This is a genomic window from Pseudoalteromonas rubra, from assembly GCF_000238295.3.
GTDB lineage: Bacteria > Pseudomonadota > Gammaproteobacteria > Enterobacterales > Alteromonadaceae > Pseudoalteromonas > Pseudoalteromonas rubra.
The window spans coordinates 115,343-230,685 of record NZ_AHCD03000036.1; the positions used below are offsets into that span (position 1 = coordinate 115,343).

Consider the following 115,343-nt stretch of genomic DNA (forward strand, 5'->3'; position numbering starts at 1 on the left):
CGGAATATACTGCGTATCCTGTCCCCTGCGGTTAAAGTAAAAGGTGGCCAGCTTATCTGCGACTGACTCAGCCCCGCTGCGTGTCATGCCCAGAGGCCTGAATATATGGTGCTGCAACAAATCCAGGTAAGGGCGTTGCGCATGCTGCGCCAGGACCGCACTCAGCAGCACAGTGCCATAACTGGAGTAATAAAAGGCGTCGCCCGGTGCTGAGCGCAGCGGGCCTTCATCAAACAAGGCCACGGCATCCTGTACACGATCAAATTGCTGGCTCAGGCTGAGCGAATGATAAAACCCCAGCAGGTCTTCATTGCCTTTGTAATGGGGTAACCCGGCACTGTGCGATGCCAGGTGGCGCGCCGTAATATCTCGCCAGGCCGGATTCGGGAGCGGCGTCAGGCTGTCGCTTAGGGGGGTATCCAGTTGAAAGCCCTGAGTTTGCATGAGTTTTGCCATCAATGTGGCGGTCACCGCTTTGGAAGTACTGCCAATGCGAAACTGATGCTCTGGCGTCAGCGCCGTGCGTGTCGCAATATCGGCATAGCCCAAAGCGCCCTGCCAGACAATTTGCCCCTGATAGGCCACGGCTGCCGAGATCCCGGGAGCATTGCTTTTTGCCCGGACTGTGTTGAGTATGGCTTCGGCCCTGATGGCGAATGTTGCATGCCCGGGCGCATGAGCTGCCTGATAGGGCAGCGGTCCAGCGGGCAGAGGTGTGGCCGAGGCCAGCACCGGCACCTTTTGCAGATTAAAAGCAAAAAACTGATAAACGGGCCAGCCGAAATAGAGCAGGACCGCTGTGATCACTAAGATCAGCACACTAATGAGGGATTTCATTTTCTTTCCTTAACGCGTTGAATTCACTTAACTATCTGATAAATATCCTTTTAAATCTTACTTAAAATGAAAAATGCTAGCCGAAAGTAAAAATGGCGGGTAATTGATGCGATGTTGTGTGCACTGTCAGGCTGTTTTTTCGGCGGTTTTCGCCAATTTTCCCTGGCCGCTATGTCGTTCGAAGCTGGTATGGTGCGGTATTCCTGCGTATGCTTGGATATTCATCTTGTTATTAATCCATGACTTACCAAGACTGGCCACAATTCTAACAACATAAGGACCTGGTCATGACACTCGGACAATACATCAAACAATTAAGACAACAACAGGCGTTGAGCCAGCCACAACTGGCAACACAAATGACCGTAGAGCAGAGCTATTTATCGAAACTGGAAAACGACCATTCTATACCGTCTAATGACGTGTTCAGAAAACTGCTGGCAGCATTACAATTGGATCTGGACAGCTTTATGGCAGGGCTGACGGAGTGCGGAGACAGGCAGCATCTCACGCAGATCCCGGATATTGAGGCCTGGTACCAAAATCTGGATAAGCACCGGCTGGCGCGCAGGCGCAGCTGGCTGATGATGGCGCTGATATGTATTTCACTGGGCTGTGCGCTGTTTTACAGCGGCTATCGGACGATTTTTCTGCCGGAGCATCAGTATGAGTACTTTTCTTATGGTGAACTGCGCGAGGGAGAGCCGCTGGATCTTTATACTCGCTGGTCGCGCTATGTCAGTGAAGCTGAAACGGCAAGCCGGGAGGACTTTGACGCTTTGCGACTGAAGTACCAAAAACGTCGTGCACCTGAATTGTTTTTCAGTTTTGAGTATCGTGGCAGTGCCTTTGTGCAACCACTCGACAATGGGCGTCGCTACTTTGAACTGAAAGCAGAGCAAGGACGCAGTGTACCGCGTGCGGGCAATGCCTGGATGCAGTTCATCGGCATGATGTTGTTCGTCGCCGGTCTGCTTGGCCTGTTTATTGAGCGCCGATATGCCCGGGCTCAGTAAATGGCCAGCGGCACATGAGGTTGGGAAAACCCCGGTTTTGAGCAATACTCAGGATAAACACCGGGAGTAACCTATGACAAAACGCCTGTTTTTTGGCATTGAAGTCGATAAGCCCAGTCAGGCGCAGATTGCTGCCTGGCTGCGTACACAGGTGAGTGCCAGCAAAGCCCCGACTAAGCCGGAAAACTGGCACCTGACCCTGGCTTTTTTAGGTCAGGTTGAGGCGCAGTACGATGCCGAGTTAGTGGCATTTTCCCGCCAATTGCGGGTCCCTGAGTTTACCCTCACTTTTGCCCAAACGGGCTACTGGTCGGGTAAGGGGATCTTCTATTTGCGCCCTGAGCCGGTGCCATCACAGCTGCGTGCGCTGGCTGAGCCGTTACGGGCTTTAGGCACTGAGCTGGGGCTACATCGCGATCGTTTGCCTTTCTCGCCGCACATAACCTTGTTTCGTGGACACAAACCTGAGCCCAGGGTAGATGCGCCAATAACCCCGTTTACACTGTCGGTCACTCAGTTTCATCTTTATCATTCGTATCGCTGTGATACTCAGGGGCTGATCTATCAGCCTATAGCGTCTTTTCGTTTATCTGCGGCTGATTAAGGGCTTGCTTGCGGTATTCCCCCGGGGTGAGCTGATAAACCTGCTTAAAGGCGCGATTAAACGGGCCAATTGAATTAAACCCTGCTTCATAGGCGATGTTCAGGATGGCTGTGCGAGCCTGTGCCACATCTCGCAGCTGTTCTGCGGCATACGCCAGACGGTGCTGATTAACAAACTGTGAGAAGTTATTGAAGCCAAGCTGTTGATTGATAAGCACTCGTAACTGGTGAGGTGGGATAGCCAGACGCTCGGCAAGCGTTCCTATGGTCAGCTCTGGCTCACGGTAGATGCCTTGTTCGAGCAAGGTGTTCAGCGCCTGATAGGTACTTTGCCATTTTACCGGGACAGGCCGGGTGTCAGCTTGTGCGCTTTCCTGGCGAGGCACACGTGACGCACGTGACAAACAGGTCACCAATAGTAATAAACAAAACACCAGCACCGCATTCGCCAGCAGGAAGAGTGGGTCGCGCCGGATCAGGCTGGCGCTGAGCTCAAACCCGACCAGCAACAAGCAGTGTAACAGGGCAAAGGTCGCTAAAATCAACCTCAGGTGACGGCGGTGATTGACCAAGTCATCATTAAAATTAGCCAGGCAGTAATACAAAGTGGCACACATCGCCAGCGCACTGAGCAGGTGCATCACCGTATGCCAATGGGTATCGCTGCCGTAGAGCAGAAATATACTACTACTGGCCAGCAGGGATCCGCCAAGCAGCCAGCGGCCACTGGGTTTGTTCAACCAGTTGGGTATGCGTTGGTTGATCAGGTACCAGGCTGATGCGCAGAGCATCAGTGGCAATAGCTCGGTCCCCGCGAGAAACAGGTTACGTAGTGGGTTAAAACGCCATTCGGGCAGTGGCTGAGTGAGGAGCAAAAACAGGCTCAGGCAGAGCGCCAGTGCGGCGCTGAGGCAGCGCTCAGCCCGATTTAATCTGGGCCAGTTAAACAGCATCAGGGCAAGTAGTAATCCGATGGCATTAAAACGAAAAAACAGATCGGCCAGCGTCACGAGCGGCACAGTTTGCTCCACAGCCGGCGGAACAGCCTGGCTATCAGGTTATCGTTGCTGGCAGCTTGTATAAGCAACTGCCGGGTGGCCTGGTTACGCGCTTTGCTCACGTGTTTGCGTGCGCATTCATCCGCTGCCTGTCGCCAGTCTTCTCGTTTCAAGGCGGCTAACAGTTTGGGCCAGCGGCTGCTGAGGTTGGGTGTGCCCAGATTATATGCCAGGTCGAGTAAAGCAAGCCGAACACTGTCCGGGAATTGTTGGTAGGAGCGGGTATAGCCATTTTTGGGGCTGAACAGGAGTGTCAGTTCTTGCTCAAAAGTACTGAGCTGTTGCTCAAGCAGGCGCATACTCTCACTGTGCGGCAGGTGCAAGGTACAATGTTGCGCATACCAGCGGGCTGTTTTCCCGGCGGGCAGGCGCTTTAAGGTATCATACTCCTGCTGTTTTTGTGCCCTGCTGGCGGGCTTGCTGGTGCGTTTGTCCCGTAAGCTAAGTCGGGTAAAGGCATCCTGGCTGGCGACATGAAAGCCTGCACCTATGGTGGGGTTGCCCCGGGTATCTAAATACAAGTGGTCGATCACGCCTTCAAAATGGCAAATATGCTTCACGGCAGGTGACGACGTGCGATGTTTAGATAAAAGACGTTTTAGCAAACCCGTTAATGCTCCGTTGTGGATGAATTATCACGTTGTGCGAGTGTCAGCTTGCCTGCGGTGCAATCGGAAACCGGGGAGACATGCGAGTTGACGGTAGAAATATAGCACTGCTCAAGCAGTGAGCAATAACAGGTATAGACCTCTACTTGCTCAGACAGGTCGTCAATTTTTTCCCATAAGCGATTGTTAAAATTGCTTTTTTGCATGGTGAACAGGGGCAGAGAGGCGCCGTCAGCAAGCAGCGAGTGTTCTGCCCGGCTGCTAATGTACCAGCCAAACTTGGCCAGTACGTTGACGTCACTGTCGTCCTGCTGTGCGCTGTCGAGTGCCTCACGATACGCACTGATATTACAACAGGCGTCGAACAGGGCGATGATAGAGTCGTAGGTCTGGCCCCGATAATGGTATTGCACCCACTTTATCAGGGCCGGGCCAGTGCCTGAGTTGAGAATCCCTATAGTGATCCTGGGCCTCTCTGACTCGAGATCAAAGTTGCTGTAGCTGAATTGCAGCCATGGCCAGGTTTCGGCTTCCAGTTGACGTTCTGCTGCAGCCACTTGCTCCTGTGCGGCTTTCGCCTGCATATAGGTGGCATAGAAAGAGGCGGCTGAGATCAACATGGCACACAAGGCCAGCACGGTATTCATTTTGGAGCGTGACAGACGCAGTTGCTTACCCTGAAAAAATCGCTTGGGTTTGGCATGGTGTGCCTCACCCGGCTGGTCTTGAGCTGGCAAAACCGTCACGTTTTGGTCTTCATTTTCAGTTGTTGATGCGGTTTTCTGCTGTGTCATGCGGCATGTCCTTTTCACAGTTTAATTAAGGCGCTGAGAGATGAATAGCCAGAGTTTCCCCCAGCCGCAGGCGGTTATTGTCACGCTGGTTCCAGCGCTTCAGGTCCTTGACCGTTACGCCAAACTGCTTTGCAATGCGCCACAAACTGTCACCGCGCTTGACCACGTAGTCTAGTTTTTCTTCACGTGATGGCAACAGTAACGTCTGACCAATGCGGATCATATCGCTGTTGAGCTGATTGAACTGGCGCAGCTCACTGACAGACACATTATGTTGTCCGGCAATCCGACTTAGGCTGTCGCCCCGGCGCACCACCACTTGCTGCCAGCGCGAATCTGGCAGTGCCTGAAACTCATTAGCGGCCAGTTGCCACTCTTGCGCCCGCGCCATGGGCACCAGCACATGACCTGGTCCGTTAAGCAGCACCGGAAAGCGTCGAAAGCCAGGGTTGAGAACTTCTAACTCTGCCCAGTCATGTTGGTCAGGCAAGATCACGGCTTTGTCCAGAGCCAGTTGGGTAAAGGCGGGTTGATTGTCTATGGCCGGAAAGTGCATGCGCTGTTGTTTCAGCAAGGTGGCCGCCGCCAGTAGTTTAGGCACATAGTGTCGAGTTTGTTTTGGCAGGCTCAGCGAGAAAAAGTCTGTGGGTTTACCTGCTTTACGGTTGCGGGCGATGGCGGTGGCGACCCGTCCTTCACCGGTATTGTAGGCCGCAATGGCATGATACCAGTCGCCGTCAAAGCGTTTGTGCAGGTACACCAGAAAATCGAGTGCCGCCTGGGTCGACTGGAGCAGATCTTGCCGTCCGTCAAACCAGGGATTAATGGTCACGCCATAGTGTTTTGCAATCAAAGGTGTTAATTGCCACAGCCCGGAGGCATGTTTTTCTGAGTAGGCCTGGGCGTTAAAGTCACTCTCTATCAGCGGCATCAGGGCCAGTTCAATGGGCAGGCCGCGACGTTCAACTTCATTCACCAGATAATACAAGTACGGCCGGGCGCGATCGCTGATGGTATGCATATACTTGGGGTGTTGCAGATACCAGTTAACGCGCTTCAGCACTCTGGGGTGGGTCGAGCTGGCAAAGCTGAGTTGCATGCGAATACGCTGCCAGACGTCATCACTGGTATGGGGCGTTGGCAGTGCAGGCAAAGGTCGATCCGGTTCAAAATGGGCGACGGGTGTGCTGTGACCATTCTGGTGCTCTTCCGGGGCGTGCTCTGAGCGGGTAGATTGACAACCGCTGAGTAATATCAGGGTTAACAGCAGGAGAAAAATTCTGACTGGCATCGGCGAATTCGGCGTTATTATTGTTTGTTTTGATTGTATATAAGTTGGGAATTTTTGCCACTCTTGTTGGGCCAGGCTGATCGCTCTGCCTTAACTGTACGTAAATTGAGCTAAACTTACTTTTGTGATCAGGGCTCAGCCCTGCATCTTAATTCCGTACCGTCAGGGGGCTTTTATGTTACGTTCCGAACTAAAAAACGAGCTTGATCAGAACCATATGGATGCCGTGATCCTCAGCTATGCAGACTCTAACCATTATCTTGCCGGTGGACTGGATGCGCTGGGCAATTATCATTTACTGACTGATCGCCAGGGCAAGACCATGACCTACAACTCCCTGCGCGAAGCTGAGCTGGTGCTGGCGGAATTGGGTGCCACGCAGGCAACGTTTGATATGGAAACAGCCTACGATGAAATGATCGGCAATGTCAGCGACGGCCATTGCCGATTTGTGATGCCTCTAAATAAAGAAACACTTTAACGGTACGCCTGCGTTGCAAGGCGCAGGAGTATGTCAATGCATTGTTTCGTGGCTAAAACGCAGATGTTTGGCGTTTTCCATCAGTTGGCGAAAATCGGCCTGCGCAAGCTTTAACAGGTGACGATGGTCGCCTGATTCTATGTATACATGGGGCTGATTTAGCAGCAGATCGTCGTAGACCGTATCCAGATGATAGGCGTCGGCGATGGGGGGAACCGCCCCGGGGCTGCAGTCCGAAAACAACCGATATACCTGGCGTTCTTTCATCAGGTGGAAGCGCCGTTTCAGGGCGTCACTGAGGCTGCTCAGGCTGATTTTGTAATTGGCCGGCAGCACGGCCATCAGGCGTTTGCTTTCGTGGTCTTCCAGCATTACTGCTTTGGCCAGTTGGGGCAACGGGATCTGGCTAAGATAAGCTGAACCAAATGACGACTGACTTTCGACGTGTTCGATGACGCGATACGGGATGAGGTGTGTGTCTAAGTAGGCACTGATACGATGAGTCATGGGACCTCCTCGTGTTTACTTACTGTGGTCATTAAGTATAGACGAGCAGGCCCGGTTAAGCAGAAAATATCCGCTCAGAGCTTGTCTGGTACGCTCAGGTGCATGTTGCCACGTGCATAATCCAGTGTAACCAGAAAATGTTTAAGTACATCGTAGCCAAGTATGCCTTTGACTCTTTTGCCTTTGATCATGCTTGAAGTGTGCGCATATTGCTTAAGGGGAGAGAGCTTATGGCCTTTTTCCGGATAAGCAAGTTGCACGTTTGACAACACAAATGGACCAAATGTGAGTTCTGCCAGTTGGGTGGTTCGCAGCGTACTTTGCGCGTTGGCACCCTGAGACACCACTTGGCGGTCTTCCGGCCCGATCAAGTCCAGCCCCTCGGCAAGGCGGCGACTAATCAACACGCCGCCGTTGCTGCCGGTATCGAGTAACAGCCAGACTTTTTTGCCAGCCATCTCAACCTGAACAATCGGCAGACCAGAGCCTTTGTGTGGCTGGGTTTTGATGTTTTCGTGCTTGGCGACGTTTATAACATCTCGGGTCACCATACGTATGCGGCTGTTGGGATAGTCAATCTGAACCACAAACTGGCTGAAAAACCCTGCGCCAATCAGCAGGCTGTTCTGCGGATTGCTCATGTTTACTGCTGCCAGCTGGCTCAGTTTGGTTTTGATCCCAAATATCTCCACATCGACATTGCTATATTGCTTTCTGCGTTCTGTATCATGCGCTCCCTGGATCTGGACATGGCCATGATGCGCCAGGTTCAGTTGGTGGAAGTCAATAAAATTCTGGTTGATGGCGTTGAGCTGGGCACCGGTGTCCAGGATAGCCATGCTTTGTTTTCCAGCCACCGTCACTGGGACTTTTATGTGGCCATTGTCCAGCTCAAATGGGATCCAGGGGGTGATGCTGGCCTGCGTGCATGCCGATACCAAAATGATGAGAAAAAAGCCGATGAGTCTTGTCATATAGGTGTTCTTCCTTGTATTTAACTATATTTATCAAGCTCATTATGGCTGAATTTTTCTGCAACGGCCAGTGGCCGACCCCGGCTAAAGGCGGCCACTGAGTGTCAGGCTGAATTGCGGCTGGATATTTTCATCCAGCACTTCTTTACTTGCCAGTGGCTGGCTGCGGTCCGGCGCGTAAAGTGCTCTGACATATTGATACTTTGCCTTATTCAAGGTGTTCATCTCGGCCCTGAGTGACAACCCCTGTCCAATCTGGGTCTGTACAAATGCACTGAGCTCAGTACTGGCGCGCTCTGTAAAAACTTCATCATGAAAGTATTCTCGCAGACGGGTAGGCAAAAAGGCCTCAACGCCCCAGGATAACCGAGTTTGATCGCGACGGAACCCAATGATCAACTCGTGCGGGGTCAGATCTGTAATGGGTCGCGTGCCACTCAATGGGTCTTCATAACGCGCATCGCGCCAGGTGTAGCTCAGTTCAATACGGCTGGCACTGAGCAGGCGGCTGGTATTAAAGCTCCACTCGCTGTCCAGACCAAAGTAGCGGGCGCGCCCGGCGTTGGCGATGGCACCATTGCCATTGGCTTGCAGCTGATATTCGTGGATATCCTGTTGCCACTGATAAAGCGGGCTTAGTGTAAACTCAAACAGATCCGCCCGGGCATATTGCCAGGTGAGCATCAGCTCGGTGTACTGCATGGGTTTGAGCTGCTCGCTGCCATTTTGCGTACGTACAAAGCCACTGCTCTGGGACGTCTGAAACAGTCCAAAGTCCAGCTGCTCAACCTGGTGCTGGGCGCTGAAAGTCAGTTGTGAGGCTTCACTGAGGTCGTAGCCCAGTTTAAGCTGAGGTTTTAACAGGCGATGTTTTAACGTCTGCTCAGCGTGAATACCGGATTTCAGGGTCGCCTGCTCCAGCGCGAGTTTGCCCGATACTTGCCATTGCGGTGCAATTTGCCAGCTGGCGGCCAGGAAAGGCTCAAATCGGGTTTCGGTAACCTTGCTGCTGAGCGGATCGCCATCGTCCTGCGTGTCGGCGGTGACCGAGTTGTAGCTGCCTTCGATACCGATACTGGGTTGCAGCGCATGGGTCGGGTTGCCATAAGCCAGTCTGAGTACCTGTTCACGCGCACGCTCACGTTGCTCAAAGGTGGTTAATGCCGGTTCCAGGTGCTGCCATTCTTGTATAGACAAGTCTGATAGCTCACGTCTGGCAAGGCCTGTGAGCTGAAGCTGCCACTCTGAGGCTGTCTCTCTTAGCCAGTCAAAACCCAGCTCGTATTCTTTCTCAGTTTCGTCGTCGGCTGTGCCATTCATGGGGGCTGGCAGCGCTGGAGTCCAGCGATAGCGGGTCAGCCAGTCGGTGTGTTGTGCCGAGGCATTCAGCTGCAAAGTGCCATGTTCGAGCTGTTTACGGCTGATCAGAGCGAACTGAGCCCCCTGTTGTCGCTCAGCAAAGTGCTCCTGCTGCACCTCAGAGGCCTGCTGTTGTCGTGGATCGGAAAACAGCGCCAGTTCACCAGACGAATAGTTATGGTTATTCACCCATTTCACACTCACCGTGTGCTGCCACTGAGCAAGGCGGGTTTGCATGCTCAGCATGGCTTCACTCAGCTCATGATAGCTGTGTTGTGACTGCAACTTGGCACGCCAGTCAAGGGTGGCACCCTGATCCTGGGTCGTGATGTTCACCACCTGAGTATATTCACTGAGCTGGCTGAACGGATGTTGGCCGGTATAGAGTGCCAGGCTGGCTATCTGACTGATTGGCAGCTGACGCAGCAGGGTTTCAATGGAATCGGATTTGGACAAGGGCACGGTGCTGTCGATCAACACATTGCTGCTGGCACCACTGAGGCCGCGCTCGCTGTTGCCTTCGCTCAGCACGAAAGTGGGCAGCTGGTTGAGCAGATCCAGGGCATGCTGGGCATTAAACTGGGCCAGCGCAGCCTGATCAAATACTTTGTCGGCCTGCTGCTGAGCATAAACCGGTGTAAACAGGGTGCACACCAGCAGCGAGGACAGCAGAGCTGATTTAATTGGATACATATAACGCTCCTTGAAAGTTTGTCCTATTTTAAGGGATTCAAACCAAGAGAAACAAAAGCTTAGGGGCCAGTTGTGGCTGGCAGGGATGAATGGATGTGAGACGTTTGCTAATCCCGGCGGATGTGGGACGAATGGACAGGGCGCGTTTCAGACTTTTTGCGCAAACCGTGCTTTCACATCCTGCTTATAGCCTTTACTAAGCGCAACCTGAGCGCCACTACTGAGCTGAATAATGGCACTACCAGACGGCTTGTTCTGGATCCTGTCTATGGCGTACAGGTTGACCACATGAGAGCGGTGGGTACGAATAAACTGAGGCGGCAGCTGTGCCATCAGCTCTTTGAGTGTGCCACGTTTTAGGTATTGCTGTGTGCGCGTATGGATCTCCATATAGTTACTGGCCGCGGTGACATGGGTAATGTCATCAAACGTGACCGGCGCTTTGTCTTTGCCCTGATCTGCCCACAGCACAGGATGCGCCTGGTTTTGCTCTGCAATGGTGCGAAATTGGGTGTGCCACAAAATGGTGAGGACAAACAGAACCAGCAGATGTGCCGGTGCAAAGTAGTAGAGGGTATAGGCGATGGGGTCGTCCAGTGCCACCAGATCAAACAGGGCCTGTAACAGCATGGCTATGAGGTAGGCACCTGCCATGATCTTGAGAAATAATCGGGTGTCTACCCGGGGAGCGGGTTCAAGCTGCGCCAGTGCGCGGAAAACCAACGGAGACAACAGATACCACAGCCCCCATTCCTGCACAGCCCACCACAGCGGGTTATTGAGGCGCTCATTTTCGGGAACGGACCAGTCGTGTAGCAAGTCTATGAAGGTCAGAAAGCCAATCACCAGTGTCCAGCCGCACAGCGAAAGTAGCCATTCTTGTCTGATCCGAGCCGACACCACATTTTCCCATATTTGATACACCCGCGTATTTTAGCATCCTGCTAACGGATGTGAAGTCAAACAAACCGGCTATCATTCAAGCTTAATAAAGTCACAGCGCTCCATTGACCACGCCTGCCGTCACCCCAGCCAAAGAGCCTCCACCGTCATCCCAGTCAAAGAGCCACCACCGTCACCCTGGCCAAAGAGCCTATAACGTCATCCCGGCCAACGAGCCGGGAACAACTCTCAGCCTGTACAGCAGGCCGGTTTTTTCTGCCCAATCCATACTCAATCCCAAACCTATAAACCATGATTAAAATTTAACTTGTTTCGAATCGTAAGTTTCGACTATAATTCCGCAACGTTCGAAACGAAACTTATAACTAATATAAAACCACGATGACCAAACGCAATACACAACAACGCAGACATACAATTCTTGCCATGGTGAATTCTCAGGGCGAAGTCAGTGTAGAGGCATTAGCCAGTGAATTTGCCACATCAGAAGTTACGATTCGAAAGGATTTAACCGCTTTGGAAAAAAGCGGCCTGTTACTGCGTCGCTACGGTGGTGCGGTGGCGCTGCCACAAGAGATAGTCGCCAAAGGCGATGATGAGCGCGATACGCTACGTAAAGTGGCAATCGCCAGAGCGGCAGCTACATTGATTAAAGATCATCACCGCATCATCATTGATAGCGGCCGCACAACGGCGGCGATGATCCCGGAGCTGGCGCAAAAGCGCGGGCTGGTGGTGATGACCAATGCCATTAATATTGCCAACCGCTTGTTGGCACTGGAAAACGAGCCAACCTTATTGATGACCGGTGGCACCTGGGACCCGCATTCGGAGTCTTTTCAGGGGCAGGTTGCCGAGCAAGTTTTGCGCTCTTACGATTTTGACACCCTGTTCATCGGTGCCGATGGCATTGATGTAGCGAGGGGCACCACCACGTTTAACGAGCTGGTGGGACTTAGCCAGGTCATGGCCGAAGCGGCCCGTGACGTGGTTGTACTGGTCGAATCTGAAAAGATCGGCCGCAGAATACCGAATTTAGAATTGCCCTGGGATCAGGTCACGACCTTGATTACCGACAACAACCTGGCTGCTGACTTACGCCAGGCGATCGAGGCCCGTGGCGTGCAGTTGATCTGTGCAGAGGTAGAGTGACAACACACAAAGTGCAAATAATGGAGAATTTATGTGTGGAATAGTTGGTGCGGTAGCAGAACGTCCTGTTAACCGTATTTTGATCGAAGGTTTAAAACGTCTTGAATACCGTGGATACGATTCAGCGGGTGTGGCTTTAAGCAATGCTGGCACCCTAAATACGGTTAAGGCTGTCGGTAAAGTGGTGAACCTGGAAGCGGCTGTGGCCGAAGCTGGCGTTAGCGGTCATACGGGTATTGCGCACACTCGCTGGGCAACACATGGTGGTGTAACAGAAGTGAACGCTCACCCACACATCTCTAACGAAGAGATCGCACTGGTACACAACGGCATCATCGAAAACCACGAGTCACTGCGTTCAGTATTAAAAGACGACGGCTATACGTTTGTGTCTGACACAGATACCGAAGTCATGGTCCACCTGATCCATCAACTGCGTCAGCAGCACACCTCGTTGCTCGACTCAGTCAAAGCAGCAGTAAAGCAGCTGGAAGGTGCTTACGGCACTGTGGTATTCGACAAAGCCAACGACGACGAAATCATCGTGGCCCGTTCAGGCAGCCCGCTGGTGATCGGCCTGGGTCTGGGTGAAAACTTCATCGCTTCTGATCAGCTGGCATTGCTTGCGGTAACACGCAACTTTATCTTCTTAGAAGAAGGCGATGTGGCACGCATCACGCGCGAAACAGTCGAAATTTACGACATCAACGGCGAGCCGGTTGAGCGCGAAGTGGTTGAGTCCAACATTTCTCAGGACGTGTCGGGCAAAGGCGAATACCGCCACTACATGCTCAAAGAAATCTACGAGCAGCCAATGGCCGTGCGTAATACGCTGGAAGGGCGTTTAGACGGCGACAAAGTGTCAGTAGATGCATTTGGCGATCAGGCTAACCAGATCTTCAAAGACGTTAAGCACGTTCAGATCATTGCCTGTGGTACCTCTTACCACTCAGGCATGGTGGCGCGTTACTGGCTTGAGCAATACGCAGGCGTAAGCTGTAATGTCGAGATCGCCTCTGAATTCCGCTATCGTGAGTCGTTTGTGCACGAAAACAGCCTACTTGTGACCATTTCTCAGTCTGGTGAAACCGCTGATACGCTGGCGGCACTGCGTCTGGCGAAAGAGCAAGGTTACATGGCCTCTATGACCATCTGTAACGTTCCGGGCTCATCACTGGTACGCGAATCTGATCTGGCCTTTATGACCAAAGCCGGTGCCGAGATTGGTGTTGCGTCAACTAAAGCGTTTACCACGCAATTAGTGGGCTTATTGATGCTAACTGCGTCAATCGCACAGGAAAAAGGCCGCGATCAGAGCGTGATCGTGAATGCCATCAAGACCCTGCCAAACAAGCTGGAAGAGTCACTGAACATGGCAGAAGGCATCGAAGCACTGGCAGAAGAATTCGCCGACAAGCATCATTCACTGTTCCTGGGTCGTGGTTCACAGTACCCAATCGCAATGGAAGGCGCACTGAAGCTTAAAGAAATCTCGTACATTCACGCCGAAGCCTACGCGGCAGGCGAGCTGAAGCACGGCCCACTGGCCCTGATCGACGCCGACATGCCAATCATCGTCGTCGCGCCGAATAACGAGCTGCTTGAAAAGCTGAAGTCAAACGTTGAAGAAGTCCGCGCCCGCGGCGGCATCATCTACGTCTTCGCAGACAAAGACTCCAACTTCGCATCAGACGACACCATGCGCGTAATGAACGTGAATCACGTAGAAGACATCATCGCACCAGTTGTCTATACAATCCCGCTACAGCTGCTGTCGTACTACGTTGCCGTGATCAAAGGCACCGACGTCGACCAGCCACGTAACCTGGCTAAGTCAGTGACCGTAGAGTAAGTTGGGTTAGGTTGATTGAACTGAAAAAGGCGCGAAAGCGCCTTTTTTGTGGGTGATTCTGAGCGGCTTCTAATTCATATTGCGCTCTCATTACTCCACACTCACCCTATCAAAACACGCCATTATCATTTTGAATGTCGCCACCGCTGAAAAGTGAGTAAATGCGCATCGACAGATCCAGGGCCTGGATTGAGTCCCAGTGTTCAACGATGCGGCCGTCTTCGATGCGCCAGGTGTCGATGATGTTCATGCCCTTCTGGTCATTGCCACGGTGATCTTTATCCAGTGTGGCATGAGAGTGAAAAATCACGAAGTCGCCGTCTGTGTAGATGTGTTTTACGTCGTAGCTGTAATCCGGGTAGCTCTCAACAAATTCCTGTAAGAAGCCGACTAGGCCCGGGATTTTATCCGGTAAGTTGCGGTTGTGCTGCACGTAGGCACTGTCGTTGTAGTGTGCCAGAACATAGTCAAAATTGTGGTCGTTCATCAGGTTTTGTACAAAGTCGGTGACCAGACGGGCGTTGCTTAATTCCTGCTCGCTCCAGTTTGGTTTTTTTAACTGATCAAACTGGATTTTAGGGGCGTCTTTGCCTGCGGCCAAAGTGACGGTGCTGACCAGTAAAAGTAATGCTGCGCTTAGGGTTTTCAACATGGGGTGCTCCTCAGTTGTAATTCAGGGTTTAAGTCTCATCTGGTAACCATGGTAATTAATAGTAACTGCCTTTGCAAGAAGGCACAAATTGCTTACCAGGGCACTTTTTGGTAACCCGTGTCCTGAAATTTTGCTCGCGGAGTGGCTTTGGGCTGGTGCACAGAGCGTTCATTAGTAGGATTATCATTCGGGGTGTTACAGTCGGGCTGCCTGTGTGAGTGTTTTGCGGCTTTACTTGAAGTGTACGCCAATGATATTCACTCTTTTCTGGTAAAGCTGTGCTTGTTCCGGGTATCAGATTGTATGTTTAGACACTGCACCCCTTCACAATTTAGGTGCAGGCACCTTCACAGGGGTAGCTACAAAGAGTCTAGTTATTGATGTTTTGTGTGTGTTTGTTCGGATTGCGCGTCAATTATCTGGGATAGGGTAGCCCATCGCTAAACTGAATAAGTAGCCGGGGTATCCAGGCTTTAAGCGCTTATGCCGCCAAGACTGTTTCCTAACTTCCTGAAATTATTTGAAAGAAAAAGTTCGAACGGGCCCATTCAAACGACTTACCGACCATTTCTTCGCATTGTATGACCTCACCTGTTTACGGTTAATAACATTCAATGCGAGGAAGACAATGCAAAACGTTCAGCACACACCTACACCCTGGGATGCCCGATTTTTTCTGATTGCCGGTGGTTTTATGTTAATCAATACCCTGTGTTTATGGGCGCGTCATTTTTCAGGATATCAGCTGTCCATTTTGTGGCCCGCTATCCCGGCGATTATCGGGCTCGCATCCAGTGTCCTGGGGTTGTATAAACTGCTCCCTCGAATTGTGTCGCGAGCGCCGAAACTGGCAAAGTGGGGTGCGGGGTTTGCACTGGCGGCTTTGCTGGCACTGAGTATTGGGGCCTGCTGGGTTATTGCCAGTGCAGTGCTGGGCGATGCCACCAGAGGCGTTGGCATGCAGGCGCTGATTGGTTTGTTTATGGTTGCGATGGTGGGTGCCTTTATTTGCAATGCGCTTGTCTGCCTGCGGGACCCTGCATCGCGCACGCTGGGCATGGCTTTGTCAGTCCCCGTTGTATGCTGGAGCCTGATGTTACTGGTGGGCATGTTGTATGGGGCTGAAGTGGGGTTAGCGCTGGACTTTTACACCAATGGGTTACTTGCGCTGGCGTTTGTGTGGGCCAGCCGGGTGATCCGCTCTGATACGGTGGCCGGATCTCAGGTGGCGTGAATAGACGCCGCGGGTGCTTTAACCAATACGACAGTGTAGATATTTGGGTACATATTGCGCTACTGTGGTTGTATGTTTTTAAATCTGAAAGGAGAAACAGATGAGCATACACAAATCGGTATTTGTGACTGGCGGAACAGGTAATATAGGCAGTGCCATAGTGCGGGAGCTGATCACACATGGTTATCAGGTCAAGGTGTTATGCAGAAATGCAACAAGCGCCGATAAAGCCGAGCAACTGGGGGCAATCGCAGTCACGGGGTCACTGACTGGGCCGCAACCCTGGCTCAGCGAGCTTGCGAGCTGTGATGCGTTTATCCATACCGCCTGTACCTTTGATGACAAGATGGGCGAGGTGGATGCGACGTTGATGCAGGCTGTGGCTGACCATGCCTTAACACGCACTACGCCACTTATACTTGTCTATACCGCTGGATGCTGGGCCTATGGCAGTCATGATGCGGTGATCACCGAAACCACGCCAAAGCATTCGGTGGCCGATTTTCAGTGGATGCTGGATAACATCGCCTGGTTATCTGACAAAGAAAACATCGACTTACGCGTTGTCAGCCCGGTCAATGTGGTGTGCGAGGAAGAGCACTATTTACCGCCCATCCTGAGCTGGGAAATAGAACGCTGTGGCCATCCCGTGTTACCGACGGACGAAGCACAAACCTGGTCGCTGGTTGAGCGTCAGAATCTGGCAGAGTTATACCGGCTGGTACTCGAACGAGGAAAATCGGGAGAAGAATACATTGGCTCTGCGGAGCATCGTGCCCCGCTGGCGCGTTTATTGCGGCAGCTGTCTGAGCAACCGATTGTATGCGAACAAGCGGCGCAGTGGGTGCAAATATATGGCAGCTGGACAGAAGGCTATGCACTGCAACAGGTGTTCTCAAGCGACAAAGCCATCCGCGAATTAGGCTGGCAACCCAGGCTGTTTTTACCTCCGAGTGTGTGATCGGTAACGCCGGTTAGTCGCGTTGCTTAATAAACTGCCCGGGTGTGATGCCAAAGTGATTTTTAAATGCCCGGGTAAAGTGAGATTGATCGTTAAAGCCCAGCTCTAAAGCGGTCGCAGCGATATTGGCACGCCCGGATAATAATGCCGCTTTGGACTGTGCCAGGCGCCTATCCAGAATGTACTGATAGGGGGTGATCCCCAGGTGCTTTTTAAACTCCCTCAGAAAGTAAAACTTGCTGCACCCCAGTAAGTCCGCCAGCTCGTCTACCGCAATGCTTTGACCAATATGTGCCTGAATATAGTCATCAATTTTAGCAATTTGCTGCTGATCAAACTTAGAGGTCGCGACCTGCGCCGTTTTCTGATCCTGATAATTGGAGTAGTTATGAATGTAATGGGTGGCCAGCAGCCCAACGAGGTTGTCCAAATAGGCTGTGCCATTGCGGCCCTTGTTTTTTGCCTCAAGCATAAACAGGTCAATGATGCCTTTGATGGCGGCATCTACCACGTTGTAATTGTTGAGAAACTGCAATTCAATGCCATCCAGGCTGAGTGGACAGCGGTCCAGAAAATGCTGTGATTCGATGGCCAGGATCACGAAATGGCAAGGCTCTGAAATCGCGTGGGTAAAGGGCGTGCCCGGCGGGTTGATCCAGATATTGCCTGGGCTGGTGTGTAAGTCGGCCAGGTGCCCGTTTTGTTCGGCCTGCCAGTGCAAGTCACTTTCCAGCGCCAGTGCAAAGTAAAAGTAAGGCGTGTAGACATGGGTGGGGTAAAAATGGGGAGACGTGCCCTGTTCAACCAATATGCCCGGCCATGCCAGATCATGATTTGAAAAGGCAATCTCCAGCACCGCACCACAATCCGATAAGGTGTTGGTTTCAAAGTTATAAAACCTCAGTTTTGATTGCATTGCGGGGTGTTCATTGATGACTCTTAGAGTGAATCTAGCCCACCCTACTGTCCGCCGTCAACTCAGCTTGTGTGCAATAAAATACCAAAACCCGGGCAGGAATCTTCAATCTTGCGGGGCCCCTCAGCGCTAATCTATGCCCAGGTTAGCCAAACGGCTCACATACAACACAGAGGGTGCCATGTTTAAGCAATCACTATTACTCCTGTTAGGGAGTCTGACCATCGCAGTATTACCACACACTGTGTCTGCAACCACGCATCAGCATCAATTATCGTCACAGGAGATCACTATGCAAAAGATTGAATTAAGTACTCAGATAGGCCCCCTTGCGGCCAACCTTTATCTGCCCAAAAATCATCCCAATGCACCGCTGGTTATCGTTACCGGTGCCTGGACAACGGTGAAAGAGCAAATGAGCGCGGTCTATGCACAGGCACTGGCAGAGCAAGGGTTCGCTGCGCTGACCTTTGACTTTCGTGGTTGGGGTGAAAGTGCTGATGCGGTGCTCTATCTCGAAGATCCGGCGCGTAAAACGGCGGATATTCGTGCTGTGATCGATTCGCTCGACCAGTTGCAGGGCGTCGATACCACACGTATAGCAGGTCTTGGGATCTGTGCATCGGCCGGGTACATGCTGGATGCCATAACAGGTCATGGCAAAGTAAAAAGCGCTGCCGTGGTCGCTCCGTGGTTGCATGACAAAGCCATGGCGACAGCCATTTACGGTGGCGAAGCGCAAGTCCAGACGTTACTCGCAGCGGCTGAACAAGCGTCTACGTCTGCGCAACCTGTTTATATCGAAGCAGCCAGCAACAGCAATGCACAGTCATTGATGTATCAGGTCCCTTATTACACGCAAACCGAGCGGGGATTGATACCACAGTACGATAATCAGTTTAATGTTGCGTCCTGGTCGGGCTGGTTAAATTACGATGCGCAGGCCGGTGCCGCGGCTCAGGATAAACCGGTGCTGATGGTGGCGTCCGATGCCATGGCTTTGCCAGCGGGTGCCCGCCAGTATCTTGATAGCGCTGGCAGCAACGTGCGTGCCGTGTGGCTTGAGGGGATCAGCCAGTTTGATTTTTACGATCAGCCCGAGGCGGTCAGTCAGGCGGTGGATGCCGTTGTGACACATTTTGCGGCAACCCTGTGAGGGGCGGCATGCAGTTAGGGCACTGGTTAATACTATTTACAGGAGTCATGACGATGAATGCCAATGCACGCACGATGACAGTGGACGAAGCAAAAATTCGCAGCCAGATACACAGTTTTTCAGTCTTTGCCGATCAGGGGGCATTCGACTATCTTGGCAGAGTGTTTGCCCCGCAGCTGACGGTCGATTACAGTGATTTATTCGGCACAGAGGTGCAACGGATAGAGCGGCGGGTATTACTACAGCAATGGGCCGGGTTTCTGCCCGGCTTTGATGCAACCTTGCATGAACTCAGCAATCTGGTTGTGACCGTCACAGGTGACAAGGCTGTCGCCAGGGCTGAGTTTATTGCACGTCACTGGCTGGGAGAAACGGGATTCTGGTCGGTGTCCGGGGACTATGAATTTGGCCTGATCAAAGCAGAGCATCATTGGCAAATTTCGTCCATCAGGCTTATTCGTAAAGCGGAGCAGGGGAGCCGGGATATTCTGGCGACCGCCCCGCAGCATGCCCGACAAAATTGGCTGGAGCGGGAAGCCCGAAAAGTAACGGGTTAGCGTGAGCAGGTAGCGTTCAGCGCAATCGTGTGTGTCGTTTTGCGCTGAACGCTACTTGAACACAGATTAAAGCGCCCGGGCAAACATCGCCCAGAACATCACCCGGACGTGTGATTTGGCCACAATATCAAACTCTTCTTCTCTGCCTTTACGGTATTTTTCTGCCATTTTGGCGTGAGCAAAGTCGATGATTTCATTGGTGTAGCCCGCGTACCAGCTAAATGGCGATTCGCCTTTAAAGTGCTTGGCAAACTGGGCTTTGGCCAGCCCCGCATGGATAAAGGCTTGTACATCGCGGATATAGTCCTGCACAAACTGGACATCGGCTTTATAGCCCAGGTTACTGTGGCCGGTGACCATTACGTCCCAGTCCAGAGTCATCAGTGTCTCTATGTCGTTTTTGTAGGCGATGGCGTCTTCAACGTTTGAGAAACTGCGAAACTCCAGTTGATCCGGGTGAACCAGATCGATGGCATGAATGATGGTACGTCCCTGATCTGTGATGAGTAACGCCGTATTATCCTGAGTGTGGCCGTTAAAGTTGCTAAATGTGGTGAACGTGTGGCCTTCAAAGTTAAATGTATCACCAATGACCTGAGTGATCGGCGCGGGCGCTGTGACTTTGTGCGAGTGCAGTGCATCGCGCACCTCTGCGGTGGCATAAATTTCAATGGGAGTATCCGGCTGTGCTTTTTGGATCAGCCGTGAGTCGCCCACGTGATCAGCATGGGCATGAGAATAGACGATGCCATGCAGCGGTTTGCTGGTGAAAGACTTGATGGCTGCCAGCAGTTGTTTGCCTGTGCCATGAGGGGCGTCGATCAGCAATACACTGCGCTGACCAACTACCGCGGTGACGTTGTAGTTGGCAACCGATATCCAGTAGACGTTCTGACTCAGGCGTTGTACTTCATAAGGTTTCACAAAGCGCTCGCGGTGGCTGCCTGCGACTTTTTGATTGGGTGCCGCGATGTGCGTGGCAGAGGCGGGTTTGTAGATAAAGTCACCAGCCTGAGTGGTGAAGGTTGATAGCATCGTCAGTGCGCCGAATAAAGCATATTTTGGTGTGTTCATGGGTGTTTCCTGGTTGTGTATTACATCGACAAGGGATTGTCAGCGCATGCTGTGTACGCTTTAAGTACATAAAAGTATCAAAAGTACCCTTGGTATCTTTTGGAAACTATAGAGCTCAGATATACTCAGATCAAGTAAGCACCAATTTGTAAGCTAGTATGGCTGGGGTAACCAATGGCGAAAAACAACGCGTTACAGACAGAAGAAAATGACATTAATTTAGGCGGTTGTCCGATGACCTTTATCAAATACTCTTTTTTAGTAACTGTATAATGCTTCTACACCAGGTCTGCTCAGGTAAAGAAGCCTTATGAGCGGAGTGAGTCAATGCCAATGAACTTTCTATATCCGTAAAATGCGGGAACAGATAACTCAATCAGGTAAGCATCCTGAAACTGAGGAAGTATTTTGTAAGGGTGCACGTCCCAGTTTTCAGGGATCCTCTGCAGTACATCATATAAATTTATCTCGGGGAGTTGTGTTTCTGCGCAGGGCTCGCTGAGCCCTTCAATGAAATATTCTTTTGACAGTGCCAGCTCAATTTCTGTCGGTGAGCCGAAAGAAACGACGGTGTTCTCAAGTGTCTGACCTGGAGAAAGATATTCGTCACTGTTGTTGAGTTCAAAAGCATATAACCTGTCCAGTTTTCCTCTTGTCGACTTTAGCCAAAAGTAAAACTGATTCTTGTTGGTCATTGCATAGTAGTGTGTCTCGCCAAACTGTGAACTAAGTGCATTTGCCAGCGCGCCCAGCAGGTTCATATTATTTTTTACGGCTTGTTTTTCGCAGTGCGCAACGTAATAAAGCAGATTATTCGGGCGGGCGGACTCGTGAAAGCTTGGTAACCCAAAACCACCCAGATAAACATGCTGGTCTAGTTTGGCGAGTACAAGGCGCTGTGCGTTGTACACCGCAAATGTATCAAATTTAGCATCCGTTTTGTGTACGTTCTCTACTTCAACGTTTTCGCGCATAAACTGGAGAATGCCTTTAAGATCCGAGCTGTTGATGGTCATCCAAACGAAATTACCAAACAAGGCCGCGTTCGTTTTGTCTGTCTTGCTTCTATCCCAGATATCATTACTCATGCTGTATTGACCTTCTCTAGTCTGCTTGGGTTTACTCAGCAGCAGGATTAATAGTATAAATAAAACCCATAGTATCTTTAGTAAACTATAATGTTCGGATATAGTCAGCATAATAAGCAATAATCTAGAGTATAGCAGGGCCGGTGTAACCAATGACAAAAAACAAGGCGTTACGCACAGAAGAAAATGACATTAATTTAGGTGGCTGTCCGATGACCTCCGTCATGAATGTGATTGGCGGCAAGTGGAAGGTGATCATCCTGTTTCACCTGCGGGACAATACGCTGCGTTTCGGTGAGCTGAAAAAGCGCATTCCAAAGATCACACAAAAGATGCTGACTCAACAGTTAAGAGAGCTTGAAGCCGACGGGTTGGTCTCTCGCGAGGTGTATGCAGAAGTGCCGCCCAGGGTGGAATACACCAGTACCGGATTGTCAGATGAGCTCAGGCCAATTCTGGATATGCTATGTGAATGGGGACAGCGGCAACAGCATGTGGCCCATAAAAAAGGCGACACCTAAGTGTCGCCTGACTGCTTGCTCTCAATTGTAAATCGTGGGCGCTTAGTTACAGACGCCTAAATCAGTCCAGACTTTCCAGGCATTCCCCACGTTAGAGTTTTGCGCCGGGTTTTTGCCACGATGCCACCAGTTGCTGTGGTATTTGCGACCGTTATAGGCAACTTCATTACCTGAACGGTAAATCTTGCTGGCAGACCAGGTTTCCAGGCCGCTACAGCCGGTATTGTTGTTGCCATCTGTGACAGAGACTGACTGAGTGACAGTGTGCGTCGCACCTGCATCATCTGTTACCGTCAGTGATACCTGATAGCTGCCAGCATTGGAAAATGCGTGTGTGACAGTGACACCTGTGGTGGCAAATCCGTTGATATTCCAGTCATAAGCCACGACTTGACCATCCGGGTCGCGGCTGGCACTGGCATCAAAGTTACAACCTAGGTCGGTACAGCTGGCTGTGAAGCTGGCAACTGGCAGTTGGTTTTCTAGTGTGCCGCTACACCCGTTGGCAGCAATATAGTCAGACGCGGCTTTGGCTTGTACTAAACCGTGACCGTATTCATTGTCACGACCCGCCGAGCCTAAATCGATTGCCGTGGCATTCAGGGCGTTACGAATGTCTACGTTGGTACAGCTTGGGTGCTGGCTCCAGACCAGGGCAGCAACACCGGCCACGTGCGGGCTCGCCATAGAAGTACCTGACTTTTCATCGTAATCCAGAATGGCTTCGAGCTGCACTTGTACTGAGGTACCCACAGAGGATTTCAGTGCCGTGCCGTCTTCCTGAGACAAGGAAATGACCGGAATGGTTACACCATGCACGCCGTCTCCCAGTGTTCCGCTGAACGAGCCTGCTGCATTGTTGTAGATGATGGCTGCAACACCGCCGCCGGCTTCACAGTTGGCTGCTTTGTCTTTGAAAGAAGCACCGCCGCGCTCAATTAAACAGATGCTGCGTGTCGCGGCACAGGCACTCAGACCCTGGCCACAGTCGACGAGTTCGGCACTGACGTTACCTTCTGCCGAGTTGGTCATGCCGCCGCCTTTAACAAATACCCCATTGGCTGTCACGCCAGCGGCAACACCGGTGCCACGTGGTACTGTTGACAGGATGTTGGTACCTGGCGCTGCAATTTCTACATAAGCGTTATACTGTGACGTGGCGTTTTTCACGCGGTTTTCGTCAATATTCGCCACTGACATCACGGTTTCGTAACTGGCAGGGTAACTGACAGTGCTATCTCCGTTGTTACCGGCTGCGGCAATGATAAGCACGCCTTTGTCATAGGCGGCTTGTAGACGATCCTGGAAGTACTGACTTGGGCTGCCACCACCTAAACTCATATTGATGACTTTTGCGCCATTTTCGACACAGTTATCAACTGCTCGGGCAATCCGAGAGGTTAAACCTTGCTTACCATCGTTATCGAAAACACGTACGTTGTGCACGCCAATTTTATCATTCGGCAGCACACCGACGACGCCCTGGCCATTTTTCAGCGCAACTATGGTACCGGCAACGTGCGTACCGTGGCCTGAGCCATCCTGATCCCAGGTCAGGCCGCCAGGCAAGTCGGTAAAGCCAGTGGCATTTTGTGGCAGATCCGGGTGGCCCAGATCGTAACCAGAGTCAATCACACAGACTTTAAATAAGTCGGCGTTGGTGTCTTGTAACAATGGTGCCTGTACTTCGGCCAGGCCATACGGTGAGACTTCAGCGCTGGTGGTCGATGAGAAAGGCACATATTCATAATCTTCTTCGATATAGGCGTACTGACCAGACGCTTTAAGTTGTGCGACCTGCTCAGCAGTCAGCTCCATGGTGACGACGGTGCCTTGCTCATCATCTGACAGTACTTCTGCGGCTGGTTCAGCAGCGAAATCCTGGGCAATGGCGGCGCGGGCAAAGCGAGTGGTTTGCGGTGCAAAAATGGCTAAATCACTTTGCTTTAGAATGTACTGTTTGGTTTCCTGTGCGTTGACGGCGGCTGATGACAGTGCGGATAAGGCAATGGCTAACGAGGTAAGTCTAAATGTCTTGTTCATGTTGCTTCCTACTGATTCTTGTTGTTGCTATTTGTTATGTTTGCTGCATCCAATGCAATGAGGTCTGGTTTATTGTCTATTTTGTACCCCATTGAGGATCAAACTACCCCTTGAAGTTTCAATTTGCAACCCATTGTTAATGCAAATTACACAAATACGTAAAAATGATGAACAATTAGAAAACTTGCTCATGCTGCGGTGCTTTTCTGAGCACCTGGTCTGGCATAGGAAGAAGAGGTGCGTTCTAAAGTAAATAATAGTAACAATGACTTATAAGGTAGACATGGCCGTTCTTTTGTTTTCATTGGCTTCTTGGTACAGCCATTGCTGATAAGGATCACCGTATTGCAAAGGGGATACCGAGTGGATAGCTGCACATCAAGCTGATGATATCACAGGATAAATACACCTCTAGCGGTGAAAAGGTGCCTACCTGTTTTCTGCCAAGCTATTGATTATATTGCTTATTGCTATCTTTCTTGACGTTTTAACAGTTTGAGCTGCATTTTTGCGACAAACGAACTGCGCTACCTGTGGTGCTACTGTAGCGCGTTGGTATTGTATGCCATATCTTGCTATTTAAGCGTGACGATATGATGCACCAGTATTATTGGCGAGGTAGATAGTGTACAGGGGATATGAAATGGGCGGCGAGGCGCAGCCAACCCGGCTTTCTCTGTTTTGGGAAGTTAGGCTAAATAAAAAATGGGCCCGGATTGAGCCCAGTGTTTAGTGAGTGTCTAATGGATCACCCCACGCCCCAAAACGCGTGATCAGGAGGCGAGTGGGTCATGCCAGGAAAACCGCATGCGCTTATCCTGGTATCGCGTGTCCAGGCAGATCAAAAGTCCTGATACAGGTAGTTTATTTTCTGGGTTTTGGTTGCATCACACGAAGGGTAGCCAACTCTAAGTGACTTACCTGTGTTCGCCGCCGCCAGCAATATCGCGGTATTCACATTGGCGGTCGCTTCTGACAGTTCATAGTACCAGTAGGTGTTACCTGAGTTGGCACCTTTCTTACATTCATCGCCCTTGAGACGAAAATATACCCGGCTGCCACTGGGGTAGATACGTTCAACCTGTCCGGCGCCCTTGGCTGCCAGCGCAGCAGGCGCGAGCGGAAGTAATAAAGATAATGTGAGAATAGTCGTGAATTTCATAATTAAAATGGTCCTTTTTTAAAAACAAACATTATTCGGTACGCATCAGGCTAATTCAACATCTGAAAATAAAGTTTTTGTTACAAAGGATGTTGTGACTGAGCTGACTAGGAGCGAACAGGCGCTGTTCAGGTCATTTAGAGTGACTTTGGCTGTTGAGTATGCTCAGAGCAGGACTTTCAACGCAAAGAACGCGCCCATGCTGGCTAACACAACGAACAGGGTGTTTTTCACCAACAAGCTTAAGACAATGGCCAGTATTCCTCCCAACAAAAAGGGGTTGGTAAGATCATGCATATTGAATGTCACTTCGCCAAATACTATTGGTGCCGCCATCGCGGTCAAAATACAGGGCGCGGTGTAACTTAAAAACCGTTGTACCCTCAGGTCGAGTTTGACGGGCAGCTTTTCCATAAAAAAGGCGTAGCGCATAAAGAAAGTGATCAGCGCCATTAATAAGATCAGATCGTAACTCATGGTTTGCCTCCTAGCTGGTTTCTTTGTCTAAACGGTAGCCGACCACCATGCCGATCAGCGCGGACAGCAACAAACCGTTAGGCACCTCGAATTTGTGAAACAGCACGGCACAACCGGCGGATACCAGCACCGCCACGAGCACTGGCGATGATTTTATGGCAGGCACCACCATGGCAATAAAGGTGGCGGCAATGGCAAATTCGAGTCCAAGGCTTTCGAGATCCGGAATACTGGTGCCAGCCACAATGCCAGCCAGTGTGGACAGGTTCCAGATAACATAGAAAGTGGCACCAGAGATCAGCGCATAATCTAACGGGAAATAACCGAGCTCCTTGCGTTTATTCTCGGTCACAGCAAACATTTCATCGGTGAGCAAAAAGGCCATCAGCATTCTGTGATGTAAGGGTAAGCCCATTGCATGACTGCGAAAAGTTGCAGAGTAGAGCAAGTGGCGTGAGCTGATCACAGCAGTACTGCCCAAAATGGTCGCGATACCCCCACTGGCACCTGTCAGCGTCAACGCAGACAGTTGCGCTGCGCCAGCAAAGACCAGCAGCGACATCAGTTGTGATTGCAACGGGCTCAGCCCGACTTGAATGGCCAATGAACCACATAAAATGCCCCAGGGGATCACGGCAATTGATAAAGGAAGAATGTCAAAAAATGCGGCCAGTTTAATGGATCTGACTGGTTGTGTATTCATCGTTTGCTCCGTGCTTATGGTGCCATCAATCTAAGCGAAGGTTGCACTTAACTGAGCGGCGTTATTTCGCAGAGGTTGAGGGGTCGTGCTGTTTTCAGAATACTGTACCTGTACTGGTGCATCACTGCAATAATAGCCATTTTAGAAAGTGAAGTGTTTTCAATGTTGTACTATTTTGATTCGGGCATTCTTAGCTGCGGTTTTATAGGTATAGGGTAAGCTAAATTTGAAATGTATACTTAGCGACCGATTGGAGGGGAGTCGATGTATTTCTGACTGCTGGTAGGGCCAAACAAGCTGCAATAGTGTCTGGCCCAAAGAGGTTAGTAGTCCTGATACAAATAATGTATCTTCTGGCTTTTATCTGGTTCACAGGAAGGGTAACCAATTTTGATGACTGTCCCTGTAGCCGCTGCCGCCAGCAGCATGGCAGAATTCATGTCCGCGGCACCATCGGACAGTTCATAGTACCAATAGGTATTTCCATTGTTCGCGTCTTTTTTACATTCATCTCCTTTCAGTCGAAAGTTGACTCTTGTATCAGTAGGGTAGATACGCTCAACGGTTCCTACTCCTTTAGCTGCCAGCGCCGACGGTGCCAGTGGCAATAACAGAGAAAATGCTAACATTAGTTTGATATTCAAAGCTTGCTCCTTGAGGTTATTAAAGGGGTCTGTTATCCCTTTTCAGTATGAAACTTAGTCGTTCAGCCGGTTTTGATGATCTAATTGTGCGGTACCACTGGTGCTCGGGAGCACTATGGTATAACGGCAACCCTGTCCGGCCTCACTTTGGCATTCTATGGTGCCTTTGAGTTTTTGAGTCACAATATTAAAGACAATGTGCATCCCTAGTCCAGTCCCACCGCTGCTGCGTCGGGTGGTGTAAAATGGTTCAAAGACTTTATCCCGCGTTTCTTCGCTCATGCCGACGCCATCATCAGATACCGTCCAGATGAGCTGCTGCGATTGGGGGTTAACCGCAATGCAGAGAGTACCGGGTTGTTTTCCATCATCGAATCCATGTTTAATGGCATTGTCGACCAGATTTGTGAGGATCTGGGCAATGGCACCCGGGTAAGTAGACAAGCGGGCCTCTGCCGGAAAGTCGGTTGTTACTGTGACCTGGGTATGCTTCCATTTGGGGTGTAAACTGGTCAGCACATCGTTGAGATAATCCGGCAGGTTGATGGTACTGAGCTCTTCTATGGACTGGTCAACAGCCACTTGCTTGAAGTTTTTCACCAGCTGCGCTGCACGATTCAGGTTCGATTCCAGCAATTGCAGACTTTCTTTCAGTGTGGCAAGAAACTGCTCCAGATTGTCTTTGCTGAGTCGCGCGTCAGCCAGTTTTTGCTCGCATTCTGCCAGTGCTTTACTGGCATAAGAGCCAGCCGTAATGCCAATCCCAAGCGGCGTATTAATTTCATGGGCAACGCCGGATACCAGGCGGCCCAGTCCCGCCATTTTTTCCTGTTGTACCAGTTGTTGCTGAGTGACTTTGAGGTCTTCGTGGGCCGTTTGTAACTGGTTGAAGGTGCTCTCAAGCTGGGCCACAGCGTCTGCGTTTGCCAGGGCAATGGCGGTGTAGTTGGCGATTGTGCGCAACATTTGCACATCGTTATCGCTGAAAGCATGTGGCTTAAAGCTCTGCACGGTCAGGCAGCCAATGGTCCGGGTATCAATAATCAGAGGCAGGTATACCAGCGACTCACTCTCGGCACCGCTGACAGGCGCAGCAATGTAGTTAACAAACTGCGTCAGCTCACTGATCTGATTGACCCTGAGCTCTTTTTGGTGGGTGACGCACCAGACAGCGGGGCGCTGGGTGTCGGACAAAGCATATTCAAATTCGGGTAGCTGTTGCCCTTTTTCAATCGCCAGACGACAGGATATGCGCTGATTTTCGGTGTCCAGAATGCCGACTACAAAGACGTCTGCGCCCATCAACTCATTCACGTGTTTATAGACACGTTCCAGCACCGACGAGAGATCTAATGTGGAGGTGATGTCTTTGCCTATGGTGCCCAGCATGGTGATATTTTCAGTGCGCGACTGAACCAGGTTATCCAGCACAACTTGTTGCTGCTTAAGTTCTTTTATCCGCCACAGATACGCCCGGTATAACAAAGTGGTGATCAGCAACAGCAGCCCTAGGCGAAACCACCAGGTCTCATACCAGGCCGGTAACTGAGTAATAGCCAGAGTGAGCTGGTGCTGACTCCATTGTCCTTTGCGGTTGCTGCCCTTAATCCTGAGCTGGTAGTCGCCAGGGGGCAACTGGGAATAGCTGATATGGCGTTTGTTGGCATCCACCTGGATCCAGTCGTCATCATAGCCTATGAGCTGGTAGGCATAGAGATTGCTGTGTGGTGCCGTATAGTCCAGTGCCGCAAACTCAACGGAAAAGCTGCGGGTATTGGGTTGCAGGGTCAGTTGGTTTGTGTTGGTTACGGGGTGATTGTTGACCGCCAGTTCACTGATCACAAGGGGAGGATGATAGTCCCAGGGGGTCCACAGCTCAGGGCGTAACAAGAGGATCCCTTTCGTACCGCCAAACAGTAAAGTGCCATTACGCAGCTTAATGTAGGAGCCTGTCCACATGGTGCCGGTATCCCAGTCATCGGCGACGCTTAAGTCTGCAAAGCGGCGATTCACGGGGTCTATCCAGCCATAGCCGTTCCAGAGACGTCCCTGATCATCTTCCAGCAGGTTACCTGCAGTGCCGGTTGGTCTGCCCACTAATTGATCCAGCGATTCGAACTGGGCGTGGTGGCCGTCAAAGTGGACCAGCTTGTCGAGGCCATGGGGCGTGGCGACCAGCAGGTGTCCCTGACTATCAATTAGCAGGCTATTGATATAATTGTCAGACAAGGTCTCAGTGGTACCAGCCTGGGCACTGATCTCCGTGACACTGTGTGCGGCTAAGTCGAGCACAAACAAGCCATTACGGGTCCCTACCCACAGGTAATTGGGTGCCGCGTAGGTCATACTCAGCACTGATTTTCCGGGCAAAATGGTGTGATCAGTGAAGTGATTTAAAGTCTGGATCTGGCGCGTATTAATGTCCATAAGGGCCAGTCCTTCGCCGGTGCCGACCCACAATTGGCCGCCAGGAGTTTCCTGCAAGGTGACAACCTGGTAGCCGGGCAGGCCATCGGCTTTGCTGAAGCGCGTGAAATGTTGGGTATCAGGATCAAAATGGTATAACCCGGTGTTTGCCGAGCCGACCCAGATATTGCCATCAAAGGTTTGGCGGATCGTCCGGGCATAGCCATCGGCGAGTTTGGTTGGATCCGATGGATCGGGGCGGTGGCCGGCCACCACGCCGATCTGCGGATCTATGATGTCGATCCCCGTTTGCGCATTGCCAACCCATATCATGCCGTTACTGAGCTCGGCAAAGCTGCGCACATCGACATGGCTTAGCGAATTTGGGTAGTTGAGTCGTCGAACAAAGGTTCTGAACGCGCCATTGTGGGGATTGTGGCGATTGAGTCCATTGCCCCAGGTGCCTGCCCAGATAAGTCCGGACGCATCAACGAGCAGGGCGCCCATAGAGTCAAGGTTAATGCTGTAGGGGTTCAGGGGATCATGACGAATATGACGCTTTACCGCGCCGGTTGTGGCATCCACCACGGTGATGCCGCCACCGGACGTGCCTAACCAGATCTCCTGGTCATTGGGTTGTGCAATGCCGTTGACCCAGTGATAACTGAGACTGGAGGGATCATCCGGGCGATGCGTGATCCGCTTGACCTGATCAGAGCCGGGCACGAAAAACGCCGCGCCATGATCTGTGGTGCCAATCCAGATGGATCGATCAGTCGCCTGGAACAGTCGAAATACGTTCTGATGGTTAAAGGCTGGCAGGGTTTTGCCAGTCAATGGCTGCTTCCAGTTTACATTCTGCGTTGCCCGCAAAGCAGGTAAGGTGATGCGGCACAAACCACTTTTGCTGCCCAGCCATAAGGTATCTGTGTCTGTCAGCAAGACGGAGCGGAGCCTGGGTTGCTGCAGTGGTATATCACAGCCCTCAACATGCAGCCGCGTTACCTGACCTGTTTGTGCCTGGATATGCGCCAGCCCGCTGTCTGTGGCAACATACAGATTACCCTGATTGTCGCCTGTCAGTGAACGCACTGTGTTGTGAGGCAGACTATCTGTTGCTGAGCGGTGATGTATGAAGCGGCTGAACTGGCCACTTTTGGGATCATAGACAGACACGCCATCAGAGAAGGTGCCGACCCAGATCCGCCCGTCCTGGGCGGTCCATAATGTACGTACAAAATTGCCAGACAGACTCATCTGGTCTCGTGGATCATGCTGAAAAGGCACAAACCGGTAGCCATCGTGACGGATCAGGCCAAATTGGGTGCCGATCCAGATAAATCCATCCCGGTCCTGAGCCAGCGCGGTGACCACCCCTTTGGGGATTTGCTCGTTGTCACCTATGGTCTGAAAAATCAGTTCACCGGTGTTGAAAAACGGTGTGTTTACCCTGGTTGTTTGCGTCTGCGCTATGTTCGTCTGAGAGACTGGAGCAGTGGCCCAACTCAGATTGGAAATCAGGTAAGTACATGACAATAAAGTAATCAGAATTGCATGCCATACACGCCTTAATGTTGTCACTGCCAACCCTCCGGTATCAGTGTGTTGAGGTGATACCAATACATCCATAACCAGTATAGATGACCTACCATGACTGGAGAGTCGTTATTCTGGCTTAGCCTGCTTAATGGCTTCAAGGTAACGACTTTCCACAAAATTTTTCTCTTTACTCAGGTGTTTCAGTTTTTGCCGGGTTTGTTCAAGCTCGGTTTTCAGGGCGGCCACTTCTGCACTGCTGCCGTCCCCTTCGTGTTCTACGGAGAGTTGATCTATCAACTGATTCTGCTCCTCGATCTGACGTTTGTACTGGTTGAGCAATGTCTGAGTTTGCTGATCGCTCATGGTATTGGCGGAGGTACTGGCCTTGGTTTGCTTCAGTTGTTCCAGCTCTTCTTGTAATTGCGTATTGGCCTGGCGCAAGGTATCAGTAGACTGGAACTGATGCTCCAGTTTGGAGCTGACGTGCTGGAGCTTTTTGTCACTGTTGTCGAGCTCGCCTTTGAGGCGTTTAATGAGCTTATGAGAGCGGATCAGCTTTTTATTTAACTCATTGATGGAGCCTTGCTCTTCTTTGGTGATGTGATCAGCGGTGGATGCGCGGATCTGTGACAACTGATTTTCCAGCGTCATTTGCACTTGCAAAAGTTCAGAGATAGTCTGGCTATGCTGCTGAGAAAACTGGCTGGCACGGGCCACGGCTTCACGGCACTGTGCAAGTAGTTCATCATTGGCTGGAGCCCCCTGCTTGTGGTTCAAAAAAGTCCCGGCAAAATGACGAAACTCTCTTAAAATCAACAACAAAATATAGAACCAGGCCGCCAGGATCAAAAGCCCCACATTCAGTGCTACGTATTGGTAAACTTCGAGAGGAACCATGAGCTGAGATACGCCGCTTTTGTTTATCAATAAGATAAGTTTAGTTTTCGTTCAAAATTCTGCCTATACTGAAGAAGAATAATTGCGTTAGGGTAAAGAGTGAAAGTTCTGATCGTTGACGACAGCCATGCGACCTGTGAGATCATCCGCCGGGCCTTGCAACAGTTTGAGTACCGCAAGCTGCTTTTGCAGTGTGCCAGTCGCGTTGATGATGCGTTGGCACAGATAACCAGCTGGCAGCCCCAAATCATTTTGACCGACTGGCACATGCCGGATAAAACCGGCATAGAGTTGCTGGAGTTGGTGCGTGTCAGTCACCCTGATCTCCCCGTGGCGATGATCTCCACGGTCGATGATACGGCACAGATTGACTATGCGACCTCGTTGGGCTGTGCTTTTTTCCTGTCTAAACCTTTCAGTGATGATGCTCTGCGTAGCGCCATTATGCCTCTGGTGCTGGAGCAGGAAGCCAATGAAGTGATTGTTGAGGATGAAGCGGTGCCACTCAGAGAGGAGCTGGCTTTGCCGAAAACCGATTTACTTGAGCGGCTGATGCAAAAAAACATCAGTAACTCACTTGTGTTAAAACCCATCAAAGCTCAGCAACTGGATGAAAGCAAAGTGCCTTGTATGATGGTGGTCTATGCTGAGCGGGGCAGTCAGAAACCGCGGGTGATTGGGGTGTTAGATATTTATGCGGCGTGTGTGTTAGCCAGCAGCTTGCAAGTGATCCCACAAGAAGAAGCCCACAAAGCCATTCATTTAAATCAGGTGAATCCACAAATTATGGCTGCCTGCAAAGAGGCGTTGGCCAAAACGGCGTATGCATTCGTCGATAAACAAAGCAAAATGAGTCTGTTTGTCAGAAGTTGCTCTTTCCTAACTAAAACCCACCCCAAACTGGAGCGCTTGTATCAGTATCCACTCGACAGTCGAATTGATTTAAGTTGTGAGCGAGAGGGAATGGCACAAGGTAAGATGTTGATTGTTGGGGTGTGATGCCCTTTCAACACCCTTCACCGATACATTGACTCTGTGCGTCGATCCGATATAGTCGTAATTGACGGAAAAACACCCAGGAGGATAATGATGATAGTAACCAAACCGACCGGGCAGACTGGCCTCAACTGATACCAATTTCACTTAATAAAGCAAATTGGTTTAACTAAATTTAATCTAGCCAGCACTTCTTTTCGCCCGGTATCTACCGGGGCGCGCAGCCCCTTTCTCAAGTATTAACATCATTGTTAAGGGGTCGTCATGACCAATTTTCAGATACTCGCTAGCTTAGGCTGGACACCCTTTTTTCAACAACAGCTCACACTGGAAGAGTGGAGTAATGCCAGCCCTGTGCGTGTAGTCTCAGTACACCGAAGCTGTATTTCAGTGCAAAGCGACACTGGGTTCTTTGTCTTGTCATTAACACCTGCCATGGATACACTCGCCGTTGGCGACTGGATACTGCTGGACAATCAGCAACGATATATCCGCTTGCTGGAACGGCAAAGTTGTTTCAGACGTAAGGCGCCAGGGACACAGAGGGCGTGGCAGTTAATCTCGGCAAATGTCGATACTGCCTTTATTTTGTGTTCACTGAACGAAGATTTTAATCTTAACCGACTGGAGCGGTACCTGGCACTGGTGCACAGTGCGAGCGTACAAGCCGTCATTTTGCTGACTAAGGCCGATCAGGTTGATCATACGGATCAGGCGCTCACCTTGGTGCGTGAGCTTGACGCCAGCCTGGATGTGCTGGCGCTAAACACGCAAGCGTCCGACTGTGCTGAACGTTTGTCTCCCTGGCTTACCAAAGGTCAGACGGTGGTATTGCTGGGGTCATCGGGCGTCGGCAAGTCAACGTTGACAAATACGCTGATGAAGGCACAGCATCAGCAAACTGGCAGGATCCGTGAGGACGACGGAAAAGGGCGGCACACAACCACGCACCGGGAGTTGGTTGCCTTGCCATCGGGTGGTTTGTTGCTCGATACGCCGGGGATGCGGGAATTGCAACTGGGTGGTTGCGACGCGGGGATCAGTTCGGCGTTCGCTGATATAGAACAGCTTAGTGAGCAATGTCGGTTTAGTGACTGCCAACACGATCAGGAACCCGGGTGTGCGGTACATCGCGCAGTTGAATCTGGCGCGCTGAGTCAGAGGCGGTTGAATAATTACCTTAAGTTGAACCGAGAGAATGCCTTTAATACATCCACCATGGCGCAAAGACGTGCCAAAGAGAAGTCGTTTGGCAAACTGGTTAGGCAAATAGTGAAAGACAGGGAGCGATTTAAAGCGTCTTAGTACGTGTGTCAGGCCATGCCCAGCGCATAGCCTGACGTTTTTAATTAATACAGCCACTTAAAGACCTATCCCAAAGGAGTACTATGTCAATGGCAAATAGAAAACTAAAGCGCTGTGTTGCGGGACTTTTTGTCGCATTTGGTATGAGCGGCATGATAGCCGGATGCGCAACGTCTGATGAGCCGGCTGAAGGCGCTGCTTTGCTGCATCGTTATGTAGATAACCAAAATGGTATCGATGGGCTGGATAATGTTCGGCGACTGTTATTTGATGACACCGGCAGGGTGTTGTATGCCGTCAGTGCGGATGATGATGCATTGACTGCATATCGTGTTGCCGATGATAACGCTTTGACTATGCTGGATATGATCTCAGGTGAGCGCGCTCGCGGTATGCTTACCGGTGCATCGGATATGACGTTTTCGGGGGCCGACAGGGCTATTCAGGTTGTTAGCTTTTACAGTGGCGCGGTTGCTCAGTTTCAGCTGGATCGCAATGATACATTGATTTTGCAGTCTGCTTTATCTGACCGAATTGATATCCAGCGCGTGTTTAAACAGGGTAAGCCCATTTCAACACAAGAGGATAAGCTGGCTCTGTTGGGGCCATATGCCATTGTTGGTAATGCCGCTGGCACCAGTTATGTGGCAGCCAATATGTCTCAGGCATTGGTACGACTGACTTCCACACAGGGGCAGCTGAGCACACATCAGATAATTCGGGCTGACCAGGTTAATGCGCTGCGTGGCGCAGTGTCGGTCGCGCAAGCTGATAGCGGCCTGAAAGTTGCTGTGGCGGGCATGCAGGCAAATCAAATTGCGCTGTTTGAGGTCTCAGATACACAGCCGCTTAAGTTGCAACAAACCTTGCCCGTCGGGCAGCAAAAAGCGTTAATCGAGCCGGTATTTGTGACCTTTTTGCCAGGGACCGAACGTTTGTTTGTGGCGGATAAGCACAGTGTATTTATCTATTCCCCGGATCCGCAGGGTAATTATATATCCCCGACGGAGCTGACGGTGTCAGATACCCAAAAGCTGGCCGCTGTGTCACGTTTGGCTTTTGGCCCAGCAGGGCAATGTATGCTGGCGTTGTCGGAGTCTGCGGATCAGGTTCATATTTTTAGACGCAAAAGAGATACCCATTGGCAGTACTTGTCACAACTTGATGTAGGTGGCGCCCAGGCACCCACCTCTGCTGCGTTTATCTCTCAAGACAAGGTAGCAATCAGCTTTGCCAGGAGCGACGCGATCCATATCTACGCAAATGTATGTGGCCAGTGAGCCACATCCGCATTTAAGTGAATGAAAACAGGTCTATTGAAAACAAAGTGGTGAGATCATGGAAGAGGCACAAGTGTGAATCATTTATGCGAGTAAATGGTCTTTCGTGTATTGAATTGCGAAAATTGAAATGATTAGTCATATTTGTAATAAGTTTTAACCTTGGTTGCCATGAGATCGTCAGGTTTTAGTTGAACTTCATTTCTTTTCCCTGTTAGTCTAATGTCTTGTGACGATTTGAAAATTTAGAATACTCTCATTTATTGGAATAATACCTTGCCTAAGGTGTCCGAGAGGGCCTGAGCGTAGCACCTGTGCGCTGGATTCGGCTGTCTAATCGTCCATCAAGAACTGGAAATTTTGACCACTTTGATTGGATGCCATGTCTTCGTTAATAGATATTAAACTGACAAAACTCGGAGCATTTGTTCTGGATCTGAGCGATCAGGTTTTATATCGCGATGCCAACGAGGTTGCTATTGAACCTAAGGTCATGGCGTTGTTGCTATATCTGTATGAAAACAAAGACAGATATGTGAGCATAGAAGAATTGCACCAGCAAGTATGGTCAGATCGCGTGGTTTCGGATACGGCGGTACGCAGCGCCGTTAAAAAGCTCAGATTGATCCTGGGTGACACGGATATTGCGAATGCCCAATATGTAAAATCAGTATCAAAGCGCGGTTACAAGTTAGTTTGCGATATCGATCCTGTTGATGCGCTAGAGCCCTCGCTCACTCCTTTAAAAGAAACGAAGGTTGCAGAACCGCCTGCTGAGAAGGCTGACCGTGAGCCCGTGGATGCACCCCGAGACGTGCCTGAAGCACTTGTAAATCCTGCTGAAGGCCAACCCTCTACGTCAGAAGAATCATCGAGTTTAACTTATAAATTACTGATAGTAATGGTTATATTTCTTTCTGCGACGATCGGTTGGACTAAGTATGACACCATTATGAAGTATGTGTTAGATAGCCAGGTGGTAAACGTTAATGAGCTGGATCGGTTGACGGGTTTCAATGGTGAAAAATATGACTTGTCGGTATCGTTAGACGGCCGATATGTCGCCTTCTCTGGCCGTACGTCTATTGATGAAGACAGGCAGGTATACCTGCTTGACAGGCAAAACAGCAAAATCAGACAGCTCACTTTTCATGCTAATAATGCTTCTTATGTACAGTTTGCTCAGAATGATAAAGTTCTAATATACAGTGACTTAAGTGGTGGTAAAACGTCAATTCAGTTGTTGCCATTGACCTTGTCTGAGCCAGAGTCCGGTCGCATAACCCTCATCGAAGGCGTAGTTGCAGTCGGGGACCCTTCTCGTGGCCGTGATGATTCAGAGTTGTTATTACCTATGTTGGTAGACTTAGAAAGCGAGATGACGCTTTACGCGCTTGACCTGCAGACACGTGAGTACTTGCGTATGCTGGCTCCCAGTGATGCAAGTGAAATATTGTTTGATGTAAGTTTGTCACCGGATAAACAAAAGCTGGCATTGATAAAAAAGATCAAAGGCCAGTTCCACATGTTGTTGTTTGACTTAGCGACAAAAGAAGAAACTCTGATACACAGCAGCAAGCACACCTTGTACGGTGTCGAGTGGAAAAGCACGACCTCTTTGCTGGTTATGGTCAAAGGTGCGCTTTTCCAGATCGATAGCCTGACAGGAGAGCAGGTCAGATTGGTTGAAGACGATGATGTTTTATTGCGTCGCTTTGATACCCACAATGGTACCGATATTGTACTGCTACAAAGAGAGTTCAGCCGGGCGAAACGTCTCTATATAGAGCACCAGCTCACCTCACAATTAGAAGTTAATCAAATAATCAACACTGCCCCGCAGGTTGTTGCCATGTTATATGACGAGCAATCAGATGAACATCGGTGGACGATGCATTTGAAAGATGAGGTCACAACCATTGGCAGGATGGCAATGAGCACCCGAGAGGTGGAGCCTTACTATAGTAGTGAGGAGAATGTCGAATTGCTGGATGTATCGTATCAGGCTGGGGGGATTTTGTTTAAGGAAGGGCCCAAGCTCGCGTTTTATTCATTTGAGCAAAGCCAGGTAGCCTATATTACGTCATCCATGGAGATCAGCAGTGATGCTGCATTCAGTGCTGATGGCAATAATATCTATTATGGTGTGCATGTCGCTGGGGAGTGGGAAATACAAAGCTATAACATTGCTACTCAAGTCAGTAATCTACTCTTATCTGGATATCGCTCTATTCGCCCTGCAGGGACTGGCTACATTGTCGCTGAACCCGTTGATGCACAGCTTTTTTATTTACCTGATCTTACCAGCCCTGCAAGGGCACTACATCATCCGATTGACTATAGATACATCTGCCGCTGGTACGTCCGGGGTGATCATGTTATCTGGACAGCATATGATGCTCGCAACACCTATTTGCATAAACTGAATTGGCAGACCGGCTCCCATCACGCTTCTGAAGACCGCTTTTTTGCCCTTTATCCTGCGATTGCTGTGGACCAAAAAGGGGACAAAGTTCTCTCGTTGTCTGTGCAATTAAATGATACGTCCATTGGCGCAATTAAAATAGATCACTAAGATAAGACCTAAACGAGGGCCGAAGAGCTGGAGGGGTAACATCCTAATCATCGCCCTCACAAATAAACAAAAGCATCCTATGATACTCGTAACACCTATCTGCATAAACTGAATTGGCAGACAGGCTCCCATCACGCTTCTGAGACCGCTTTTTTGCTTTTTATCCTGCAATGGCTGTGGACCATAAAGGACACAAAGTCCGCTCATTGCCTGTGCAATTCAATGAGACTTCTATTGGCGCAATTAAAATAGACCACTGAGATAATACCTGAAAAGGGGCCGAAGCGCTGGAGGGATAACACCTTAATCATCACCGTCTTGTGGCCCTACAAATAAACAAAAGCATCCTTTGATGCTCGTAGCACCTATCTGTATAAACTGAATTGGCAGACAGGCTCCCATCACGCTTCTGAAGACCGCTTTTTTGCTTTTTATCCTGCAACGGCAGTGGACCATAAAGGAGACAAAGTCCGCTCATTGTTTGTGCAATTAAATGAGACTTCTATTGCAGCAATCAAAATAGACCACTAAGATAATACCTGAAAGAGGGCCGAAGGATTGGGGAGATAATACCCTCATAATCGCCCTCTTGTAGCTCTACAAAAAAAACAAAAGGATCATTAGTGTGAAAAAATTAATCTGTATAACCATCATTTTTCTTATCTCCAGTGTTGGGTCATTTTCTGCGCACGCAAGCAAAGACACGCCAATCAAGCCTATCTGGATTTGTGACTTTGTGGATTGCAATAAGCCGCATGATAAAGAGATAAGCTAATCTATTAAGTAATCACATTAGCTAATCAAAAAAAGATTTTAAATAAGCCTTTGATATAAAGGCTTATTTTTTTGGTTATAAAAAAGAGATGTAACAGTTGTTTAGAAAATTGAGATAAATTTTTATAGTTTGCTCCGAGTTAGCAACAACCGGACAGGGACTGATGAAAGGTTGTAACTTAGTCTGCAACCTGGTGTGGTTTACCAGCACTATCAAGGAAGGCAAGTGAAATGCAGACAATGCGCTTCTTGCAAGGAAAGGAAGAAGTAAGTGCCAAGTTCTCAAGGAGTGAAATGATAGAGTTTGGTGTTAGCTCAGGATGTACCTCAGATTGTTATGTAGTCTTTCTGAGTGCATGTGTTGCGACTTATGCAACAAGCAGGTGAAATAATAACAATAATATAGAGATCCGGACCAACACAGGGAGAGCAACAGGAATAGTGTTGGAAGCACAGAGTGACTACCTGCCACTCGCATTGTCAGTGCTCTGGATTGTTACAAGGACAGGTCGATGAGGATCAAGGAATGATTGCCGGCGATGCAGCGGTCCTACTGCCGCTGTATCGCTGGTTAGATTCATCAAAAGCATTAACAGGTGTTGCTTGCTGTAAAAGGAAAATCGTATTCCAAAATAAATAATAACAACGATAATTATGTCACCATTAAATATGGGGCTGTTAAACAACAAGTCGTCACAGCTAGTCGTCAATACCCACCAATATTGACCTTTGTTTTTCAGCCCTGTTTTTTCTCATAGCCTGGGATCTGCTCGTGCGTCACTTCATCAATTTGTTCAGGCTTGAGGAACTGGTGTGCATATTTCAAATAAACTTTCGAATCGACAAAGACATCAAACAAGTCTGGGTCAATGTGGTCGCCTAGTTTCATTTTTCCCATAATGAACAAGCATTCGCTTAGCTTTTTCGCATCTTTGTAGGGGCGATCTGCCGCAGTGAGTGCTTCAAAAATATCGGCAATGGCCATAATCCTGGCAGGGATCGACATTTGCTCACGTGTTAATCCCCTTGGGTATCCCGTGCCATCCATTTTTTCATGATGACCGCCCGCAAATTCGGGTACACGCCGTAAATGTTTTGGGAAGGGGAGTGCTTCGAGCATTTCCAGTGTGATATCCATATGGCGATTGATGATCCTGCGCTCCTCGGCGGTTAATGTGCCGCGTGCAATATTCAGATTATAGACTTCGTTTTCAGTTAATAAGGGTTGTATATCTGAGCCGATCCGCACGGACGTTTGTTCGGCGATGTGTTGAACGCGTTGCTGGTCTTCGTCGCGCATAAATTCGCCACCGATATTAGCATGTCGCAAAAATTGGCGATCTTGCTCCAGTTGGGTGAGTTTTTCCTCTAATTCAACTCTAAGATGATTGACCTGAGCTTGGTCACCATCGCGTTCAAATCGAAAAATACGTTTCGTATAGTCGAGTTCAAGGTCGCGCTTTGCCAGTTCTATTTTGGCATCGACTAATGCGATTCTGTCGTTTACTGATTCAAGTTTGGTGGCCTTATCCATAACATATTCTGGAATGGCGATTTTCCCGCAATCATGCAACCAGCCTGCTAATGATAGTTCGGCCCGATCGGCTTCCGTCATGGAGAAGTCAGCCATAGGGCCTGATGTGGCGTCATGCACCGCTTCGGCAATCATCATAGTGAGCTCAGGCACACGTCGGCAGTGACCCCCGGTATAAGGCGATTTTTCGTCAATGGCTTTTGCAATCAAGCGGGTAAAGGCCTGAAAAAGAGTCTCCATACCATCAATAAGCTGTCGGTTAGTCAGTGCCACAGCTGCCAGGGCGCCAATAGAACATATCATGTCGGTTTGTTGTTTAGAAAAAGGGACTATTTCGCCCTTACTGTGTGGGTTGATCAGTTGCAGCACCCCGTTGAGTTCTTGCTCATGATTCAGTAAAGGAATGGTGAGTACGGACTGCGTGTGATAACCCGTTTTAGCATCCATCGCTCGTGCAGCAGACAGGTCGTATTCTTCACATTCGTATACATCGTCTATCTTGATCATTTCCCGCTTTGCCGCAGCCAGCGCGACTAAGGCACTTTCGTTACATTGTCCATTGTCCAGGTAGATAGGGATCGGAGGAAAGGGGATTGGCTGATTAGAGGTACCGCCCATATGCAGGTCCAAAGGCCCGTTTATCAGTGTGGCAAACTGTAGCTGCATGTCTTCTGTGACGGAATAAATGGTGCCTCCATCGGTTGCACTGAGTTCCATCGCTGAAAGCAGGATGTTTTCCAAAAGTCGACTTGTATCATGCTCCGATGCCAGCTCAATGGCCAATTTGAGCAGGTGTTGCAGCGCGACCTGTGAGCCTGCCTGCTCAAACTTATTTGCGATGTTTCGAATATGCTGTTCCATAACTCACCTGCTATTTCGATGTATGGGTGTAGCTGCCATCCCACTGCTCACCGGGCGGATTAGCCTGCAAGACCGAGATCCGCTCACTAAGTAGCGAATAGATTTTTCGCTCTGGTGAGCGCTCTTTAAGTTTAGTAAAAGCTGCCTGAGCCTGCTGCCATTGTTGTGATAAATAAAGCGACCAGGCTTGTTCATGGGCATCCAGCTCTTCGCGTATGGCTGGGGTTAACGCCTCGTGACTGCAAATCGGTTCATAGACTGTGACAGCCTGGTTTTTGCCTTTGACCTTAACCTTGTCAATGGGGCGACATACCAGACCTGGACATAGCGCATGCGTGGTTTCATTGATGAGAATACCCACCCCATAGTATTTCGTCAGACCTTCAAGTCGCGACCCCAAATTTACGGCGTCGCCGAGTACTGTGTAAGCGCGACGATATTCAGACCCCATGTCTCCTACATTCATATCACCGGTATTGAGCCCAATGCCAATTTTAAACGGTGGCAATGATTGCTGGCGCATGGGTTCTTGCAGTGCGTCTACCTGGTCTTGCATCGCCATGGCACAGCGTACTGCCAGCTCGGGGTGTTTCTGAACTGGCAGGGGAGCGTTCCAAAATGCCATCACCATGTCGCCCACATATTTGTCTATGGTGCCCTGGTGTTCGAAGATTATCCGTGTAATGGGTGAGAAATATTGATTGAGATAAGACTTAAGCCGACCCGCATCCAGGGACTCCGAAATTGTGGTAAATGAGCGAATATCGGCAAATAACACCGTGATGTCGCGCTTTTCTCCCTCCATAGACACGCTATCCGGGTTGTCTAACATCGCCTGAATATGGGCTGGCGGAACATATTGATCGAAAATCGATTTTATCTGGAGACGCTCTTTGTGCTCTCTGACAAACCCCAGGCTACCCAGGATCATGGCCTGGCTAATTAACATGGCCAGTACCGCAACTTGCGGTAAGTCCAGCCTGAGCTTGACCCATAAATAAGCACTCAGTGTGATAAACAATCCGCTCACACAGAGGGTAAAGATTGCAATGCCCAATACCTCGAGGCGTGGCAAAATAAATACGCACAGGAGGCCCAGTAACAGCAATAGCATGATCACCGCTCCATCCATCCAGTTGGGTCTGCTCGGCAATAACTCTGGAAAAACCAAGCCCTCCAGGACGTTAGCGTGGACTTCAACACCGGGATATTGGACACCTACAGGCGTCGTTCTCAGATCGGCATGACCAACCGCGGATGTACCAACAAAGATGATGGCCTGATCAAACAGCTCCGGGTCTATTTGGCCGTTCAGGACATCGGCTGCGGAGACATACGGAAAACTGAAGGCGGGGCCCCGGTAAGGGACATTGACCCGGCCATAATCATCCGTTGGAATAAGCGCTGTACCCAGCCGTATTCCCTCAACGCTGTGCCCGGTACCAAAGGGTTTCGTGACTACTTCGACTTGCTCTGCCATGGTATAGAGCCGTGCTGCTTCCAGTGCTAATGCAGGATAAAGTTGTCCCTGATGCTTGGCCAGCAGCATCGAGTTACGAATAAAGCCATCGCTGTCAGGCGCGCTGTTAATAAAGCCACTGCCCGGGCTATTTTGTTGCAACTCCGAGACATTGGCAACGTGTCCGGCAAAAGCCGGAACGGGCAACGCGGTAGCAGGTACGGTGCTGAAAAAAATGGTCTCTGGTAATGTACCCACGAGAATGTCAGGCTGATGTTCGAACAGCAGGCCAAGTACAGTGTCGGTTTCCTGTAAGCGGCTGGCAAATGCTTTGTCGGCATCTATGGTTGGGGCCAGAGCGTGTAACGTGTGGGAGACATCGGCTGAGGTTTGCGTATCAAGATGACTGAGCACTTGCCGGGCCGGGTTCAGTTCCGGTTCTGAAAATAAGATGTCGTAGGCAATGACGGCTACGCCCGCATCAGCCAGCTGAGATTGTAAACGTGCCATCACATGGCGGCTCCACGGGAAGCGACCAACTTGTTTGAGACTGGGTTCATCGATATCGACAATCACAATGGGTAAAAAGGAACGCGACTGCAAAGACAAAGTCGATTTCAAACGCAGGTCGTAGCCCAGACCTTCAAGGCGTTTTAAGGCATCGCCATAGGGCGAGGCGGGGGATAATGTGAGCAATTGCAAGGCGATAAACAGGACGATAAGAAACAGGCCACATAGCCATTGCTGATAGTATTTACGCCATAATCGCGGAAGGCTCATGGCAGTGTTAGTCCCTCGCGAGCCAGAATGGTTTTAAAAGGCCGGTTCTGGCGCTGAATGTCAGCGGCTATCTGATCCAGTGCTGCATCGCTGCGGTCCGGATCATGGCTGATCAGAACAAGGTGCTTTACGGCCCCTTGTTCAGCCAGGAGCAGCGCATCTTTGATCAGTGAGTGCCCCCAGCCGTGTTTGAGCGGGTAATCATCTGGTACAAACTGGCCGTCATGGATCAGGTAGTCTGCGTCCTTAACAAAATCAACCCACTGTTGAAATGACGTAACGGGGAGACCTGGCGGGTTTAGTTCATTGTCTGTGGCGTACACCACGTCGATACCGTCAGCCGCAATACGATAGGCACTGCCACCACCTGGATGGTTCATTGCACAGCGGCGAATGTCGAAGTCCTCATATTGCCACTGATCCTGTACTTGTGGAGTCACCTGAATATCAGCAGCTAAGGTGTTGTGTGGTACAGGAAAATAGCTTCCCTGCATTTGCTTTAAAATGGCATCAGGGGCATGCTCTTCTGTGACTCCCGGTACAATGGTGATCTGGCGTTTGGCAATGTACGCGGGAATGAAAAACGGAAAGCCCTGAATATGATCCCAGTGGTTGTGGCTCAGTAAGATGTAAAAGGGCTGACGGGTATGCATCACCTCCTGACCCAGGATCCTGAGTCCGGTCCCCGCGTCCAGGATCATACGCTTACCAGCATCGCTTTCAAGGGTTACACACACAGTGTTACCGCCATAGTGCACGGTTGTAGGCCCCGGTGTGGGGGTGGATCCCCGCACACCATAAAACTTTATTTTCATACCTAACCCTTTGGTGACTGCTTACTTACTTCGTCACTGTTGAACGACCTGGCCGGCTTGTAAACTCACCCTGGCGGGAGAGGATTGTTGCAACACAAAGGTAAACTCTGTACTGCTGTTGTGCTGTATAACGGTTTTCAGCTCACCGCTGACAGCGCTACTGAATAGCTGTGTGCCATCTTCATCAAAACTGGTATCCCAGCTTCCCGGTGACTCACTCAGCAATAGCTGACCGACATACAGAGATTTGGAGCTGCTTGCCTGAGCGAACAACAATAACTTACCGTTGCTTTCGATCCAGGCCTGGTTGATCAGCACGGCTTCACCGGATATTTGTTCAAACATCAGTACCCCACCAGTCGCAAAGCTGGTGTCCAGTGCGCCTGCACTGGTCACCCGAACGATAAAGTTCTTAGTGCCTGCATGACCAAAGACAATAAAGCCCTGGCTGGAATCCACCACTGAGCCCTTCATGGTGATGTCGTCACCCACACTCAGGCCGATGTCGAGTAACGCCAGGCCGTCGGTGCCAAAGCTGGTATCGGGGACGCCCGCTTCATTGGCTTTGGCTAACAGCAGTTGAGGTGCCGTTGGTCCCGGTTGACTTTGGCCAACACCAACCAGACTACTCCCTACAGTATGGATTATAGACACTTTATGTGCATTGGGGCTGCAACTGTAACCACTCGGAATGGGGTAATTAAAGTGAGTAGGTGAGCTTCCAGAGCTGGGGATGACAAAGGCCATACTGTGCACATAACAACTGGCTGTTGCCTGACCAAGGGCCAGAATATTTCCACTTGGCAGGGTTGTTAGCTGAGTTAGCTCTAATGCGGCAGACTCAGCTTGATACTCGCTGGCGATCAAGCTCAGTACACCGTTGTTGGCAAAGCCGCTATCCAGAGCTCCTAAGTTACTGAACTTATTCAGTGTTGCCATGGCTTGCTCATCCCCCGCTGATACCGATACGTTGCCAGAGGCACTAAGTAAAACTTCGCCTGCGCTGTTTTCCTTAATGGCACCCACGGTGGCGCTGGACATCGGTCCTAAAGTTGTAGCAGGCACAGTGGATACCAAGCCCAGATTGGCAAAGGTATTCGTCCGTTGGCCCACACTATCCAGTTTCAGTACGTACGGCACGGTTTGCGGTGTAGTTTGCCAGGTTGCTGCCTGGCCTCCGAGCAATAGATGTCCTAAGGAGGCGCTAAAGGTGGATACTTGTCCGGCGACAAAGGATTCGTCTCGACGGCCGACACTGACAGTGCGTTGACCAAAAGAGCCAAAGTTCGGGTTCAGCTCGGCTGCTGTGGTTATTTCACCAAGCCAGAGCTCTGATAGGTAGTTGTTACCCAGATAATTGAACTTCTGACCACTGAACAACAACCCACCCTGGGTTTCCAGGAAATCGAATATCTTGAGCCCGGTACCATGATACATACTGTAGCCATTGCTGCCAGGGAGCCAGTTGGTATCTACATCACCATTGAGGCCAACCTTGATTACCTGAACTGCCTGATCATTACTAAAGAAACTGCGCTGAATGGCCAGATAGTAAGTATCGCTATCCGCGGCGATCCCTATGCCGGTTGCATCATAACCAGAGATATCATTGTCTGCGTCTGTGGGGAGCTCACTGAGCTGATAGACGCGTTTACCTGTGCCAGCAAAGGCCGTGTCCAGCACGCCATCCATACTCAATTGCAGTAAGTACGCAGAGCGTTCTTCGCCAAATTCGTCCAGTGTTGTCAGCCCGGTAACCAACAGGGTGTTACTGTCTTTAATCTGCACATGACGGGCAGTGTCATTGAACTCGGTGCCGTCTGCGCCTTCGGGCACTGTGGTGATATTGATTTGTAGCAGACCGTTGTTCTGGAAGCTGCTATCCGGAGCCAGCGTGCTTTGTGTGAGGCGCATTAACATCACATCCTCACCCGTTTCAGTCGACGTGATCTCGCCGTACACTAGATAGTCCCCTGAAGGCAAAGTGACCATGCCTCGTGCATTCTTGGTGGGCGTTTCTGCCAGCGATTGGGTGGTGGTGACCTCGCCCTGAGCTGTGATCCTGGACAGCGTCACCGTGCCTGTTGTTGCGGTGCTGGTGGCTCTGATATTACTCACGACAGTGAGGGTTTCATTGTCTTCTAGCGCAATCGCAACGGGGGTAACAAAAACATTGCTGCCCAAAGGTAAGATCATATAGCCATTGTCATTGGCATAGCTGGTATCCAATGACCCATCGCTGAGCAGACGGAAGACGAGTAGCTGTTGTGAGCTTAAGAAATTGACGTAACCTGCCACATAAATACGCCCCTGTTCATCAACTGCTGCTATTTTTGCCCAGACATCTTGTGGAATGCTTTCAATTTCGATCCCGAAGCTACTTTGGAAGTTGCCTGCCTCAGCAAAACTGTTATCGGGGCGGCCATCACTGAGTTGCTTGCTGACATAAGCACGGTGGATATTGCGGCTGGCGGCGTCATTGAAATGACCAACAGCGCCGACGCTGATCAGTTTGCCATCGCTAAGCAGAATGGTTTGGCCGGGGCTGTGGAATTCCAGGCTGGCATTCAGCGCCACCGTTAAGCTACCGTCATTACCAAATGTACTTCGCTTAGTGGCAATATAGCTCGGCGCAGCTTGTGTGACAGAGATAGTGATCTCGCTTTGTGCACAAAGCTGAGGTGTACCAGAGTCACAGACTGTCACGGTCAGGGTATAGATTTGCTCTCCATTGCTGGCCAGCAGCTCGGCATCGGCAACAGTGACTTTACCATCTGCATCGACCGAGAAAATTGTCGCGTTGTTACCCGACAGCTGATAAGTGAGGGAGTCGCCATCTGGATCGGAGGCACTGATCTGCAACACAAGCGTTCCATTGCTGATATCCGTCTCGATTTCTGCCGAACCAGGCTCTACAGTGGGCGTGTAGTTTTTGTCGTTAACGGTGATGGTGACCGTCGCGACGTTGGAAATTTCGGCCAGGTCGTTGCTCACCACGTAACCAAAACTATCGTTGCCGACGAAGTTAAACTGGGGAACGTAAAGGGCTATGCCAGAGGTTGAATCTATCGAGACACTGCCGTGGGACGGTTCAACAACAACCATTACGCTATTGACCAGTAGATCACGTCCTTTGGCCTGATCATTGTTCAGCACGGAGATGGCTACACTCTCATTTTTATCGACTTGTGCACTGTCATCGACGGCCACCGGGGTTGTATTCGGCGCTGTGATAGTAACAGTCACTGTGGCTGTGTTGGAGACTGCTCCCTGGTTGTCTTGCACTCGATAGGTGAAGCTGTCCTCTCCCTCCGACGTGCCAGTATGAAAATAGGTGATCTCCCCGCTGCTGCTTACTTCTGTGGTGCCCATTTGCGCACCTTGTACTATCTCGACGGTGCCGGTTTGCAGGGTGCCATCGGCATCACTGTCATTATCCAACACTGTGATAGTGACAGACTGGTCGACTTCGACAGAGGCGCTGTCATTCATCGCAACCGGTGGCTGATTAAGTGGCTCAACCGTAATAGTGACTGTCGCGGTATTGGAAAGGCTGCCTTCATTGTCTTGCACTTGGTAGGTAAAAGAGTCACTGCCTGAGAAGCCGCTCTGCGGCGTATAGATAAAGCCGCTCAGCTCCACGGTATCCAACGTCACGCTGCCGTTAGTGGGGGCGGTGATCACGGTGAGGCTATTGTAGTTCAGGCTACCGTCACTGTCGCTGTCATTGGCCAGTACATCTATGGCAACCGCCACCTCCTGGGTCGTGGTGGCGCTGTCATTCACGGCAACCGGTGGCTGATTAAGTGGTTCAACCGTAATGGTGACGGTTGCGGTGTTGGAAAGACCGCCTTCATTATCTTGTACCTGATACGTAAAAGAATCACTGCCTGAGAAGCCGCTTTGCGGGGTATAGATAAATCCGCTCAGCTCCACGGTATCCAGTGTCACGTTGCCGTTTGTTGGGGCGGTGACCACAGTGAGGCTGTTGTAGTTCAGGCTGCCGTCACTGTCGCTGTCATTGGCCAGTACATCTATGGTAACCGCCACCTCCTGGGTCGTGGTGGCGCTGTCATTCACGGCAACCGGTGGCAGGTTGTCACCTGTTACTTCGATAAAGACATTGGCGACGTTGGACGTTGCCCCTCTGTCATCCTGAATTTGGTAGGTAAAGCTATCGCTACCCCGGTAGCCCGATTCACTCTGATAGATGAAATGGGTGCGGTCATTACTCAGGCTTACGTCACCATGACTGGGCCCTTCGATAAGCACCAGGCTGGTTGGATCCAGACTGCCATCTATATCCTGATCATTGGCTGCCACAAAAATGCTGACTGGTTGCCCTTGTGCGACTTCAACACTGTCGTCGTTGGCCAAAGGCGCGTCATTAACTTCGCTGACTTCAATCAGCACAAAAGCCTGCACACTGGCTGCGCCATCATCAATCTGATAGACGAAATAGTCTTGCCCATAACTATTTTGCTGCGGGGTATAGCGGAAACTCCCTGTGTCACTGAGCTCCAGTGTGCCCATTAAGGGTTGCTCTATGATCGATAAGGTCAGTGTATCTTCATCTGCATCACTGTCATTTTCCAGTACACCAGGGAGGTCAACAAACAGCTGTTCATCTTCGTTAGTCTGATAACTGTCATTGACTGCGACGGGCGGGAAATTACTGACTTCGGTCTCTACAAGCAGGGTGATAGTGGCCGTGTGTGAGCCACCATTGCCATCTTCCACCCGGTATTCAAAGCTGTCTGTGCCGATAAAATCAGAGTTGGGTTGATAGTTAAAGCTCCCATCTGCATTGAGTGTCAGGGTGCCATTTTGTACATCGGTGACGGGCGTGGTGTTCACTGTGAGTGCATCGCCATCGAAGTCTATGTCATTGACCAGCAACCCGGCGCCACTGACGGTGAGTTCGCTGTTTTGTGCCAGCGCGTAGTGATTGTCAAAGGCGATCGGATCCTGATTAACGCGCTCAATGAGTAAAGTGACTTCGGCCTCAGCAGTGACGCCCTGGCTATTGACGATACGATAGCGAAATCCATCGGTGCCAAAAAAGCTCTCTCGGGGTTCATAAGTAAAACGGCCATCGGCAAATAGAGTCAGTGTCCCGTTTTGTGGATCGCGTACTGCTGTGGTGACCAAGGTCAGTGGTTCGAGACCATTGGCATTGTCGTTGTTCAGCAGGTTGCCCGAGAGTGACGCGAACTGAACACCACTAAAGCTGTCCGCAACGGCGACGGGCGTGATCAGGTTGGAGGCTGCCAGCATACGCGACTCGCTGAAGGCACTTTCTCCGCTGCCATCAATGCCGGTGATGCGGGTGTAATAGTGTTTTTGTGGATCTAATCCGCTGAAGGTGTGTGTTGAATCGGTTAAGGCAATGACCCGCTGACCACCTGGCAAGGTGGTAATGTTGCGCACATCATCAATGGGTGATTCAGCCAGGTACGCGTTGTAGCGCAAGAAACTGGGCAGTGGTTGCCAGTCCAGTGCCGCACTTCCTTCACTGCGTGGCGTGCTGTTAAACGCGATACTGCGTGGTAACCAGCTAATTTGTTGGGTGGCCACTGTGGTGAGATTGCCGCCATTGTCTTCTACCCAGACTTGTAATTGCAGGCTACCGGGTTGCTGCGCAAAATTAGCCGGGTTAATGCCAGTTTCGGTAAAGGCAAATGGATCGCTGCAATTACCATCGCATAAAACCTGCGCTTGCTCTGCACTATCAAAGCCGAGCAGCACCCGGCTTACGCCTTCCGGATCGGTGATGGCATCCAGAGAAACAGTAAGGTTACCCCGGTAGGTAGTCTGTGTAACGGGGAATAGAACGTTGCCTGTTCCGTTGACGAATTGTGTATTGACCACCTGACGCGCGGCGAGGTTACGGTTCGCGAATTTGGGCTGATAGTCAAAAGGGATCAAACTGACCTGGCCTGATGGTGCATCTGGCTGGTCGGCGCTGTTATCCTGGACAGGCGGTTCAGTGGTAGTATTTTGCTTAGGTGTTGTGCTTGTGGTGTCGTCACCATCGCCTGAGCAACCCGTTAAAAGCCCGGTACAAAACAGTGTCAGAATGCCCAGTTGGTGTAATTGCGAGCGCTTCATCCCCCATCCCCCTTAAGGTTGACTCAAAATAAACAAGCCAGAAGCGGTGACACTCGGCTCATCAATTTCGTTCAAATTAAAATTGCCACGTAGCTTGTTGAGCTCATCGCTGAACTGAGTCTCGATAGTGCCTTCTGCCAGATTTTGCCCATGTGAGGCGAAATTGACGCCCAGCGTCATGCCACTGGCGTCGATCAGGCCATTAAAGGCGGCAAACCATTCACCCTGCTGGTCGTTAAACGACAAAACGCCTTGTGGCACTGTGCCGCTGTCGAAATCGACGCTGATCTGCATTTGAATGTTGCTGACTGCGCCGCCAGTTGAGCTAAACTCGGCGCGCTCAAGCGCAGTGTAAAGCGCGGTTCCGGTACGCTCAGCCAGTAAATCTTCAAGGGGGTCGATCCCCACTGTGTCGAGGTTTTCTTCCGTAATAAAGCTGTTATCTGAGATGTCCCGACCAACATCTGGCAAGGCGGCTTCAAAAGCCTCCTGAGCCGCAGGCGGGGTGGCGACCGGGGCTTGTGCTATGGTCAGTGTTGTCGCCTCAGCTGGAGCGTCATCTAGTTCCGCACTGGTATCCTCAGTGTTGCCGTCATCGTTTTGCTCATCTGTATCGCTACCGCTGGCAGCGCCCTGACTGGCTGGTGTGAGTCGGGTAAGTTGTGATGGTGGTGCGAGTAGAGGGGTTACTTCACCACTTTGACTGACACTGGCAAAGGAAAAGTTACCTTCCTGCCCGAGCAACAGCGGCTCCTCGTTGACACTGACTTCAATGGTGCCGTCCCACACGGCCAGCAGCAGTGCATCTCCTTGCCATTCAACTTCATAATGCGTACCCCGGATCCCGATACTGCCGACTGGGGTGCGGAGCTGATAATTGTCTTTGTTGCCTTTGATTTTGCCTGTAATGGTGCGCAGTCCGCCCGTTACTAATTCCATCACAACTGAGCCGTCTTCTTCAGAAGACCCGCTATATTCATTGATGATCAGTTGGGTGTTTTCCTTTAAGGCGATTAAAGCCCCATCCTGCATACGCAGCTGAGCATTGCTTTGCTGTCCGGTATTCACCACATCCACATCAAAGACCGGACTGCGCCGTTTCAGTGTGCGTTGCTCGGCGCTGTCACTGGCTGTCGCCACGACCTGGCCACGAGACATCAGGGTTTTGCCTGCTGGAGCAGCCTGGCTGATGGGTGCAAAGAGTAACCCGGATAATAAGAGGGTCAGGTGCGTGCTGTGTCTGAGTGGCTGCCAGCGGATGCGAGAATTAGAAATCATAATGTACTCCTAAGGACCATTCAGTACGATCATAACTGTACAGTTGCAGTGAGCTGTCTTTGTCGTAGTAAGCCAGCTTGGTTTCCAGGCTCCAGTCCGGGGTTATCTGGTAGTGCCAGCCCAGGTGTGCGATGTGGAGTGTTTCGTCCCGTACTTGCAAAAAGAAAGGGTGCGCTGCACGGTGTTCAATATCTCGATATTGCACTTTGGCATTAAGCCGGTGGGCGTCATTGAGTCGATACACCACAGAGGCGCTAAAATGGCTGTAGTCGCGCGCAAAATGCTCGCCTTCAGGGGTTCTTGCTGGTTGCCAGGTGTACCCTGCGCTCAGGCGTAACAGCCAGTTACGGGTTGCCCGGCTGAGCGCCAGCCCGGAGGTATACAAGCGACTGTCGAGCGAGCTGTCCCGGACATTATTCAGATTAAACGCGCTCATGTTCACAGTCGCTGCCCAGTGTTCATTGATGGCGTATCTCAGCGCACTAAAGACGCCGGCATCTTGCTGATAGGTTTCAGAGTCCAGTGACATCACGCCCAGCTGGGCACCCAGGTGAAGTTGAAAGGCCGCAATGTCCTGTATATAGCTGAGGTTAGCGCTGAGCTGAGTTCGGTCGAATTGATCACTGTCCTGGTGGCGTTGATCTGATATCTGCAGATTGGCTCGCCATGCCTGGTGTTGGGTTTGTTGCCAGCGGCCATCAAAGCGATAACTGGCGCGGGCGAATGAATCCGACGCTTCGCGGCTAGTTTCATCGAGCAAAATGGGCAGGCCGCCAATTACTATGCGGTCATCTGTGGTGCCACTGTTGACGTTGCTGTCGTGGCCCAGCGCCAATGAAACCCGGTGTTTTAGCTCCTGTTTCAGGCTGGCGAGATTGCCTTCAATGGCCTCCAGCGCACGTGTTACCCGTTGTCTGAACTCATCACTCAGTGGCGTGTTCAGGAGCGAATTGAGTGTCGTGGCGGCTTGCGAGTAGTTCTTTTGCTTGTTGTAAGTCAGGCCAAGCAGGTACAGGCTGGGCTGGTGGTTGGGTTTGGCCGCAAGCACACGCTCAAGGGCAAACACAGCCTCGTTGTAATGGCCTGTTTCGAGTGCGGCCCTGGCGTAGAGAAAATCAAAGGCGGGCTCGCCTGCGGCAGTGTCGAACTGTGCCAGCGCTAATGCATAAGCCTGTTCATATTGTCCCTGTTCAAGTGCTGACTGGAGTTTTGTGAGCGGTGTGGTTGCGGCCAGCGCTGCACTCGTGTGCAGTCCAACCAGCATAACGACCGGAATAAACGCGCGATGAAGTAATAGCTGCATAACAGATCACCCAAGGTTCGATTATTCTCTGGTACTGCCAGTCAACTTTGTTTGTAAGCATTATTTCATACCCAGGCATGGTGTGCCGGTGCGCATTAAACGGCGGACTGATGCATACACCGCCAACACGCCAGGGTGTCACTGATAACGACCTAACAGGTTAATCTCTATCAGTTTTAAGTCAACGGACCAAGAGAGCGTGATTAAATTATAGACAGTGCTTTCAATAATTCACTCTGAGTTACGGGTACAAGGCATGATTGCTTCATGAAGCGGGTTATTTGGGGATGGGATTGATGCCTTGGTCCTGGTCGATCTGAGGATATTGCGAAAGCAAATGCTGATAGGTGCCGTCCTGGATGATGTCGCTGAGGCCCTGATTGAACAGGTTGATAAGTTTGCGGGACCTGGGGTGTGTTTTGCTGATACCAATATGGAGTGGCCATGATGCGATGACCTGAGCATGTAAGGTGAATATGTCTCGCTGAAAATGATGGGTGATTGCATAGGCCGCGGCAAACCTATCTGCCACTACGCCGTCGACCCGGCCCCGTGCTAGCTGTCGCAGGCATTCGCTCAAATGTAGCTGGCTGATGACGCTGATATTGGGATATCCGCTCACCAGGTTTTGATAAGCAAAACCCCGGATCATGCACACGCGTTTGCCGTTCAGAGAGCTTAATCCAGAAAAAGACAAGGTGTTTGCAGAGAGGGAAATAAAAATGAGCTCATTGTGCAAATAGGCGGTACTAAAGAGGAACTGCTGTGCACGTGCCTGGGTATGCCACAGTGCCGGGATCACATCGACCTCTCCGTTTTGTGCCAGGCGCATTGCCCGACTAAATGGCGCGACTTCAAGCGCAAAGGTTTCACCGCTGCGGGCAAAGGCTGCGGCAACAATATCATAGCTGAGGCCGCGATCATCGTCCTGTATGTAAGGTGGCCACACGCTATGACTGCCTAGCAGAATGGGTTTCGCTAGCAAAGGAAAAGCACATGTCAGGCACCAGACAAACGCCATTAGCACGAAATTGCGCACACCAGCCCCCTTATTTTCTCACTGTTTTGAGTGTAGTTTAAATCGCCTCGATTGGCAGCATGGCGCGAATGCTGTGGGGTAATTGTAATCTTCTGTTTGGTATATGCTAAACAATGTATATTTCATCCAACCTGTCATGCCGGTGTCACAATGCGCGTTTTATAGTGGCTTACTGCCAACCAATAAAGACAACAACGTATGACAACTAAACAACGTGTATACTGGATATCTGTGATAGCGGGTGCAGGTTTGTGTCTGGATCAGCTCAGTAAGTGGTTTGCAAGTTACTACTTAAATGGCTGGCAGATGGCCAGCTATTGGCATGACCTGGTGCGCCTTGGCTATCGGGAAAACAGCGGTGTGTTTTTGAGTTTAGGCAGCGAGCTACCAGCGCCACTGCGCAGTGTGTTGTTCATTGGGGTGATTGGTTTGCTGCTGGTGGCGATATTGCTATACACATTAAAAAGTGAGGATCTAAATCGCAATCAGATCATTGGCTTGTCTTTGGTGTTGTCTGGCGGCGTGAGTAACCTGATTGACCGGGTGCTGAACAATGGTGCGGTAATCGATTTTCTCAATTTGGGGATCGGTGAGCTGCGAACGGGGGTGTTTAATATTGCTGACGTGGCGATTATGTGCGGTGCGGTGATGTTGATACTCTGTACGACACACAATCAAAACGTTGCTGTGCAAAAAACCTGAGTAAAAGTGATGCTGCCAGGAGTCGTTTAATTTAGCTGGCAGGCAGCTCGGACGGTTTGCTGAGTAAATAGGCCATGACCATCAGCTCTGTTAGCGCGACGCCGACCAGTACAAACCAGGGCGCGGTGGTCATGCACAAGATCACAAAGCCAAATAACATCCCTAAACCCGCGCCCCACTTACCTTTGACTGGCACAACTTGATGGGATTGCCAGGCAGCCAGCGTGGGACCAAATTTGGGATGAGCCAGCAGCCAGTTGGCTAATTTGGGGTTAGAGCGGGTAAAGCAAGCCAGTGCCAGAATAAAAAAAATGGTGGTTGGCATCACGGGCAGCGCCATGCCAATAAAACCCAGCGCCACACATAAGATCCCGGCAAGGTGTAACCAGAAGCAACGGTTAAATAGTTTTTGTGCATGTTTTTTCATCGCAGTCCTTCCCGGTATTATCCCGTGTGTTTACTATCGGTGTTGACTTACTTTGTTCATTATAGCTAAAAACGTACCGACGAGTAGGCTGTGTAATTCTTTTGTAAGAACCCCTCCCCACAGATTGAGATCGACTAAGCTTATGTGCAGGTTTAGGCATCATAGGCAGAACAAACATGGCTCAGGTTCAGATCGACTTGGAACGACTTAAGCGTAATTTGTTTTCACTTGCCCAGTTTGGCCTGAATGAATCCGACAAAGGGATTTATCGGCCGGGATTTAGCGACGTTGACAGCGCGGCCCGGCGCTGGCTCATGGACATGGCAAAAGCCCAAGGGTTCGAGGCCGATCTCGATGGGGCGGGTAACGTGATAATCAAATATTATCCCAACGAGCAAAGTTATCATCAGCCTGCTGTACTGATAGGCTCACATTTAGACAGCGTGCCTGCCGGCGGGATGTTCGACGGCAGCTTAGGGGTGATTGCAGGATATGAGTGTCTTTGTGTGCTGCAAGAAACACCCAGTGAGCTGACCAAGCCGATATGGTTAATTGCCACGAGTGAAGAAGAAGGCCGCTTTGGCGGCATGTTTGGTGTCCAGGCATTAACAGGTAATTTGACCCCGCATCAGATCTTAACCAGTCATGATGCGGATGGAGTGATGTTGAGCGATGCGATGCTGGCCCAGGGGTTGGAGCCTATGGCAGCACTGGAAGCAAAACTGACCCCCAGTAAAGTGTTTTGTTTCTTAGAGTTGCATATAGAACAAGGCCCGGTTCTGGATCAAACTGGTGTGCAAATAGGAGTCGTCGAGGGCATTTCCGGGGTGTTTAAGTGGATCGTCAAATTGATAGGTAAGGCTGATCATGCGGGGACCGCACCAATGGAAATGCGCAGTGATGCATTTATGGGCTTGGCCGATTTTGCGTACCAGATCAACCGTATTATCGCTGAAGATGGCACCGATAGTTCGCGGATCACGGTGGGTAAGGCGGAGTTGAAGCCTGGGTTTGCACATACCATTGCCGGTGAAGTGGATTTTACATTAGTTGTACGGGATATGAGTGAAGAGGTTATGGAGGCCCTGAGCGCAGCATGCCGTAAAGCATTGTCTGCGATTGCCAGAAAACACAAACTCATGTTTGAGTATGAGCAGGTGTCCTGGTTAACACCTGTACAGTGTACGCCCGCAATGGTGGCTTGCATTGAAGAGCAGGCGGCGCAACTTGGGCTGAATTATCGCTGTATGCCCAGTGGCGCAGGGCATGATACACAGTTTTTCACCGAGATCACTGAAGCGGGAATGATCTTCATTCCGTCTGTCAATGGTATCAGTCACGCGCCTGATGAGTGGAGTCATTGGCACGATATTGATGCGGGTACTCAGTTATTACTTGCCTGTGTGATGAGCAAAGCATCCGCCTGAACATTGTTAATGTTAGGTTGCAAATTGTGTTTTGGTCTGCCAAGGTATTACAAGAATTGTCGATATAAACGACAGAACGCGGAGCAGGCCCGTTGGCCTGTTCGCCTTTTGTCTGAGGGTTTTGACGTTATGAAGGTGCACCTTGGGTGGAGCATCCTCCTGTTGTTCAGCATGGGCAGTTATGCTGTACAGCTTGAACCGGTGGAGCAAGAAGTCACCGCGGGCTATTTTACTGTGCGTCTGGCGCAGCCCGCATCGCTCGATGAATCACTCAACTTGACTGTGAGCAAAGTAGGTCAGGCAGACAGCCATGTCTCCTTTTCGCTCGAAATGCCTGCGCAACAGGCCGTTACGCTCAGTGGTTTTGCACAAGGTGATTATCAACTCACGCTCAGTACACCGCACCGGGTGTTAAGTCACAGCAAAGTCCGGGTGCGCCACCACCCTCCTGTCCTGGCTTATGGTCTATTTGCCCTCGGTGCAGCATTGTTTGTATTGCTTGTTGGCTTTATCTGGCGTGCCAGCGCTCAGGTTGAGCAGGATGGCGCATGTTAGACCCGACTTTAGCGCTGGGACTGGCGTTCGGTTTTGCTTTGCTCTGGGTGAGTTTTGGCTGGTGGCTTGGCAGGCAGGTCAAAACACACGATGCGTTTGCGTTGGCCGGACGCAATGTGGGTTTTGCCTTTGCATGTGCTACTGCCATGGCAACCTGGGTAACCAGTAACACCACGTTGGTGGCCCCTCAGCTGACTTATCAGTTTGGGATTTGGGGTATGATAGGGTATGCCTGTGCGGCTTTTGGTCTGATCTTGTTTGCGCCCTTGAGTGCCAGGATCCGACAGCTGTTGCCCCATGGCTATACCAGTGGCGACTTTATGCGCCTGCGTTTTGGCCGCTTTAGCTGGATAGTTTTTCTGATTATTTCTTTAGTCTACGCGATGAGCTGGCTGGTTAGTTTGGGGATGGCAGGGGGGATCGTGCTGCAATCTTTGAGTGGCCTCAATTATCATCTGGGCATGAGCATCATTCTTGCGATGTGCGTTGTGTACACGCTCTTTGGTGGCTTAAAGGCCGTTATTGCCACCGATTTTATCCAGGCGGTGATCATCTTGTGTGGCGTTATCGGCATTGCGATATATACGCTCAGTCATGTCGGTCTGGAGCCCATACATGCCACCTTAAGTCAGCAACATCCGATGTTGCTGGACCTTCTTTTTCCTGCTGCCATGATGTTCTTATTTAACAACATCTTTTTTGGCTTGGGGGAAATTTTTCACAGTAATGTGTGGTGGTCCAGGGCTTTTGCTTTTCGCGCCAATGTGGCAAAGCGCGCTTATTTAAGTGCCGGGCTATTGTGGCTGCCAATTCCCATTGTGACCGGGTTTATCGCGCTGGCAGCCCCTGTGATCGGTGTTTATCCGGCCAGTGCCGACATGGTCGGGCCGTTAGTGGCCAGTCAGCTGCTGGGCTATGCAGGCTCGGTGGTGCTGTTTATTGTGGTGTTTGCGGCACTGGCATCTAGCCTGGACTCATTGTTGGCCGCGACGGCTGATTTGCTCAATCAGGATGTCTATTACCAGCTTATCAATCCTAAGGCGTCAGACGCGCAGCGTTTGAGGCGGGGTAAGCAGCTAATCTTGTTACTGGGGCTGTTAACCTGGCTGTTGTGTTTGCCTAAAGTGGCAACCCTGGGGGCGTTACTCAATTTTGCCGGCGCCTTTGTCGCCAGTACCATCTGGCCTATTTTATTTGGTTTGTATGTCAGGCGATTTCATCGTCATGGGGCCGGTGTGGCTATGCTGCTTGGCACACTATGCGGTTTGGTGGGTTACTTTTATATTGGTTTTTACGTAGCTGCCTTAATTGCGTGTGCGGTCTCTTTGGTGGTGTGCGTATTTGCCTGGTGGATGGCCAGAGAAGAATTTGTTTGGCAAGAGTTGGCTGCGGGAGGTGAAGATGATCGCCGGAATTAGTATGTTTTCTGTGTTGATCATTGGTGCGCTAGTGCTGAGTTGCCTGTGCCCTGTTGTACTTGTCGTGATGTTTATACTTGATTATAAGAAGAGGCAGTTATGGTAAGTACGCAACAGGTCGAGTTTGATCGTGCCCGTCCGGATGTTTATGGCAGTGCACATCCAAAAGCACTGTTAAAAGTCATAGAAGAGGATGGCGATTTACTTCACAGTTTGGAAAATCAGCATATTGTCAGCGTTGACCACCTTGAGAAGGACGTACTGATCCAGCTCTTTCGCCTGGCAGCTAAGTACGAGAGCAATCCTGCTCGGTATAATACGCCCTTGCAGGGCAAGATCCTGATCAGTGCTTTCTATGAGCCCAGCACCCGGACACGTTTGTCGTTTGAAAGTGCCTGGCACCGTTTAGGCGGTGATATTATGTCTATTACCGATCGTTCCTCGACCGGCATTGCGAAAGGTGAGTCACTGCAAGACGTTGCGGAAATGTTCAACAATTATGGTGATTGTGTGGTGCTGCGCGACACCGCTAACGACTCGGTGTCTGAAATGACGAGTAGCCTGCGTATTCCCATTATTAATGCGGGCAATGGGATCGACGAGCATCCTACTCAGGCGATGTCTGATCTGTATACTTTGTTCAAATGGCGGCCTTCCTTGCTACAGCCGCACAGTACTGATTTTAAACCCATTCGAATTGGCGTAATAGGGGTGCCAAGCCAGATGCGAACTGTACGTAGTTTGCTCAAAATGCTGGCGCATTTTCCTGATATTGTCGAGCAGGTGGTACTCATTTTTGATGACAGCATTACCCAACCATTTGATCCCGGGCAACTGGAGCAGCTAAGAGAAGCCGGCATTACTGTTACCGTCAGTCATGATTTAAATGCACAATTGCCCGAGCTGGATGTGGTCTATATCAATGCGATTGCCTGGGTTGGTGAAAGCTATGAAACCTATGGAAAAACCTTTGTGCTGAGTGAAGATTCTCCGCTTAAACCCGATGCCATTATTTTACATCCATTAGCGCGGGGAGAAGAGCTATGCACCAGCCTGGATGACACAGCACACAACTGGTATTTCAGTCAGGCCCGGGGCGCTGTGTTTGTTCGTCAGGCATTACTGACGTGTATGGTACAGCGGGCCAATACTGTCATAGATGTGGTTTAAGGAGGGGCTATGTGTGGTATTGCAGGTATATTTCAGCGTTCAGCAACACAATCAATCGACAATCAGTTACTGGTGAATATGGCCGCTATTCAGCATCACCGGGGACCAGACGGATTTGGCTACGCGCAGCAAAATGGGGTGGGGTTTAGTCATGCCCGGCTGTCGATTATTGATTTAAACGAGCGGCGTGGCCGACAGCCATTTATCACTCACGATGGCAACCTGATGCTGACCCATAATGGCGAGTTTTATGATTTTGCTCGGATCCGCGCGGAGTTAACGGCGCTGGGGGCGCGATTTAGTAGTAAAAGCGATTCCGAGATCGCGCTGCATTTATATCAGCGCGATGGCCTCGAAACCATGCTTAGCCAGTTACGCGGTGAGTTTGCATTTGCGCTGTATGATCAGGTGCAAGATACCTTACATTTGGTGCGTGATCGCTTTGGGATCAAGCCTTTATACTACACGCAAACAGAAGAAGCCGTGGTTTTTGGTTCTGAGCTCAAGGTGCTATTTGCACACCCACAGGTAACCAGGCAGTTTTCCAGTGAGGGATTGTATCATCAACTTATTCAGGTCATGGTCCCTGGCTCTACGGCGTTTGAGGGAGTGCATCAGGTAAAGCCGGGTCATGTTGTGAGCATTCGTCGTTCACAGCAGGGCCTGCAAATTTCAGAGCAATGCTACTGGGACGTGACTTTCCCCTATGCCAGCGAATATGAAACGCAGCCGGATGAGGCACACTACATTGCGGGCGTTCGCCGCCATTTACTAGAGGCGGTGCAGCTCAGGCTAACGGCTGATGTCCCGGTGGGCTGCTATCTGAGTGGCGGGATTGATTCGTGCGCGATACTCGGTCTGTCTTCTGCCGCCGCACAGTCACCGATCAAAGCGTTTACTATAGGTTTTGATAGCACGGATTATGACGAAACACCCATTGCCAGAGAGATGGCTGCCGCGACGCAGGCCGATCATCATATTATGACGTTATCAGGGGATGAGCTCTACGATCATTTTGAGCAAACTTTGTGGCACACGGAGCGGACTATTTACAATACCCTGGGCGTTGCCAAGTATCTGATGAGTAAAGATGTGAATGGGGCTGGGTATAAAGTTGTGATGACCGGAGAGGGGTCTGATGAGCTTTTTGCCGGGTACCCTGCTTTTCGCCAAGACCTATTTTTGTATGGCCTTGAGTCATTGTCACACGCTGAGCGTGAGCAGTGGCAGGCTATGCTGACTCAATCGAATCAGCTGTTTAAAGGCGCGATGCTGTCACGTACTGAGCATCATAATGATGCCTTGAACCAACTGATCGGGTTTACTCCAAGCTGCCTGCAACCCTGGTTGAGTTGTTGTGAGTTTGCAGATCAACTGGTGGCTGATACGCACCGAGCACAATTACGCGACTATGATGCCGGCCAGGCGATTGCTCAGCAGCTTAATCCGGCGCAGCTGGCCGAGCGTCATCCGTTGGATAAAGCACAGTACGTGTGGATAAAAACCATGCTGGAAGGGCAAATCCTGACTTGGGGAGGTGACAGAGTTGATATGGCTAATTCAATGGAAGCCCGTCCTGCCTTTTTAGATCATCATCTTGCCGAGTATGCATTTCGTATTCCGCCTCAGCTGCGGATCAAAGAGCGTAAAGAAAAATATGTGCTTCGCGAAGCCATGAGAGGGTTGTTGCCGGATGTACTCTATCGCCGGGAAAAGTTCGCCTTTATGGCGCCGCCGGCGCATACTGATGAGAAAAAATGGCAAGCCATGTGCCGATTGGCCGACAAGTATTTGTCTGCGCAAGCCATTAATGATGCGGGGTTGCTGGATCAGGAGGCGGTTGAGAAGGTGATGCGATTACATGAAGATCCTGCTACTGAGGTATCGCTCAAAGTACAACTGGATGCGGTGGTCAATCACTTGCTGGGAGTCCAGATATTACATCAGCACTTTGTGGCCACCGATGTACCTAAGCAAGCTGCCGAGCTGGCTATTCAGTACGGCTGGTTTGCTGATGATGAGCATTGCCCCGCGGAACTCAGAGCGTGAACCAGCATGACTATGGCAAAGCTAAGCCATCGCTAGCGCGATTTTAAAGGTAAAGCATGCTCTATTGGGCAGTTGCAGGAGAGTAAAAAGCCGGGTTTCCCCGGCTTTTTCAGTTTAGAAGTAATAACCAATATTGATATTAAAACGACGCTCCGTTTCATCGCTGTTACCCGCAATGGAGCCGCCCACAAACGGCTGATTCTTCGCAAGCACATAATCGATATAAGTAAAGAACGCACCCGCAGAGAGAGAAACACCGGTGACGTTCATCCAGGTGTCTTCGCTGTCGTCCGATTTATCGTAGATAATGCCGTAGTCATTGTAGAATTGCAGCCCTGTGATTGGGCCAAATTGTACCGGTAAGCTGTATGCGATATTGGCATTGCTCATCGTCGCCTCGGCAGCAATGGAATCGAAAAATGCATACGCGCCGACGGCCATACGTGTGGCAGGTGTATCGACATCGTATTCGTATTCACCGTGCTGTAATTGCAGGTTCCAGGGGCCATAGTTGCCGTTGAAGTGGATAGCCCAGGCCATGTAGTCACCGGCTCGTTCGGTCCCGTCGTGCAGGCCGCCGCTCAAACCAGATACGCCCAGCTCGGTGGTACCGCCTTTATGCTTGAAGTGATAGGCATAGCGGCCGGCAAAGGTGTTGTATTCGCCCAGTGGCTGGGTTGGGTCATCATAGATGCCATCGCCGGTTTTGCGAAAGCCAACAATGTCGTAGGAATAGCGATCGCTGCGGTCTTCAACGTAACCGTCGACACCGCCCAGTTCATCATTTTTGAAAAAGCCCAGATCCAGCTGCCAGTTGTCGGCAATTTTGCGTTTAAACAACACACCCATATCGTGGTCGTCTTCCAACCCAATATAATAAGTGGTGTTAAAAAAGTAATTGTGAGAATTATAAGGCCAGTTACCAAAGGGTACTTTGGTCATGCCCAGCTGAGCTTGCCAGTCTTTGGCAAAGTCATAATGTAAATAGGCATACTTAACGGCGGTCATGTAGTCGAAAAAGCGGATCTCGGCATTGAGGCCAAAACCGCCCACATTGCCGGAAAAGTTAAGCCGAAAAATATCGAAGTCAAAATCGCCGCCGCGATTTTTGTTGTCGTCATCATACGACGTGTGGCTGAGGTTAGTCCGTACAGCACCGCCTACTTTGATACTGGGCTTGGTGGGGTCGGCCTGGCGCGCTTTTTTATCGGCTTTGGCCTGAGCTTTTTCGCGTGCCTGTTCGCGTTCCATTTTATGCACTTTTTGCTGAAGCAGTTCAAGTTGCTTCTTTAACTGTGCCAGTTCATCTTCGCTGGCAATGGCGGGACCAGAAGACAACATCATAGCGCCGCACAGAGCCGTCATGAGTCGAGAGCGTTTTAGCATGGGAGAACACCCGTTTGTTTGAGTTAGTGAGAATAAAATATCTCTAAATAGCCTAGACTATTCGAGCTCAGGTTCCAAGAAATCCACTGTGAATGGCAGGAATTTTCCCTGATCCTTTGGATAGTTGCGCAACTATAAACTATATTTTTGAGCAATAACGTGAATTTGATCAGCAACGCTATGGTATGTGCGTTTTAGTGTGTTGGTACTGCCAGCCCATCCAGTGAGGAACCCACTCTATGACTATTTCGCAAAAGCTCAGACTGGCTTTTATCGTTGCCATCGTCTCGCCTATTTTAATTATCGCTGTGCTGATTGTGTCCCAGACACGGCAACTGGCGCTCGATAAATTTGTCGAGATGAGTGGTCGGGAAGCCCTTCAGGTCGATAATGGAATAGGTATGTTCTTCGATGAAATTGCGAAGAATGTTGAGTTCCTGGCGACCAACCCCAAGCTCACCCGGGCACAAAGCGACGTGCAGGTTTATACCGGAAATAGCACCGCGACTGCGCTTAACTCCCGTGCTGGCAGCGAGACAGAGCAAGCCGTTTATGATTTGTTTGAACGCTTTGGAGATACCCATCCTGGGATTGCCTACATCTACTTTGGTAATACTGAAGGTGGTTATATTCAATGGCCCCAAGGTGAAGTGAGTGCAAACTATGATCCTCGTCCCAGGCCTTGGTATCGGAGCGGACAAGCGGCTAATGGCCAAACCGCAATGACTGATGCCTATTATTGGGCACCGGATGATATGGCGATTGTTTCAACGGTGCGCTCCGTCAGATCCAATGGTCGGGAGATTGGTGTCACGGGCATGGATGTCTCGTTACAGGGCCTGACTAAGATCATTCGGGAGGTCAAACTGGGTGAAACGGGCTATCTGATGCTGGTGGAAGACACGGATAAAATTCTGGTCGATGCCAAACACAGCGATTATCGGTTTAAAGATGTTAAGCAGGCCGAAAACGGTCTGTATAAAACCTTGGCCAGCAATCAGTCCGGGCTGTATGAAATCCAGATTGATGGTACTGACTACTTCGCCAGTATCTACACGTCGAAGAAGCTGGGCTGGAAGTTCATTGCCTTTGTGGAACAAAGTGAAGTGATGGCAGCGGCCAATGCCATGACCTGGACCCTGGTGATCCTGAGTGTGGTGCTGGTGGCGTTGTTTGTGGTACTGGCTAACTATATCGCGAATGTGTTATCTGGCCCGATTGTGGAGGTCAGTGATGGCCTGACCATCATCTCCCAGGGAGGCGGCGATCTGACGCAGCGTTTAGAGGTCGACAGCAAAGATGAAACCGGCAAATTGGCGGATAGCTTCAACAGCTTTCTTAATCTGATCGCGCAGCTGGTAACAGACATAAATACCTGTGCACAGCAGCTTAACCAAACGGCCGGCGCTACAGCTACGGAGTCGGAGGAATTAACCAGTTCAACTGCGCAGCAACAGCAAGCCCTGGAAATGGCGGCAACGGCCATTAATCAGATGGCGGCGACGGCCAACGAAGTGGCATCCAGCTGTGCAAATGCCGCAGAGCTGGCCACCCAAACTCAGCAGGCCTCAGAGTTGGGTCAGTCGGTGATGTCAGAAGCGGTAGATAGTGTGGTTGCGCTGTCAGACGTGATTAAGCGGGCAACGTCTGACATCAATCAGCTGGACAGTGAAAGTGAAAATATCATGTCCATTCTCAGTGTGATCCGTGGGATTGCTGAGCAAACGAACCTGCTGGCGCTGAATGCTGCCATTGAGGCTGCCCGGGCGGGGGAGCATGGTCGGGGGTTTGCAGTGGTTGCCGACGAGGTCCGGGCCTTGTCTCAGCGTACCTCAGAGTCAACTGAAGAAATCGCCTCACAGCTCGACAAGTTGAGAAAAATGACAGAAGGGGTGTCGCTGGATATGCGCAGCAGTTTGACCCGCACAGATAAAACAGTTGAGTTGACCGACTCTGCGCAAAGCCAGTTCAGCGAAATTACCCAGTCTATCCAAACCATCAGTGACCTGAATACGCAAATCGCCACCGCCGCGGAGGAGCAGCAGCACGTTGCAGAAGACATTAACCGTAATGTGATTGAAATAAAAAATGCGGCGGACAGCGTCAGCGATGTAGCCAATAACACCAGCGAAAATGGCGATAAAATGCAGCGATTATCTGAACAGCTGACCCGGCTGGTTGGCCAGTTTAAGGTCTAATGAGCGCGGGAGGTGATGAAGATCACTCATATTCGGTGGGTGCCTCTTACACCGTTCGGGCATTTTAGGTAAGGTAGTGCCAGTTTAGTTTAAAAATAGGTGTTATATGGAACTTTCTGCCTCAGTAAAATTGGCACGTACCGAGTCCGGCCTGGAGTATTTTGACGTTAACGGACCACAGTGTCAGGCTAAAATTTATCTGCAAGGTGCACAGATCACCGAGTTCATTCCAGCAGGTCAGAAAAACCTGTTGTGGGTATCCCAGGATGAAACCTACCTGGAAGGCCAGTCTATCCGTGGTGGTATACCCATTTGTTGGCCTTGGTTTGGCGTACATGCTAATCCAGACTGGCCGGCACATGGGTTTGCGCGTAAGCAGGTCTGGCGTGCAGAGCGTGTTGAAGAAGACGATACTGCAATTCGCATTGTATTGTCTTTGCCAATGACCTCTGTTGATCGCACTTTCTGGCCTTATGAGTCTAGTTTGACTGTCGAGTTTGTGCTGACCGATCAACTTGAAGTCAAACTCTGCAACACCAACACTGGCAGTGAAACGTTTACCCTGACTCAGGCGCTGCATACCTATTTCCCAACGCCTGCAATAGCACAAACCCGTGTGGATGGGTTACAAGGGGCAAACTTTATTGAGTTTGGCGAAGGGCCTTTTGTTCAGAACGAAGTGGTCACGTTTGCCCGCGAAACCGACATGGTTTACACCCAGGCACCTGAAGTACAGATCATCGACACGCCAGAGGGTAAAATTGCAGTAGGCCGCGAACACTCAAGCTCTTGTGTGTTATGGAACCCCTGGATAGACAAGTCCAAACGTCTGAGCAACTTCCGCGACGATGAATACCACACTATGCTGTGTCTGGAAGCGGCAAACGTCATGGATGACGCAGTGACACTGGCCCCGGGTGAATCCCACACCCTCATCACCAAAATCAGTTGGATTGAGTAAGACCGAAGCAACGCTTCGCAGCCATCGTGCAAAGTCGTGCTTTAGCGCGGCCTTTGCGCAAGGTGAAATGAGCCGTTTTAAAGATCCTGGCACTATTCACTTTGGTAACTGGGTGCCCTCCATATGGAAGTGTGCCCACTCGTAGCTGTACACCAAGCCATGTTTGCCTGGGTACCACTTTAGCACGCTGCACTGTTCACTGTTTTACATCCCGTCATCCCGTGCTTGACACGGGAACTACTTAGCCAATGAGCAGGTCGTTTCTCATCACGCTGTGCCAGCGGCATAGACACAACCGCCTGCCGGACGCTTTTCGTCTCAGTCAATTTCCCGTATTCTGAACGCAATAATAATCGGACAGGGAATACAATGGCAGTACTCATTGTGGATGATAATCCGGAGGTGCGCTTAAGCGCAGCGTTTTTGCTTGAAGATCATGGTTTTGAGGTGTTTGAAGCAGAACATCCAGAAGTGGCCAAGCAGTTTTTGAGTTGTAAGCAAATAGAGCTGATCCTGCTCGATATGAATTTTACCCGCGATACCACATCCGGGCAGGAAGGGCTGGCATTTTTGAGCTGGTTAAAGTCGTTGGATGGTGCACCGGCGGTGATTTGTTTGACCGGCTGGGGCAGTGTGGCACTGGCCGTGGAGGCGATGCGTCTGGGCGCCGCAGACTTTATCGAAAAGCCCTGGCAAAACCTGCAATTGCTGGATGCGATCCGAAAGCAAAGTAAGCTCAGCGCGCTACAAACACAGCAAAGTATGAGCGCAGATACTGAGGTGACATTACCCGCTTATACGTGGCGCTCAGAGGCCATGAAAACCTTGTTCAGGAAACTGGCGCGGATCGCTGCCACTGATGCCAGCGTATTGCTGTGTGGAGAAAGTGGATGTGGCAAAAGTTACCTGGTTGACGCGCTGCACAGTCAGTCGGCACGCCGCGGTGGCCCTTTGATCAGTGTGAATATGGGCGCCATTCCCGAGAGTCTGTTTGAAAGTGAAATGTTCGGGCACACCAAAGGGGCCTTCACCGATGCTAAATCACAGCGTAGCGGGCGTTTTGAACTGGCAGATGGCGGGACCCTGTTCCTTGATGAGGTTGCGACCATTCCGCTGACTCAGCAAGCCAAGTTACTTCGGGTGCTGGAAAGTGGAGAATATGAGCGGGTCGGAAGCAGTCGCACAGAGCGTGCTGACATTCGTCTGATCTGCGCCACCAATAGTGATCTGGAAAAAGACGTGGCAGCCGGGCATTTTCGCAGCGATTTATTTTATCGCATCAATACCTTTGCCTTTGAGCTTCCGCCGCTGCGTGCACGGCTGGATGACATAGTGCCACTGGCCAATTACCTGCTTGCGCACCATGCGGCACGTTACAATCTCAACACTAAGGCACTGGACAGTGAAGCACAGGCTGCATTACTGGCCTACCGCTGGCCCGGTAATATTCGTGAGCTCAGCCATGTGATGGAGCGGGCTTTACTACTTAGTGAAGGGGCGCAGATCGGTGCTGTGGACTGTCAGCTGCGCTTGTCCAGTCCTGAACCCGAGCCGCTGCATACTGAGGTAGCACAATCGTCGGGCAGGACGCTGGCGGAGGTCGAGAAAACCCTGATAGAACAGACCCTGGCACTGCATCAGGGGCAGGTCAGTAAAGCAGCCCGGGCGCTTGGGCTGACCAAGTCCTCTTTATATCGCCGACTGGATAAATACGGGTTGCGCAGTGAAAGCTAACTTCGAGCGCGCTCTGCATGTGCATCTGGCTTTACTGGGACTCGTCGTGGTGGCTCTGTTGTCATACTTATTATGGTTGCAGGCGTTGCCATGGTGGCAGGTTGTGCTCATAGCCGGTGGCGTGAGCGGGGTGTTGTGGCGTTTGCATACGCAGCGTCTGGCACAGCTGGAGAGTATTTTTTCGCGTGCACACTGGCAGCTTGAGGCCATGCAACAGGCGGATTTCAGTCAGCAGATCCGGCCCCACTTTCGCTCCGGGCAGGTGGCGGCATTTGAACAGCAGTTGATAGCGCTGGGCGAGCAGTTACATCATCAAAAGTCGCGTTATAATTCACAGATCTTTGTCATTTATCAGCTGATTGACAAGCTCAATACCCCGATCCTGGTTTTTACCGAAGAGTCACGGTTAAGCTATGCAAATCAGGCCTTTGAATCCTTGTATAGACAACCCTGGCAGCATTATAAGGGGGCAACGGCCTTGTCTCTGGGGCTGGAAGAAGCGCAGCAGGGCTGGCAGTTTGTCAGTCACACCCAGGGGGCTCGCTGGCAGCTGCACAGCAGCTATTTTTATGAGCAAGGCAAGCGTCACAGTTTACTGGTGGCGCTGGATATTACCAAAGCGCTGAGGCAAAAAGAGCTGGCTGCCTGGCAGCAATTGATCCGGGTGATCAGTCATGAAATACGTAACTCGCTGACCCCGGTCAGCTCATTGGCACAAAGCCTGGCGGAGCGTGCAACCTCAGCCAGAGAGCAGCAGGCCCTGTCGGTCATTGAGCAGCGTTGTCAGCATTTGCAGCACTTTGTGGCCCGTTATGGTGAGATCAGTAAAGTCATTGAACCTCAGCTTCAGCAGGTTCAGCTCCACCCGATGTTTGCGTCAGTGCAGGACTTATTTGCATCACAGCACCCGGCACAGCAAATAGCACTGGATTGCCAGGCGCATCAGTGTATTTGTGACCCGCAGTTACTTGAGCAGGTCCTGATCAACCTGGTTAAAAATGCCATCGAAGCCAATCAGACTGCCACACCAGCTGGCCACCAGGTGCTGATACGTAGCTATTATCTCAGCCCGGCGGTGGTGATCGAGGTGGCAGATGAAGGGGGCGGATTTGCCAATCTCGACAATGTCCTGACGCCATTTTATTCCACCAAGACAGAGGGGCAGGGCATTGGGCTGACCTTCAGTCAGCACGTGATTGAATGTCATGAGGGCCAGTTTGAGGTTCACAACGAGCAGCGAGGTGAGCAAGTGGGGGCGGTTATTAAGATGATACTTCCTAGTTGATAATAATTATCATTTGCGTATAATGACCCTCATACTGATCTTAACCTATGCTGCCGTCGTATTATCATGCCAGCAAACCCTGAGCCGGGAGTGGTCTATGTTGGTTTTAACCCCTTTAATCGTATTTATTGTCGCGGCTGCGTGCGTCAGCCAACTCAGGTTAGCGCGTTTAATGACGGCCAGGCTCAGAGGATTGCTTGCCTGGAGTAGTGCAGGCATTCTGGCACTGGCAAAAGTGTACGCCGGGCTGAGCTTTTCAGCAGCCTTTGCGGTGTTTATCGTTGCCGGTGGCATTTTGCATATGGTCAGTTCACTTGATCAGCACAGCGATGCCTGAGCTGGGCTGGATTAAAGTGTTTCAAAAGATAAATACCTACTGATTCTTAAGCACATTTTTTGTCATACTAAGCGCAACTTTGGATCACATCATCGAGGATGAGCATGGTTGTGCAATTGATGAGAACTTCTTTTGTAGCGGTGTGCGCTGCATGCCTGCTACTTATTGTGAGCACTCAGGCTCGCGCCAATGACTGGCAGACCCTTCATACCGAGCACTTCAGAGTACACTACACACCGACCCAGCAGGCCTGGGCGCGATCCGCAGCCGTCGAACTGGAGCTGGTCAGGGATCTGGTGTTACAGCAACAGGGTCGGGCCCTGGATAGTATTGCCGATGTGGTGGTGTTTGATCCCATCAATGGCGCAAATGGCTTTGCGTTACCCAGCACTGGCACCCCGCTGATGGCGCTGTTTACCACGCCGCCACAGTCAGACTCTGTGATTGCCAATAGCCCGGGCTGGCAGCAATTATTGATCCTGCATGAATACATTCATCTGGTCCATTTATCTCAACCCAGCCGCAGTGTGTGGCGTCAGCATCTGCGTGATTGGTTTGATATTTATGATCTTTCCAGTGCGGTATTACCCCGCTGGGTTGCAGAAGGATATGCCACTTTGCTGGAGTCTCGGCTGACGGGCCGTGGCCGCCTTTATGACAATTACAGCGAGGCCTTGTTGCGTGCGTTTGCCCGCCAGGGGGCTTTGTTGTCTTACGGGGCGCTGAGCAATGGCGATGGCAGTTACCGCTCCAGTGCGATGGCGTATTTGCTGGGGGTGAGGTTTTTGGCCTGGCTCGAGGACAAGCATGGTAAAGAGACGCTGGATGCTGTCTGGACGCGCGTTCATGGCGTACACAAACGCAGCTTTGCCAGCGCCTTTGAAGGGGCATTCGGACAAAGTGCGCCACAGCTGTATCGTCGCTTTATCGCGGAATACACCTACCTTGCTATGACTCAAGAGCGCGACCTGGATACGTTGAACAGCCCACTGTGGCAGGAGTTTGACTATGCGGCGAGCGATCCTGTGTTGTCCCCGGATGGCTCGCAAATTGCGCTGACTGAGCGCAGCCGAGATGGAGAACGCTGGCTCAGAGTGTATAAAACCGAAGACAATATTGAAGCCAAACAAGCCTTCGACAAAGCACAACAGGCCATTTTGGCTGCGGACCCCACAGACATTGCGGATAAGCCCCCGGCCGTATTTAAGCGTGAGCTGGTGGCTGAGCTGGCAGCGCGTGATTTTGCAGGCATACACTATCCGCAGTGGCTGGATCAGGAAACGCTGTATTTTGTTGCCCGCGCGCGCGTTGATGAGACGCGGGGCAACCGGGTCAACGATCTGTATCGCTGGCATATTCCCAGCGGTGAGGTGACGCGATTAACTCAGTCGCTGGGGATCCGCCGTTTTACCTTGCTGGACGCAGATACGCTGTTTGCTGAGCAGGTACGTAGCGGATTTTCAGAATTGGTGCGGGTCGAGATCAGCAGTAACACAGTCACACCGCTGTCGGCGCGCAACCTCGGCACGGTATACGATTACCCGCAGCTTGCCCCTGACAAACGTCAGCTGGCCTACCTGAAAACCGCGCTGAACGGCAACTGGCAATTGTATATACAAGATTTGCAATCCGGCACAGTGCGCGGTGTCCCCATGCCGCAGGGGTATCAGTACCTGACTGCACCCAGCTGGCAAGCTGACGGACAAGGACTGTACTTTATTGCGGGTCTGAACGGCCAGCTGGGTGTGTATCGTTACGATATCAAGCAAAACAGCCTGTATCTGATCACTGCCGGACAAGCGGTTTTTGAACAACTGGTGCCCCGGGCGGATCAGCCGCTGTTATATACTCAATCTACGCCGCAGGGCACGCGATTGCATGCGCTGGATAGCCAGATCACGGAACAGCCGGTCACTGCCCTCAGTGAGGATTTTGCTGTGCCGCTGGGTAAAACCGATGCCGTGGTACTGCCTGACGCACAGATTTATGACGCTGAGGAGCACGCTATTACCCACAGTGATTACCAGTGGCTGAAGCAAAATGCGTCCGTGGCATTATCAATGCAAGCCAGCACTGCTGCCAGTGAATTGCTGAGCGTGGGCGTCAAAGGCAGCGATTTGCTACAGCAATTATCTTGGCAACTGGGACTGACACAAAGCAGCGACAATGTACTGGATGGCAGTTTTGCCGCGCTGCGCTACCGCTGGGGAGATTGGCGGTTTGATGCCCACCTGAGCAACTACCGCTTAGACAGCCGTCACCAGCATGGTGAGGCACAGCCGGTCAGGTTGCATGGCACAGGACTGAGCACCAGTGTGAGTTATGAGTGGCGTTTTGATACCTTGTCTGTTGCGCCTTTTGCTGCGGTTACCCACTATGATGATGAAGGCGATGAGGCCAAGACCTCGCAGTGGACCGGGCTGGAGCATGGCTGGCAATACTACCAACAGGATTCTGCCCTGGGCTATCGTCTTAAAGCTGCCATCTTGAGTGGTGACAGCCAGGGACACGGTTATGACTGGCAAGGGTATGGCAAGGTGTGGGACTGGCCCTGGTTTGCGGGTGTGCAGTCTCAGTATCGCGACGCTCAATTGCTGCGTTTGGGCGGGTTTGATAACAATATCCTCAGTGGCCGCACCCGCAGCGATCTGGTGCTCAGCCCCGAGCTGCCTTTTCAGTTTGCTACCGGCCGGCATTATTACGGCTATGAACTGGCATCCAGCTGGTCACTGGGTCAGCCCAGACTCTTTATTAAACATCACCGCCTTGATGGCCAGCGGATCGCGAAAAGCTATGGGGTGAAGTGGCAAGTTGACCTGAGTCAGCAAGTGCTCGGATGGGCAAACTGGTTTGCGCCTGCCGGGATGACCGATATGCATTTTGATCTGGGGGTTGCCCGGGTGGAAAGCGATCTGGCGGAGGATTCACTGCGGGCCTGGCTGGGACTGTGGTATGCGCTGTGAGGGGCAGATAAATAAAAAGGCAGCGGATGCTGCCTTTTTAGGGAGAAAAGTTTAATTCAGTATTACTGGTAATCCGCAACCAGGCTCAGACCTGAGTATGCGTTGTAGGCACGAATACCGACCCAGTAACGACCTGCACCATCGTTGCGTGTACAGTTTTCGGTGTTACCCCAACGGTACGGACGACAATCATAAGTGCTGGTAGTGGGTTGTGCATCTTTACGTACGTACAAGTCAGCATCACCGCTACCACCTGAGATATCAAAGGTGATGTTGGTCGCGCCCGCTGGCACGTCGAAGTAGAAGTAAGTCATCTCGCCACGTGCAGCTGACAGGCCTGTTCTTGCCACGCCTTTTTGCAGCTGATCTTCACCACCCGGGCCATAAACAGGCACTTGCTTCGAAGTTGTCGCAGTTGCACCTGTGCTGTCTGTGACTGTCAGTGACACTGTGTAGTTACCGCCAGCGGCATAAGTGTGGCTTACAGATGCGCCAAAGCCTGTTGCGTTGTCACCATAGTTCCACTCGTACTGAGAGATAGCGCCATTCGGTGAGCTAGACGCGCTGCCGTCAAAGCTACATGCCAGTTCTGTACAGTTGGCAGTAAAGTCGGCTACTGGCACTGGATCGCTGTTGTTGTCGCCATCCGGAATACCATTGAAGTGGCTCGATACTTCAGGCCAGATCTTGCTGATTTTAACACCCTGGTTAGTACAGCCACCGAAGTGGTGCAGTGCAATAACCTTGTTGCTTGATGCAGCCAGAACCGGTGAGCCAGAAGAACCGCCAATGGTGTCACAGTAGTAGCCCATGTCTGTGCCCGTGCCGCGGCCATTGGCTGTTACGACGTCAGCTTCACAGTTGCCGCTGCTGTTCTGATCTGACTCAATGGCCAGCTCTTTCGGGTTACCTGAACCGTGCTGTGGAATATAGATGCGCTCGCCTTGTGTCGCATCGCGAACGTCCAGACCAAAGTAGCCAAATGGCGCCGCTTTGTTGAACTCGTTGATGGTGAACAGGGTGTAGTCCAGTGTGTAGTCTGAAGACAGGAAGTCTTTACCTGTGACTTTCACCACAGTTTCAAGGTTTGAGCCATTACAGCTGGTGTGCTGGTAGTTGAACCATACTTCCGTGTTGGCCAGCTCAGACGCAGAACCCACACAGTGCTCGTTGGTGAACATGCGGTTGTCCGGGCCAACACGCCAGCCAGTACACAGGCCGCTACCGTTCATCAGCAGGCGAGCAACCGGGCGTGAACGTTCAAATTCAGTGGGGTTTGAACCTGCCCAGCACTGTACGTCACGACGCTCATTAACACCACACGTTGACTCAATGCCCACGTCGGTTGATGCGTTCATGGCTTCCATCATCGGCGTGTTTTCTGTGCCGTGGTCGTAGAAATCAATCACGGCTGGGGTGATTGCCTGAGTTGAAATTTGGCCTGAGTCAGACGCGCTACCCGGTGTGTATTCAACGATTGCCGTTTCAGCAGAGATAGACATGGCAGAGAAGCTCGTTACGCCGTCGTCTCCCAGTTTGCTGTTAACCGTTGCTGCATGCATATTCGCTTCAGTGTACTCGTAGCGTTCGCTGCCATCTGCCGAGCGCACAACCAGCTTGCCGCCATTGGCCAGGTTCACATTTTTAAAGTGTAGTTTGATGTAGCTGGCATCAGGGTGGGTGATGGTGCGTGTGATCACTGTGTTGCCTGTGCTGCTGAGTGTCGCAAACTCCTGACCGAGCGAAATGTTGGCATCGGCACGGGCACCAATGATGGCTTTGCTGGCCTTACTGGTGTATTGCATCATTTGTGCTTCTGTCAGTGGCGCAGTGTTTTGAGCCAGTGCTGCGGTTGAGAGTAAGCCGAGCGCAGAGACAAGATAGGTTAGTTTCATTGCTGTTCCTTTTCACTTGTTGTTGAATGATTTTTTAGAATAAAAAGTTATTGAATAAATTTCGCACAGGTACAAAGGTAATCACAAAATCAGTTGTTGTAAAGAAAGTGATAACAAAAAATTAATAAAGTAAATCATCACTCCCCATTTAAGTCCTGTATTTATGCGTGTTTTGGGTAAAAAATTTTTATTTTTGCCGTTTACGCTCTGTATTTTATTCCTGTTTTGTGGACTAAAGGTGTGGTTTTCAGAGGAAATCAGCAAATATCCAGGATCTTCCTTTATTTTAGAAGCGATTACGTGTTACCAGCTTGGGTTTAGCATGCTTGGTATTTTTGTTAACGGGGACTTTACATGTTCATTGTTGCAGGGCCAAGCGGCTGTAATGACGGGGTAATAATTGAGCACGGGCAGAGCCATCCAGGGTAGGGCATAACGTGGCGTGCTGAGACGCTGAGTGGCTGCGTACGTAAGGGGGCAGCCAGTTCGCAGCTGTTGTTACTGCTCGGTGAGTGACTGCAACATGCTGTGTTTGGCGGTGAACACCCGGCTTTTTTCCGGATCGGAGGTTTTCTCAATTGCCAGCTCAAGCAGCTGACGGGCTGTATCATGGTCGCCCTGCAGGTAACTGATCTTGGCCAGCTCAAAATACGGCTCAGGCAGGTAAGGGGTTTCTTTTACCACGTTAACCAGCAGGCGGGAGGCTTTTTTCAGCTGGCCTTTGGCAATGGCACTGCGCGCATTCATCAGAAAGTCGAACGGGGTTTTGGCATCCTCTTCGAGCTGTTGCTCAAGGCGTGCAGCCAGCGCCGTTGCCTGCTGCTCTTTTGCTAAGACCAGGTAATTGGACAGCAGGTTGTGGCTGGTCAGACGATGCCGGTCGGCATACTGATAAATGGTTTCAGCGCCTTTCAGATCGCCGGCCCGACGGTGCAGTACGGCAGCGATATTGATCAGCTCCGGGTCGTCTGGGGCATAACTGCGGGCGCGCAGAATTCGGGCGGCACTGAGGTCAAACTCATCTGCCAGCATGGCTTTTACGGCCAGGTTAGCGTAAAACTTGGCGACCAGATCTTTGTACCGGGCTGACGCCACAAATATGGCATCCTGCGCCGGGAAGTAGTCGATGATGGTGCCCGGGCGGACCAGTGTGATCCAGTCTTCCTCTTCCTGCTCCTCAGGTGCCAGCAGCTTAGTTTTAAAGTGTGACGAGATCAGTATGGTATCGGCGACTTGCTGATAAACAGGGGCGGAGGCCATTTTGTGATAACGGGTGTCTATGCCTGCCACAAAGGCATAGGCCTGAGTCAGTACGGCGAGTGAAATACAGTTGCCACCACCGTATTGTAACGATTCTGTGGCGCTGTAGGTTTCGCCCCGATAGTGGAACTCGTCCAGCTGGTCATGCAGGTAATCATAAATGATCCGGTCGCCGCGCATGCCCGCTAAGATACGTTGCTGATAGTAGCTCAGAAAGGCTTGTTGCTCTTGTTCCGGCAGGGTAAAGATAGACTGCTCATCGAGTACTGCAACCGGGTTAAACAGGCCATGGTTAAATGGCATGTCCGGACGTGGTGGCGGTGTTGTCGGACGTTTTTGTGGGCTGGCACAGGCGCTCAGCAGCACAGTGAACAGGCTCACTAGCCAGAGGCGAGCAGGCATAGTCATACTCCTTAAGACACGTATTGTGCGTATCCGCTTGGTCGCGGTTTTTGTTATTATTGCGCTTTGACTCTACACCTATCCTAATGATCTGCCAACGGGTTTGTGGGTAGCAGATGTACTGTAGTTGGAATTGCTTATTGCAAGGAAATCTAAACAATGTTCTATAACACGTTTTCGACATGCAAGTAGCAGGCTGACCGCCAAGTCATTCTCTTTTTATCTATTGAAGTATGTAAGAAAGAGCACATGCCCAAAAAGCACGTACTCCTAAGCTTAGCTTTGCGTACTTTCAGAGAGCTTTGTTTTATCCATTGGTGCGCTTTTTGGCAGTGTTGGTAGTTTTGAATTTGCAGGTAAACCACCAAAAATATGCTCTAGATTGTCTCGATTGATTCTTTTCATATGAAGATATCCTTCTGTATTTACTTTTTTTGATCCTGACTAAATTAGCTTTTTATATGAATCGACTTTTTAAGTTTGACAGGTTTACGAGCCGCTGGGTTGCTTTTTCATAAAAAGAGTGGCTAACGGAGTGGATCCATCTGGATCTCCACTAATTCCACCATAATTTGGACCACAGAAACACGTTCAATGACATTCATCGTTTGCTTTCTTCTTTTTACCTTTGGCTAGCAAAGCCCTCGTTAGGTATGTGAATAAATTAATAAACCTGCTTAATCAACCTTCATCAGGTTTTTTGCTTTTTTCCCAAAATAGGGTCTGTAGGAGCGAATTGAGGTAGGACAGGGCGGTCTGGGTCACCTGTGCCGCCACCTGAAATCTTGTTTAACAAGCTAGAGCTAATAGTTTTCATGTTAACTTCTCCTTTGGAGCTCCTACCATCAAATATTAACGTAATGAGAGTCAGAAGCCACACTGTATTATAAAGAGTTTTATCTTTGTTTCTTTTAAAACTTAACAACGATTAAATTCATAAATCAGGCTGATTATGAATTTTAAGTACTCTTGTCTTTCTCACTACGGGGAGTTATCTGGACGCGCCTAGGTAGGATTGCTCTATCGGGATCTCCACTAATTCCTCCACCTACAATTTTAGTAAGTAAATCTTCTTCAATAATCTTCATTGCTAGATTCCTTATCTGATATTTCTAAGTACTATGAATATATTAATAAGTCTAACTGAAAGATAAGCTATGACTTTTTTTGCTTTTTATCGAGTATGGGGTCCATGGGTGCAGATCGCGGCAACTCTGGTAGCTTTGGATTTCCAGCTGTGCTGCCGCCTAAGATCTTGCCTAACAACCTATATTTAATTGTTCTCATAAATTAATTCTCCTTTGGAGCGCCTAACATGCACTATAAATGTTATGAGTGTAAGAGACTCCAGAATGTGAAGGGTATACTGAGTCGGTGACCATATATGGTGATAAATAAAGGGGTAACTTAGAATGTCATAAAAATAAAGTTGGATCTCAACCCAGGCTGCGAAACATAGTAGCGCCGAAATAAATAGCAATAAGCAAATACAGCATTCAGGGATTGTGAGTGCGTAATCTTCTCTGGCTTTTTTGAAAAATTTTATCTTAGTGAGCCTATATGCTGCTTCTGCTTGAACACCTCTGGTGAGAAATAGTACTAGAAAACAAATATTTAATATTAAACACCATAGGTAATAGTGTCTGGTCCAAGTTATTGCGATTGGGTTAGCTACTGTGTCGACCAGTTGTAAGGTAATCATTAAAGAAAACAACCACCTAGCGTTATGGTCTTTCCAAGTGAGGATGAGGCCGATAAAAACCACAGAAGATAGCATCATTTCAATAAAATGCATCAGTCTTCTCCCTTGTCATCTGCTTTTGGTTCCATAGGTGGTTCTTTCTGTTGGGGCTTTTTAATTGTTCTTTTTTCTGCGTTATCGGCCAAAAAGCCAAAAAAGCTTTTCCAGTCTTTACCGAAGATCATCAGGATATCAAGCAATTGCTCCAGATCCATAATGGTCTTACCACTTTCCCAATTGGAGATGGTGGACTGATCAACCGGGACGGACATTTTCTTGGCCAGCTCGGCTTGCGACATTTTTTGTTGTATTCGCAAACTGCGCAGTGACGCCTGAATGTCCCTTCGGGCGCTGTTTAGCCAGTTCAATCTTTGACGTGAATTCATTGTACATCCGTATATGAATATTAAAACAGTGAAGTTACATTTTGTTTCTTATTATTATACGGGGTAATTTAACAGCTGTTTAAAAAATGTAAAGTATCAATCTGTTATTTTGTACCCGAATACTGATTAGGTTGCGCTCTAAAAGTTTGTTTTAGTTACATTGATTTAGGTAAAAATCATGAGTTATAAGGGGTTTCTAATTGAGGTTGGCGTGTTGTTTGTCTGATGCACTTTATGAATGGATTCATGGCCAGTAACCGTGAATATGTAAACAAGTGTTACCCAAGACGCTATGATTTATTTTATGACGTTTTTTCAACAGCGTATTTTGCGGATAAAATGGGTAGTAAATGACGCATTTTTTTCAGGCTGGCCAGCGCTATATTCACCCCGGAGAAGAGCAGTACAGCCTTGTTGAGATAAAAAAGTCAGCTGTTTCAGTGCTCTGACCAGTTCTACGGTTCGAGAAACTCATCCTTTTTACCCAGTCTGAGTCCATAGTGATTGCACAATTGTGGCTTATAAATTCCATGATCAAGATTTCTTTGCGCAAATCTTTACTTAACTCATGGAGACTAACATGGTGGTTTATCAAAAGGCACTCCTGGCAGCGGCACTTTCGCTGACTTTGTTGCCCAACAATGCTCAGGCGTTGCGGCTGGCTGCGCCAGGCACTTACTGTAACGGCCTGGATCGAACTCAGATAGACATCGGTGAGCATGTTGAAAATCAATATATGATTTATCTGGCATTGAGCCCCAAACTGGCTGACACCGCGCTGACCGTATCGGGAAGTCAGAATTCTATTGTGGTCTCGTACGGTGGCCGCTGTGAGGTGCTTAACGGCAGTAGCTATAACGGGCTGCACGTGAACTTGCCGGACAGTGGTGAATACTACAATGGTACGAACCTGGACTTCCATCAGCAGGTATTTGGTGGCGAAGGGAATGATGTGATCCGTACCGGTAATAAAGTGGACTATATTTACGGCAATGGCGGCAATGACCAAATTTTCTCGTTTGATGACTATGAGCGCGTGGATGGTGGTGCCGGTGCGGACTGTGTTGAAGAAGGGGATGAAGGCACGATCCAGAGCCGATTCGAAAACGTGGAATCAACCAGTTGTGCTAACTATGCACCGGCCAGTTGTGAAGGCCTGGACCGTACAAAGATTGCCGTTGCCGATGATAACTCTTTAAATCCGTACATGAATTACCTGTCGGTGTCACCGAGTGTAAGTGGTGAGAAGCTGACCGCCGAAGGCGATGATGCCCTGGTCACTGTGTACTACGCTGGCAGCTGTGAAACCTTTGATGTGGGCAACCACAACGGCTTCCAGGTAAACCTGGCCGATAGCGGTGAAGAATATGACGGTACGGCGCTGAACTGGCACCAGCTGGTGTATGGCGGTGATGGTAATGACACCATCCTAACCGGTAATAAAGTGGATTACGTGTATGCCGGTAAAGGCGATGATACCATTTACACTTATGGCGATTATGAAAAAGTAGATGGTGGCACGGGCATGGACTGTCTGACCGAAGGGTCAAGCGGCAGTATCCAGAGCAATATCAGCGGTATTGAGCAATACTCCTGTACGCCAGCGGGGAATGTACCGGCCAGCCTGACGACCGCATACGAGCGTTGTCATATTCAGACTGGTAGCTTTGACAGTGAGCTGAATAATGGGGTGTGGAAACTGCGTGCACTCGACAACAATCTGACCTTGTTCGTTGAAGAGCACGATGAGTATGTGTTTGCTTACTCAGCGGGCTATCAGCACTGTGCCTTCAGCAACGCTGTAGAAGAAGTTGAGGTGCAGCTATCAAATGGTAACGATGTCCTGGCGGCAACCGGTGTGGGTCGTGATATGACAGTGTATGGCCTCAATGGTAATGACACTATCCAGACGGGTCGGGGTAATGACCTGATCTTTGGCGGTGACGGTAAAGACAAGATCCGCGCAGGCGATGGTAACGACTGGGTCGCCGGTGGCTCTGAGATAGAGACTGATCACGATGGTGTGGTACATCGCGTGCGCATCAGTGGCTATAACAATGACGGCGCAGACGATATTAAAGGTGAAAAAGGCAACGATGTGCTGTTTGGCAACCGGGATGGCGATAACATCTCTGGCGGTGACGGGGAAGATATCATCTTTGGTAATGACGGGAATAAAGACCGTTTGTCCGGAAACTCAGGTGCCGACATCATTGTTGATTCCGGTGGTGGTTCATGGGGCAACCGTGCCAAATCCTGGGGTGGCAGTGGTCAGGACATTCTGGTCTGTGAGCGAGGCAATTGTGAGCTGAGCGGTGGTGGTAGTAAGGACTTTCTGGCAGCCATTTCTACGTTCTCTAACATTGGTCTGTATGGCGGCGGCGGCGGTGATATTCTGTTCGTGCGCGGCGATGAGATCCCACTGGGTACCGGTGGTAGTGGTAAAGACTTTGTCTACAACGAGTGGAATGACAGTGATATCAGTGGCTATCTAAGCAGTGTGAAGCATAAATCTGGCTACTTTGACCGCGCAGTCCGTAAAGCGGGCAGTGGTATGTCATCACGTCACGAAGAAGTCCTGAGACTGAAGCAATTCTACAATGAGAAAGGCTACAGTGAGTTTAAAGGTCGTATTGCTGATCTGGTTGACGAAGACACTTTTGAAGCCTGGCTGAACAACCGCAGTAAGAGCGTGTACGACTTGCAATAACACTGACCGTGCTTTTACAAAGCACATTCTAATTACTTGAGATCCGTAACAGGATCCGTCCCGAGCAAGGGGGAAGTCTGTGACTTCCCCCTTTTTCTTGCCCGACCGTGGCTGCGAAAATAAACAACCGTTTTTGCTGACTGTCATGGTCTTCTTTACCCCGTTCCAATTCCGGACAAGGCGTCCGCTTTCGCCGAAATTAGAGATGTAAATTATTTAACGCTATGATTTTAATGCTATAAAAATTTGGCACGAAACTGGCTCCAGAGGGGGAGTGACAATCTTTACGGAGCTTAAAATGGATGTAATTAAACCGCCTGAGCCCACCAGGCGCTGGCGTCGCTGGATGTGGGGAGTGGTCGCTTGTGTTTTTGGGATGAGTGTCTGGCTGATAGGTCCGAGCGATCAGGTCACCCGGCTGGGGCGGCATGAAGTACTCATTGCAACCGTGGAATATGGACCACTGGCGATTGGTGTGGACAGTTTTGGCGTGCTGCGCAGTGCGGAGCAACATTTAATCACTGCTGACAGTGATGCGGTAGTGAAACAGATCCACCTCAAAGCGGGTGCACCCGTTGCAGTGGGGGAGGTGATTGCGACGCTCGATAATCCGGATCTGTCACTGGCGGTTGCGCAGGCACAACAGGCTTTGCAGAGCAGTGATATGGCATTGCAACAGCTGACACTCAATCAACAGCGAGAGTTTCTCAGTGAGCAAACGGCACTGGATAAATTAACCGGCGATCTGGCAACTGCCCGGTTACGGCAGCAGGCCGAGCAGGGGCTTGCTGAGAAAGGCATCATTTCGCATCTGGCATTTGCCCAGACTCAGTCCCGTGTTGCCAATCTGGCCCGTCAAATGCAGAGCGCACAACAGCGTCTGGAACAGCTAAAAAAGCTTCATGCCAGTGCGCAGCAGCTGGCATCACAGCGGATTGTTATCCGGCGCCAGGAGCTGGCGCGCAGCCGTGCTAGGTTAGCTGCATTGACTATCACGGCACCCGTTGCGGGTATTTTGGAGCGCATGCCACTGGCGGTGGGTCAGCGCCTGACAGTGGGCGATGAAACCGCATTGATCGGCAGTCAGACACAGCTTCTGGCTGAGCTGCGCGTGCCACAGTCGCAGGTGCAAAAAGTGCTGCCGGGGCAGGCGGTAACCGTGCGGATCCGTGATCAGCAGGTCACAGGCATCGTGGGACGGATTGATCCTGTGGTGGCAGACAACAGTGTAAAAGTGGAAGTCGCCCTCCCTCAGACGCTCCCTAAAGCGGCCCGACCTATGCTCAGTATTGATGCCAGCATCACTGTGGCTGAGCTGGATCAGGCTTTATATATTCGTCGTCCGGCCAATGTGCGTGAGCAACAGACCGCGCAGTTATATCGTGTGCGTGAAGACGGCGCTACTGAGCTGAAAACGGTGCAATTTGGTGCGCTGGCGGGTCGTTATGTGGTGATAGAGCAGGGTGCCGAACAAAACCAGCGCTGGATTATTTCTGATTTGAGTAATCTGGCACAACAGGGTGTGCAGGTTGCACTGAATTAAAGGTTTAAAGGACAACTATGGCACAATGGGGTGTCGGTTTGTCAGCGGGGATAGTATGACACAGATAATAGCAATGCAGCACATCAGCAAAGTGTTCGAAACCGAAGCACTGCAAACACACGCTTTGCGTCAGGTGAGCCTGACCATAGAGCAAGGCGAGTTTGTTTCCATCTCCGGCCCGTCCGGGTGTGGTAAATCCACTTTGCTGTCTATTATGGGCTTGCTGGACGAAGCCAGCAGTGGGCAATACCTTATTCAGGGGGTCGAAGTTGGCACCCTGACCGCCGATCAGCGGGCAGAATTAAGAAATCGTCACATCGGGTTTATTTTCCAGTCTTTTAATCTGATCGATGAGTTGTCGGTGTTTAATAATGTGGCATTGCCGCTGCGTTATAGCGAGACCCGCCTGTCGCGTGAGGAGGTGCACAGTCGCGTACAAAGCTGTCTCGACAAGGTGGGGTTATCGCATCGTGCCGGGCATAAGCCAGATCAGCTCTCTGGTGGACAGCAGCAGCGGGTTGCCATTGCCCGGGCACTGGTTGCGCACCCCAGCATTCTATTGGTGGATGAACCCACAGGTAACCTCGACTCCAAAAGTGGTGACGCCGTGATGCAACTGATCTCGCAGCTGCATCAGCAAGGGACGACTATTTGTATGGTGACGCATGATCCCAGGTATGCCGATATGGCACCGAGGCAGATCCGTCTTCTCGATGGTGAAATCGTCGGCGGCAGTCACACTCATCGCAGTGCGATTGCCTGAAGGAATGCTGTGACATGGGGTTAGATATTCAGGACGCGCTGAAGGCGTTGTATACCCGTTGGCGTATGACGGTGTTTTTTGTTGTGTTGTTGTCCAGTGCCATGGCGGCCTTGCTGGTCGCCGGCGTGATTGCCTGGCAGGCACATGGTCCATTGCCTTATGATGCACCGGAGCGGCTTGCCTGGGTGGATGGTGAGTTGCGCAATGAGCAAGGCGAAGTGACGCTCAGCGAATCGTTGTCTGTACCTGCTGCCTGGCAGTTGCATCAGACGCCCGGGTTATTCGAGCTGGCCACGCCACTTTACTACACAGATATGCTGTATGTGGATCATCCTGAGCAGCCAAAAATTGCGGCGGCACTGGTCGAGCCGGGTTATTTTTCCTTGTTTAATCTGTCACTGCAAAGTGGTGACTATTTTGCCGCGTCGTCTTTACAGGGGCAGCAAGCGCAAAGTGCTGCGCAGGCGGTTGTCAGTGCGCGTTTTGCTCGACGTTATTTATCGGGCCAGGAGGCCAGCGGGCAGGTGATCCAGCTCGATGACCGGCGTTTTCAGGTGGTGGGCATTCTCGCCGAGGACAGCCGGGAGCCGGAGCTGTTGCGAGCTGCACATTATAGTGATGTCTTTTTACCTTTTTTTAGTCATACCGCGACCGACATGACCCCGTTTGCCGATATGGCGATCCGTAATAATGTGTTGCTGGTCGGCAGGACCTTACCTCAGGCTAATAAGGTACTGCATTCAGAAGCCATGCAGCTGAGTGCCCGCATCAATGCACTGACACAGCAGTATGGATTTGGTGAAACAACCCTCCACCTGACGCTGCGCCCGCTCGACACCAAACTCAAAGGGGCGCTACAGGGTATGGGACAATGGCTGGTTGGCGCAGCACTGGGCGTGGTCGTGGTGACCCTGTGCAATTTGTTTGCGCTGTATTTACTGGATTTTAAAAGTCGCCAGTCGCAGCTGGCGTTACATCTGGCACTGGGGGCGCGTCAGTCCCGGCTGTTTCGTCAGGTGTTGTGCCATGCGGTTGCGCTGTTTGCCCTTGCGGCTATGGTGGCAACGGGGCTGGCACCGGGCTTAATGGCACTGGTGCAATACTGGGGGGAGGATATTCTGGGCAGCATCACCTGGTTGCAGTTGTCCTGGCCTGCTTATCTGGGGATGTGGTGTGTGGCGTTATTACTGGCCTGGGGGTTTGCTCGTAGTGTCTTTACCTTTGTTGACTTACGTGGGCTCAGGCAGCAACTCAGTGGCTCTGGTAAAGGTCAGGTAAAGCAATTACCAGGCTGGCTCAGTCGATTACTGATCAATACGCAGTTGACGATAGGCATGGTGGTGCTGTGTTTTAGCATCTGGTTGTTAAGTCATTACGGTGCACAGATTGGCAAAGCACAGGGCTTTGATGACACGGGCTTAATCCAGGTGCAGATGCAGCAGCTGGATTTTGAGCGCGGCGAACAAAAAGCCCGGGCACGACGTCAGCTCAGTGAAGCCAATATTGCAACCTTGCTGGCTCAGCCTCAGATAGCCGCGGCCAGCATGGCTGCCAATGATCCACTGGAAATGTCGTGGGTCGAACCCATCAGTACGGTGCCAGACAGTGCCCGGCAGCTGACCGCTTTTGGGCAATGGAGTGGCGTGGGCTACTTTGAAACCGTTGGCCAACGCGTGCTGGCAGGTCAGGCGTTCAGTGCGGATCAACTGACGCTGGATGCCCCGGCAGAGGTGGTGATCATAAACCAAAGCCTGGCGGGTAAGTTAGGCCTGACGCTGCAAGATGTCGGCACTACTTTGTATTCTCGCGATCAGCGCCCGGTCAGATTGCAAGCCATTGTAGAAGATATCTATTCGCCGACCCTGGGGACGCCGGACATAGTGTATCTGCCACATAACTTTTTTGTCACTAATCTGATTATCCGGCTGAAGCCAGGGCTGTCGCTCGCAAAATCTGATCTGAATGCTCTGCTGCGCGTACAAGATCCTACGCAAAGTGTATTTCAGTTAACCAGCATGACGGCGCGTGCCGCTGCGCTGAGTAAATCGGCCCGGCTCAGTGCCTATACGGGGATCACCCTGAGTCTGTTGATGTTGCTGCTGGTCGGTGCGGGCTTATATGGGGTGTTGGGCTACCTGGCGCTGTTGTCTGCACCTGTGTGGCACATCAAATGGCAGGTGGGTGCCAAGGCGGGCACGTTGCTAAAAGAGCAATTGATCAGGCGCTTTTGTCAGGTCTTACCAGTTGCTTTTGTGGCATTGTTGTTACTTACGCTGCTGTGCTGGGTATTTAAAACGGCGTTGCTGGGCCTGGTAACCAGCTTTTTAATGGCTGTTACCTTTATGTTTTTAATGGTTTTATTGCTGGACTATTACCATACTAAAAGCCAACTGAAAGATTTTTGCTAAATCAGTAACAGATTCTTACAAATGTCACGTTATTGAACGTCTCTATATTGGTAAGATAGGCAGTAGGAAAATATCAATAGGTAAAGTCATGAAAGCACAAGCACTAAAATGGATCTTTCCCGTTGTGGCGTTGGGCCTTGGGGTGGCAGGCTTTTCAGCCATCAACGCGGTCGCAAAGGGTGAGGAAGATGAGCAGGTCGTGGATACACGCCCTGTGGTACAGGTCGAATCCGTTCAGGCACAGGATCATCAGGTTCTTATTCAGAGTTACGGTGAAGTCACACCACTTGAAACAACCCAACTGTCTGTTCAGGTAGCCGGCGAAGTCGTTTACTGGCATCCCAGCTTTTTGGCCGGCGGCGTGGTTGCGAAGGGCGATATTCTGCTCAGCATAGAAAAAGACAATTACGAAGCGGCGGTATTACAGGCCGAAGCTCAGCTGGCCAGTGCTGAGGCGGCCTTGATTGAAGAGCAGGCACAGGCAGACGTGGCAGCAGACGAAGCCAAACGTTTCCCTAACAAAAAACACACCGACCTGTTTTTGCGTAAACCTCAGGTGATGAGTGCCAAAGCGGCGGTTAAATCTGCCAAGGCCGCATTAATGCGTGCCCAGCGTGACCTGGATAATTGTGATGTGGTTGCACCTTTCAATGGTTTGATTGTGTCTCGTGACGTGGGCCTGGGTCAGTTTGTGTCAACGGGCAGTGTGGTTGCCCAGCTTAATAACATTGAGCAAGCCGAAGTGGTGATCCCCATCGCAGGTTTCGATTCAGTGTTTTTACCTGAAACCGTGGGTGGTACCAAAGCGACTGTGTTCAATAAAGGCGTGAATAGCTTTACCCGCGAAGCGCAGATCCATCGTGACCTGGGCACCGTTGATACCCAAACACGTATGAGCAACCTGGTCGTGCGTATCGAAGATCCATACGGTCTGAACAGTGATAAACCAAAAGTGAAGTTTGGTACGTATGTACAGGTGAGCTTTTTAGGTAAAACGCTCAAACAAATCTATCGTTTGCCACAAGAGCTGGTCAATAACCAGACGGTCTGGTTGATCAATGACAATGCGGAGCTTGAGCCTCGTGAGGTACAGGTGGTCCGTGAGGAAGGGGAATACTTCCTGGTGGGTGCCGGACTGAACAACAGTGACAAGGTGGTTGTCACCTTACCTGAATACCCACAGCGTGGTATGTCGGTGAAAGTTGCGGGTGCAGATGAGACCAATACGCAGGGCTCTGGCCTGGAAAAGCTATAACGGCAGGGACGGATAATGAGTGAACAACCAACACCAAAGCAAACGGGGCTGATAGCCTACTTTGCGCATAACCCGGTCGCTGCGAATCTGATGATGTTCTTTATCCTGATCATGGGGATCATCAGTTACTTTACGATCCAGCGTCAGATGTTTCCGAGTATTGAGCTTAATCTCATCTCGGTTAATGCGACCTATCCGGGTGCTTCGCCACAGGAAATTGAAGAAAGTATCCTGATAAAGGTGGAAGAAGCACTGAAGGATGTGACGGAAATAGACAAGGCGGTTTATCGTGCCTACCGTAACGGCGGTAGCGTGCAGTTGGAGATTGACACCAGCGCTGAGCTGGCCGATGTCGCCGATAAAGTACGCTCCCGGGTCGATGGTATCGCAACCTTCCCGGCCTCGATGGAACCGATCCGTGTGCAACAAATAGAGTTTACTCAGGATGTTGTACAGATGGCCCTGGTGGCTGATCTGCCTCTGACACAACTGAAGCCGTTGGCGAAAGAAGTCGAAGATGAGCTGTTGCAGCTGTCTAATATTTCTTTGGTCGATCGCAATATGCCGGAATATGAAATTGCCATTGAAGTTGACCCGGATGCGCTGCGCCGTTACAACATGTCGATGGAAGAAGTGGCCACGGCGATCAGTCGCTACTCAACCAATGTCTCAGCCGGTCAGATCCGGACCAATTCGGGCCTGATCTCCGTACGGGTCGAAAATCAGAAATACCGTGGTAACGAATTCCGCCGTATCCCGGTTAAAGTGGGCGAAAACGGCGCTAAAGTGCTGTTGCAGGATGTTGCAGAAATCAAAGACGCCTTCATTGAAGGTGAATTCTACTTTCAACTCAATGGTGTGAACGCCGCTTATCTGTCGGTGAAAGCGACCAACGATCAAAACATGGTGCCAATCGCCAATACGATCCACTCTTACATTGAAGCGAAGAATAAAACGCTACCAGAAGGGGTTGAGTTAACGGCCTTTGTGGACATGACTTATTACCTTGAAGCGCGTCTGGCCATGATGAAAAAGAACATGTTCCAGGGGGCGATTCTGGTCGCCATTATGCTGAGCATTTTCTTACGCTTTAAGCTCGCGTTCTGGGTTATGGTGGGTCTGCCTGTGTGTTTCCTGGGCGCCATTATGATGATGCCGGTATTTGGCATCAGTATGAACATTGTGTCTCTGTTTGCCTTTATCATGGTGCTGGGGATCGTGGTGGATGACGCCATTGTCATAGGCGAAGCCGCCTATACCGAAATTGAGCGTAAAGGACCTGGCGTGAATAACGTGGTGGTTGGCGCGAAACGGGTCGCCACACCGGCCACATTCGGGGTATTGACGACCATGGCGGTGTTTGCCCCTATGGTGTTGTCGAGTGGCCCGGAAGCGGCGTTCTTCAAATCGATAGCGGTTGTGGTGATGCTGTGTCTGGCCTTCAGTTTGATTGAATCTAAGTGGATCCTGCCAGCACACATTGGCCATACCAAGTTTTCACCGATGCGTGAGGGCAGCTGGCGTGCGAAGTTCAACACGCGTTTCTTCGCCTTTGTGAATGGGCCTTACCGCAACCTCATTGAAACCTGTGTACAGTGGCGCTGGACGGTGCTGTGTGGCTTTGTTGGTATGCTCATACTGAGCGTGTCACTGATCACCTCGAATCAGGTCAGGTTTGTGGCGATGCCCAAAGTACCACACGATTACCCTATGGTGAAACTGACCCTGAACGACAATGCCTCGGACTCGCAAACGTTGGAAGCGCTGACCATCATCGAAAACATGATGTTGAAAGTGGAAGACGAGATCGAGCAGGAATATGGACAGCGCATGATCAAAGACATCATGGTCTGGAATGAGGGTCGTACAGAAGGCAACGTGCTGGCGGTATTGGTAGAAGAAGACGACCGCCCGTTTGATGCCTTTGAGCTGTCGCGTCGCTGGCGTGAAAACATGCCGGACATTGCTGGTGTGAAGTCTTTGCTGGTAATTGATGACGTTAACGATGAAGGTCAGGGGCAGGGCGAGTTTGGCTATCTGCTGTATGGTCCGGACATCGATATGCTCAATGCTGCGGGTCGCCAGTTTATTTCTATGCTGCAACAAGAAAAGGGTCTGTTTGATGTGAGTTCAAGTATCGACCCGGAAAGCAAAGAAGTGCAGCTGGTGCTCAAGCAGGTGGCGTACGATTTGAACCTGAGCCTGTCAGACATTGCTAACCAGGTAGGCATGAGTTTCTATGGTGGGGAAGCGCAGCGCGTGATCCGCGATGGTGAAGAAATCAAAGTGATGGTGCGTTACCCGCGCCTGGACAGGGAAGCCTTCTCATCACTGAAGCATACGGTCATCACAACGCCTGAGGGCAAAGACGTGATGCTGGGCGATGTGGTTGAGTTCGTGGAGCGCCCGGGTGTGAGCTATATTCGTCGTGAAAATGGCTACCGCACTGTGTATATCTACGGCAACATTGATGAGCAGGTGATTGAACCTAATCAGGTGGTTGAGAATATCAAAAATAACCTGTTGCCTAAGCTGTTTGAACAGTTCCCTGAAGTGAAGACCGAACTGGGCGGTGATATCGAAGAAGATCAGGCGCAGGCCAACGAGCAAATGATGTTCTTCATTGCCGGTATGTTTATTGTTTATATCTTACTGGCGGTGCCGCTGAAGAGTTATGGTCAGCCGTTAATCATTATGTCGGTGATCCCGTTCAGCCTGGTCGGTGCCATCTGGGGCCATTGGTTCTTTGGTCTGGATATGAGCATGATGTCGACTTATGGTCTGATTGCGGCGGCGGGGGTTGTGATCAATGACTCGCTGGTCATGACCGATTATGTGAACCAGGTGAGAAAAGAAGGCGTGAAGCTGAAAGATGCCGTGGTTGAAGCCGGGTGTGCGCGTTTCAGGGCAATTACCCTGACGTCTATCACCACCTTTGCCGGTGTTATGCCCATCATCTTTGAGACCAGCTTACAGGCTAAGTTTGTGATCCCCATGGCGGTATCACTGGGCTTTGCGGTGCTGTTCGCGACCTTGATCACCCTGGTGCTGGTACCGTGCCTGTATATCATTCTAATTGATATCAGCAAGGTATTTGGCGGGTTCTTCGGTGTGTTTGGTAAAGCCGCACGTCATGTTATGAATCGCGGGGCAAGTCAGCCGCAAGGCTAACTATCTGCCAAAGTTACAACCTTTAGAGGCCAGCATTCGCTGGCCTTTTTTATTGGTTAATGAGGTAAATTTTTTGTGTATATTGTGGTTTTATTAAGTTGCAATAAAATGTACCTTTATTGTATATTAAATGTAGTATTTGATGAGTGGTTTTATCGCTGCTCTTAGATACTTTGTGTTGACGAACTATGGAATTAATAAAAGGAAATTAAATGAGTCGTTTTTATTTTGCTATTTATACAATGCTAGTTTTCTCTTCTCTTCTTAATCAGGTGGAAGCGAAGGATGGTATTTTTTTCAAATCTCAGGGATATGAAATTGGGGTCGACCCCGAATTTGAGAACCGTAGTGTATCTCGTTTGATGTTTAGAGTGGACTGTGGTTATTACGGTAACTGCCAGACCAATGAGTTTCAGACTAAGTTACTGGAAGATTTTGCTGCCGCTTTGAAATATCGTCGTTTTTACAAGTATGTAGAGCGTTGGTATGATCCTTGTTTCCAGGTACATGAAAATTGTATACCTCATGATGTCAATCCAGGTGTCAGCTCATCTGATAAACTGAATGAAGACTACGCTGATATTCAGTCAGGTAACCGCAGGCCACAGCCTGAGCCTACACACCCTGGCTTCTTTACCAAATTATGGGACTCTGTAGCCACAGCAGTTGGTTCGACAGTGGTTGCAGAGGTCGCCGATTACTTTAAGAGCGAAAGCGTCAGAGACAAGAATGGCATGCCAATATATGTTGTAATTGGACCAACTACCAGCAATGGTCAAAGTAAACCAAGCTCCATGTGCAGAGTTACCGTTAACCTTTGTGAGCCTGTTGATGAAGTACAATTCGAACATTTGAATGGCGACACAATGCTGGTTACGTATCCGCATGGCAATGGCCATGGAGAATATCGAGAAAGAGAAAATCAGCTAGAGAAGCTGTTTGAAAGATTAGAATATCAATGCCATTTCGTGTACACCGGGGTGTTACCAAATCTGACCGCGCAGGTCACGTGTTATTATCGCCCGTAGTCATGGCGATATATGTTTCGACATAACTGCAATTCATCTGGGCCAGCATTCGCTGGCCTTTTTTATCGATCTCACAGCATTCATTGGATGTGTCATTTTTAGGTAAATTCAATTGCACCCAATGTGACTTTATTGTATCTTTTGTGTGAACATTATTATAAGGAGAATGTGATGTTTAATTTAAAGGTTTTATCAGGCAGTCTTTTGCTTGCCGCAGGCTTGTCTGCATCCTGTTTTGCGTCAGCAAATGAAAAACCAGGGATCTTTTTTAAGTCGCAAGGGCAAGAGGTTCGGGTAATATTTTCCGAGAGCTCGCGCACTGGTCAAATCAGCACAATTAAGTTTATATATGACTGTAATCGCAGTGACAATTGTATTACTAGTTCCTTTCACGATAGGTTGTATTATGATTTTGCCGCGGCGATGAAATATAAGCGGTTTTATAAATACGTTATGCTCGTCGTCGACCCCTGTTTTGATAATCCGAGCTGCATTCCTCATAAGGTTGATCCTATCACTTTAGAAGAAGACAACAGTTTATACGAGAGTGCTGTGGATTTGTCGGATGGTGAAGATCAAATCCAAAGGGTTATCAGACGCCCTAATCGGCAGCCTGACGATCCTGCGATTGCCAATAAGTTTTTGGAAGGATTGGCTGGAGCGATTGGCTCTGAGGGAGTAAAACAATTAGCGGACTTAATGAAGGACAAAAGCAAAAAGTCAACTAACCAGGGGGGGGTTCAATTTTATGGTATGAATCTTAAACGGGTAGGAAATCAAAATGTGCCTCAGAGTTTATGTCGCCTTGAAGGGAGCTACTGCACAGATATAGATGCCGTGCGGTTCGATCACTTACCCGGCGGTAGGGTTTTGGTTGAATACGACCATGGTGATGGTCGGGGTGAATATCGTGAGCGTGAGGATGCAATGCAAGACATGTTTGATGAACTGGATTATCAATGCCGATTTACGTATACCGGGGTATTGCCCAACCTGACCGCTCAGGTCACTTGCTATTTTCGCCCCTAGTCAGAATCGTGGACGGTGTGACACTAAGCGTGTGACGCAAGAGTGAAATATCATCTGGGCCAGCATTCGCTGGCCTTTTTCTTTTGCAGATAGAATCCCTGCGGCTCACAGTGAATTAAATGACATCTCAGGCGTTTATTTGCTATGTTAGGATCACAATGATTTTTAACAAATTAGGAACAAGTGAGTGACCAAAACCCTGACCCCGCCAGTGGCTAAAAAAGTGCCACACACCATGACACATCACCAACACCAAAGGACAGACAACTACTACTGGATGCGTGACGATAAACGTCAGGACGCTGAGATACTAGACCATTTGCGTGCTGAGAACGCCTATTGTGAGGCGAAGATGGCAGCGCATAAAGGGCTACAGGACCAGTTATTTGAAGAAATGAAAGGTCGCATTGTCAAAGATGACAGCACGGTGCCGGTTAAGGACGGGCGTTTTTGGTATATGAGCGAAGTCAGCGGCGACGATGAATATTCTCGTCACTACCGTGGCGGCGACGAAGCCATGACGGACAAGCAATTACTGCTGGATGTCAATCAGCTGGCGAAGGCTTACGAGTTTTTTGAACTGGGTGACATTGCCGTCAGCCCCAATGACAATTTGCTGGCCTACAGTGAAGATACGGACGGTCGGCGTATTTATACGGTGCGCTTTAAAGACTTACAAAGCGGCGAAATGCTAAGTGACGTACTGACTGAAACCGAAGGGGAAGTGGTCTGGGCCAACGACAGCAAAACCGTGTTTTACGTCCGTAAAGACTTGCAAACCCTGCTGGGTTATCAGGTTTACCGCCATGTTTTGGGGACGCCGCAAAGTGACGACCAGCTGGTGTATGAAGAGCAGGATCGTCAGTTCTATATGGGCCTGGGCAAGAGTCGCGATGAAAGCGAAATCTACATTCATCTGGCGGCGACGGAAACCACAGACATTCTGGCGCTGTCGGCTGATGAGCCGCTGGGTAAGTTTGAACCTTTGCTGGCCCGTACGCCGGGTCATGAATATGGGCTGGATAAGCTGGGCGAGTATTACTACCTGGTGTCGAACCGGGCAGCGAAAAACTTCCGCCTGTTGCGTGCCACTAAAGATACGCTGGCAGAGCCAGAACAGTGGGAAGAGCTCATTGCACATCGTGAACATGTGCTGCTTGAAGGCATGGAATTGTTCAACAGCCACTATGTTGTGACGGAGCGTGAGCGCGGTCAGATCCGCTTTGTGGTGCACGACTATGCCGGGCACAGTTATCAGCTGAAATTTGATGATGCCTGCTTCTACGCAGGCCTGGGCTATAACCCTGAGCCCGATGCTCAGGTGGTTCGGATCTATTATTCAAGCCTGACTACGCCAAGCAGTATTTATGATTTTGCACTGGATGGGGGCAAAAAGACCCTGAAGAAGCAACAGAAAGTCCTGGGTGAATTTAATCCGGAGCACTATGCGTCTGAGCGATTACATATCCCTGTACGTGACGGTGTCGAAGTGCCGGTGTCACTGGTTTATCGTAAAGATAAGTTCAATAAAGATGGCACCAACCCCTTGCTGCAATATGGCTATGGTGCCTACGGGATCACCATAGATCCGAACTTCTCCAGTAACACGCTGAGCCTGCTGGACCGTGGCTTTGTGTATGCCATTGCGCATATTCGTGGTTCAGAAATGCTGGGTCGTCACTGGTATGAACAAGGTAAAAAAGCGCATAAGCAAAATAGCTTTAACGATTTTGAAGATGTAACCCGGGCTTTGGTCGAACAAGGGTACGGCGCTGCGGACAAAGTATTTGCTTCTGGCGGCAGTGCCGGTGGTCTGCTGATGGGGGCCGTGGTGAATCAGGCGCCTGCGCTATATCGTGGTATCGGTTGTCATGTGCCGTTTTTAGATGTGCTCACAACCATGCTGGACGAAAGCATTCCGCTGACCACCAATGAATATGACGAGTGGGGGAACCCCAATGATGAGGCGGATTACCGTACTATTTTGGCCTACTCACCCTATGACAACCTGCGTGCAGGGGACTATCCTAATATTCTGGTAACAACTGGCCTGCATGATTCTCAGGTGCAGTATTGGGAGCCGATGAAGTGGGTGGCGAAGCTGCGAGAGTTAAAAACCGATAACAATCAACTGTTGTTTAAAACCGATATGGATGCCGGACACGGAGGCGCTTCAGGTCGCTTTAAGAGCCTGCATGAAAAAGCCCTGGAAATGGCCTTCTTTATTGGTTTGTTAGAGCACTAACTGGGGCAACCGCCGGTTGGCATCTGTCAGCCGGTTTGCCAGAAAACGTGACACAGGTGATACAAACGTTTGGAGAACAAGGTATGTTTGCAGCACATGGAAAATGGCAAATCGACATTGTGCCGCCAGTGATATTTGTGGATCTGGTTGGCGCATTTAATCGTGAAGGCGTGCGAGCGTTTGAGCAGCAGGCTCTGGCTGAGATTGCGCCTTATACCGATGGTGAGCTTCAGCGGGTGGTGATAAACCTGACCCAATGTGAACTGGCAACCGCAGACAGTCTGGCTGCATTGCAGGTGTATTTTGCAGATGTGGCCCAGCGTGGTTATCAGGAAATTGATTTTATTGGAGTGAACGCGTTGTCGCGCCAGTTACTGACACAACTGTGGCAGGCACACCCGGTGAAAGTGTTATTTTACCTGGATGCGGACGCTTACCTGGTCCAGCACCCGCATTATCGTGATGCGACGTCCTGGCTGAGTTGAGTCGCCTTGTTTGAGGTGGAGGGCGTGCCCTCCACTTATCATTGAGTGTTATGCAAGATACGCTTTAAGCATCCACACCAGTTTTTCCTGCTCTTTGATGTAATCACTCATCATTGCTGCGGTGCCTTCATCGCTGGCATCACCCGCCTGCTCCAGAATATCGCGCTGCATTTTAATCAAGGTGGTAAAGCCATCCAGTAAGCGTTTTACTGCTTCCTGGCCATCACTGATCCCTTTCGCTTCACTGATTTGACTGTGCTCCAGGTAATCGCTGAAGGCGTGCAAAGGAGTGCCTTCAATGGTCAGGATACGTTCTGCGATTTCATCGACCTGAAGCAGCAACTGGTTATAAATTTCTTCAAACTTAACGTGTAACTCGAAGAAGTTACGGCCTTTGATGTTCCAGTGAACACTGCGGGCATTCATATACTGGATCTGGTAACTACTTAACAGGGTATTGAGGCTGCCTACCAGTGCCTGACTTTTCTGACTGTCTAATCCAATACTGTTGCTCATTGTTTACTCCTGTACTGTGGTTAAAAAAGAGGACGCGACATGGTGCGTCTGATTGATGCTTAGTGTGACTAAAAAGGCGGCAGATGCCAAATGGGAAAAGTCGATTGCAGGTATCGAGATTATTGAAGACAGTGCCGCCATGCAAGCGTCTCATGGTTGGAAAAAATAAGATATAGCAGCAGCTTAGCGCGGGTGTTAAGGATGCTTAAAGTTTGCCAGTTTGCGACGCCGTGCCCCAACAACGACTGCTAAGTTGATCTATCTCAAACGTAAAATGGGTTGTCTTTTCGCCACAGCAGCGCTTTGATTTAGGTCAAAATTTCCACGATCCAGAGGCGCATAATGAACTTAACAGGCACAGAGCGTGAACTTTTTCAGGGTAGTGTAAGTGCGTATCTGAGCCATCCCGTTAGGTTGTTATTTCGGTGTGCCAGAGCACAAATACTGTGCAGCACCCAAGGAGCGTATCATGCAAGGTAAAACCCCTTCTCAACATAAATCCGAAATCGCTGTCGTAGTGATAGCACTGTTGACCTTTGTCGTGGGCCTGGTTGGCCACCTGGCAGGTGCCAGCTATGCAAATTCAGATGCGTTCGGTTATATCGCAGCGCCCATTCCACTGATTGTGGGGATCATCGCATTGGTGGCATACAAAATTGCAGCCAACGGCGATCATTGATTATACCAATTTGCTTAATTAAGTGGTCTATTTTGAGGCGAGAAAATAGGGTCGATAACACCGCTCCCGCGTCCTGCTATCGCTGAGGCACCTACATCCCTATAGGCGAGGCAAAAATTTTGCTATTTAGTTGTTCTAAATAAGAAATTTTTAACGCCGTTAGCGTCCTATTTGCTCCTTCAAATAGACCAGGTATTAAGTGAAATTGGTATTACGTTCGAGTATGTCGACGATGTAATCGAGCACCGTCCGGGAATAAATTAAGGTGGTATGGCTGAGACGAAAGATCTTGTGCTCGGCCATGCCCTGCAACTTGGTTTCGTCCAGTAGCACGGTGCCATCGGAACGGCTGCCTTTTTTCAACAGCGGCATCAGACCAATTGGCAAGTCTCCGGCGATACTATAAAGCTTGGCTTTAAACGGCCAGTTTTGCTGTTGGCTGAGCAGGTATTCGACACTGTTTTTGAGCAGCATATCGAAGCCGTGATCATGCATGTGTTTGGCGATATAGCTGCCTTTGTGTGGTGTCCCCAGGGTGATCACTTTGCTGATGGCCGCACTGGCGGCTGAATTGTGAGTGAGGTAATCCCGGGCCACCAGGCCACCCATGGAGTGGCAGACCAACGCGGCATCATGGCCCGCAACAAAGGCATCGATTTGTTCAAAGATAGCGTGTCTGTCGGGTGTCAGCGTGTTGTAGCTGAGATTGAGGATGTCAAAGCCAAGTTTTTCCAGACGCTCGCACAGCGGGCGCATGACAAATCCAGACATATACAATCCATGTAAGACGACCACTTTGGTTACTGCCATTGTTTTTACCTCTTTTGCACCTGGGTGAGCTTATCCTTGTAGTGTTTCGGGGATCAGGTGCACGCTGTGTTGTTCATCACTGAACCAAATCTCGCCATCCTGCACTGTGACGGTTAATGCCATTGTACGCGTTAGCATTTCAGCCATCACGCTGGTGGCGCTATAAGGCAGGCTGATGATTTTTAGGTTGCTATACTGGCGCAGGGTGTTTTGGTTCTTTTGCCACCATGGGCCTTGGTTGTTCTCACCATACGTATAAAGTACCACTTGTTTGGCTCGATTGCTGGCTTTTTTCAGCCATTTTTCTTCCGGCAAGCCAACACTGAGCCACAGCTCGAGTTCGAGTATGTCGACGATGTAATCGAGCACCGTCCGGGAATAAATTAAGGTGGTATGGCTGAGACGAAAGATCTTGTGCTCGGCCATGCCCTGCAACTTGGTTTCGTCCAGTAGCACGGTGCCATCGGAACGGCTGCCTTTTTTCAACAGCGGCATCAGACCAATTGGCAAGTCTCCGGCGATACTATAAAGCTTGGCTTTAAACGGCCAGTTTTGCTGTTGGCTGAGCAGGTATTCGACACTGTTTTTGAGCAGCATATCGAAGCCGTGATCATGCATGTGTTTGGCGATATAGCTGCCTTTGTGTGGTGTCCCCAGGGTGATCACTTTGCTGATGGCCGCACTGGCGGCTGAATTGTGAGTGAGGTAATCCCGGGCCACCAGGCCACCCATGGAGTGGCAGACCAACGCGGCATCATGGCCCGCAACAAAGGCATCGATTTGTTCAAAGATAGCGTGTCTGTCGGGTGTCAGCGTGTTGTAGCTGAGATTGAGGATGTCAAAGCCAAGTTTTTCCAGACGCTCGCACAGCGGGCGCATGACAAATCCAGACATATACAATCCATGTAAGACGACCACTTTGGTTACTGCCATTGTTTTTACCTCTTTTGCACCTGGGTGAGCTTATCCTTGTAGTGTTTCGGGGATCAGGTGCACGCTGTGTTGTTCATCACTGAACCAAATCTCGCCATCCTGCACTGTGACGGTTAATGCCATTGTACGCGTTAGCATTTCAGCCATCACGCTGGTGGCGCTATAAGGCAGGCTGATGATTTTTAGGTTGCTATACTGGCGCAGGGTGTTTTGGTTCTTTTGCCACCATGGGCCTTGGTTGTTCTCACCATACGTATAAAGTACCACTTGTTTGGCTCGATTGCTGGCTTTTTTCAGCCATTTTTCTTCCGGCAAGCCAACACTGAGCCACAGCTCGATTTCGTCACTGTAGTTTTTTAGCCAGATATCCGGTTCGTCTTCGACACATAAGCCTTTACTGAAACTGAGTCCATCCTGATATTCCAGTGCAAATGCCAGTAGCCTGACCATCACGCGTTGGGCGTTTTCTGATGGATGTTGTGCCAGCGTGACACTGATGTCCTGATACACATGACGGTCCATATCGCTGAGCGAGAGGTTGGCCTTTAAAATAGTTGATTTGAGTGCCATTGCCTGTCCAATTTAGCAAAAACGCCATTATATCGGTAAATACACATTTTGTGCGGGGAAAATCAGGCTGATCTACGTTAGTCAAAATGCAGGTAGTAGCGGAACAGACAAGCCTGCAAAAGTGCGCAGCCAGGCAGTAACCAGAGCCCGTTAAAAGTCAGTGTGAGTATCAGCAGTATGGCGGGCAGGGTTGCGTAGAAAACAAGATGGCCATTGGTATAGCGGCCGCACAGCCAGTGAACCGGCAACCCAATGGCGAGCCAGCCTATCACGGAGAAAGCGAGGTAAAATGCTGAGAAGAGCGCGATGGTGGTAAGCAGGCGGACCGTTTCCATTGGACCGGGGAAGTCATCAAACATCAAGGCCGCAATACCCAGCAATAGCAGCAGGCCAGTGTAAAAGACACTTTTGACCGCGGCACTGTCCCAGTTTCCTTTCAAAACACATGCTCCCTGTTTGGTGTAACCTGTTGCTGCATCTTTGATCCCCCAATATCCACGTTTATAGTACACTATGCGTTATTCATGTGTCGCGTGGCCGGGTTGCAGAAAGTATGTTTTCTGTGCGTCTACAGTCTGACACAGCCAGATTTAATAAGGTAGAAAACGATGAGCAGAACAGGTATCCAGTGGTTTCCGGGACATATGAACAAGGCGCGCAATGAGATCAAAGAGATCATGCCGCAGATGGATGTGATTATTGAAGTGCTGGATGCCCGTATACCCTACAGCAGTGAAAATCCCATGGTGGGGCAGTTGCGCGGCGACAAACCGGTCATCAAAATTCTGAACAAGGCTGACCTGGCCGACCCTGAGCAGACACAGGCCTGGATGGATTACTTTGAGCGCGAAGATGGCGTCAAAACCCTCGCATTTGGCCATGACAAGGGCAACGAGGTACAGCGGATCAATGCCTTGTGTAAGAAGCTGGCACCGCAAAAGGTGGGTCAGGATAAGCAGCTAAAGGCCATGATCATGGGGATCCCCAACGTCGGTAAATCTACCTTAATCAATATTTTGGCCGGACGAATTGTGGCTAAGACGGGCAACGAACCGGCGGTCACTAAGGCCCAACAGCGTATTAAGCTGGAAGACGGCATTATGCTGTATGACACGCCGGGCATGTTGTGGCCTAAAGTAGAAAACGAAAACTCGGGATATCGTCTGGCTGCCACCGGTGCCATTCGTGATACTGCAATCAATTATGAGGAAGTCGCCAGTTATACCGCTGAGTACCTGTTACAGGCTTATCCTCACCTGTTACAGGCGCGCTATAAAATTGATGAGCTGCCTGAATGCGACTGGACCTTTATCGAAATGGCGGGACGTAAGCGCGGCTGTATTCGCGGTGGTAATCAGGTCGATACGCACAAAATGTCGGAGATCCTGATCAACGAACTGCGCGATGCTGTCATTGGCCGTATCACCATGGAAACACCACAAATGCGGGATGAGGAAGAAGAGATGGTGGCGCAGTTGCGTCTGGCTGCAGAGGCGAAGAAAGCAGCCAAAGAGGAAGAAAAGCGCCAGCGCCGCGCGCGCGCGCGTAAAAACCGTCGTTAATTCATGGGGTTGAAGTAAAAATCAGGCATAAAAAAAGCCCGGGGCAGGGCTTTTTGATTTCATATCTACCGTCACCGATATGAGCAATGTAGCAAGTAAAATGTGAGTTGGTTGCCTGTGAGCCACATCAAGGGGCGTTAATGTTTTTCACCTGCAACCAGAGCTTTTTGCGTAAGCAACACGTATTTCTGAGTCGAGAAACAAACTGAGTACTACAACAAATTGAGCCGTCAACCTCTCTTTGTTGATAATGATTATCAGTTAGATCTAATCGGGTGTCAATACCTATTTGAAATTAATTCTCATTTAGGTTGTCCTGTGTCAGGCAGGTAAATTCCGGACATAAAAAAAGCCCTGAGCAGGGCTTTTTACATTCATATCTACCGTCACCGATATGAGCAATGTAGCAAGTAATATAGTGGGTTGCCTGTGAGCTGCACCAAGGGGCGTCAGTGCTTTACACCTGCAACCTAAGCTTTTTTGCGTGAGCAACACGTACTTATTCTGGGTCGAAAACAAGTTAAAACATCAACAAATTGAGCCGTCAATCTCGCCTTGTTGATAATGATTATCAGTTAGATCCGGGTGGGTGTCAACACTTATTTGAAACTAATTCTCATTTGCGTTTTTGTAATTGGATCATCAGGCAGTAAATTTCAGGCATAAAAAAAGCCCTGGTCAGGGCTTTTTACGTTCATATCTACCGTCACCGATATGAGCAATGTAGCAAGTAAAATAGTAAGTTGGTTGCAAGCATCCGGCATTAAGGGGCGTTAATACTTAACACCTGCAACCTGCGCTGTTTACGTGCGCATCACGTGTTTCAGGGTCGAGAAACAAATTACGTACTTCGACAAAGTGAGCCGTCAATCTCGCCTTGTTGAGATTGATTATCAATTAGATCCTTGTTCCTGTCAATGACTTTTTGAAAATAATTCTCATTTAGTTTGTCCCTTACTGCTTGCTGTTGTGCGGGGCTTTACACCGATGTTTTTGATGATGTGGCTGGCGCTTAGTTGTCATGGAGAATATGAAAGAGAGTCTGTCTTCGTTCAGAAATGAAAAAAGCCCTGAGGAGGGCCTTTTGGGATCATATCTACCGTCACCGATATGAGCAATGTAGCAAGTAAAATATAAGGCGGTTGTTGAGTTACACCAAGGGGCGTCAATGTAACTCATTAACAACCAGTGCTGTTATCGTGCGCGACACGCGTTTCAGGGTCGAGAAACAATTAGAGTAACAAAATGAACCGTCAAGTCACTTTGTTGAGATTGATTATCAATTAGATCTTTGTGCCTGTCAATTGCTTTTTGAAAATAATTCTCATTTATATTTTGGGTGTGTTGTGTTTAACCATTGTAGGCAATTGACACTGAAGGTGCGCCCTCATCCCGTACTAAGCATGTCCTATGTCTGGGTTTCAGGGCGCAACATAAAGTGCCGGCATACACCCTGGCGTCGCATGTGCGGGTAACACTGACATGCGAGCATCAGGGTGAGTAAAGGCGTGGGCTTAGTGTGCTTGCAGCCAGTAATAGTAGTCAGTGGCATCGTGAATATCGACGCGCTGTTGCGCGGCTTCCAGCTCACCAATGATCTGGTGTAAATGGGCAGGGTCCTGCCAGGTATTGCTGACATCTACGCCCAGTCTCACCGAAAAAGTCGGGGAGGCCAGTGCCCGTTCATCAGCAGTGGCATTCAAAATGGAGGCGCTGTTATCCCGCTCGTAAGCCATAATTGAAATCCCATCTAGCACTTCTTCAAGTGCGGCAAAAAAGGCCGTCCCCTGATCGGCCCAGCCAATTTTTGCCGAGCTGTCATACCAGGTGGGAATATCGGCGTACAGCTTTAACTGCGCCATACCCTGATCATCCAGCAAAGCCCTGATGGCTTTGAATGTATCTATGAGCTGCCACAACAACGCCTGACGAGACTGGGGCGTGCCTTGCTTCCATTCAGTCAGTGCGTGGGGCTCAATATCCAGGTGCAGTGCTGTAAATTCAGCATCAGGCGCAGCATTGCGCTGATAATCGATCAGGCGAGTTTGTAATTTATTGAGCATTTTGCTGTGATTTTGCGCGAAAACCCAGGTATTTTGCGCCATTAGGTAATGTGACTGAACACCGTTCGCAGCAAGTGCCTGATTCCACTGTGCGACGGCCTGAGACTGTGTTTGTGTATATTGTCCGTAGGAGCCGTAAACGGTGGTGATATGTTGTTGTTGCAGCAAATCGATCAGCGTCTGTTGCGTCGACTGGCTGGTGATCATGGCGGATGCCCCCAGCGGATCTCCGCCTTTTTTCCACAGCCAGGTTGCGCGTTCTGTCGCTTGTGCACAGGCACTGGTAGCCAGCACCAGTGCCAAGAGTGTTCCCAGAGAAGTGTTGTTTTTAGCCATGTTTTGTTCCCTTTATAGTTGTTCGATAGTCGGTGAACCCCCTCAGTAAGGATCTGCTTGGGTGCTCGATCCCGGTGCCAAATTGCCGTATAACTAACCTTAAATAACAAAAAATCAACAGGACATGTATGCTGAGTTTACTTGGCTTAATCGGCGCACTGGCGTTACTGATTGGCCTGACCCTGCGAGGGGTCAACTTGTTTATCGCTGCGCCTCTGTGCGCATTAATCGTGGCGCTGACCAGTGACATTGCTATTTTTAATGCCACCGCTGGTCAACCCTTTGTGTCTCTCTATATGGCCGGATTTGCCGGGTTTTTGCAAGCCTGGTTTTTAATGTTCCTGCTGGGCTCCCTGTTTGGCAAGTTTATGGAGGACAGCGGGGCTGCCGATGCCATTGCCCATTATGTGATTGGCAAAATCGGTATGAAATACGCGGTGTTAGCTGTGGTGCTGGCCTGTGCCTTGCTGACTTATGGCGGCGTCAGCGTGTTCATCGTGGCGTTCTCTGTTTATCCTATGGCACTGAGCTTGTTTAAGGATGCCAATTTACCCCGGCGCTTTATTCCGGCCGTGCTGGCATTTGGTTCCGTGACCTTTACCATGACCTCTGCGGGGTCGCCCGAAATTCAGAACTGGATCCCAATCAAATACCTGGGGACTTCGCCCTATGCTGCCTGGCAGGAAAGTCTGGTGGTGGCTATTTTTATGGCGGGATTAGGCTATGTGTTACTGAGCTGGATGATCCGCCGGGCGGTGGCCAATGGCGAATGTTTTGTGGCGCGGGATAATGACCCTGAACAGATCCAGCGCAACTTACCGCACCCGATCACGGGTTTATTGCCCTTGCTGGTCGTGTTGATTTTGTCATTTACTCTGCATAGCACACTCCAGCAAAACGCGCTGATCGTCGCATTACTGGGGGGAGTGCTGACGATATTAGCGATTAACTTCAGGCATTTTCATAATTTATCTCAGGCGGTGAACTTAGGCACCACAGGGGCTTTGGTGGCAATAGGCAATACTGCTGCGGTGGTGGGATTCGGTGCGGTGGCCAAAGGCACGCCGGCCTTTAATGAGGCCGTTGCCCTGATGACCAGTATTCCCGGCAACGAATTGCTCGGTGCCGCGATTGCGGTCAGCGTGATCGCCGCACTGACAGGGTCGGCATCGGGTGGACAGGCCATTGCCCTGCCATTGGTGGCGCCACATTATCTCGACTTAGGCGTGGATGCCAGTCAGCTTCACCGGGTGGTGGCGATCAGCTCAGGTGCACTCGACACTTTGCCGCACAATGGCTATGTCGTGACCACAGTGCGGGCGATCTGTGGCGAGAAGCACCAGGATGCGTACTGGCCATTGGCGGTGTTGACTGTCTTGGTGCCTTTGCTGGGGGTTGGGCTGATCCTGGGCTTGTTTATCTGGTTTTAGCGCCCTCAAAGCAGACGTTATGCTCAGAGGCGAGATCATCGTCAAAGCCCCTGTTTTAGGTAAGCCCGGGCAGCAATCAGCGGTTATTTAGGCGATTAAAATGGCCGCTGATTAGGCTCGTTCATCACACTTTGGTTACTAGATAAAATGGGGACAGCCTTTATCTGACGGCGTTTTCGAACGCATAAAAGCCATCTAAGCAAAATACATTCCAGTAGAAACCACTTTTTTCTCAAATTGATTGCATTTTAGACGACTTGAAGGATGATGTTCGCCTAAAGAGGTGATATACTCCCGCCGAATAATTTTTCTACTTTAAATAGAGCAAAACAATGGCAGATTTATCAAAGTACAGAAACATTGGTATTTTCGCGCACGTTGATGCGGGTAAAACTACCACCACTGAGCGTATACTAAAGCTTACTGGTAAAATTCATAAAACCGGTGAAGTACACGACGGTGAGTCTACAACTGACTTCATGGAGCAGGAAGCTGAGCGTGGTATTACAATCCAGTCAGCTGCGGTAACTTGTGAGTGGAAAGGCCACCGCTTAAACGTTATCGACACTCCTGGACACGTTGACTTCACAGTTGAAGTATATCGTTCACTGAAAGTACTTGACGGTGGTATCGGTGTATTCTGTGGATCTGGCGGTGTTGAGCCTCAGTCAGAAACTAACTGGCGTTACGCGAACGAATCAGAAGTTGCACGTTGTATCTTCGTAAACAAGCTTGACCGTATGGGTGCTGATTTCTACCGCGTAGTAGATCAGGTTCAAAACGTACTTGCTGCTAACCCACTTGTTATGACGCTGCCTATCGGTATCGAAGACGAGTTCTGTGGTGTTGTAGACGTACTTGAGAAGAAAGCGTACGTTTGGGATGAGACTGGTCTTCCTGAAAACTACGAGATCCAAGACGTACCAGCAGACATGGTTGACAAAGTTGAAGAATACCATGAAATGCTGATCGAAACTGCGGTTGAGCAAGACGACGACCTGATGGAAGCGTACATGGAAGGTGAAATGCCTTCTCTTGAGCAGATCAAAGCATGTATCCGTAAAGGTACTCGCGAGCTGGCGTTCTTCCCAACTTTCTGTGGTTCTGCGTTCAAAAACAAAGGTATGCAGCTGGTACTAGACGCGGTTGTAGATTACCTGCCTGCGCCTACAGAAGTTGACCCTCAGCCGCTTACTGACAAAGAAACAGGTGAGCCTACTGGTGAAGTTGCAACTGTTGATGCTGAGCAGCCGCTTAAAGCGCTTGCGTTTAAGATCATGGATGACCGCTTCGGTGCCCTGACCTTTATCCGTATCTACTCTGGTCGCATGAAAAAAGGTGACACAGTACTTAACTCTGCAACTGGTAAAACAGAGCGTATCGGCCGTATGGTTGAGATGCAAGCAGACGAGCGTAACGAACTGACTGAAGCACAAGCGGGTGACATCATCGCGGTTGTTGGTATGAAGAACGTTCAGACTGGTCACACTCTATGTGATCCTAAGCACGAATGTACTCTTGAAGCGATGATCTTCCCTGAGCCGGTAATCTCTATCGCGGTAGCACCTAAAGATAAAGGTGGTAACGAGAAGATGGGTATCGCGATCGGTAAGATGGTTGCAGAAGATCCTTCATTCCAGGTTGAAACTGACGAAGATTCAGGCGAAACCATCCTTAAAGGTATGGGTGAACTTCACCTTGACATCAAAGTTGACATCCTTAAGCGTACTTACGGTGTTGAACTTGTTGTTGGTCAGCCTCAGGTTGCTTACCGTGAAACTATCACGCAAGAAGTTGAAGATAGCTACACGCACAAGAAACAGTCTGGTGGTTCTGGTCAGTTCGGTAAGATCGACTATCGCATCAAGCCTGGTGAGCCTAACTCTGGCTACACTTTCTCATCTTCAGTTGTTGGTGGTAACGTTCCTAAGGAATTCTGGCCAGCAGTTGAGAAAGGCTTCAAGATGATGATGGACGAAGGTGTTCTAGCTGGCTTCCCAGTACTAGACGTTGAAGTTGAGCTGTTCGACGGTGGTTTCCACGCAGTTGACTCATCAGCTATCGCTTTCGAAATCGCAGCTAAAGGCGCATTCCGTCAGTCAATCCCTAAAGCAGGTCCTCAACTTCTTGAGCCTGTGATGAAGGTTGACGTGTTCACACCAGAAGACAACGTAGGTGACGTAATCGGTGACCTTAACCGTCGTCGTGGTATGATCAAAGACCAAGAAGCTGGCGCAACTGGCGTTCGTATCAAGGGTGAAGTACCACTATCTGAAATGTTCGGATACATTGGTCACCTGCGTACTATCACGTCTGGTCGTGGTCAGTTCTCAATGGAATTCTCTCACTATGCACCTTGCCCGGCAAACGTTGCTGACGCAGTAATCGCAGCTGAGAAAGAGAAAAAAGCAGCTAAGTAATTAGTTGACTGATTTCTGAAAAAAGGCCGCATTCGCGGCCTTTTTTAATGCCTTTTTTTACCTCTTATAAATAGATTGGTTCTTTTTCGGGTAAAAAATATAAATAAAATCATGCCATCATTTCTCTCCAGTTAGCGTGCCCAACTATTGCTAAAAATAATATAAACGGACTTGATTTAGGGACTTTGCAACTTTATCATTAGAGTCCAGAGTCAGTCGATTCTGTTTGTGATTGAGTAAAATTGGGAGGTACTCATGAGAACCATAGATTTGGATATCAGCTGGTTTGCCGTTTTAGCCACAGTATGTGGTATTTCGCTGTGTTATGTGATGATGAATTTGGTGGCGCTTCACGGCGTAGCATCGTCACTTGTGGTTGTATCACTGTCTGGTGTCGCTTTGATTGTGCTGATGACACTGACCGACAAGCGCTTTGTACATATCGATAAAGCAGGAATTTGTTATCGCACATGGGTGAAAACACAATATGTGCACGCAGACGAAATCGCGTCACTGGAGCTACAAAAGCTGGGTCCATTGCAATGTTTAAAGGTTGTCCTTCATAACAACCGAAGTTTGTCCTTTCCTTATTGGTCTATAGATGATGTCGAATTGCAAAAAGCAGCTCAGGTATTGTCTGTTCCGATATTGGGGAAAAGCCATCAAGTAAAAGCTTGATGAAATATTAATTCACTTCGCTTCACCAAGTGATATGACTTAAAACTGAGAGCAAACAAAAATGCGCCGCAAGGCGCATTTTTTTATCTTCTTGTTACGTGGTATGGCCTAAGCACTATTGCATGCCCAAGCCATCACCCCGGCATCTTACTTTGTACGGCGACGCAGCAATGCCAGTGGTGCAGCGAACAGCGCTAACCAGCCCAGGCTGCCTGAGTCATCATCGTCGTCATTGTCATCGCCTTGTTTAACATCGATAACGTTCACGACAACCTGTACTTGCTCTGACAAGTTACCGGCACTGTCTTGTGCCTGTACCATAAATTCGATGCGGTTATCGAATTCATAATCCAGCTCGCCGGCAACAACAATCTGGCCAACTTCATTGACTGAAATGGCGCTTGTACCAGTCACAATAAAACGTTCAACCGGCGTCTCGTCTGCATCGGCATCGGAGAATTTAAGCATGCCAATCGCAGTGTTTATTGCTGTGTTTTCCGCGACGTCAAAGCTTTGACCTGCTTCAATCACCGGACGTGGATCAACTGGCGGCTCTGCGGCTTCTGTTTTAATTTCCACAATCACTGGATCGTGGTCAGATGCACGGTAGGCATGCGGCGCGTATAGCTCTGCAATTTGTGCATCCGTTCTATATTCAGTGTTGTAGTCCAGCATACGCGGTTCATCAGCATTGATGTGCCAGTCTGTCGCATCTGTGACCTTTGCTAACAGTGAAGGCGATGCCACAGCATGGTCAAGACTGCCCAGGCGTCCAGAGAAGGTATAAGAGTAGCTCTGTGTGTCACCGTCCACATGTGTCATAACATTGCTCAGACCTTTATCTGCGAAGGCACGCATTGGGTCTTCCATTGCATAGGCGTTCATATCACCCACCAGGATAACGTCTTCATCGTCATTGCCTGTTGGGTTGGTTGCCAGCCAGTCTGCAAACGCGTTTGCGCCTTCAGTACGGATGACATTCCAACAGCCCTGACCATCGCCCTGATCGGCATTATCACCGTCTGCGCTGCCACAACCTTTCGACTTGAGGTGCGCAACGGCAACGGTAAACTCTTCGTTATTGTCGAGCTTACGGAAGCTCTGTGCTGTTGGTGGGCGGTTACTGTAATCAAACGGCACTGCGGTTGTGAAGCTAGCAGTACCGGCTTCTTCTACTGTGTCGGTGCGGTAGATAATACCGGTTGTGATATCGTCGCCGCCAATCATGTCGGTGTTGAAGTCGACATATGCATAAGTGTAATCAGACTCAGCATTGATTGCTTTCACCAAATCAGCAATAGCACTGTGCTCACCAAAGCCGTCATTCTCTATCTCCATCAGGCCAATAACATCGGCATCCAGTGCGGTGATAGCGGATACCAGTTTTGCTTCCTGACGGACCAGCTCTTCTGCTGTGTCTGCGCCACGTGGTGTCGGGAATCCTGCGCCCTGGCCGTCGCCGTTGAAGTAGTTCAGGACGTTAAAGCTGGCGATACGCAGATCACCTTCACCTTCAAGCTCTGGTGCTTCTGCACGCTCATTGGTGTTATTGAAAGTCGGAGCTGTCGTCGGGTTCAGACGGTACTGACCAAAGCTGTAAGCAATGACCCCTTCCAGGTTAGACACAGTGTCACCCAGACGGATGGTTTTGTATGCATCCAGGCCAGTACTTGGGTAAGGGATCACTTCTGGGTTCTGAACCGTTGAACCATCATCCATCAGCAGGAACTTTTTCTTGTTTTCTGCTTCCAGTGCATTGGCGTCATCACCAGGCATGGCCACTTGTGTACCCTGGTAAAGGCGTTCTGTTGCCAGGCCAACCTCACCATAACGACCCAAGTTATAGGTGTCAGCTACAACCATGTCATGTGACAGGCTAACCAACATGCCTTCTACGGCTTCCAGATCGCTGACTTCAGAGACTGGCAGTGTAAGCATCTGCGCCTGAACTTCTGCGCTGCCACAGATTTCCAGTTGGGTGACATTGCCTAGCTGAGTGGCACTATAAAACTCTTGAACGGTACCCTGAACGCGTACCTGATCGCCAACGTTTACGTCGACGTCTTTATAATATACAAACAGACCTTCTGAGGTCATGCTGTCTTCGTCCATGTCATTGGCCAGTGACTGAACAAAGAAACCTTTAAGCTGGTTGTCTTCTTGCAGATCTGCGGTAACAACAGCTTCAATGGTCACAACCTGATCTTTTAACGGGCTTTCGCCTGCATTACCCTGAATCGCATTGATGGCTGTGGCGGCATCTCCGCACACTAGCGGTGATGGTGTGTCATCGCCACCGTCATCGCCATCATCCCCACCGGTGTCACTACCGTGGCTTCCCAGGCCTGAGAAATCATCTTTATCGAATTGGGTCCACTCGGCACTTGGATCAAAGGTAGCATCAAATGTTGTACGACCGGTTGTAATGTCGATGTTGCGGCGCAGTGTTTTGTCTTTAGTGACAACCCCATTGCCTTCCCAGTTGCTGCCTGGATCAACACCGACCTGGCCAAAGCTGTCCAGCACTGTCTCACCATTGCGTAATACAATCGCGTCGTCACCATTGTGCCAGCTGCCGCTGTCGATCAACTGAGCTACATTGCGTATCAACACATCAGCCTGGTTGTTTGCAATTACGTACGTTTTACCCGCAGCGATCTCACCATTTAACTCAATAGTGTTTGACGCATCGGTACCACCATTGTTATAGAAGCTGAGCGTGTAGCCGCTCAGTGAAATGGGGCTGTCTGAAGTATTAAATAGCTCAATGGCTTTGTTGTATGAGCTACCTTCAATGTACTCTGACATGATGACCTGAGCCTGCACAGGGGCAGTTGCTGCGGCCACAAGGAGCGCCAGTGGAGTGAATTTTGTTTTTATCATGTTTTTTCCCGTGTGTAGTTTAAACCCAAATGGGTACATAAGCTTACGGGGGGTATGTTACACAAAAATGACACAATGTTAATCGTAAAAATGCAAAAAAGGAGCAATTTATTGCTCCTTTTTTAATAATTACCTATTATTTATTTATCATTCAACCAGATAGCGGCTTGCTTTGCAAAATAGGTCAATATGCCATCAGCACCGGCACGTTTAAAAGCGAGCAATGACTCCATAACGATTGGTTTTTCTGCCAGCCAGCCGTTGTCTATCGCCGCTTTGTGCATCGCATATTCGCCGCTCACCTGATAAGCAAAGGTGGGCACACCGAATTCATCTTTCACTCTGCGTACCACATCCAGGTATGGCATGCCTGGTTTAACCATCACCATATCCGCGCCTTCCTGAAGGTCTAATGCGACTTCACGTAAAGCTTCATCTGAGTTAGCTGGATCCATTTGGTAGGTCTTCTTATCAGCGCCTTTGAGGTTACCTGCTGAGCCGACCGCATCACGGAACGGGCCGTAATAGCTGGATGCATACTTGGCAGAATAGGCCATAATGCGGGTATGAATGTGCCCGGCTTCCTCAAGGGCATCACGGATAGCACCAATACGACCATCCATCATATCTGAAGGGGCGACAATATCAGCGCCAGCCTCAGCATGAGACAGTGCTTGTTTGACGAGCACCTCTGTGGTGATATCGTTTATCACGTAACCTGCTTCGTCTATGATTCCGTCCTGACCATGTGTCGTGAATGGGTCTAGTGCCACATCGGTGATCACACCCAGCTCAGGGCACTCGCTTTTAAGCGCACGGACAGTGCGTTGTGCCAGCCCTTCCGGGTTGTATGCTTCTTCTGCATGTAAGGACTTTTTGTCGCCAGGGGTAACCGGAAAAATGGCAACAGCAGGTACACCCAGTGCCACCAGTTCTTTGGCTTCTTCTACCAGTAGGTCGATCGACAGGCGCTCAATGCCCGGCATAGAAGGGATCGCTTCTTTGCGGTTCTTGCCTTCCAGGACAAACACCGGATAGATCAGATCGTTTACCGTGAGCGTGTTTTCACACATCATACGGCGGGAAAAGTCGTCTTTGCGCATACGGCGCATACGCGTATAGGGAAAAAGATCCAGTCCTGACTGAGCCACGTTAAGTCTCCTGCTTAGGTTGGTAAATACAGATCCGATTGCGGCCTTGTTGTTTGGCCATGTACAAGCCCTTATCAGCCAAATCGGTAAATAGTGTGGGGTTGTTGGTATTCTGTGCGATTGCACTATAAACCCCGGCACTGGTGGTAAATTTAATATGGTGACCGGCGACTTTCAGCTCATTGGCTTCAGTGGCCAGGCGGATCTGCTCGGCCAGCTCCAGCGCGCCCTCTTGTGAGGTGTTAGGCAGCAGGATCACAAATTCTTCGCCGCCATAGCGAAATACTTCATCATGGGGTCTTTTCAGGTGCTGCTCTATCAGCCGTGCGAAGGCACAAATGGTGTGATCCCCGGCGAGGTGCCCGTAGTTATCGTTTACCTTTTTGAAGAAATCGATATCTAAAATGATCAGACTCAGTGTCGTTTGTTCCCGACGTGAACGGCGGACTTCCATCATCAGACGCTTATCAAAGTAACGACGGTTCTTCACTTTGGTCATGGGGTCTTCCATGTTGAGCTTTTCCAGCTCTCTGAGGGTCACCTGAAGCTCAAAGGTGCGCTCATCAATGCTGTTTTCTAGCTCTTCTTGTGCCTGTTCCTGAAGCTTGAGCTTTTCTTTGAGCAAGGCGTCTTCTGCCTGAGTACGGGCGAGTTTGTGCTGCTGTGTTTTGATGTGTTTTTCCCGTTCAAGTATGAACTGTCGGGTCAGCACAAAGCTGATATAGAGGCTCAGGATCAAGTAGCAAATATAAGTGACCGGGCGGTCGAGCTGAGCGCCACCAAAGAGACCCAGCTCAAAGCCAAGCTGGTAGCTGAGCGTGATCAACAGAATGAGGTAGATCAGCAGGGCGGTGACTTTGGTGGTACGACGGTAACGACTGCGCAGGGTGCAGACGATGTATCCTAAAACCAGGGTAAGTGCCATACCATAGGCTGCAAAGGTGGCGTGTGTCAGCGGCAAGAGTTGGCTCAATAAGGTTAAGATCAGGCCCAGTACCAGCAGATGGGTGAGCTTGCGGTCATGTTTTATTGGCAGCAGGTTAGGCAGTGCTTTACTACGCTGAATGGGGATCAGGGCCAGCGTGGAGAACATCACCAACAAGCTTTGACCGTATTGCTGCAACCAGACGCTTGAGCCATACAGGTAACGGTAACCAAACCCGTATAAGTGCACTATGAGCAGCCAGAAGAGACCGATAATGAATGTGCCATGTAAAAAGTAACGCCGACGAGTAAAACTATACAGGGTAAAGTTAATGGCTATCATAGCCAGTATAAACCCGGCGAGAATCCCATAGACCAGGTTAAACTTGCTCTTGTACTTGAGGTATTCTATCGGATGCCAGAGGCTCAGCGGGATATTCAGCGTGCCATGATGGCTGAGTTGTAAATAGACCTGACTGTGGCTCTGTGCTGGCAGTTCGAGCGGAATGAGCTGAGCTTCATGTTTAATGGGACGCTGCATCAGTGGCAGTGCGTCACCCAATGCCAGAGTCAGAAAAGAGGCATCATCGTGGCGGATGTAGGCGGTGATTTTATCCAGTAAGTTGTTATCTATGCTCAGTAGCAGCGGCACCTCAATGGGCCCCGGGTTGTGTAGAGACACGCGGATCCAGGCTTGGGTATTTGCGGGCGGCTTTAACGGTTGGCGCTGGCCTGATTGCCAGTGTGGATCACTGGCCAGCAATGTCTGAATGGTGTCGGCCTGGCTGAAAGTATACTGATAGGACAGTGCCTGGTGTTGCTTAAATTCAGCAGATACTTCCAGTGCCTGAACAGCACCGGATAAGCACAGTAAAATGAGCAGCCAGCGCCACAACATCAGGCATTTTTCCCCGATATCTGGAACAAGGTGTTGAAGTTTTCCGTAGTTTGACGGGCCAGTTGCACCAGAGAGATGTCTTTAAGCGCAGCAACATGCTGTGCAATCTCAGGCAAGTAAGCTGGCTCATTACGACGGGATTTCGGTTTTGGTTTGAGCGTTCTGGGGAGCAAAAAGGGTGCATCTGTCTCCAGCAGGATCCGATCTTCTGGAATATAACGCACTAACTCTCGTAAGGTTTCACCCCGGCGCTCATCGCACAGCCAGCCAGTCAGGCCAATCATCAGGCCATAATCCAGGTAATGGCGCAAAGCGCGCTTATCGCCTGTAAAGCAATGTAACACGCCACGCAGGGAAAATTCGTCCAGCATGCCACTGAGTGTATCAAACGCTTCGCGTTCATGCAGATACACCGGCATGTCGAGTGTCTGCGCCAGCTCCAGTTGCACACCGCAGATCAGTTGTTGCACCGGACGGGGTGAGTAGTCTCGATTGAAGTCGAGTCCGCACTCGCCAATCGCAACCACGTGATCTTGTGCAGCCAGGTGGCGCAATTGGGCGATGAAATCGTCCGGCACGTCTTTGGCATCATGAGGGTGCACACCTGCAGTTGCATATTGATTGTATTCTTGTGCCAGCGCGAGACTTTGTTCACTGGTGAGTAAGTCACACCCAATCAGCAACATAGATTCCACGCCCTGATCCGCTGCTCGGGTCAGGATGGCTGCGCGATCGGTATCAAATTGCGTACTGGTCAGGTTGACGCCTGCGTCAATAAAGGTCGCCATTTAATCTACCCTTCTCACTTTTATTGAGCGATTAGAGCCTTCTTTTTGCATGATGAAAGAATTGAAAGAGCCACGACGAATAGTCACTGTGTCCCCTTCTTTAGCAAAGAAGGCTTGTGTGCCGATCTGCTGCCAGCGTTGCTGGTTATCGAGCGTAAACCGGCGTAATCCATTGGCGGATTTGCTCAGTTCTAACACGGTTGCACTGATTGTCTGCTCGTTGTCCTGTTTGTGCTCCAGGCCAAACGACTTGGCATCTGTTGCTGGCGGCTGAGAACGTACCGGATGTGATTTATTGGCATAGTCAGCGGCCAGTTTATCGTAACAGGCTAAGCGCTTGTCGTCGGATTGCAGCTGGCTACATGCTTGCAATTTATGTGGTAATTTACCTTTGGCCTGAGCTGGCTGTATGCCAAGCACACTGGTAAATACCACTGCACCACTTAGTAATAAGGTGATTTTATTCATGGCTTTGTTCCTCAGCGACTGGCTTTTTGCTGTACAGTCTGGCCAACAATAATCCTAATTCAAACAGTAGCGCCATAGGCACGGCGAGTAGTGTTTGCGATAACACATCGGGGGGCGTTAAAAACATCGCGACGACAAACACACCGACTATGATGTAGGGGCGTTTTTGCGCCAGGCTTTGTGTGGTTGTGACGCCACTCCAGCACAACAGCATAATGGCTACGGGTATTTCAAAGGCGACGCCGAATGCAAAGAACAGCTTTAAAATGAAGCCAAGGTAGCTGCTGATATCCGGAGAGAGTGTCATCATGTCGGGACCCACGGCGGTAAAAAAGCCGAGAATAATGGGCATCACGACAAAATAACAAAATGCAATACCGGCGTAAAACAACAGGATACTGGAAAGCAGAATGGGCATCAGCATGCGTTTTTCATGCTGATACAGGCCCGGCGCCAGAAACCCCCAGATTTGATGCAGTATCATAGGTACTGCCAGAAACAGCGACACAAACAGGGTCAGTTTAAAGGGGGCAAAGAAAGGGGCCGTGACATCCGTGGCTATCATAGTGCTGTTTGCGGGCAGACTCTCAACCAGTGGGGCCGCCACAAATGCATATATATCGTTGGCAAAATAAACCAAAGAAATAAAGATGATCAGGATGCTCAGTAGCGCCTTAATTAGACGATTTCTCAGCTCAATAAGGTGGCCAATAAAGCCACTGTTTGTCATATCTGACATGCAAAAACTCGTAAACGGTTAGTTTTGAGAGGACGGATCTTTGTCGTTTTTCGACTGATCTGGAGACTTGCTGTAGCTGTGGCGCACTGATTCTGCCGCACGCTGCAACTCCTCAACCGATTGCTTGAGACCTGGGGAAATATTGTCCAGGCCTTGCTCTTCGGCTTTTTTCAGGTTGCTATGCAACTCGTGTACTCTCAGCTCTTCGCTTACTTCCGCCTTGACGGAATTGGCAACAGATTTGACTGTGTTGATCCAGCGGCTGACCGTTCTGATCGCAACAGGCAGGCGTTC

General features: G+C 50.2%; 87 protein-coding genes and 1 pseudogene (2 of these 88 running past the window's edge). 41 read left to right on the top strand and 47 right to left on the bottom strand.

The features are described from left to right. Window positions 1-837 carry the 5' portion of a serine hydrolase domain-containing protein gene (locus PRUB_RS17440; RefSeq protein ID WP_021032744.1) on the bottom strand. 468 nt of this gene lie to the left of the window's left edge, so 837 of the gene's 1,305 nt are visible here — the first part of the coding sequence; it begins with the start codon at window positions 835-837; its stop codon lies beyond the left edge, outside the window. Between the two features lie 287 nt (window positions 838-1,124). On the opposite strand from PRUB_RS17440, the gene PRUB_RS17445 reads away from it, so the two are divergent. Both PRUB_RS17445 and thpR read left to right on the top strand, forming a co-directional pair. Next, a complete protein-coding gene (locus PRUB_RS17445; protein WP_010384906.1) occupies window positions 1,125-1,853 on the top strand; it encodes a helix-turn-helix domain-containing protein in 729 nt (242 codons plus the stop codon). 73 nt (window positions 1,854-1,926) lie between these two features. Next, entirely contained in the window at window positions 1,927-2,457 is a 531-nt protein-coding gene (thpR, locus tag PRUB_RS17450; RefSeq protein ID WP_010384907.1) for an RNA 2',3'-cyclic phosphodiesterase, read from the top strand. Here thpR and PRUB_RS17455 read toward each other — a convergent pair. The 4 genes from PRUB_RS17455 to PRUB_RS17470 are packed head-to-tail and all read right to left on the bottom strand — an operon-like array spanning window position 2,423 to window position 6,207. Continuing rightward, window positions 2,423-3,475: an AraC family transcriptional regulator gene (locus tag PRUB_RS17455; RefSeq protein ID WP_010384908.1), complete on the bottom strand. Its 1,053-nt coding sequence runs from the start codon at window positions 3,473-3,475 to the stop codon at window positions 2,423-2,425. The genes thpR and PRUB_RS17455 overlap by 35 nt on opposite strands. Beyond that, a complete protein-coding gene (locus PRUB_RS17460) occupies window positions 3,463-4,119 on the bottom strand; it encodes a glycoside hydrolase family protein (protein WP_155946239.1) in 657 nt (218 codons plus the stop codon). Before PRUB_RS17460 ends, PRUB_RS17455 begins: the two co-directional genes overlap by 13 nt. Window positions 4,120-4,124: 5 nt before the next feature. Beyond that, a complete protein-coding gene (locus PRUB_RS17465; RefSeq protein WP_010384910.1) occupies window positions 4,125-4,916 on the bottom strand; it encodes a hypothetical protein in 792 nt (263 codons plus the stop codon). Between the two features lie 25 nt (window positions 4,917-4,941). Then, the gene (locus tag PRUB_RS17470) at window positions 4,942-6,207 is read right to left on the bottom strand and encodes a LysM peptidoglycan-binding domain-containing protein (protein ID WP_010384912.1); all 1,266 of its coding nucleotides are present in this window, start codon (window positions 6,205-6,207) and stop codon (window positions 4,942-4,944) included. 175 nt (window positions 6,208-6,382) lie between these two features. On the opposite strand from PRUB_RS17470, the gene PRUB_RS17475 reads away from it, so the two are divergent. Further along, window positions 6,383-6,688, top strand: coding sequence for a DUF6482 family protein (locus PRUB_RS17475; protein ID WP_010384913.1), 306 nt, complete (start codon window positions 6,383-6,385; stop codon window positions 6,686-6,688). A 33-nt stretch (window positions 6,689-6,721) separates the two neighbouring features. On the opposite strand, the gene PRUB_RS17480 is transcribed toward PRUB_RS17475, so the two are convergent. The 4 genes from PRUB_RS17480 to PRUB_RS17495 all read right to left on the bottom strand — a co-directional run bounded on the left by PRUB_RS17480 (window position 6,722) and on the right by PRUB_RS17495 (window position 11,121). Continuing rightward, the gene (locus PRUB_RS17480) at window positions 6,722-7,195 is read right to left on the bottom strand and encodes an aminoacyl-tRNA deacylase (RefSeq protein WP_010384914.1); all 474 of its coding nucleotides are present in this window, start codon (window positions 7,193-7,195) and stop codon (window positions 6,722-6,724) included. Between the two features lie 74 nt (window positions 7,196-7,269). Further along, a complete protein-coding gene (locus PRUB_RS17485) occupies window positions 7,270-8,169 on the bottom strand; it encodes a pepsin/retropepsin-like aspartic protease family protein (protein ID WP_010384915.1) in 900 nt (299 codons plus the stop codon). An 84-nt stretch (window positions 8,170-8,253) separates the two neighbouring features. Continuing rightward, complete coding sequence (locus PRUB_RS17490; protein ID WP_021032742.1) at window positions 8,254-10,221, bottom strand: TonB-dependent receptor domain-containing protein; 1,968 nt, start codon at window positions 10,219-10,221, stop codon at window positions 8,254-8,256. Window positions 10,222-10,368: 147 nt separating this feature from the next. Next, window positions 10,369-11,121: a LytTR family DNA-binding domain-containing protein gene (locus tag PRUB_RS17495; protein WP_155946238.1), complete on the bottom strand. Its 753-nt coding sequence runs from the start codon at window positions 11,119-11,121 to the stop codon at window positions 10,369-10,371. A 384-nt stretch (window positions 11,122-11,505) separates the two neighbouring features. On the opposite strand from PRUB_RS17495, the gene PRUB_RS17500 reads away from it, so the two are divergent. Together PRUB_RS17500 and glmS are read left to right on the top strand one after the other, a co-directional pair. Then, window positions 11,506-12,276, top strand: a complete 771-nt coding sequence (locus PRUB_RS17500) for a DeoR/GlpR family DNA-binding transcription regulator (protein ID WP_010384921.1) — start codon at window positions 11,506-11,508, stop codon at window positions 12,274-12,276. A gap of 31 nt (window positions 12,277-12,307) precedes the next feature. Further along, entirely contained in the window at window positions 12,308-14,128 is a 1,821-nt protein-coding gene (glmS, locus tag PRUB_RS17505; protein ID WP_010384922.1) for a glutamine--fructose-6-phosphate transaminase (isomerizing), read from the top strand. Between the two features lie 109 nt (window positions 14,129-14,237). Here the strand turns inward: glmS and PRUB_RS17510 are convergent, their stop codons facing one another. Next, a complete protein-coding gene (locus PRUB_RS17510; protein WP_010384923.1) occupies window positions 14,238-14,780 on the bottom strand; it encodes a nuclear transport factor 2 family protein in 543 nt (180 codons plus the stop codon). A gap of 628 nt (window positions 14,781-15,408) precedes the next feature. Between PRUB_RS17510 and PRUB_RS17515 the strand changes: the two genes are divergently transcribed. Beyond that, complete coding sequence (locus PRUB_RS17515) at window positions 15,409-16,014, top strand: hypothetical protein (protein WP_010384924.1); 606 nt, start codon at window positions 15,409-15,411, stop codon at window positions 16,012-16,014. Between the two features lie 100 nt (window positions 16,015-16,114). Further along, window positions 16,115-16,975 carry an NAD-dependent epimerase/dehydratase family protein gene (locus PRUB_RS17520; RefSeq protein ID WP_010384925.1) on the top strand — a complete coding sequence of 287 codons (861 nt, stop codon included), beginning with the start codon at window positions 16,115-16,117 and terminating at the stop codon, window positions 16,973-16,975. 13 nt (window positions 16,976-16,988) lie between these two features. Here the strand turns inward: PRUB_RS17520 and PRUB_RS17525 are convergent, their stop codons facing one another. After that, a complete protein-coding gene (locus PRUB_RS17525; RefSeq protein WP_010384927.1) occupies window positions 16,989-17,891 on the bottom strand; it encodes a helix-turn-helix transcriptional regulator in 903 nt (300 codons plus the stop codon). Between the two features lie 181 nt (window positions 17,892-18,072). Between PRUB_RS17525 and PRUB_RS17530 the strand changes: the two genes are divergently transcribed. After that, window positions 18,073-19,047, top strand: coding sequence for an alpha/beta hydrolase (locus tag PRUB_RS17530; RefSeq protein WP_021032741.1), 975 nt, complete (start codon window positions 18,073-18,075; stop codon window positions 19,045-19,047). A 53-nt stretch (window positions 19,048-19,100) separates the two neighbouring features. Then, window positions 19,101-19,604 carry a nuclear transport factor 2 family protein gene (locus tag PRUB_RS17535; RefSeq protein ID WP_010384931.1) on the top strand — a complete coding sequence of 168 codons (504 nt, stop codon included), beginning with the start codon at window positions 19,101-19,103 and terminating at the stop codon, window positions 19,602-19,604. A 66-nt stretch (window positions 19,605-19,670) separates the two neighbouring features. On the opposite strand, the gene PRUB_RS17540 is transcribed toward PRUB_RS17535, so the two are convergent. Together PRUB_RS17540 and PRUB_RS17545 are read right to left on the bottom strand one after the other, a co-directional pair. Beyond that, window positions 19,671-20,678 carry an MBL fold metallo-hydrolase gene (locus tag PRUB_RS17540; RefSeq protein WP_010384933.1) on the bottom strand — a complete coding sequence of 336 codons (1,008 nt, stop codon included), beginning with the start codon at window positions 20,676-20,678 and terminating at the stop codon, window positions 19,671-19,673. 308 nt (window positions 20,679-20,986) lie between these two features. Beyond that, window positions 20,987-21,766 (bottom strand): hypothetical protein, encoded by a 780-nt coding sequence (locus PRUB_RS17545; protein WP_010384934.1) that lies wholly within the window; start codon window positions 21,764-21,766, stop codon window positions 20,987-20,989. 152 nt (window positions 21,767-21,918) lie between these two features. Between PRUB_RS17545 and PRUB_RS17550 the strand changes: the two genes are divergently transcribed. Continuing rightward, entirely contained in the window at window positions 21,919-22,287 is a 369-nt protein-coding gene (locus tag PRUB_RS17550; RefSeq protein ID WP_010384935.1) for a winged helix-turn-helix transcriptional regulator, read from the top strand. Window positions 22,288-22,329: 42 nt separating this feature from the next. Here PRUB_RS17550 and PRUB_RS17555 read toward each other — a convergent pair whose 3' ends face one another. The 7 genes from PRUB_RS17555 to PRUB_RS17585 all read right to left on the bottom strand — a co-directional run bounded on the left by PRUB_RS17555 (window position 22,330) and on the right by PRUB_RS17585 (window position 32,188). Next, a complete protein-coding gene (locus PRUB_RS17555) occupies window positions 22,330-24,330 on the bottom strand; it encodes a S8 family serine peptidase (protein WP_010384937.1) in 2,001 nt (666 codons plus the stop codon). Between the two features lie 841 nt (window positions 24,331-25,171). Continuing rightward, window positions 25,172-25,492, bottom strand: a complete 321-nt coding sequence (locus tag PRUB_RS17560; RefSeq protein ID WP_010384939.1) for a hypothetical protein — start codon at window positions 25,490-25,492, stop codon at window positions 25,172-25,174. A 165-nt stretch (window positions 25,493-25,657) separates the two neighbouring features. Beyond that, on the bottom strand, window positions 25,658-25,969 hold the full coding sequence (locus PRUB_RS17565; protein WP_010384940.1) for an AzlD domain-containing protein: 312 nt from the start codon (window positions 25,967-25,969) through the stop codon (window positions 25,658-25,660). Between the two features lie 10 nt (window positions 25,970-25,979). Continuing rightward, the gene (locus PRUB_RS17570; RefSeq protein WP_010384941.1) at window positions 25,980-26,672 is read right to left on the bottom strand and encodes an AzlC family ABC transporter permease; all 693 of its coding nucleotides are present in this window, start codon (window positions 26,670-26,672) and stop codon (window positions 25,980-25,982) included. Between the two features lie 323 nt (window positions 26,673-26,995). Beyond that, window positions 26,996-27,316 (bottom strand): hypothetical protein, encoded by a 321-nt coding sequence (locus PRUB_RS17575; RefSeq protein WP_242065256.1) that lies wholly within the window; start codon window positions 27,314-27,316, stop codon window positions 26,996-26,998. Window positions 27,317-27,370: 54 nt separating this feature from the next. Next, entirely contained in the window at window positions 27,371-31,303 is a 3,933-nt protein-coding gene (locus tag PRUB_RS17580; RefSeq protein ID WP_162144641.1) for a two-component regulator propeller domain-containing protein, read from the bottom strand. Window positions 31,304-31,387: 84 nt separating this feature from the next. Then, window positions 31,388-32,188, bottom strand: coding sequence for a chromosome partitioning protein ParA (locus tag PRUB_RS17585; RefSeq protein WP_162144640.1), 801 nt, complete (start codon window positions 32,186-32,188; stop codon window positions 31,388-31,390). Window positions 32,189-32,257: 69 nt separating this feature from the next. Here PRUB_RS17585 and PRUB_RS17590 point away from each other — a divergent pair, with 69 nt between their 5' ends. From PRUB_RS17590 to PRUB_RS17605, 4 genes are all read left to right on the top strand, one after another. Further along, window positions 32,258-33,157, top strand: coding sequence for a response regulator (locus PRUB_RS17590; RefSeq protein WP_010384945.1), 900 nt, complete (start codon window positions 32,258-32,260; stop codon window positions 33,155-33,157). 261 nt (window positions 33,158-33,418) lie between these two features. Beyond that, a complete protein-coding gene (gene rsgA / locus PRUB_RS17595) occupies window positions 33,419-34,459 on the top strand; it encodes a ribosome small subunit-dependent GTPase A (protein WP_010384946.1) in 1,041 nt (346 codons plus the stop codon). An 89-nt stretch (window positions 34,460-34,548) separates the two neighbouring features. Further along, window positions 34,549-35,739: a hypothetical protein gene (locus PRUB_RS17600; protein ID WP_010384947.1), complete on the top strand. Its 1,191-nt coding sequence runs from the start codon at window positions 34,549-34,551 to the stop codon at window positions 35,737-35,739. Window positions 35,740-36,121: 382 nt separating this feature from the next. Then, complete coding sequence (locus PRUB_RS17605) at window positions 36,122-38,314, top strand: winged helix-turn-helix domain-containing protein (protein ID WP_010384949.1); 2,193 nt, start codon at window positions 36,122-36,124, stop codon at window positions 38,312-38,314. Window positions 38,315-39,824: 1,510 nt separating this feature from the next. On the opposite strand, the gene PRUB_RS17610 is transcribed toward PRUB_RS17605, so the two are convergent. The 7 genes from PRUB_RS17610 to PRUB_RS17640 form a co-directional block, all read right to left on the bottom strand. Further along, complete coding sequence (locus PRUB_RS17610; protein ID WP_010384951.1) at window positions 39,825-41,483, bottom strand: HD domain-containing phosphohydrolase; 1,659 nt, start codon at window positions 41,481-41,483, stop codon at window positions 39,825-39,827. 10 nt (window positions 41,484-41,493) lie between these two features. Further along, entirely contained in the window at window positions 41,494-43,722 is a 2,229-nt protein-coding gene (locus PRUB_RS17615; protein ID WP_010384952.1) for a CHASE2 domain-containing protein, read from the bottom strand. Further along, on the bottom strand, window positions 43,719-44,537 hold the full coding sequence (locus PRUB_RS17620) for an MBL fold metallo-hydrolase (RefSeq protein ID WP_010384953.1): 819 nt from the start codon (window positions 44,535-44,537) through the stop codon (window positions 43,719-43,721). The genes PRUB_RS17615 and PRUB_RS17620 overlap by 4 nt, the downstream gene beginning before the upstream one ends. A gap of 33 nt (window positions 44,538-44,570) precedes the next feature. After that, complete coding sequence (locus PRUB_RS17625) at window positions 44,571-50,648, bottom strand: Ig-like domain-containing protein (RefSeq protein WP_010384954.1); 6,078 nt, start codon at window positions 50,646-50,648, stop codon at window positions 44,571-44,573. A gap of 12 nt (window positions 50,649-50,660) precedes the next feature. Then, the gene (locus tag PRUB_RS17630) at window positions 50,661-51,926 is read right to left on the bottom strand and encodes a FecR family protein (RefSeq protein WP_010384955.1); all 1,266 of its coding nucleotides are present in this window, start codon (window positions 51,924-51,926) and stop codon (window positions 50,661-50,663) included. Beyond that, on the bottom strand, window positions 51,916-53,229 hold the full coding sequence (locus tag PRUB_RS17635; protein ID WP_010384956.1) for a tetratricopeptide repeat protein: 1,314 nt from the start codon (window positions 53,227-53,229) through the stop codon (window positions 51,916-51,918). Before PRUB_RS17635 ends, PRUB_RS17630 begins: the two co-directional genes overlap by 11 nt. Window positions 53,230-53,506: 277 nt before the next feature. Further along, window positions 53,507-54,268, bottom strand: a complete 762-nt coding sequence (locus tag PRUB_RS17640; RefSeq protein ID WP_155946237.1) for a substrate-binding periplasmic protein — start codon at window positions 54,266-54,268, stop codon at window positions 53,507-53,509. A gap of 198 nt (window positions 54,269-54,466) precedes the next feature. Between PRUB_RS17640 and lspA the strand changes: the two genes are divergently transcribed. Further along, window positions 54,467-54,970 (top strand): signal peptidase II, encoded by a 504-nt coding sequence (gene lspA, locus PRUB_RS17645; RefSeq protein WP_010384959.1) that lies wholly within the window; start codon window positions 54,467-54,469, stop codon window positions 54,968-54,970. Between the two features lie 31 nt (window positions 54,971-55,001). Here the strand turns inward: lspA and PRUB_RS17650 are convergent, their stop codons facing one another. Further along, window positions 55,002-55,397, bottom strand: a complete 396-nt coding sequence (locus PRUB_RS17650; RefSeq protein ID WP_010384960.1) for a YbaN family protein — start codon at window positions 55,395-55,397, stop codon at window positions 55,002-55,004. A 176-nt stretch (window positions 55,398-55,573) separates the two neighbouring features. Between PRUB_RS17650 and PRUB_RS17655 the strand changes: the two genes are divergently transcribed. From PRUB_RS17655 to asnB, 5 genes are all read left to right on the top strand, one after another. Continuing rightward, the gene (locus PRUB_RS17655) at window positions 55,574-56,824 is read left to right on the top strand and encodes a Zn-dependent hydrolase (protein ID WP_010384961.1); all 1,251 of its coding nucleotides are present in this window, start codon (window positions 55,574-55,576) and stop codon (window positions 56,822-56,824) included. A gap of 129 nt (window positions 56,825-56,953) precedes the next feature. Further along, entirely contained in the window at window positions 56,954-57,379 is a 426-nt protein-coding gene (locus PRUB_RS17660; protein ID WP_010384962.1) for a hypothetical protein, read from the top strand. Next, the gene (locus PRUB_RS17665; protein WP_010384963.1) at window positions 57,373-58,797 is read left to right on the top strand and encodes a sodium:solute symporter family transporter; all 1,425 of its coding nucleotides are present in this window, start codon (window positions 57,373-57,375) and stop codon (window positions 58,795-58,797) included. The genes PRUB_RS17660 and PRUB_RS17665 overlap by 7 nt, the downstream gene beginning before the upstream one ends. Before the next feature lie 99 nt (window positions 58,798-58,896). Continuing rightward, entirely contained in the window at window positions 58,897-59,967 is a 1,071-nt protein-coding gene (locus PRUB_RS17670) for an aspartate/ornithine carbamoyltransferase family protein (RefSeq protein WP_010384964.1), read from the top strand. A gap of 9 nt (window positions 59,968-59,976) precedes the next feature. Beyond that, a complete protein-coding gene (gene asnB / locus PRUB_RS17675) occupies window positions 59,977-62,016 on the top strand; it encodes an asparagine synthase (glutamine-hydrolyzing) (RefSeq protein ID WP_010384965.1) in 2,040 nt (679 codons plus the stop codon). A gap of 114 nt (window positions 62,017-62,130) precedes the next feature. Here asnB and PRUB_RS17680 read toward each other — a convergent pair whose 3' ends face one another. Further along, a complete protein-coding gene (locus PRUB_RS17680; protein ID WP_010384967.1) occupies window positions 62,131-63,402 on the bottom strand; it encodes a porin in 1,272 nt (423 codons plus the stop codon). A gap of 239 nt (window positions 63,403-63,641) precedes the next feature. Between PRUB_RS17680 and PRUB_RS17685 the strand changes: the two genes are divergently transcribed. The 6 genes from PRUB_RS17685 (at window position 63,642) to PRUB_RS17710 (ending at window position 72,880) form a co-directional block, all read left to right on the top strand. After that, a complete protein-coding gene (locus PRUB_RS17685; protein ID WP_010384969.1) occupies window positions 63,642-65,600 on the top strand; it encodes a methyl-accepting chemotaxis protein in 1,959 nt (652 codons plus the stop codon). 106 nt (window positions 65,601-65,706) lie between these two features. Continuing rightward, entirely contained in the window at window positions 65,707-66,561 is an 855-nt protein-coding gene (locus PRUB_RS17690; protein WP_010384970.1) for a D-hexose-6-phosphate mutarotase, read from the top strand. A 369-nt stretch (window positions 66,562-66,930) separates the two neighbouring features. Next, window positions 66,931-68,295, top strand: a complete 1,365-nt coding sequence (locus PRUB_RS17695; RefSeq protein WP_010384971.1) for a sigma-54-dependent transcriptional regulator — start codon at window positions 66,931-66,933, stop codon at window positions 68,293-68,295. Beyond that, window positions 68,285-69,580 (top strand): sensor histidine kinase, encoded by a 1,296-nt coding sequence (locus PRUB_RS17700; RefSeq protein WP_010384972.1) that lies wholly within the window; start codon window positions 68,285-68,287, stop codon window positions 69,578-69,580. The genes PRUB_RS17695 and PRUB_RS17700 overlap by 11 nt, the downstream gene beginning before the upstream one ends. 97 nt (window positions 69,581-69,677) lie before the next feature. Then, entirely contained in the window at window positions 69,678-69,917 is a 240-nt protein-coding gene (locus tag PRUB_RS17705) for a hypothetical protein (protein WP_010384974.1), read from the top strand. 110 nt (window positions 69,918-70,027) lie between these two features. Further along, complete coding sequence (locus tag PRUB_RS17710; protein WP_155946236.1) at window positions 70,028-72,880, top strand: TolB family protein; 2,853 nt, start codon at window positions 70,028-70,030, stop codon at window positions 72,878-72,880. Between the two features lie 62 nt (window positions 72,881-72,942). Here the strand turns inward: PRUB_RS17710 and PRUB_RS17715 are convergent, their stop codons facing one another. From PRUB_RS17715 to PRUB_RS17725, 4 genes are all read right to left on the bottom strand, one after another. Then, window positions 72,943-74,775: a PKD domain-containing protein gene (locus PRUB_RS17715; RefSeq protein ID WP_010384976.1), complete on the bottom strand. Its 1,833-nt coding sequence runs from the start codon at window positions 74,773-74,775 to the stop codon at window positions 72,943-72,945. Window positions 74,776-75,273: 498 nt separating this feature from the next. Beyond that, on the bottom strand, window positions 75,274-76,437 hold the full coding sequence (locus PRUB_RS17720; RefSeq protein WP_010384978.1) for a tetratricopeptide repeat protein: 1,164 nt from the start codon (window positions 76,435-76,437) through the stop codon (window positions 75,274-75,276). A gap of 276 nt (window positions 76,438-76,713) precedes the next feature. After that, window positions 76,714-76,842, bottom strand: coding sequence for a hypothetical protein (locus PRUB_RS26620; protein ID WP_277925535.1), 129 nt, complete (start codon window positions 76,840-76,842; stop codon window positions 76,714-76,716). 1,389 nt (window positions 76,843-78,231) lie between these two features. Further along, window positions 78,232-78,564, bottom strand: coding sequence for a helix-turn-helix transcriptional regulator (locus PRUB_RS17725; RefSeq protein ID WP_010384980.1), 333 nt, complete (start codon window positions 78,562-78,564; stop codon window positions 78,232-78,234). 580 nt (window positions 78,565-79,144) lie between these two features. On the opposite strand from PRUB_RS17725, the gene PRUB_RS17730 reads away from it, so the two are divergent. From PRUB_RS17730 to PRUB_RS17775, 10 genes are all read left to right on the top strand, one after another. After that, window positions 79,145-81,274 carry a calcium-binding protein gene (locus tag PRUB_RS17730; RefSeq protein WP_010384982.1) on the top strand — a complete coding sequence of 710 codons (2,130 nt, stop codon included), beginning with the start codon at window positions 79,145-79,147 and terminating at the stop codon, window positions 81,272-81,274. A 298-nt stretch (window positions 81,275-81,572) separates the two neighbouring features. Continuing rightward, window positions 81,573-82,817 (top strand): efflux RND transporter periplasmic adaptor subunit, encoded by a 1,245-nt coding sequence (locus PRUB_RS17735; RefSeq protein ID WP_010384983.1) that lies wholly within the window; start codon window positions 81,573-81,575, stop codon window positions 82,815-82,817. A gap of 55 nt (window positions 82,818-82,872) precedes the next feature. Then, window positions 82,873-83,580 carry an ABC transporter ATP-binding protein gene (locus PRUB_RS17740; RefSeq protein ID WP_198452372.1) on the top strand — a complete coding sequence of 236 codons (708 nt, stop codon included), beginning with the start codon at window positions 82,873-82,875 and terminating at the stop codon, window positions 83,578-83,580. Window positions 83,581-83,594: 14 nt separating this feature from the next. Continuing rightward, window positions 83,595-85,988, top strand: coding sequence for an ABC transporter permease (locus tag PRUB_RS17745; protein WP_010384985.1), 2,394 nt, complete (start codon window positions 83,595-83,597; stop codon window positions 85,986-85,988). A gap of 88 nt (window positions 85,989-86,076) precedes the next feature. Continuing rightward, window positions 86,077-87,243, top strand: a complete 1,167-nt coding sequence (locus PRUB_RS17750; RefSeq protein WP_010384986.1) for an efflux RND transporter periplasmic adaptor subunit — start codon at window positions 86,077-86,079, stop codon at window positions 87,241-87,243. A 15-nt stretch (window positions 87,244-87,258) separates the two neighbouring features. Then, window positions 87,259-90,414: an efflux RND transporter permease subunit gene (locus PRUB_RS17755; protein WP_010384987.1), complete on the top strand. Its 3,156-nt coding sequence runs from the start codon at window positions 87,259-87,261 to the stop codon at window positions 90,412-90,414. Window positions 90,415-90,626: 212 nt separating this feature from the next. Then, entirely contained in the window at window positions 90,627-91,442 is an 816-nt protein-coding gene (locus PRUB_RS17760) for a hypothetical protein (RefSeq protein WP_010384988.1), read from the top strand. Between the two features lie 171 nt (window positions 91,443-91,613). Next, window positions 91,614-92,471: a hypothetical protein gene (locus PRUB_RS17765; RefSeq protein ID WP_010384989.1), complete on the top strand. Its 858-nt coding sequence runs from the start codon at window positions 91,614-91,616 to the stop codon at window positions 92,469-92,471. 187 nt (window positions 92,472-92,658) lie between these two features. Next, the gene (locus PRUB_RS17770; protein WP_010384990.1) at window positions 92,659-94,716 is read left to right on the top strand and encodes a S9 family peptidase; all 2,058 of its coding nucleotides are present in this window, start codon (window positions 92,659-92,661) and stop codon (window positions 94,714-94,716) included. 83 nt (window positions 94,717-94,799) lie between these two features. Continuing rightward, window positions 94,800-95,201, top strand: coding sequence for a hypothetical protein (locus tag PRUB_RS17775; RefSeq protein WP_010384991.1), 402 nt, complete (start codon window positions 94,800-94,802; stop codon window positions 95,199-95,201). 48 nt (window positions 95,202-95,249) lie between these two features. On the opposite strand, the gene PRUB_RS17780 is transcribed toward PRUB_RS17775, so the two are convergent. Further along, the gene (locus PRUB_RS17780) at window positions 95,250-95,717 is read right to left on the bottom strand and encodes a Dps family protein (protein ID WP_010384992.1); all 468 of its coding nucleotides are present in this window, start codon (window positions 95,715-95,717) and stop codon (window positions 95,250-95,252) included. Between the two features lie 469 nt (window positions 95,718-96,186). Between PRUB_RS17780 and PRUB_RS17785 the strand changes: the two genes are divergently transcribed. After that, window positions 96,187-96,396, top strand: coding sequence for a hypothetical protein (locus tag PRUB_RS17785; protein ID WP_010384994.1), 210 nt, complete (start codon window positions 96,187-96,189; stop codon window positions 96,394-96,396). A 195-nt stretch (window positions 96,397-96,591) separates the two neighbouring features. Here the strand turns inward: PRUB_RS17785 and PRUB_RS17790 are convergent, their stop codons facing one another. From PRUB_RS17790 to PRUB_RS17805, 5 genes and pseudogenes are all read right to left on the bottom strand, one after another. Then, window positions 96,592-97,206, bottom strand: a complete 615-nt coding sequence (locus PRUB_RS17790) for a PGAP1-like alpha/beta domain-containing protein (protein WP_010384995.1) — start codon at window positions 97,204-97,206, stop codon at window positions 96,592-96,594. Window positions 97,207-97,236: 30 nt separating this feature from the next. Beyond that, complete coding sequence (locus tag PRUB_RS26475) at window positions 97,237-97,575, bottom strand: YaeQ family protein (RefSeq protein ID WP_242065258.1); 339 nt, start codon at window positions 97,573-97,575, stop codon at window positions 97,237-97,239. Beyond that, window positions 97,549-98,139, bottom strand: a pseudogene (locus tag PRUB_RS17795) (esterase/lipase family protein); the annotation flags it as partial. The gene PRUB_RS26475 and the pseudogene PRUB_RS17795, both read right to left, overlap by 27 nt. Before the next feature lie 30 nt (window positions 98,140-98,169). Then, entirely contained in the window at window positions 98,170-98,709 is a 540-nt protein-coding gene (locus tag PRUB_RS17800; RefSeq protein WP_010384996.1) for a YaeQ family protein, read from the bottom strand. 77 nt (window positions 98,710-98,786) lie between these two features. Further along, entirely contained in the window at window positions 98,787-99,221 is a 435-nt protein-coding gene (locus PRUB_RS17805) for a hypothetical protein (RefSeq protein ID WP_010384997.1), read from the bottom strand. 96 nt (window positions 99,222-99,317) lie between these two features. On the opposite strand from PRUB_RS17805, the gene ylqF reads away from it, so the two are divergent. Beyond that, window positions 99,318-100,271 (top strand): ribosome biogenesis GTPase YlqF, encoded by a 954-nt coding sequence (gene ylqF, locus PRUB_RS17810; RefSeq protein ID WP_010384998.1) that lies wholly within the window; start codon window positions 99,318-99,320, stop codon window positions 100,269-100,271. A gap of 1,514 nt (window positions 100,272-101,785) precedes the next feature. Here ylqF and PRUB_RS17815 read toward each other — a convergent pair. Next, complete coding sequence (locus PRUB_RS17815; RefSeq protein WP_010384999.1) at window positions 101,786-102,670, bottom strand: hypothetical protein; 885 nt, start codon at window positions 102,668-102,670, stop codon at window positions 101,786-101,788. 128 nt (window positions 102,671-102,798) lie between these two features. Between PRUB_RS17815 and PRUB_RS17820 the strand changes: the two genes are divergently transcribed. The 3 genes from PRUB_RS17820 (at window position 102,799) to PRUB_RS17830 (ending at window position 107,198) form a co-directional block, all read left to right on the top strand. Then, complete coding sequence (locus PRUB_RS17820; protein WP_010385000.1) at window positions 102,799-104,100, top strand: GntP family permease; 1,302 nt, start codon at window positions 102,799-102,801, stop codon at window positions 104,098-104,100. Window positions 104,101-104,432: 332 nt separating this feature from the next. Further along, window positions 104,433-106,520, top strand: coding sequence for an elongation factor G (fusA, locus tag PRUB_RS17825; RefSeq protein WP_010385001.1), 2,088 nt, complete (start codon window positions 104,433-104,435; stop codon window positions 106,518-106,520). Window positions 106,521-106,775: 255 nt separating this feature from the next. Beyond that, window positions 106,776-107,198 carry a hypothetical protein gene (locus PRUB_RS17830; protein ID WP_010385002.1) on the top strand — a complete coding sequence of 141 codons (423 nt, stop codon included), beginning with the start codon at window positions 106,776-106,778 and terminating at the stop codon, window positions 107,196-107,198. Between the two features lie 147 nt (window positions 107,199-107,345). Here PRUB_RS17830 and PRUB_RS17835 read toward each other — a convergent pair whose 3' ends face one another. The 7 genes from PRUB_RS17835 to tatB all read right to left on the bottom strand — a co-directional run. Further along, window positions 107,346-110,081 (bottom strand): ExeM/NucH family extracellular endonuclease, encoded by a 2,736-nt coding sequence (locus tag PRUB_RS17835; protein WP_010385005.1) that lies wholly within the window; start codon window positions 110,079-110,081, stop codon window positions 107,346-107,348. 140 nt (window positions 110,082-110,221) lie between these two features. Continuing rightward, window positions 110,222-111,232: a porphobilinogen synthase gene (gene hemB, locus PRUB_RS17840; RefSeq protein WP_010385006.1), complete on the bottom strand. Its 1,011-nt coding sequence runs from the start codon at window positions 111,230-111,232 to the stop codon at window positions 110,222-110,224. 1 nt (window position 111,233) lies between these two features. Further along, window positions 111,234-113,054: a sensor domain-containing diguanylate cyclase gene (locus tag PRUB_RS17845; RefSeq protein ID WP_010385007.1), complete on the bottom strand. Its 1,821-nt coding sequence runs from the start codon at window positions 113,052-113,054 to the stop codon at window positions 111,234-111,236. Beyond that, on the bottom strand, window positions 113,054-113,842 hold the full coding sequence (locus PRUB_RS17850; RefSeq protein WP_010385008.1) for a TatD family hydrolase: 789 nt from the start codon (window positions 113,840-113,842) through the stop codon (window positions 113,054-113,056). The genes PRUB_RS17845 and PRUB_RS17850 overlap by 1 nt, the downstream gene beginning before the upstream one ends. Then, the gene (locus PRUB_RS17855) at window positions 113,843-114,310 is read right to left on the bottom strand and encodes a hypothetical protein (protein WP_010385009.1); all 468 of its coding nucleotides are present in this window, start codon (window positions 114,308-114,310) and stop codon (window positions 113,843-113,845) included. Next, the gene (gene tatC / locus PRUB_RS17860; RefSeq protein ID WP_010385010.1) at window positions 114,303-115,049 is read right to left on the bottom strand and encodes a twin-arginine translocase subunit TatC; all 747 of its coding nucleotides are present in this window, start codon (window positions 115,047-115,049) and stop codon (window positions 114,303-114,305) included. Before tatC ends, PRUB_RS17855 begins: the two co-directional genes overlap by 8 nt. An 18-nt stretch (window positions 115,050-115,067) precedes the next feature. Then, a protein-coding gene (tatB, locus tag PRUB_RS17865; RefSeq protein ID WP_010385011.1) for a Sec-independent protein translocase protein TatB crosses the window boundary here: on the bottom strand, window positions 115,068-115,343 show its 3' portion. It continues 57 nt past the right edge of the window; 276 of the gene's 333 nt are visible here — the last part of the coding sequence; the start codon falls outside the window, past its right edge; the stop codon is at window positions 115,068-115,070.

What these genes read in the sequence shown, in the direction of transcription:
- PRUB_RS17835 (WP_010385005.1), bottom strand. Translation starts at nt 110,081, where the DNA reads ATGATAAAAACAAAATTCACTCCACTGGCGCTCCTTGTGGCCGCAGCA.
- PRUB_RS17730 (WP_010384982.1), top strand. Translation starts at nt 79,145, where the DNA reads ATGGTGGTTTATCAAAAGGCACTCCTGGCAGCGGCACTTTCGCTGACT.
- PRUB_RS17520 (WP_010384925.1), top strand. Translation starts at nt 16,115, where the DNA reads ATGAGCATACACAAATCGGTATTTGTGACTGGCGGAACAGGTAATATA.
- PRUB_RS17490 (WP_021032742.1), bottom strand. Translation starts at nt 10,221, where the DNA reads ATGTATCCAATTAAATCAGCTCTGCTGTCCTCGCTGCTGGTGTGCACC.
- PRUB_RS26620 (WP_277925535.1), bottom strand. Translation starts at nt 76,842, where the DNA reads ATGAAAAGAATCAATCGAGACAATCTAGAGCATATTTTTGGTGGTTTA.
- PRUB_RS17755 (WP_010384987.1), top strand. Translation starts at nt 87,259, where the DNA reads ATGAGTGAACAACCAACACCAAAGCAAACGGGGCTGATAGCCTACTTT.
- PRUB_RS17565 (WP_010384940.1), bottom strand. Translation starts at nt 25,969, where the DNA reads ATGAGTTACGATCTGATCTTATTAATGGCGCTGATCACTTTCTTTATG.
- PRUB_RS17480 (WP_010384914.1), bottom strand. Translation starts at nt 7,195, where the DNA reads ATGACTCATCGTATCAGTGCCTACTTAGACACACACCTCATCCCGTAT.
- lspA (WP_010384959.1), top strand. Translation starts at nt 54,467, where the DNA reads ATGACAACTAAACAACGTGTATACTGGATATCTGTGATAGCGGGTGCA.
- PRUB_RS17540 (WP_010384933.1), bottom strand. Translation starts at nt 20,678, where the DNA reads ATGAACACACCAAAATATGCTTTATTCGGCGCACTGACGATGCTATCA.
- PRUB_RS17510 (WP_010384923.1), bottom strand. Translation starts at nt 14,780, where the DNA reads ATGTTGAAAACCCTAAGCGCAGCATTACTTTTACTGGTCAGCACCGTC.
- PRUB_RS17685 (WP_010384969.1), top strand. Translation starts at nt 63,642, where the DNA reads ATGACTATTTCGCAAAAGCTCAGACTGGCTTTTATCGTTGCCATCGTC.
- thpR (WP_010384907.1), top strand. Translation starts at nt 1,927, where the DNA reads ATGACAAAACGCCTGTTTTTTGGCATTGAAGTCGATAAGCCCAGTCAG.
- PRUB_RS17695 (WP_010384971.1), top strand. Translation starts at nt 66,931, where the DNA reads ATGGCAGTACTCATTGTGGATGATAATCCGGAGGTGCGCTTAAGCGCA.
- PRUB_RS17500 (WP_010384921.1), top strand. Translation starts at nt 11,506, where the DNA reads ATGACCAAACGCAATACACAACAACGCAGACATACAATTCTTGCCATG.
- PRUB_RS17855 (WP_010385009.1), bottom strand. Translation starts at nt 114,310, where the DNA reads ATGAATAAAATCACCTTATTACTAAGTGGTGCAGTGGTATTTACCAGT.
- PRUB_RS17800 (WP_010384996.1), bottom strand. Translation starts at nt 98,709, where the DNA reads ATGGCACTCAAATCAACTATTTTAAAGGCCAACCTCTCGCTCAGCGAT.
- tatC (WP_010385010.1), bottom strand. Translation starts at nt 115,049, where the DNA reads ATGTCAGATATGACAAACAGTGGCTTTATTGGCCACCTTATTGAGCTG.
- PRUB_RS17650 (WP_010384960.1), bottom strand. Translation starts at nt 55,397, where the DNA reads ATGAAAAAACATGCACAAAAACTATTTAACCGTTGCTTCTGGTTACAC.
- PRUB_RS17785 (WP_010384994.1), top strand. Translation starts at nt 96,187, where the DNA reads ATGCAAGGTAAAACCCCTTCTCAACATAAATCCGAAATCGCTGTCGTA.
- PRUB_RS17750 (WP_010384986.1), top strand. Translation starts at nt 86,077, where the DNA reads ATGAAAGCACAAGCACTAAAATGGATCTTTCCCGTTGTGGCGTTGGGC.
- PRUB_RS17630 (WP_010384955.1), bottom strand. Translation starts at nt 51,926, where the DNA reads ATGATTTCTAATTCTCGCATCCGCTGGCAGCCACTCAGACACAGCACG.
- PRUB_RS17715 (WP_010384976.1), bottom strand. Translation starts at nt 74,775, where the DNA reads ATGAAACTAACCTATCTTGTCTCTGCGCTCGGCTTACTCTCAACCGCA.
- PRUB_RS17560 (WP_010384939.1), bottom strand. Translation starts at nt 25,492, where the DNA reads ATGAAATTCACGACTATTCTCACATTATCTTTATTACTTCCGCTCGCG.
- PRUB_RS17670 (WP_010384964.1), top strand. Translation starts at nt 58,897, where the DNA reads ATGGTAAGTACGCAACAGGTCGAGTTTGATCGTGCCCGTCCGGATGTT.
- PRUB_RS17445 (WP_010384906.1), top strand. Translation starts at nt 1,125, where the DNA reads ATGACACTCGGACAATACATCAAACAATTAAGACAACAACAGGCGTTG.
- PRUB_RS17600 (WP_010384947.1), top strand. Translation starts at nt 34,549, where the DNA reads ATGGCAAATAGAAAACTAAAGCGCTGTGTTGCGGGACTTTTTGTCGCA.
- asnB (WP_010384965.1), top strand. Translation starts at nt 59,977, where the DNA reads ATGTGTGGTATTGCAGGTATATTTCAGCGTTCAGCAACACAATCAATC.
- PRUB_RS17720 (WP_010384978.1), bottom strand. Translation starts at nt 76,437, where the DNA reads ATGCCTGCTCGCCTCTGGCTAGTGAGCCTGTTCACTGTGCTGCTGAGC.
- PRUB_RS17475 (WP_010384913.1), top strand. Translation starts at nt 6,383, where the DNA reads ATGTTACGTTCCGAACTAAAAAACGAGCTTGATCAGAACCATATGGAT.
- PRUB_RS17665 (WP_010384963.1), top strand. Translation starts at nt 57,373, where the DNA reads ATGTTAGACCCGACTTTAGCGCTGGGACTGGCGTTCGGTTTTGCTTTG.
- ylqF (WP_010384998.1), top strand. Translation starts at nt 99,318, where the DNA reads ATGAGCAGAACAGGTATCCAGTGGTTTCCGGGACATATGAACAAGGCG.
- PRUB_RS17610 (WP_010384951.1), bottom strand. Translation starts at nt 41,483, where the DNA reads ATGGAACAGCATATTCGAAACATCGCAAATAAGTTTGAGCAGGCAGGC.
- glmS (WP_010384922.1), top strand. Translation starts at nt 12,308, where the DNA reads ATGTGTGGAATAGTTGGTGCGGTAGCAGAACGTCCTGTTAACCGTATT.
- PRUB_RS17470 (WP_010384912.1), bottom strand. Translation starts at nt 6,207, where the DNA reads ATGCCAGTCAGAATTTTTCTCCTGCTGTTAACCCTGATATTACTCAGC.
- PRUB_RS17550 (WP_010384935.1), top strand. Translation starts at nt 21,919, where the DNA reads ATGACAAAAAACAAGGCGTTACGCACAGAAGAAAATGACATTAATTTA.
- PRUB_RS17535 (WP_010384931.1), top strand. Translation starts at nt 19,101, where the DNA reads ATGAATGCCAATGCACGCACGATGACAGTGGACGAAGCAAAAATTCGC.
- PRUB_RS17570 (WP_010384941.1), bottom strand. Translation starts at nt 26,672, where the DNA reads ATGAATACACAACCAGTCAGATCCATTAAACTGGCCGCATTTTTTGAC.
- PRUB_RS17615 (WP_010384952.1), bottom strand. Translation starts at nt 43,722, where the DNA reads ATGAGCCTTCCGCGATTATGGCGTAAATACTATCAGCAATGGCTATGT.
- PRUB_RS17760 (WP_010384988.1), top strand. Translation starts at nt 90,627, where the DNA reads ATGAGTCGTTTTTATTTTGCTATTTATACAATGCTAGTTTTCTCTTCT.
- PRUB_RS17725 (WP_010384980.1), bottom strand. Translation starts at nt 78,564, where the DNA reads ATGAATTCACGTCAAAGATTGAACTGGCTAAACAGCGCCCGAAGGGAC.
- rsgA (WP_010384946.1), top strand. Translation starts at nt 33,419, where the DNA reads ATGACCAATTTTCAGATACTCGCTAGCTTAGGCTGGACACCCTTTTTT.
- PRUB_RS17820 (WP_010385000.1), top strand. Translation starts at nt 102,799, where the DNA reads ATGCTGAGTTTACTTGGCTTAATCGGCGCACTGGCGTTACTGATTGGC.
- PRUB_RS17465 (WP_010384910.1), bottom strand. Translation starts at nt 4,916, where the DNA reads ATGACACAGCAGAAAACCGCATCAACAACTGAAAATGAAGACCAAAAC.
- PRUB_RS17680 (WP_010384967.1), bottom strand. Translation starts at nt 63,402, where the DNA reads ATGCTAAAACGCTCTCGACTCATGACGGCTCTGTGCGGCGCTATGATG.
- PRUB_RS17845 (WP_010385007.1), bottom strand. Translation starts at nt 113,054, where the DNA reads ATGTTGTGGCGCTGGCTGCTCATTTTACTGTGCTTATCCGGTGCTGTT.
- PRUB_RS17690 (WP_010384970.1), top strand. Translation starts at nt 65,707, where the DNA reads ATGGAACTTTCTGCCTCAGTAAAATTGGCACGTACCGAGTCCGGCCTG.
- PRUB_RS17815 (WP_010384999.1), bottom strand. Translation starts at nt 102,670, where the DNA reads ATGGCTAAAAACAACACTTCTCTGGGAACACTCTTGGCACTGGTGCTG.
- PRUB_RS17775 (WP_010384991.1), top strand. Translation starts at nt 94,800, where the DNA reads ATGTTTGCAGCACATGGAAAATGGCAAATCGACATTGTGCCGCCAGTG.
- PRUB_RS17705 (WP_010384974.1), top strand. Translation starts at nt 69,678, where the DNA reads ATGTTGGTTTTAACCCCTTTAATCGTATTTATTGTCGCGGCTGCGTGC.
- PRUB_RS17620 (WP_010384953.1), bottom strand. Translation starts at nt 44,537, where the DNA reads ATGAAAATAAAGTTTTATGGTGTGCGGGGATCCACCCCCACACCGGGG.
- PRUB_RS17605 (WP_010384949.1), top strand. Translation starts at nt 36,122, where the DNA reads ATGTCTTCGTTAATAGATATTAAACTGACAAAACTCGGAGCATTTGTT.
- PRUB_RS17660 (WP_010384962.1), top strand. Translation starts at nt 56,954, where the DNA reads ATGAAGGTGCACCTTGGGTGGAGCATCCTCCTGTTGTTCAGCATGGGC.
- PRUB_RS17515 (WP_010384924.1), top strand. Translation starts at nt 15,409, where the DNA reads ATGCAAAACGTTCAGCACACACCTACACCCTGGGATGCCCGATTTTTT.
- fusA (WP_010385001.1), top strand. Translation starts at nt 104,433, where the DNA reads ATGGCAGATTTATCAAAGTACAGAAACATTGGTATTTTCGCGCACGTT.
- PRUB_RS17545 (WP_010384934.1), bottom strand. Translation starts at nt 21,766, where the DNA reads ATGAGTAATGATATCTGGGATAGAAGCAAGACAGACAAAACGAACGCG.
- PRUB_RS17765 (WP_010384989.1), top strand. Translation starts at nt 91,614, where the DNA reads ATGTTTAATTTAAAGGTTTTATCAGGCAGTCTTTTGCTTGCCGCAGGC.
- PRUB_RS17655 (WP_010384961.1), top strand. Translation starts at nt 55,574, where the DNA reads ATGGCTCAGGTTCAGATCGACTTGGAACGACTTAAGCGTAATTTGTTT.
- PRUB_RS17850 (WP_010385008.1), bottom strand. Translation starts at nt 113,842, where the DNA reads ATGGCGACCTTTATTGACGCAGGCGTCAACCTGACCAGTACGCAATTT.
- PRUB_RS17740 (WP_198452372.1), top strand. Translation starts at nt 82,873, where the DNA reads ATGACACAGATAATAGCAATGCAGCACATCAGCAAAGTGTTCGAAACC.
- PRUB_RS17735 (WP_010384983.1), top strand. Translation starts at nt 81,573, where the DNA reads ATGGATGTAATTAAACCGCCTGAGCCCACCAGGCGCTGGCGTCGCTGG.
- PRUB_RS17625 (WP_010384954.1), bottom strand. Translation starts at nt 50,648, where the DNA reads ATGAAGCGCTCGCAATTACACCAACTGGGCATTCTGACACTGTTTTGT.
- PRUB_RS17780 (WP_010384992.1), bottom strand. Translation starts at nt 95,717, where the DNA reads ATGAGCAACAGTATTGGATTAGACAGTCAGAAAAGTCAGGCACTGGTA.
- PRUB_RS17555 (WP_010384937.1), bottom strand. Translation starts at nt 24,330, where the DNA reads ATGAACAAGACATTTAGACTTACCTCGTTAGCCATTGCCTTATCCGCA.
- PRUB_RS17830 (WP_010385002.1), top strand. Translation starts at nt 106,776, where the DNA reads ATGAGAACCATAGATTTGGATATCAGCTGGTTTGCCGTTTTAGCCACA.
- PRUB_RS17525 (WP_010384927.1), bottom strand. Translation starts at nt 17,891, where the DNA reads ATGCAATCAAAACTGAGGTTTTATAACTTTGAAACCAACACCTTATCG.
- PRUB_RS17530 (WP_021032741.1), top strand. Translation starts at nt 18,073, where the DNA reads ATGTTTAAGCAATCACTATTACTCCTGTTAGGGAGTCTGACCATCGCA.
- PRUB_RS17485 (WP_010384915.1), bottom strand. Translation starts at nt 8,169, where the DNA reads ATGACAAGACTCATCGGCTTTTTTCTCATCATTTTGGTATCGGCATGC.
- PRUB_RS17635 (WP_010384956.1), bottom strand. Translation starts at nt 53,229, where the DNA reads ATGCAGCTATTACTTCATCGCGCGTTTATTCCGGTCGTTATGCTGGTT.
- PRUB_RS17745 (WP_010384985.1), top strand. Translation starts at nt 83,595, where the DNA reads ATGGGGTTAGATATTCAGGACGCGCTGAAGGCGTTGTATACCCGTTGG.
- PRUB_RS17790 (WP_010384995.1), bottom strand. Translation starts at nt 97,206, where the DNA reads ATGGCAGTAACCAAAGTGGTCGTCTTACATGGATTGTATATGTCTGGA.